114 protein-coding genes (2 of these 114 only partly in view) are annotated in these 110,805 nt (G+C 60.4%); 59 read left to right on the forward strand and 55 right to left on the reverse strand.

Going from position 1 to position 110,805, the window contains the following annotated elements; genetic code table 11:
- A protein-coding gene (locus tag V6Z53_RS13775) for an alpha/beta fold hydrolase (protein ID WP_338586065.1) crosses the window boundary here: on the reverse strand, positions 1-274 show its start. Its footprint begins 560 nt before the window's first position; the window shows 274 of its 834 coding nt (coding positions 1-274); the start codon lies at positions 272-274; the stop codon falls past the left edge of the window.
- A gap of 42 nt (positions 275-316) precedes the next feature.
- Positions 317-907, reverse strand: coding sequence for an amino acid synthesis family protein (locus V6Z53_RS13780; protein ID WP_338586066.1), 591 nt, complete (start codon positions 905-907; stop codon positions 317-319).
- 222 nt (positions 908-1,129) lie between these two features.
- On the opposite strand from V6Z53_RS13780, the gene V6Z53_RS13785 reads away from it, so the two are divergent.
- The 4 genes from V6Z53_RS13785 to V6Z53_RS13800 all read left to right on the forward strand — a co-directional run bounded on the left by V6Z53_RS13785 (position 1,130) and on the right by V6Z53_RS13800 (position 5,594).
- On the forward strand, positions 1,130-2,128 hold the full coding sequence (locus V6Z53_RS13785; RefSeq protein WP_338586067.1) for a bile acid:sodium symporter family protein: 999 nt from the start codon (positions 1,130-1,132) through the stop codon (positions 2,126-2,128).
- Positions 2,129-2,247: 119 nt separating this feature from the next.
- Complete coding sequence (locus V6Z53_RS13790) at positions 2,248-3,342, forward strand: alpha/beta fold hydrolase (RefSeq protein ID WP_338586068.1); 1,095 nt, start codon at positions 2,248-2,250, stop codon at positions 3,340-3,342.
- Positions 3,343-3,365: 23 nt separating this feature from the next.
- Complete coding sequence (locus V6Z53_RS13795) at positions 3,366-4,421, forward strand: alpha/beta hydrolase (protein ID WP_338586069.1); 1,056 nt, start codon at positions 3,366-3,368, stop codon at positions 4,419-4,421.
- Between the two features lie 18 nt (positions 4,422-4,439).
- The gene (locus tag V6Z53_RS13800; protein WP_338586070.1) at positions 4,440-5,594 is read left to right on the forward strand and encodes a carboxymuconolactone decarboxylase family protein; all 1,155 of its coding nucleotides are present in this window, start codon (positions 4,440-4,442) and stop codon (positions 5,592-5,594) included.
- Here V6Z53_RS13800 and V6Z53_RS13805 read toward each other — a convergent pair.
- The gene (locus V6Z53_RS13805; protein WP_338586071.1) at positions 5,582-6,475 is read right to left on the reverse strand and encodes a LysR family transcriptional regulator; all 894 of its coding nucleotides are present in this window, start codon (positions 6,473-6,475) and stop codon (positions 5,582-5,584) included. The two genes, V6Z53_RS13800 and V6Z53_RS13805, sit on opposite strands and share 13 nt — an antisense overlap.
- Before the next feature lie 196 nt (positions 6,476-6,671).
- Complete coding sequence (gene ppk2 / locus V6Z53_RS13810; protein ID WP_338586073.1) at positions 6,672-7,589, reverse strand: polyphosphate kinase 2; 918 nt, start codon at positions 7,587-7,589, stop codon at positions 6,672-6,674.
- A gap of 189 nt (positions 7,590-7,778) precedes the next feature.
- Between ppk2 and V6Z53_RS13815 the strand changes: the two genes are divergently transcribed.
- Positions 7,779-8,714 (forward strand): Ppx/GppA family phosphatase, encoded by a 936-nt coding sequence (locus V6Z53_RS13815; protein ID WP_338586074.1) that lies wholly within the window; start codon positions 7,779-7,781, stop codon positions 8,712-8,714.
- An 18-nt stretch (positions 8,715-8,732) separates the two neighbouring features.
- Here V6Z53_RS13815 and V6Z53_RS13820 read toward each other — a convergent pair whose 3' ends face one another.
- From V6Z53_RS13820 to V6Z53_RS13845, 6 genes are all read right to left on the reverse strand, one after another.
- Positions 8,733-9,299: an SCO family protein gene (locus V6Z53_RS13820; RefSeq protein ID WP_338586075.1), complete on the reverse strand. Its 567-nt coding sequence runs from the start codon at positions 9,297-9,299 to the stop codon at positions 8,733-8,735.
- A 3-nt stretch (positions 9,300-9,302) separates the two neighbouring features.
- Complete coding sequence (locus V6Z53_RS13825; protein ID WP_338586076.1) at positions 9,303-10,439, reverse strand: hypothetical protein; 1,137 nt, start codon at positions 10,437-10,439, stop codon at positions 9,303-9,305.
- Positions 10,440-10,451: 12 nt separating this feature from the next.
- Entirely contained in the window at positions 10,452-11,993 is a 1,542-nt protein-coding gene (locus V6Z53_RS13830; protein ID WP_338586077.1) for a multicopper oxidase domain-containing protein, read from the reverse strand.
- A gap of 271 nt (positions 11,994-12,264) precedes the next feature.
- Positions 12,265-12,501, reverse strand: a complete 237-nt coding sequence (locus V6Z53_RS13835) for a hypothetical protein (RefSeq protein WP_338586078.1) — start codon at positions 12,499-12,501, stop codon at positions 12,265-12,267.
- 53 nt (positions 12,502-12,554) lie between these two features.
- Positions 12,555-13,010, reverse strand: a complete 456-nt coding sequence (locus V6Z53_RS13840) for a glycine zipper 2TM domain-containing protein (protein ID WP_338586080.1) — start codon at positions 13,008-13,010, stop codon at positions 12,555-12,557.
- Between the two features lie 156 nt (positions 13,011-13,166).
- Positions 13,167-14,018, reverse strand: coding sequence for a LysR substrate-binding domain-containing protein (locus tag V6Z53_RS13845; RefSeq protein ID WP_338586081.1), 852 nt, complete (start codon positions 14,016-14,018; stop codon positions 13,167-13,169).
- A 148-nt stretch (positions 14,019-14,166) separates the two neighbouring features.
- On the opposite strand from V6Z53_RS13845, the gene V6Z53_RS13850 reads away from it, so the two are divergent.
- The 5 genes from V6Z53_RS13850 to V6Z53_RS13870 all read left to right on the forward strand — a co-directional run bounded on the left by V6Z53_RS13850 (position 14,167) and on the right by V6Z53_RS13870 (position 19,522).
- Positions 14,167-15,219, forward strand: coding sequence for an agmatine deiminase family protein (locus V6Z53_RS13850; protein ID WP_338586082.1), 1,053 nt, complete (start codon positions 14,167-14,169; stop codon positions 15,217-15,219).
- A gap of 4 nt (positions 15,220-15,223) precedes the next feature.
- Positions 15,224-16,132 carry an N-carbamoylputrescine amidase gene (gene aguB / locus V6Z53_RS13855; RefSeq protein WP_338586083.1) on the forward strand — a complete coding sequence of 303 codons (909 nt, stop codon included), beginning with the start codon at positions 15,224-15,226 and terminating at the stop codon, positions 16,130-16,132.
- A gap of 1 nt (position 16,133) precedes the next feature.
- Positions 16,134-17,237, forward strand: a complete 1,104-nt coding sequence (locus V6Z53_RS13860) for an extracellular solute-binding protein (RefSeq protein ID WP_338586084.1) — start codon at positions 16,134-16,136, stop codon at positions 17,235-17,237.
- A 53-nt stretch (positions 17,238-17,290) separates the two neighbouring features.
- Positions 17,291-18,412 (forward strand): agmatine deiminase family protein, encoded by a 1,122-nt coding sequence (locus V6Z53_RS13865; protein WP_338586085.1) that lies wholly within the window; start codon positions 17,291-17,293, stop codon positions 18,410-18,412.
- Positions 18,413-18,514: 102 nt separating this feature from the next.
- Positions 18,515-19,522 (forward strand): Ldh family oxidoreductase, encoded by a 1,008-nt coding sequence (locus V6Z53_RS13870; protein ID WP_338586087.1) that lies wholly within the window; start codon positions 18,515-18,517, stop codon positions 19,520-19,522.
- A 44-nt stretch (positions 19,523-19,566) separates the two neighbouring features.
- On the opposite strand, the gene V6Z53_RS13875 is transcribed toward V6Z53_RS13870, so the two are convergent.
- Positions 19,567-20,745: a hypothetical protein gene (locus tag V6Z53_RS13875; protein ID WP_338586088.1), complete on the reverse strand. Its 1,179-nt coding sequence runs from the start codon at positions 20,743-20,745 to the stop codon at positions 19,567-19,569.
- Between the two features lie 185 nt (positions 20,746-20,930).
- On the opposite strand from V6Z53_RS13875, the gene V6Z53_RS13880 reads away from it, so the two are divergent.
- The 7 genes from V6Z53_RS13880 to V6Z53_RS13910 all read left to right on the forward strand — a co-directional run bounded on the left by V6Z53_RS13880 (position 20,931) and on the right by V6Z53_RS13910 (position 29,163).
- Positions 20,931-21,860: a LysR substrate-binding domain-containing protein gene (locus tag V6Z53_RS13880; RefSeq protein WP_338586089.1), complete on the forward strand. Its 930-nt coding sequence runs from the start codon at positions 20,931-20,933 to the stop codon at positions 21,858-21,860.
- A gap of 233 nt (positions 21,861-22,093) precedes the next feature.
- The gene (gene aldA / locus V6Z53_RS13885; protein WP_338586090.1) at positions 22,094-23,518 is read left to right on the forward strand and encodes an aldehyde dehydrogenase; all 1,425 of its coding nucleotides are present in this window, start codon (positions 22,094-22,096) and stop codon (positions 23,516-23,518) included.
- 82 nt (positions 23,519-23,600) lie between these two features.
- Positions 23,601-24,920 carry an MFS transporter gene (locus tag V6Z53_RS13890; protein ID WP_338586091.1) on the forward strand — a complete coding sequence of 440 codons (1,320 nt, stop codon included), beginning with the start codon at positions 23,601-23,603 and terminating at the stop codon, positions 24,918-24,920.
- 1 nt (position 24,921) lies between these two features.
- Positions 24,922-26,139 (forward strand): mandelate racemase/muconate lactonizing enzyme family protein, encoded by a 1,218-nt coding sequence (locus tag V6Z53_RS13895; RefSeq protein ID WP_338586092.1) that lies wholly within the window; start codon positions 24,922-24,924, stop codon positions 26,137-26,139.
- A gap of 153 nt (positions 26,140-26,292) precedes the next feature.
- On the forward strand, positions 26,293-27,903 hold the full coding sequence (locus V6Z53_RS13900; protein WP_338586093.1) for a GMC family oxidoreductase N-terminal domain-containing protein: 1,611 nt from the start codon (positions 26,293-26,295) through the stop codon (positions 27,901-27,903).
- Between the two features lie 113 nt (positions 27,904-28,016).
- Entirely contained in the window at positions 28,017-28,424 is a 408-nt protein-coding gene (locus tag V6Z53_RS13905; protein ID WP_338586094.1) for a response regulator, read from the forward strand.
- A gap of 73 nt (positions 28,425-28,497) precedes the next feature.
- Positions 28,498-29,163: an HAD family hydrolase gene (locus tag V6Z53_RS13910; RefSeq protein ID WP_338586095.1), complete on the forward strand. Its 666-nt coding sequence runs from the start codon at positions 28,498-28,500 to the stop codon at positions 29,161-29,163.
- A 176-nt stretch (positions 29,164-29,339) separates the two neighbouring features.
- On the opposite strand, the gene V6Z53_RS13915 is transcribed toward V6Z53_RS13910, so the two are convergent.
- Positions 29,340-30,287, reverse strand: coding sequence for a GlxA family transcriptional regulator (locus V6Z53_RS13915; protein ID WP_338586096.1), 948 nt, complete (start codon positions 30,285-30,287; stop codon positions 29,340-29,342).
- Between the two features lie 124 nt (positions 30,288-30,411).
- On the opposite strand from V6Z53_RS13915, the gene V6Z53_RS13920 reads away from it, so the two are divergent.
- Together V6Z53_RS13920 and V6Z53_RS13925 are read left to right on the forward strand one after the other, a co-directional pair.
- Positions 30,412-31,203 (forward strand): SDR family oxidoreductase, encoded by a 792-nt coding sequence (locus V6Z53_RS13920; RefSeq protein ID WP_338586097.1) that lies wholly within the window; start codon positions 30,412-30,414, stop codon positions 31,201-31,203.
- Between the two features lie 102 nt (positions 31,204-31,305).
- Positions 31,306-32,214 (forward strand): pyridoxal-phosphate dependent enzyme, encoded by a 909-nt coding sequence (locus tag V6Z53_RS13925; protein WP_338586099.1) that lies wholly within the window; start codon positions 31,306-31,308, stop codon positions 32,212-32,214.
- Between the two features lie 68 nt (positions 32,215-32,282).
- On the opposite strand, the gene V6Z53_RS13930 is transcribed toward V6Z53_RS13925, so the two are convergent.
- Positions 32,283-32,600: a DUF2388 domain-containing protein gene (locus V6Z53_RS13930; protein WP_338586100.1), complete on the reverse strand. Its 318-nt coding sequence runs from the start codon at positions 32,598-32,600 to the stop codon at positions 32,283-32,285.
- Between the two features lie 101 nt (positions 32,601-32,701).
- The gene (locus V6Z53_RS13935; RefSeq protein ID WP_338586101.1) at positions 32,702-33,718 is read right to left on the reverse strand and encodes a GlxA family transcriptional regulator; all 1,017 of its coding nucleotides are present in this window, start codon (positions 33,716-33,718) and stop codon (positions 32,702-32,704) included.
- A 258-nt stretch (positions 33,719-33,976) separates the two neighbouring features.
- Between V6Z53_RS13935 and V6Z53_RS13940 the strand changes: the two genes are divergently transcribed.
- Together V6Z53_RS13940 and V6Z53_RS13945 are read left to right on the forward strand one after the other, a co-directional pair.
- Positions 33,977-34,915, forward strand: a complete 939-nt coding sequence (locus tag V6Z53_RS13940; protein ID WP_338586102.1) for a cyclase family protein — start codon at positions 33,977-33,979, stop codon at positions 34,913-34,915.
- A gap of 175 nt (positions 34,916-35,090) precedes the next feature.
- Positions 35,091-36,026 (forward strand): LysR family transcriptional regulator, encoded by a 936-nt coding sequence (locus V6Z53_RS13945; protein ID WP_338586103.1) that lies wholly within the window; start codon positions 35,091-35,093, stop codon positions 36,024-36,026.
- Here V6Z53_RS13945 and V6Z53_RS13950 read toward each other — a convergent pair.
- From V6Z53_RS13950 to V6Z53_RS13960, 3 genes are all read right to left on the reverse strand, one after another.
- The gene (locus V6Z53_RS13950; RefSeq protein WP_338586104.1) at positions 36,019-37,002 is read right to left on the reverse strand and encodes a cyclase family protein; all 984 of its coding nucleotides are present in this window, start codon (positions 37,000-37,002) and stop codon (positions 36,019-36,021) included. The two genes, V6Z53_RS13945 and V6Z53_RS13950, sit on opposite strands and share 8 nt — an antisense overlap.
- A 129-nt stretch (positions 37,003-37,131) precedes the next feature.
- Positions 37,132-37,446, reverse strand: coding sequence for an NIPSNAP family protein (locus V6Z53_RS13955; protein ID WP_150701430.1), 315 nt, complete (start codon positions 37,444-37,446; stop codon positions 37,132-37,134).
- A 13-nt stretch (positions 37,447-37,459) separates the two neighbouring features.
- Positions 37,460-38,626 (reverse strand): iron-containing alcohol dehydrogenase, encoded by a 1,167-nt coding sequence (locus V6Z53_RS13960; RefSeq protein ID WP_338586106.1) that lies wholly within the window; start codon positions 38,624-38,626, stop codon positions 37,460-37,462.
- Positions 38,627-38,780: 154 nt separating this feature from the next.
- On the opposite strand from V6Z53_RS13960, the gene V6Z53_RS13965 reads away from it, so the two are divergent.
- From V6Z53_RS13965 to V6Z53_RS13980, 4 genes are all read left to right on the forward strand, one after another.
- On the forward strand, positions 38,781-39,569 hold the full coding sequence (locus V6Z53_RS13965; protein WP_338586107.1) for an SDR family oxidoreductase: 789 nt from the start codon (positions 38,781-38,783) through the stop codon (positions 39,567-39,569).
- A gap of 284 nt (positions 39,570-39,853) precedes the next feature.
- Complete coding sequence (locus tag V6Z53_RS13970) at positions 39,854-41,167, forward strand: MFS transporter (RefSeq protein WP_338586108.1); 1,314 nt, start codon at positions 39,854-39,856, stop codon at positions 41,165-41,167.
- Between the two features lies 1 nt (position 41,168).
- A complete protein-coding gene (locus V6Z53_RS13975) occupies positions 41,169-42,287 on the forward strand; it encodes an NAD(P)/FAD-dependent oxidoreductase (protein ID WP_338586109.1) in 1,119 nt (372 codons plus the stop codon).
- Positions 42,288-42,481: 194 nt separating this feature from the next.
- The gene (locus V6Z53_RS13980) at positions 42,482-43,075 is read left to right on the forward strand and encodes a DinB family protein (RefSeq protein ID WP_338586110.1); all 594 of its coding nucleotides are present in this window, start codon (positions 42,482-42,484) and stop codon (positions 43,073-43,075) included.
- On the opposite strand, the gene V6Z53_RS13985 is transcribed toward V6Z53_RS13980, so the two are convergent.
- The 10 genes from V6Z53_RS13985 to gcvA form a co-directional block, all read right to left on the reverse strand.
- Complete coding sequence (locus V6Z53_RS13985) at positions 42,996-43,916, reverse strand: LysR substrate-binding domain-containing protein (protein ID WP_338586111.1); 921 nt, start codon at positions 43,914-43,916, stop codon at positions 42,996-42,998. The two genes, V6Z53_RS13980 and V6Z53_RS13985, sit on opposite strands and share 80 nt — an antisense overlap.
- 189 nt (positions 43,917-44,105) lie before the next feature.
- A complete protein-coding gene (locus V6Z53_RS13990) occupies positions 44,106-45,245 on the reverse strand; it encodes an RHS repeat-associated core domain-containing protein (RefSeq protein ID WP_338586112.1) in 1,140 nt (379 codons plus the stop codon).
- A 242-nt stretch (positions 45,246-45,487) separates the two neighbouring features.
- Complete coding sequence (locus tag V6Z53_RS13995) at positions 45,488-45,850, reverse strand: DUF6124 family protein (protein ID WP_338586113.1); 363 nt, start codon at positions 45,848-45,850, stop codon at positions 45,488-45,490.
- Between the two features lie 497 nt (positions 45,851-46,347).
- Entirely contained in the window at positions 46,348-47,559 is a 1,212-nt protein-coding gene (locus V6Z53_RS14000) for a CoA transferase (RefSeq protein WP_338586114.1), read from the reverse strand.
- Between the two features lie 19 nt (positions 47,560-47,578).
- The gene (locus V6Z53_RS14005) at positions 47,579-48,385 is read right to left on the reverse strand and encodes an enoyl-CoA hydratase-related protein (RefSeq protein WP_338586115.1); all 807 of its coding nucleotides are present in this window, start codon (positions 48,383-48,385) and stop codon (positions 47,579-47,581) included.
- 10 nt (positions 48,386-48,395) lie between these two features.
- Entirely contained in the window at positions 48,396-49,154 is a 759-nt protein-coding gene (locus V6Z53_RS14010) for an SDR family NAD(P)-dependent oxidoreductase (protein WP_338586116.1), read from the reverse strand.
- Between the two features lie 4 nt (positions 49,155-49,158).
- Positions 49,159-50,304: a thiolase family protein gene (locus tag V6Z53_RS14015; protein WP_338586117.1), complete on the reverse strand. Its 1,146-nt coding sequence runs from the start codon at positions 50,302-50,304 to the stop codon at positions 49,159-49,161.
- Positions 50,301-50,660, reverse strand: a complete 360-nt coding sequence (locus tag V6Z53_RS14020; protein ID WP_338586118.1) for an OB-fold domain-containing protein — start codon at positions 50,658-50,660, stop codon at positions 50,301-50,303. The genes V6Z53_RS14015 and V6Z53_RS14020 overlap by 4 nt, the downstream gene beginning before the upstream one ends.
- Before the next feature lie 271 nt (positions 50,661-50,931).
- On the reverse strand, positions 50,932-51,837 hold the full coding sequence (locus V6Z53_RS14025) for an NAD(P)-dependent oxidoreductase (RefSeq protein WP_338586119.1): 906 nt from the start codon (positions 51,835-51,837) through the stop codon (positions 50,932-50,934).
- A gap of 94 nt (positions 51,838-51,931) precedes the next feature.
- Positions 51,932-52,837, reverse strand: a complete 906-nt coding sequence (gene gcvA / locus V6Z53_RS14030) for a transcriptional regulator GcvA (RefSeq protein WP_338586120.1) — start codon at positions 52,835-52,837, stop codon at positions 51,932-51,934.
- 189 nt (positions 52,838-53,026) lie between these two features.
- Between gcvA and V6Z53_RS14035 the strand changes: the two genes are divergently transcribed.
- Positions 53,027-54,298, forward strand: a complete 1,272-nt coding sequence (locus tag V6Z53_RS14035) for an OprD family porin (protein ID WP_338586121.1) — start codon at positions 53,027-53,029, stop codon at positions 54,296-54,298.
- Between the two features lie 161 nt (positions 54,299-54,459).
- Here V6Z53_RS14035 and V6Z53_RS14040 read toward each other — a convergent pair whose 3' ends face one another.
- Positions 54,460-55,893: an aldehyde dehydrogenase family protein gene (locus V6Z53_RS14040; RefSeq protein ID WP_338586122.1), complete on the reverse strand. Its 1,434-nt coding sequence runs from the start codon at positions 55,891-55,893 to the stop codon at positions 54,460-54,462.
- A 299-nt stretch (positions 55,894-56,192) separates the two neighbouring features.
- On the opposite strand from V6Z53_RS14040, the gene V6Z53_RS14045 reads away from it, so the two are divergent.
- Complete coding sequence (locus V6Z53_RS14045; RefSeq protein ID WP_338586123.1) at positions 56,193-57,536, forward strand: MFS transporter; 1,344 nt, start codon at positions 56,193-56,195, stop codon at positions 57,534-57,536.
- Positions 57,537-57,634: 98 nt separating this feature from the next.
- Here V6Z53_RS14045 and V6Z53_RS14050 read toward each other — a convergent pair whose 3' ends face one another.
- Positions 57,635-58,537: a LysR substrate-binding domain-containing protein gene (locus tag V6Z53_RS14050; RefSeq protein ID WP_338586124.1), complete on the reverse strand. Its 903-nt coding sequence runs from the start codon at positions 58,535-58,537 to the stop codon at positions 57,635-57,637.
- A 117-nt stretch (positions 58,538-58,654) separates the two neighbouring features.
- Between V6Z53_RS14050 and V6Z53_RS14055 the strand changes: the two genes are divergently transcribed.
- From V6Z53_RS14055 to V6Z53_RS14065, 3 genes are read left to right on the forward strand one after another with little or no spacing between them, the layout of a single operon-like run.
- Positions 58,655-59,671, forward strand: coding sequence for an aldo/keto reductase (locus V6Z53_RS14055; protein ID WP_338586125.1), 1,017 nt, complete (start codon positions 58,655-58,657; stop codon positions 59,669-59,671).
- Positions 59,672-59,673: 2 nt separating this feature from the next.
- The gene (locus V6Z53_RS14060) at positions 59,674-60,471 is read left to right on the forward strand and encodes an SDR family oxidoreductase (protein ID WP_338586126.1); all 798 of its coding nucleotides are present in this window, start codon (positions 59,674-59,676) and stop codon (positions 60,469-60,471) included.
- 43 nt (positions 60,472-60,514) lie between these two features.
- Positions 60,515-60,925 (forward strand): SRPBCC family protein, encoded by a 411-nt coding sequence (locus tag V6Z53_RS14065; RefSeq protein ID WP_338586127.1) that lies wholly within the window; start codon positions 60,515-60,517, stop codon positions 60,923-60,925.
- 135 nt (positions 60,926-61,060) lie between these two features.
- On the opposite strand, the gene V6Z53_RS14070 is transcribed toward V6Z53_RS14065, so the two are convergent.
- Together V6Z53_RS14070 and V6Z53_RS14075 are read right to left on the reverse strand one after the other, a co-directional pair.
- Entirely contained in the window at positions 61,061-62,455 is a 1,395-nt protein-coding gene (locus V6Z53_RS14070) for a HAMP domain-containing sensor histidine kinase (RefSeq protein ID WP_338586128.1), read from the reverse strand.
- On the reverse strand, positions 62,433-63,116 hold the full coding sequence (locus V6Z53_RS14075) for a response regulator transcription factor (protein ID WP_338586129.1): 684 nt from the start codon (positions 63,114-63,116) through the stop codon (positions 62,433-62,435). Before V6Z53_RS14075 ends, V6Z53_RS14070 begins: the two co-directional genes overlap by 23 nt.
- 355 nt (positions 63,117-63,471) lie before the next feature.
- On the opposite strand from V6Z53_RS14075, the gene V6Z53_RS14080 reads away from it, so the two are divergent.
- Complete coding sequence (locus V6Z53_RS14080; RefSeq protein WP_338586130.1) at positions 63,472-64,404, forward strand: hypothetical protein; 933 nt, start codon at positions 63,472-63,474, stop codon at positions 64,402-64,404.
- A 211-nt stretch (positions 64,405-64,615) separates the two neighbouring features.
- Here V6Z53_RS14080 and V6Z53_RS14085 read toward each other — a convergent pair whose 3' ends face one another.
- The gene (locus V6Z53_RS14085; RefSeq protein WP_338586131.1) at positions 64,616-65,227 is read right to left on the reverse strand and encodes a glutathione S-transferase; all 612 of its coding nucleotides are present in this window, start codon (positions 65,225-65,227) and stop codon (positions 64,616-64,618) included.
- 350 nt (positions 65,228-65,577) lie between these two features.
- Here V6Z53_RS14085 and V6Z53_RS14090 point away from each other — a divergent pair, with 350 nt between their 5' ends.
- The 3 genes from V6Z53_RS14090 (at position 65,578) to V6Z53_RS14100 (ending at position 68,156) form a co-directional block, all read left to right on the forward strand.
- Positions 65,578-65,982 carry a TraR/DksA family transcriptional regulator gene (locus tag V6Z53_RS14090; protein WP_007907888.1) on the forward strand — a complete coding sequence of 135 codons (405 nt, stop codon included), beginning with the start codon at positions 65,578-65,580 and terminating at the stop codon, positions 65,980-65,982.
- Positions 65,983-66,228: 246 nt separating this feature from the next.
- Positions 66,229-67,833, forward strand: coding sequence for a methyl-accepting chemotaxis protein (locus V6Z53_RS14095; protein WP_338586132.1), 1,605 nt, complete (start codon positions 66,229-66,231; stop codon positions 67,831-67,833).
- 119 nt (positions 67,834-67,952) lie between these two features.
- Positions 67,953-68,156, forward strand: coding sequence for a hypothetical protein (locus V6Z53_RS14100; protein WP_338586133.1), 204 nt, complete (start codon positions 67,953-67,955; stop codon positions 68,154-68,156).
- Positions 68,157-68,164: 8 nt separating this feature from the next.
- On the opposite strand, the gene V6Z53_RS14105 is transcribed toward V6Z53_RS14100, so the two are convergent.
- From V6Z53_RS14105 to V6Z53_RS14115, 3 genes are all read right to left on the reverse strand, one after another.
- Positions 68,165-68,404 (reverse strand): DUF2789 domain-containing protein, encoded by a 240-nt coding sequence (locus V6Z53_RS14105; RefSeq protein ID WP_047530030.1) that lies wholly within the window; start codon positions 68,402-68,404, stop codon positions 68,165-68,167.
- 139 nt (positions 68,405-68,543) lie between these two features.
- Complete coding sequence (locus tag V6Z53_RS14110) at positions 68,544-68,774, reverse strand: hypothetical protein (RefSeq protein WP_150768615.1); 231 nt, start codon at positions 68,772-68,774, stop codon at positions 68,544-68,546.
- Between the two features lie 161 nt (positions 68,775-68,935).
- Entirely contained in the window at positions 68,936-69,184 is a 249-nt protein-coding gene (locus tag V6Z53_RS14115; RefSeq protein ID WP_338586134.1) for a hypothetical protein, read from the reverse strand.
- A gap of 435 nt (positions 69,185-69,619) precedes the next feature.
- Here V6Z53_RS14115 and V6Z53_RS14120 point away from each other — a divergent pair, with 435 nt between their 5' ends.
- From V6Z53_RS14120 to V6Z53_RS14135, 4 genes are all read left to right on the forward strand, one after another.
- Positions 69,620-70,069, forward strand: coding sequence for a hypothetical protein (locus V6Z53_RS14120; RefSeq protein ID WP_338586492.1), 450 nt, complete (start codon positions 69,620-69,622; stop codon positions 70,067-70,069).
- Complete coding sequence (locus tag V6Z53_RS14125) at positions 70,069-70,272, forward strand: hypothetical protein (RefSeq protein ID WP_338586135.1); 204 nt, start codon at positions 70,069-70,071, stop codon at positions 70,270-70,272. The genes V6Z53_RS14120 and V6Z53_RS14125 overlap by 1 nt, the downstream gene beginning before the upstream one ends.
- Before the next feature lie 118 nt (positions 70,273-70,390).
- The gene (locus V6Z53_RS14130) at positions 70,391-71,407 is read left to right on the forward strand and encodes an ABC transporter substrate-binding protein (protein ID WP_338586136.1); all 1,017 of its coding nucleotides are present in this window, start codon (positions 70,391-70,393) and stop codon (positions 71,405-71,407) included.
- Between the two features lie 207 nt (positions 71,408-71,614).
- Positions 71,615-72,052, forward strand: coding sequence for a DUF3995 domain-containing protein (locus V6Z53_RS14135; RefSeq protein ID WP_338586137.1), 438 nt, complete (start codon positions 71,615-71,617; stop codon positions 72,050-72,052).
- A gap of 138 nt (positions 72,053-72,190) precedes the next feature.
- Here the strand turns inward: V6Z53_RS14135 and V6Z53_RS14140 are convergent, their stop codons facing one another.
- The 7 genes from V6Z53_RS14140 to V6Z53_RS14170 all read right to left on the reverse strand — a co-directional run bounded on the left by V6Z53_RS14140 (position 72,191) and on the right by V6Z53_RS14170 (position 79,410).
- Positions 72,191-72,553, reverse strand: a complete 363-nt coding sequence (locus V6Z53_RS14140) for a Na+/H+ antiporter subunit G (protein WP_338586138.1) — start codon at positions 72,551-72,553, stop codon at positions 72,191-72,193.
- On the reverse strand, positions 72,550-72,828 hold the full coding sequence (locus V6Z53_RS14145; RefSeq protein ID WP_338586139.1) for a K+/H+ antiporter subunit F: 279 nt from the start codon (positions 72,826-72,828) through the stop codon (positions 72,550-72,552). Before V6Z53_RS14145 ends, V6Z53_RS14140 begins: the two co-directional genes overlap by 4 nt.
- Positions 72,825-73,313: a Na+/H+ antiporter subunit E gene (locus tag V6Z53_RS14150; RefSeq protein ID WP_338586140.1), complete on the reverse strand. Its 489-nt coding sequence runs from the start codon at positions 73,311-73,313 to the stop codon at positions 72,825-72,827. Before V6Z53_RS14150 ends, V6Z53_RS14145 begins: the two co-directional genes overlap by 4 nt.
- Positions 73,310-74,995, reverse strand: a complete 1,686-nt coding sequence (locus V6Z53_RS14155; RefSeq protein ID WP_338586141.1) for a monovalent cation/H+ antiporter subunit D — start codon at positions 74,993-74,995, stop codon at positions 73,310-73,312. Before V6Z53_RS14155 ends, V6Z53_RS14150 begins: the two co-directional genes overlap by 4 nt.
- Positions 74,992-75,336: a Na+/H+ antiporter subunit C gene (locus V6Z53_RS14160; protein WP_007986256.1), complete on the reverse strand. Its 345-nt coding sequence runs from the start codon at positions 75,334-75,336 to the stop codon at positions 74,992-74,994. The genes V6Z53_RS14155 and V6Z53_RS14160 overlap by 4 nt, the downstream gene beginning before the upstream one ends.
- Complete coding sequence (locus tag V6Z53_RS14165; protein WP_338586142.1) at positions 75,336-78,254, reverse strand: monovalent cation/H+ antiporter subunit A; 2,919 nt, start codon at positions 78,252-78,254, stop codon at positions 75,336-75,338. Before V6Z53_RS14165 ends, V6Z53_RS14160 begins: the two co-directional genes overlap by 1 nt.
- Positions 78,255-78,471: 217 nt before the next feature.
- Positions 78,472-79,410 carry a DMT family transporter gene (locus V6Z53_RS14170; protein WP_338586143.1) on the reverse strand — a complete coding sequence of 313 codons (939 nt, stop codon included), beginning with the start codon at positions 79,408-79,410 and terminating at the stop codon, positions 78,472-78,474.
- Positions 79,411-79,495: 85 nt separating this feature from the next.
- Here V6Z53_RS14170 and V6Z53_RS14175 point away from each other — a divergent pair, with 85 nt between their 5' ends.
- The 11 genes from V6Z53_RS14175 (at position 79,496) to V6Z53_RS14225 (ending at position 90,665) form a co-directional block, all read left to right on the forward strand.
- A complete protein-coding gene (locus V6Z53_RS14175; RefSeq protein WP_338586144.1) occupies positions 79,496-80,059 on the forward strand; it encodes an XRE family transcriptional regulator in 564 nt (187 codons plus the stop codon).
- A gap of 157 nt (positions 80,060-80,216) precedes the next feature.
- On the forward strand, positions 80,217-81,419 hold the full coding sequence (locus V6Z53_RS14180; protein ID WP_338586145.1) for an SfnB family sulfur acquisition oxidoreductase: 1,203 nt from the start codon (positions 80,217-80,219) through the stop codon (positions 81,417-81,419).
- 10 nt (positions 81,420-81,429) lie between these two features.
- Positions 81,430-81,879 carry an acyl-CoA dehydrogenase gene (locus V6Z53_RS14185; RefSeq protein ID WP_338586146.1) on the forward strand — a complete coding sequence of 150 codons (450 nt, stop codon included), beginning with the start codon at positions 81,430-81,432 and terminating at the stop codon, positions 81,877-81,879.
- A complete protein-coding gene (locus V6Z53_RS14190; protein ID WP_338586147.1) occupies positions 81,879-83,282 on the forward strand; it encodes an LLM class flavin-dependent oxidoreductase in 1,404 nt (467 codons plus the stop codon). The genes V6Z53_RS14185 and V6Z53_RS14190 overlap by 1 nt, the downstream gene beginning before the upstream one ends.
- Positions 83,283-83,471: 189 nt before the next feature.
- Positions 83,472-84,377, forward strand: a complete 906-nt coding sequence (locus tag V6Z53_RS14195) for an AMP-binding protein (protein WP_338586148.1) — start codon at positions 83,472-83,474, stop codon at positions 84,375-84,377.
- Complete coding sequence (locus tag V6Z53_RS14200; protein ID WP_338586149.1) at positions 84,374-85,150, forward strand: ABC transporter ATP-binding protein; 777 nt, start codon at positions 84,374-84,376, stop codon at positions 85,148-85,150. The genes V6Z53_RS14195 and V6Z53_RS14200 overlap by 4 nt, the downstream gene beginning before the upstream one ends.
- Positions 85,150-86,031: a branched-chain amino acid ABC transporter permease gene (locus V6Z53_RS14205; RefSeq protein WP_338586150.1), complete on the forward strand. Its 882-nt coding sequence runs from the start codon at positions 85,150-85,152 to the stop codon at positions 86,029-86,031. Before V6Z53_RS14200 ends, V6Z53_RS14205 begins: the two co-directional genes overlap by 1 nt.
- 4 nt (positions 86,032-86,035) lie before the next feature.
- Positions 86,036-87,085 (forward strand): branched-chain amino acid ABC transporter permease, encoded by a 1,050-nt coding sequence (locus V6Z53_RS14210; RefSeq protein WP_338586151.1) that lies wholly within the window; start codon positions 86,036-86,038, stop codon positions 87,083-87,085.
- A 26-nt stretch (positions 87,086-87,111) separates the two neighbouring features.
- Complete coding sequence (locus V6Z53_RS14215; protein ID WP_338586152.1) at positions 87,112-88,452, forward strand: ABC transporter substrate-binding protein; 1,341 nt, start codon at positions 87,112-87,114, stop codon at positions 88,450-88,452.
- A 3-nt stretch (positions 88,453-88,455) separates the two neighbouring features.
- Complete coding sequence (locus tag V6Z53_RS14220; RefSeq protein ID WP_338586153.1) at positions 88,456-89,223, forward strand: ABC transporter ATP-binding protein; 768 nt, start codon at positions 88,456-88,458, stop codon at positions 89,221-89,223.
- Positions 89,224-89,237: 14 nt separating this feature from the next.
- Positions 89,238-90,665, forward strand: a complete 1,428-nt coding sequence (locus V6Z53_RS14225) for an FAD/NAD(P)-binding protein (RefSeq protein WP_338586154.1) — start codon at positions 89,238-89,240, stop codon at positions 90,663-90,665.
- Between the two features lie 65 nt (positions 90,666-90,730).
- On the opposite strand, the gene V6Z53_RS14230 is transcribed toward V6Z53_RS14225, so the two are convergent.
- The 4 genes from V6Z53_RS14230 to V6Z53_RS14245 form a co-directional block, all read right to left on the reverse strand.
- Positions 90,731-90,955 (reverse strand): hypothetical protein, encoded by a 225-nt coding sequence (locus V6Z53_RS14230; protein WP_338586155.1) that lies wholly within the window; start codon positions 90,953-90,955, stop codon positions 90,731-90,733.
- A gap of 106 nt (positions 90,956-91,061) precedes the next feature.
- Complete coding sequence (locus tag V6Z53_RS14235) at positions 91,062-91,796, reverse strand: transporter substrate-binding domain-containing protein (protein ID WP_338586156.1); 735 nt, start codon at positions 91,794-91,796, stop codon at positions 91,062-91,064.
- Between the two features lie 262 nt (positions 91,797-92,058).
- Positions 92,059-92,592, reverse strand: a complete 534-nt coding sequence (locus V6Z53_RS14240; protein ID WP_338586157.1) for a hypothetical protein — start codon at positions 92,590-92,592, stop codon at positions 92,059-92,061.
- A 169-nt stretch (positions 92,593-92,761) separates the two neighbouring features.
- Positions 92,762-93,502: a response regulator gene (locus V6Z53_RS14245; protein ID WP_338586158.1), complete on the reverse strand. Its 741-nt coding sequence runs from the start codon at positions 93,500-93,502 to the stop codon at positions 92,762-92,764.
- Positions 93,503-93,684: 182 nt separating this feature from the next.
- On the opposite strand from V6Z53_RS14245, the gene V6Z53_RS14250 reads away from it, so the two are divergent.
- Together V6Z53_RS14250 and V6Z53_RS14255 are read left to right on the forward strand one after the other, a co-directional pair.
- Positions 93,685-95,682, forward strand: a complete 1,998-nt coding sequence (locus V6Z53_RS14250) for a U32 family peptidase (RefSeq protein ID WP_338586159.1) — start codon at positions 93,685-93,687, stop codon at positions 95,680-95,682.
- A gap of 219 nt (positions 95,683-95,901) precedes the next feature.
- Positions 95,902-96,774 carry a mechanosensitive ion channel family protein gene (locus V6Z53_RS14255; protein WP_338586160.1) on the forward strand — a complete coding sequence of 291 codons (873 nt, stop codon included), beginning with the start codon at positions 95,902-95,904 and terminating at the stop codon, positions 96,772-96,774.
- Positions 96,775-96,786: 12 nt separating this feature from the next.
- Here the strand turns inward: V6Z53_RS14255 and V6Z53_RS14260 are convergent, their stop codons facing one another.
- A complete protein-coding gene (locus V6Z53_RS14260) occupies positions 96,787-97,191 on the reverse strand; it encodes a RidA family protein (RefSeq protein WP_338586161.1) in 405 nt (134 codons plus the stop codon).
- Between the two features lie 141 nt (positions 97,192-97,332).
- Here V6Z53_RS14260 and V6Z53_RS14265 point away from each other — a divergent pair, with 141 nt between their 5' ends.
- On the forward strand, positions 97,333-98,259 hold the full coding sequence (locus tag V6Z53_RS14265; RefSeq protein ID WP_338586162.1) for a LysR substrate-binding domain-containing protein: 927 nt from the start codon (positions 97,333-97,335) through the stop codon (positions 98,257-98,259).
- Positions 98,260-98,349: 90 nt separating this feature from the next.
- Here the strand turns inward: V6Z53_RS14265 and V6Z53_RS14270 are convergent, their stop codons facing one another.
- Positions 98,350-98,826, reverse strand: coding sequence for a hemerythrin domain-containing protein (locus tag V6Z53_RS14270; protein ID WP_338586163.1), 477 nt, complete (start codon positions 98,824-98,826; stop codon positions 98,350-98,352).
- Between the two features lie 73 nt (positions 98,827-98,899).
- Complete coding sequence (locus tag V6Z53_RS14275; RefSeq protein WP_338586164.1) at positions 98,900-99,202, reverse strand: hypothetical protein; 303 nt, start codon at positions 99,200-99,202, stop codon at positions 98,900-98,902.
- A 22-nt stretch (positions 99,203-99,224) separates the two neighbouring features.
- Between V6Z53_RS14275 and V6Z53_RS14280 the strand changes: the two genes are divergently transcribed.
- From V6Z53_RS14280 to V6Z53_RS14295, 4 genes are read left to right on the forward strand one after another with little or no spacing between them, the layout of a single operon-like run.
- Positions 99,225-99,629 (forward strand): hypothetical protein, encoded by a 405-nt coding sequence (locus V6Z53_RS14280; RefSeq protein ID WP_338586165.1) that lies wholly within the window; start codon positions 99,225-99,227, stop codon positions 99,627-99,629.
- A gap of 13 nt (positions 99,630-99,642) precedes the next feature.
- Positions 99,643-101,022 (forward strand): iron-containing redox enzyme family protein, encoded by a 1,380-nt coding sequence (locus V6Z53_RS14285; RefSeq protein WP_338586166.1) that lies wholly within the window; start codon positions 99,643-99,645, stop codon positions 101,020-101,022.
- A gap of 44 nt (positions 101,023-101,066) precedes the next feature.
- Positions 101,067-102,011, forward strand: coding sequence for a class I SAM-dependent methyltransferase (locus V6Z53_RS14290; protein WP_338586167.1), 945 nt, complete (start codon positions 101,067-101,069; stop codon positions 102,009-102,011).
- A 12-nt stretch (positions 102,012-102,023) separates the two neighbouring features.
- Positions 102,024-103,145 carry a carboxylate-amine ligase gene (locus V6Z53_RS14295; RefSeq protein WP_338586168.1) on the forward strand — a complete coding sequence of 374 codons (1,122 nt, stop codon included), beginning with the start codon at positions 102,024-102,026 and terminating at the stop codon, positions 103,143-103,145.
- Positions 103,146-103,149: 4 nt separating this feature from the next.
- Here V6Z53_RS14295 and V6Z53_RS14300 read toward each other — a convergent pair whose 3' ends face one another.
- From V6Z53_RS14300 to V6Z53_RS14325, 6 genes are all read right to left on the reverse strand, one after another.
- Positions 103,150-103,314, reverse strand: a complete 165-nt coding sequence (locus tag V6Z53_RS14300; RefSeq protein WP_338586169.1) for a hypothetical protein — start codon at positions 103,312-103,314, stop codon at positions 103,150-103,152.
- Positions 103,315-103,399: 85 nt separating this feature from the next.
- Entirely contained in the window at positions 103,400-103,990 is a 591-nt protein-coding gene (locus tag V6Z53_RS14305; protein ID WP_338586170.1) for a DUF2238 domain-containing protein, read from the reverse strand.
- A 62-nt stretch (positions 103,991-104,052) separates the two neighbouring features.
- Positions 104,053-104,637, reverse strand: a complete 585-nt coding sequence (locus V6Z53_RS14310) for a hypothetical protein (RefSeq protein WP_338586171.1) — start codon at positions 104,635-104,637, stop codon at positions 104,053-104,055.
- A gap of 256 nt (positions 104,638-104,893) precedes the next feature.
- Positions 104,894-105,400: a peptide-methionine (S)-S-oxide reductase MsrA gene (gene msrA / locus V6Z53_RS14315; RefSeq protein WP_338586172.1), complete on the reverse strand. Its 507-nt coding sequence runs from the start codon at positions 105,398-105,400 to the stop codon at positions 104,894-104,896.
- A 51-nt stretch (positions 105,401-105,451) separates the two neighbouring features.
- Positions 105,452-105,955, reverse strand: a complete 504-nt coding sequence (locus V6Z53_RS14320; RefSeq protein WP_338586173.1) for a copper chaperone PCu(A)C — start codon at positions 105,953-105,955, stop codon at positions 105,452-105,454.
- Positions 105,955-106,560 (reverse strand): SCO family protein, encoded by a 606-nt coding sequence (locus tag V6Z53_RS14325; RefSeq protein WP_338586174.1) that lies wholly within the window; start codon positions 106,558-106,560, stop codon positions 105,955-105,957. Before V6Z53_RS14325 ends, V6Z53_RS14320 begins: the two co-directional genes overlap by 1 nt.
- A 241-nt stretch (positions 106,561-106,801) precedes the next feature.
- Here V6Z53_RS14325 and V6Z53_RS14330 point away from each other — a divergent pair, with 241 nt between their 5' ends.
- The 3 genes from V6Z53_RS14330 to nirD all read left to right on the forward strand — a co-directional run.
- Complete coding sequence (locus V6Z53_RS14330; RefSeq protein ID WP_338586175.1) at positions 106,802-107,002, forward strand: CstA-like transporter-associated (seleno)protein; 201 nt, start codon at positions 106,802-106,804, stop codon at positions 107,000-107,002.
- A gap of 896 nt (positions 107,003-107,898) precedes the next feature.
- Entirely contained in the window at positions 107,899-110,460 is a 2,562-nt protein-coding gene (gene nirB, locus V6Z53_RS14335) for a nitrite reductase large subunit NirB (RefSeq protein ID WP_338586176.1), read from the forward strand.
- A protein-coding gene (nirD, locus tag V6Z53_RS14340; RefSeq protein WP_338586177.1) for a nitrite reductase small subunit NirD crosses the window boundary here: on the forward strand, positions 110,460-110,805 show its 5' portion. The gene runs 32 nt beyond the window's last position; the window shows 346 of its 378 coding nt (coding positions 1-346); the start codon lies at positions 110,460-110,462; its stop codon lies off the right edge, out of view. Before nirB ends, nirD begins: the two co-directional genes overlap by 1 nt.

Here is a 110,805-nt window from a genome sequence, read left to right on the forward strand (position 1 = left end):
TCACCGCTGCCTTGGGCAGTTGCAGGTGATCGAGCAGCTCCAGCAACTGGTCGGCATAACCGAGCAGCGGCGTGCCGTTTTCCGGGCGCGGGCTGGCGCCATGACCCAGCATGTCGTAGGCAATGACGCGGTATTTCGTGGCCAGGCCAACGATCTGGCCGCCCCACATTTCTTTGTTCAGGCCCACGCCGTGGATCAAGACCACGGGCTGGCCTTGGCCGGTCGCCAGGTAACTGGTGCCAGCCGGGGTGCGTTCAGCGGTGAGCCGAATCATGGAGCGCTCCTGCATGCCTTCTTGTTGTAGTGACCGACCGGCTTACTGGGCTTTTTCGGCGGCCAGTTCTTCCAGGTCGATGTAGCGGTTGCCGATGCGTGGGTGCAGGCGGCCGCCGTCGGCGCAACCCAGCACCACGACGATTTCGTCCGCGCGCGGGGCATCTTCGATCTGCATTTCCAGAGTGATGTAGTGCGAACGCAGGCCTTCGTCGTCCTTGTGCATCATCGGGATCTGGATCGACGTGCCCGGGCCGCCGCGCTTGTTGGTGAAGCTCAGGTAACTCTTGGCCTTGACCGCTTCGCGGTAGTGATTGCCGAAGCGCAGGGTGTGGATCACCGCGGAGGCGTGCTCGATTTCACCGTCGGCGCCGACCACGGCAGCCTTGCCATAGGCTTCGATCTTCTCGGCACAGCCGATGATGCCCACCAGACGCTCAACCATCAGCGCGCCGAGGTCGGAGCAGTTGGCGCGGATCTGCGGTTTCAGGTCTTCGACGAAACCGTTGCCCAGCCACGGGTTCTTCATCACCACGGCCAGACCGACCATGGTCACGGGCGTGTCGGTGGCCTTGCCGCCTTCGATGAAGGTTTCTTCGACATAGCTGACGATCTTGCGGATTTCGAAACTCATGAGCTGCTCCGTATCAGGGTGGAATGTGTCTGTGCGTATGATGGTATACCATAATACCGGTTGTGCAAGAGCCTGATTCGGGTTTCTGGTCGGAAGGCGATGAAAAGCGGGAGACCGGTTGCTTTGTCCGTTAGGCGCTATCTACTGGCTTACTAGCGTTAGTCGGCAATCCTTAAGCGCGTTAGAGTCGGCTCACGTTCCTGGCAAACCCGGATGACCCCGATGACACGCCCTCGCTTCCTACCCGACAATTTCACCCTGACCCTGATCGGCGTGGTGCTGCTCGCCAGTTTGCTGCCCGCCAGCGGACAAGTGGCGGTGGGCTTTGGCTGGTTGACCAACGCCGCCATCGCACTGCTGTTTTTCCTGCACGGCGCCAAGCTTTCACGCGAGTCGATCATTGCCGGTGCCGGCCATTGGCGCCTGCATTTACTGGTGTTCAGCCTGACCTTCGTGCTGTTCCCGCTGATCGGCCTGGCGCTCAAGCCATTGCTGTCACCAATGATCGGCGCCGACCTGTACATGGGCATGCTCTACCTCTGTGCGTTGCCCGCGACTGTGCAGTCCGCAATCGCCTTTACCTCGCTGGCGCGCGGTAACGTGCCAGCTGCGATTTGCAGCGCCGCCGCATCCAGTCTGTTCGGGATCTTCCTCACGCCGTTGCTGGTGACCCTGCTGCTGGACGTGCACGGCAACGGCGGCTCGACCCTCGATGCGATCGTCAAGATCAGCGTGCAACTGTTGCTGCCGTTCATCGCCGGGCAAATCGCGCGACGCTGGATCGGCGCGTGGGTCGGGCGCAACAAGAGTTGGCTGAAGTTCGTGGATCAGGGTTCGATTTTGCTGGTGGTCTACGGCGCATTCAGCGAAGCGGTGAACGAAGGCATCTGGCACCAGATCCCGTTGCGCGACCTGGCGGGTCTGGTCGTGGCCTGCTGCGTGGTCCTGGGCCTGGTATTGGTCGCGTCCACCGTGCTGGGCAAAGTCTTCGGCTTCAATCAGGAAGACCGCATCACCATCCTCTTCTGCGGCTCGAAGAAAAGCCTGGCCACCGGCGTACCGATGGCCCAGGTGTTGTTCGCCGGCAGCACCATCGGCGTATTGATCCTGCCGCTGATGCTGTTCCATCAGATTCAATTGATGGTCTGTGCGGTGCTGGCGCAGCGTTATGCCAAGCGCCAGGAATCGGTGACGGAGTTGATGGGGCAGGTGGATCCGTAGGTTCGGACGCAACAAACAGTTATGTGATTTTGGTATCAGTGCTATCCAATTAGTGCTGTTTATCAATCAATACCTTAAAAGGTAAGTTGCTCTCTGCGATGACAAGCCGAGAGCAATTGATGATCCAGCCACTTATCCGCAAGTTCATTCCCGCAACAGCCAAGGCCGGCTCTCTGTGTGTCGCGTTATGCACCAGCGCATTTGTCAGTGCCGATGACCGCAGTCCGTTGGTTATCAAGGATCAGGGCAGCCTGATCGCCGGCGGCGGGCGAATCACCCAGCCAGGCAAGTTTGATCCCTACAAACCGATGATTCCCGATGGTCAGAGCTACCACGGGGACCATGTCTACGCGTTCTATCAGGTCCCGGTCGACGCTCGTCCGCTGCCGATTGTCATGTGGCATGGCGCAGGACAATCGGCAAAGTCCTGGGAGACCACGGCAGACGGACGTGAAGGGTTCCAGAACATCTTTTTGCGTCGCGGCTTTTCCACCTGGTTGATCGACCAGCCGCGCCGTGGCGATGCGGGCCGCAGTCTGGTTGAAGCGACGATCAAGCCGATACCGGATGAGCAGATGTGGTTCAACCAGTTCCGCATCGGTGTCTGGCCAAATACCTTTGAGGGTAGTCAGTTTCCACAAGGGCAGGCTGCACAGGAACAGTTCTTCCGTTCGATGACGCCCAACACCGGTCCCTACGACATCGAGGTGGTTTCCGATGGCGTCCGCGCGCTTCTGGAAAAGACCGGCCCTGCGATTCTGTTCACCCACTCGCAGGGTGGCGGTCCCGGTTGGCTGACGGCGATCAAAAGCCGAAATGTGAAGGCCATCGTGGCGTTCGAACCGGGCAGCAGTTTCGTGTTTCCGGAGGGTGAAGCGCCCCCACCAATTCCCAGCGCATTCGACACGCTCTCGGCACACGTTGTATCGAAGGCGCAGTTCGAAGCGCTGACCCGGATCCCCGTCGTCATCTTCTATGGCGACAACATCCCCGACAAACCGGTACGGCTGCCCGCACAAGACAGTTGGCGCGCGCGGCTTGAAATGGCGCGGCTATGGCGCGACACGGTGAACCGGCATGGCGGTGACGTCACGCTCATTCATTTGCCGGAAATCGGCATCACAGGCAACAGCCACTTTCCGTTTTCGGACATCAACAACGTCGAGATCGCGGATCTGGTTTCGAAGTTTCTCGCAGAAAAAAACCTGGATTAAAAAACATCGGCAGGAGCATTCATATGATTCGAAGCGCAGTTAAGGCCACTTTCATGGCCGCCATGATCGGGATGTCTGGCGTCGAGGTTGAGGCCGCCGACTACAAGCAGAATCCGTTCACACTGACTTATGGTGGCGCCATCACCAAAAACGAGCCGGGCAAGGTCAATATCCATACGGTCACCTACAAGCTCAACGGCCTGGATATCTCCGCCAACGTTTACACCCCAGCCAACTATGACTCGACCAAGAAATACCCGGTGGTCGTCGTGGCGCATCCCAACGGCGGGGTGAAAGAGCAGGTTGCCGGCTTGTATGCCCAGCGTCTGGCTGATCAGGGCTACATCACCATCACGGCAGATGCGGCGTATCAGGGCGCCAGTGGCGGTGAGTCGCGCAATGTGGACAAGCCATCGAACCGCATCGAAGACATTCATGGCATGGCGGATTTCATCGCCGGTTATCCTGGCGTCGATACGGCGCGGCTGGGATTGCTCGGCATCTGCGGCGGTGGTGGTTATTCGTTGGCGGCGGCGCAAACCGACAAGCGCTTCCAGTCGATCGCGACCCTGAGCATGTTCAACTCAGGGCTGGTGCGTCGCAATGGCTACCGGGACTCGCAACTGTCCACCATTGAGCAGCGCTTGCAGCAGGCGTCCGCCGCGCGCGCACAGGAAGCGGCCGGTGGAGAAATTCTCTATACCGGCGATGCCAAACTGACCGATGAGCAGATCGCCAAGCTGCCGTTTGATCTGTATCGCCAGGGCTTCGAGTATTACGGCAAGACCCACGCACACCCGAACTCGACCTTCCGCTACACCACGAGCAGCCTGCTGGACCTGATGCGTTTCGACGCCACCAATCAGATCGAGCTGATCGACAAACCGTTACTGATGATCGCGGGCAGCAAGGCCGACAGCCTGTACATGTCCGAGCAGGCTTTCGCCAAGGCCACGGGAACACAGGACAAGAAACTGTTCACCATCGACGGCGCGACCCACATCGAAACCTATTGGGTGCCCGCGTATGTGGACGTCGCCATGGACCAGTTGACCGCGTTCTACGCCAGAACCCTCTGATTTGAAGGAACCGTCATCATGAAAAATACCCTTTTGGGGATCGCGGTGTGTGCTGCGGCCCCCTTTGCCTGCGCCGACGGTGCCAGTGAAACCGGAGCCGCCCAGCAGATCAGCCGGGCAGGCAGTCAGACTTCGGTCGCGGGGCCGGCGGATTCTTTCACCGGGCGGGTGCGTGTCGATCCGTTATTTCCGGCTTCCGGTGAGATCAATGCGTCCGGTGCGTACGTCACCTTCGAACCGGGCGCACGTTCAGCCTGGCATACCCATCCTGCAGGCCAGCGTTTGGTGGTGGTCTCCGGTGTCGGCTTGACCCAGGAATGGGGCAGGCCTGTACAGGAAATCCATCCGGGCGACGTGATCGTCTGCCCGCCGGGCGTCAAGCATTGGCACGGTGCCGCACCCTCGAGCGCGATGACTCACCTGGCCGTGACCGGCGCGGTCGACGGCAAGAGTGTGGATTGGCTGGAGAAGGTCACCGATGATCAATACAGTGCCCATGATCCTGTGACGCCACCGTCGACGACCAAAGAATTTCCAGTCTCTGAGGAACTGTCCGCCAAACAGCAAGCCATTCCATTGATAGCGGCTGCCATGGCCACGAGCGACATGCCGTGGCTCAAGGTTGCCTTGAACCGGGGACTGGATGCAGGGCTGACCGTCAGCGAAGCGAAAGAAATACTGGTGCAACTCTACGCCTACAGCGGTTTTCCCCGCAGTCTCAACGCGCTCGGCGAGCTGATGAAAGTCGTGGAGGCGCGCAAACAACGTGGCGTTCAGGACGATCCGGGGCGCGAACCCGGTCGCGCGATTCCGACCGGCAGCGAACTGCTGGCGGCGGGCAAGGCCAACCAGACGCGCATTGCCGGCGCGCCTGTGCAAGGGCCATTGTTCGATTTCGTCCCGGTCATCAACCAATACCTGCAAGCGCATTTGTTCGGCGACATTTTCGAGCGCGACAACCTGGACTGGCAAAGTCGTGAGCTGGCCACGGTCGCGGCGCTGGCCGTCACCCCCGGCGTCGAGTCGCAGTTGCGCTCGCACATGGCCGCCAGCCTGCGAGTCAGCCTGAGCGCTGCGCAATTGCGTCAATTGGTCCAGTTGCTGGCAGAACAGGGTGATGTTGAAGCGGCCAGGCGTGCGGGCGAGGCGTTGGACGCCGCTCAGCCCAAATAGCGCAGAGCTTCGCGCAGCAAAGTGAAGGCCGGTGAACTCTGGCGTCGGCTCGGATAGTAGAGGTGATAGCCAGAGAACGGCTCGCACCAGTCGGCCAGCACGCGAATCAATCGACCTTGCGCGACATGTTCCTGCACCAGATCTTCCGGCATATAGGCCAATCCCAACCCCTGAAGGGCAGCCTCCAGGCGCATGGCGATGTTGTTGAACACCAGTTGTCCTTCGACTCGCACCTTCAGCTCCTGCCCGTTCTTTTCGAACTCCCAAAGGTACAGACCACCGTAGGTGGGCATGCGCAAAGTGATGCCGTTGTGCCCCGTCAAATCGCCCGGAACGACAGGTTTCGAATACCGGGCGAAGTATGCCGGGGAGCCGACAACCGCCATGCGCATGTCGGGACCGATGCGCATCGCGATCATGTCCTTGGCGACCTGCTCGCCCAACCGTACTCCAGCGTCGAAGCCTTGCGCGACGATGTCGGTCAGGCCGTAGTCGACGATGATTTCGATACTGAGATCCGGGTTGTCGGGCAGCACCTTCGCGAGCACGGGATGCAGGATGGTAATCGCCGAATGCTCGCCCGCGGTAATGCGCAATTTGCCTGCCGGCTTGTCACGGAATTCGCTGAGCAATGCCAGTTCTGTATCGATCTCTTCGAAGCGGGGAGCGATCACCTGCAGCAAATGTTCGCCTGCTTCTGTGGCGGACACACTGCGCGTGGTGCGAGCCAGCAGCCGGACACCCAGGCGTTCTTCCAGTTGGCGCATGGCACGGCTCAAAGCAGGTTGCGACATGCCCAGTCTGGCGGCAGCGCGAGTGAAACTGCGCTCCTGTGCGACGGCGGCAAAAATTGCGAGCTGGTCGTAGCTTTCTGCGGTCATTAATACGCTCCTGGTATGAACCGTAAGCGATTATGCCGATAAAGTCGTCACTCAAACATCAGGCAAAAAAAAGCCGCCTATGAAGGCAGCAATAAAAAAGCACGCGGTGTATGGCGTGAGTATTGCGGCAACCAGGTTACAGAGTGATGACAGCGATTGTGCGCCCGCATCAAGGCGCACAATCGAGCCTGCGCCCTCAGTACATCTGCGGCACGATGATTTCCGGTGGCGTCGGGCTGCGCGAATAGTCTTCCTGGCGCAGGCGTTCGGGCAGTTCGATCACCGGTAATTCGACTTCTTCATAGGGCATTTGCCCGAGCAGGTGATGGATGCAGTTGAGCCGGGCCTTTTTCTTGTCGTCGGCTTGCACCACCCACCACGGCGCTTCGGCGATGTGGGTGCGGTCGAGCATGATTTCCTTGGCCTTGGTGTAGGCCTCCCAGCGTCGGCGGGACTCAAGGTCCATGGGGCTGAGTTTCCATTGCTTGAGCGGGTCATGGATGCGGCTGAGAAAGCGCAAATGCTGTTCCTGGTCGGAGATCGAGAACCAGTATTTGATCAACTGGATGCCGGAGCGGGCGAGCATCCGTTCGAATTCAGGCACGGTGCGGAAGAACTCTTCGTATTGGTCCTCGTTGCAGAACCCCATGACTTGCTCGACGCCTGCGCGGTTGTACCAGCTGCGGTCGAACAACACGATTTCACCCGCCGCCGGCAGGTGCGAAACGTAGCGCTGAAAGTACCACTGGGTGCGTTCGCGGTCGTTGGGGGCGGGCAGGGCGGCGACACGGCAGACCCGAGGATTGAGGCGCTGGGTGATGCGCTTGATCACGCCGCCTTTGCCCGCCGCATCGCGCCCTTCGAACAGGATCACCACCTTGTGCCCGGTCTTCACCACCCAACTCTGCAACTTCACCAGCTCACCTTGCAGGCGGAACAGCTCGCTGAAGTAACGGCGACGTTCCTGCCTTTCCGGGCTCTCGCCGAGATGATCATCGAACAGTGCTTCGAGGTCGTGATCGTCCTCCAGCAACTCCAGCTCCAGTTCTTCGTCGCTGTGATCGAGCAGTTCGCGGTGGATGCGTTGCATCAGGGTGTCGTTGGTCAACAGCATGGTCAGAACTCCCGACGAAGTTGGAAGTGCCCATGCTAGGCCCGCGCATGTGACGACGTGGTGACGAACAGGTGATGGCGAAATTCATCGGCCTGTCATCGTCGTGTCACTGAGCGCATGGCAGGATCGGCGCAAACCGCCCTGCGGCACGCCATTCGCAGGCCGATGAAACTGCCGGGAATCCCCACCATGAAAGGTGACAGCTCTCTGTTTGCGGCCATTGACCTGGGCTCCAATGCGTTTCGCCTGATGATCGGCCAGCCAGTCAAACGCAACCGCCAGATGATGATTCAGGAAGTCAAAACCCTGCGCGAACCCGTGCGCCTGGCCGAAGGGTTTCAGGGTGGGGCACTAGACGAAATGGCGCTGGATCGGGGGTGGCAGGCGCTGGCGCGATTCGGCAAGAAACTGCGCGGCTTCGAGGCCGGGCGAGTGCGGGCGGTGGCGACCAGCGCCGTGCGTGAAGCTGACAATGCGCAATTGTTCCTGGCCAGCGCCGAACGCCACTTGGGGTTTCGAATTGACGTGATCTCGGGGCAGGAAGAAGCGCAACTGGTGTACGCCGGTGTCGCCCATACCAACCCCGGTTCAGAGAGCATGCGACTGGTGGTGGATATCGGCGGCGGATCCACCGAATTGATTCTGGGGCGCGGCCCTCAGTTGCTCGTCACCGAGAGTATTGCGATTGGCAGCGGCACCTTTGGGGCGCGTTATTTTGCGGGCGGCAGCATCACCGCCCAGGCGCTGCTTGAGGCCGAACGGGTCGCGACGCTTGAGTTCGACAAGGTTGCCCGTCGTTATCGCGCTCAGGGTTGGCAGCAGACCATTGGCTCTTCAGGCACCGCGCGCATGCTGGCCAAGATCCTCAATGCCAATGGGTTGAACGACTTTGGAGAAACCGGCATCACCTACAGCGGACTGCTGCGCCTGTCGCTGCGTTTGCTGGAAGTCGGGCATGTCAAAAAGCTGCGGTTGTCGGGTCTGCAAACTCATCGCCTGAGCAGTTTGCCGGGCGGGTTGGTATTGATGCTGGCGGCGTTCAAGGTCTTCGGCATTGCACACATGACGCCTTCCGAGCCGGGTTTGCGATTCGGCGTTCTACACGGGCTGATGTCCAGACACTGATTTCATTGCAATCTCCCGTCAGCGTCCAGCCGCTGCATCCGCCAATGCAGTGACCACCTGTTTCTCGATTTCCTTTTCATCCAGCCCACGTCCGAAATGCTTGAGGTAGCGGCCCTGGCTATCGATTAAAAACAGGATGGTCGAGTGGTCCATCATGTACTCCCCGGGTTTGTCCCCGGTCGGCACTTTCTTGTAGTACACATGATAGGCATCGGTGATGCGGGTGATCTCTTGCGGCGAACCGGTCAGGCCGACGAAGTCGCTGGCGAAATACTTCACGTATTCCTTGAGCCTTTTCGGCGTGTCCCGTTCCGGGTCGATGGTCACGAAGATCGGCCGCAAGCTGATGCCTTGCTGCTGTTGCAGTTGCCGGCTGATGCGGGCCATTTTCGCCAAGTCAGTCGGGCAGATTGCCGGGCAGGTCATGAACCCGAAGTACAGCAAAGCCGGCTCGCCAAAACTGCGTTCGGTGACGCGCTGGCCATTCTGGTTGGTCAACTGGAACGGCCCGCCGATATCGGTGCGGGTCGCAGCCGTCGAACTCGCTGCCATTGCTGCGACTAGCAGCGCCATTAGCCACTTCATGGCTCAGTACCCTCCCGAATAGGTCAACGCCAGGCCCACCAGTTCGGACATCTGGCCGTCCTCTTTCTGGGTGCCGGCGGACAAGCCAAGTTTGATCTGGCCGGTGATGTTGTAGGTCACGCTCAACTCGTTGAGGTAGTCCTGGTGATCCGCGCCCCCGGTCGATTCGCGATGTTTGTCGGTACGCGTCGCACCCAGCGCCCAGTCGCCAAAATCGAAGGTCAGCGAGGTGGTCAGGTAGCGGGTGTCGTTGCCCTTGATGCCGTCCTCGTTGTCGACATCGGCGAATTCGACGAAGGGCACGATATCGAAATAACGCCCCGCCAGCGTCGGCTCAAGATCGGTGCTCGGCGCATAGGCCCAGATGTAGCGGGCCGAGGCGATCTTGATGGTTTCATCGTCTTCGCCTGGTGGATCGGGCTGCGTCTCGTCTTCGGCCTTTTTGTTGAACATATAACCGGCCTGCATTTCCAGATAAGGCACCGCCGGAATCGCTATCCAGTTCACCGTCACCGCATAGGAATCGAGCTTGCCGGTATTCGATGGACCGCCATCGCTGCGCTGCAACTTCTCGCCATGGCGCAGGTACGGCCGACCGAGAAACGAATTGTCCGCGGTGTACACGCTCAGGTTGGGTTCGATCATCCCCAGCTTCTGGTCGAAAAAGCGGTACGCCACTGTGCCACCGAGCATGCCGTCGAGGTCGTAGGTGGCGACGTAATCATTGGTGTAGAGGCCGGGCGCCTGGTCCTGCGCGCGACCGAACGGCACATGGTATTTGCCGACCGAAAAGGCCGAGTTGGCGTTGTTCTGGTAGTAGTTGAGGTCGTTGATCACCAGCCCCACGTCTTCGAAGAAACGCTTTTGCCCAGGCTCTGGCCCTGCGACGGGATTGATCTCGGTGGCCAGCTGGATCTGCTGATCATGGGTAAAGCGAAAGTAGAACGTGGTGTTGATGTCCGGGTACGCGTCCCCGGTGTTGCGATTGCCGCCCTGGGGCGAATCGCCATGCGTGTGGTCATATTGAAAGGTCGCGTCGTAATCCATGCCGACGTTGGGGTATTGCCCGTCATCAGCCAGCGTCGATTCAACGGCGCACACCGATCCCACCAACAACACAGCCAAGCGATAGTTGTACATGGCGTGCCCCCCTTAGTTGATCAGCGGTTTCAGCGGGCTGGACGCTTTCGGGTCCTGTCCGGTGTTGCGCAGGTAGGAGCACAACTGGTTGTTTTCACCGTACAGCCCGCCCAGGGGTTCGAGCTTTACCGCCTGCTCGTAGTCCTCCGGCTTGACCACCTGAATCGCCTGCATCATGCCGCCGTCCTCGTGTTCGAGGATGTGGCAGTGGTAGACGAACTTGCCGAGGATCACCGGATCGCGAAAGGGGATTCGCACGGTGATCGAACCTGTTGCGGGAATGAACACGTTGTCCCGATAGCCGCTGAACTGCACCGGTTTGCCGTTGATCTCGGTGACCTGGAAATCCACTTGGTGAATGTGGAACTGGTGCAACTCCTGGGACGGGTTGAACAGCCGCCATTCTTCGACATCACCGAGCTTGACCGTGGTGTTGACCCGGTCCAGCTCAAAGCGTGTGCCGTTGATCAGGAACGCATTGGGGTCGGTGTCCGAATCCTGAAAAGCAAACTGGCGCGTCTTGTTCACCGCGATCTTGCTGAAGTCTTCGGCCGGCGGATAGGCGCTGGTGATCTGTTTGGTCGCCACCTGTTGGCCGCTTGAACGCAGGATCGCCAACTTGGCCATCGGGTACTGATCGCCCGCCGGCCCGGTGTTGCCGGAACCGGTTTCGACTTCGTACGAACCCGCCGGAGGCCCGACCACCAATACACTGAAACGCGCCGACGGCCCGATCAGCACCTGATCGGCGTCGACCCTGCGCGTCACCGTGTTGCCGTCACGGGACAACACCTGCATCGACTGGCCGTTGATGCGAATCCGGAAGTATTGGTTGGCGGCAATGTTGATGAAATGCCAGAGCTGGGTTTCCCCCGGCTTGATGTCGATGGTCGGCACTTCCTGGCCATTGATCGTGCGAATCGACGGGGCGCTGGTGATGATCTCGCTGGCGACTTTGCCGGTCAGGGTTTTCTGGAAATTACGCAGGACCAGCACTTGTTCCTTGATGCCCTTGAGTTCGGGAAACGGATCGAGCATGCCATCGACCAGGATCGGCCCGGCAATCCCGGCCGACACCTGACGCTGGGAGCCGCCATGGAAATGACTGTGATACCAGTAGGCACCGGGGCTGTGTGCGAGCGGCAGTTTGACGTTGTATTCGCCCACCTTGTGAGGCTGGGTCACGCGGAAAATATTGTCGCCTTCGTCCAGGGGCGACACCTGCATGCCGTGGAAGTGCAGGTTGGTGATCTCGTCCATGCGGTTATCCAGACGGATCGCCATGGTCCCGCCGGGGCGCGTACGAATCAGTGGCGAATCGTAATCGCCGTTGAACACCAGGGAAACGTAACGCTCATTCCCGACGTTGACCTGCTGCTCGGCCGCCGTGAGCGTGGCGTGGGTCACGCCGCTGGCATCGTAGGTGAACTCAGGATTCTGGCGCAGAGGTTGGGAGGCGGGCTCAGCAGACTGCTGTGTCGCACAACCGCTCAAGGCAAGAGCCGCCAGGCTCGCGCAAAGGGCAAAGGGGCGGACGCTGAAAGCTCTGGGCATGATCGCGACCTTCGGTGGCTTGGCGGGGAACTAGCGGGCGTAGTTCGCCTGTGCGTTGCCGAAGGTGATCAACCGTCACCGCGTAATATTAAACGCCACGTTGTATTTGGTATTGAGTCGTTTTTACGCGCAACTTTTCGAGTGTAGAACAGGAGAAGTGGCGCGCAAGTTTATTGGATCCAGCGTAACTTCCGGGCGATGAACTGCATGTGTTTCATTTAAGTAACACAGTTGTTTTCTGTGAGATAAAAGGCACCTTGGTATTGAAACATCAAAGATGTTTTTTCTCTTCCTTATCAAGATGCTTGTCTTCTTTATGGCGTTCCTTATCCAGTTCCTTGGCTTCTTTATCGATATCTTTTCCATCGCGATCGACATCTTTGTCCACGTCACGCATGCCATCTCTGACGTCTTTTGAAACGTCACCTTCCGCATGGGCGATGCCGATATAAGACGTCAGGCCAGCAGATAGCAGCAACGCCACGACCATTGTTTTGAGGATTCGCATTTTGATGGCTCCTGTTTCGTCAAGCCTGCCGTTTAAACGGGCAGGACAACGAACTAACCCTGGGGCACCACGCGCGCTTCGCTGCCGGCGCCCTCTACATAAACGTTCATGCCTTTGGTCAGTGACGGATTGATCGGTTGAGTCACCGAAACCAGTACGCCGCTGTTGGTTCGAACGATGATCTGCTGCGCGTCCTTGGGCTGATCATATTGTTTCTTCTCCGCATAGTTACCGCCGGCCGCACCCGCAAGGGCGCCGGCGACCATCGCAACATCCCGGCCGGTGCCACGCCCGATCAGACTGCCAAGAGCAACGCCGCCGATACCGCCGAGGATCGCCCCGACGCCACTGTCGTGATTAGTCTGCATCTGAACTTGCGAAATCTGTTCGATCTTGCCCGAGCGAATCTCCATTTCACCCGCGCCACCGCTCCCGGCATCGACCGCAGCGCAGGCGCAAAGCAATACACTCAACAGCGAAATCGTCAGCCAGGAAGCGAAAGTTTTCATCATCGAACTCCATCTCATGAAAGGACTGGGTCAATTGAACGCACTCCATCCACGCTAGACGAAAAAGCCCGGTGCGGTTGAATTCATCATGGCGTGCCGACGAAAACCACTTCGAAGTATTGCCGCTATGTCAGCGGTATTGCCGACCTCGGTTTGTTAGTCCGGCAGGTTCCCGACCAGCCACTCACAGAAACTCCGTGCATTGCTCTCACTGTCTCGATGGGTCAACAAAGCCCAGTTCGGCCCACGAATGGTCTGCTCCACCAAGGGCTGCAACAGGCCGTTGGCGCGTGCTTGCCGACTCAGTAACTGGCTGACCAGCGCGATGCCGAGCCCCGCGCAGGCGGCATCCAGCAATAGGCCAGGATCGGAGAAGTTCAGTCCCTGATCCTGCTGGCCGACATCGATACCGGCCTCCACCGCCCAATGACTCCAGTCCATTTCCCGTTCGCCATGCAAGGTGGTGCGCTTTTCCTGTGGCTGTGCCAACAGATTCGGATGACACGCCGGGTAGAGGCGGTCGGCGCATAAAACCTTGAAGCTGCATTCGGCCTGGGAGCTGATGTCGTCGCGCACCGCGATGTCGATCGTTTGCGTCGCCATGTCAGGCACTTCGTCGGTGCTGAAAATCCACAGATCGACCTCCGGATGCTGTTGGCGAAAATCGGCCAGACGCGGCAGCAACCAATGGCGGGCGAACGCCGGCGTGGTGTTGAGCACCAGTTGATTGGGCTTCTGATATTGCCCCAAGCGTCGAATGCCCACGGCCAGTTGCTGGAGCAGAGCCTGGGTGGTGCTGAGCAAATCATGCCCGGCATCGGTCAGGCTGACGCTGCGTCCGCTGCGAAAGAACAGCGGTTGTTCGAGGTAAGCCTCAAGGCTGCGGATCTGCTGGCTAATGGCCGACTGGGTGAGGTTCAACTCGTCGGCGGCCTTGTGAAAACTGCCCAGCCGCGCGGCGGCTTCAAAGCCGCGAAGCGTGCTCAGTGGCGGCCAGTGTTTGAGCATATCGATAAGTTCCTCTAATCAGTTGTCCGCAAAATCCATCGTTTGTTTGCCCGTTTTTACAGCCGTAGCATGCATGCCAACACCGCCAAGGCGTTTTTCATTGAACACAATGACTTAACTGAAAGGCCGATTTCACCTGGAGAGCATCATGCAGCAGAACGACAATAAAAACACCGGTTGGATCATGCCCGCAGAGTGGGCCCGGCACGCGGCGACCTGGATGGTCTGGCCGCACAATAAGGCGCTGTGGGAGTCCGGCTGGCGCGTGACATTGGCCAACGTGCAAGAAGACTTCGCCCGCGTGGCCAATGCCATTGCCCGTTTCGAACCGGTGAAAATGGTTGTCGATCCATCGGCGGTCGCCAGCGCCAAAGCGTTGTGCGGGCCGAACATCGAATTGATCGAGTTGGCGGTGAACGACAGCTGGTGCCGCGACTCCGGCCCGAGTTTCGTCTGCCATCCGCAGCAAGGCCTGGCCGGGGTGAGCTGGCGCTTCAATGCGTGGGGCGGCAAGTCGGCGCACGACCTCGACGAAAGCCTGGGGCGCCGCGTGCTCAATCACTTGGGTTTCGAATGTTTCGGTACGCCGCTGAGTAACGAAGGCGGGGCGATCCATGTCGACGGCGAAGGGACGCTGATCACCACCGAATCGGTGTTGCTCAACCCCAATCGCAATCCCGGCATGAACAAGGCCGAGATGGAGGAGATCTTTGCGCGTCTGCTCGGCGTGAAGAAAACCATCTGGCTTCCGGGTGATCCGGACTACGTCACCGGCGACATGACCGACGGCCACGTCGATGGTGTGTGCGCATTCGCCCGTCCCGGCGTTTTGCTGGTCGACGCTACCCACGACAAACAATCGGTGTACGCCGAAGTGGCCCGTGAAAACCGTCGTGCGCTGGAACTGGCTACCGATGCGCAAGGACGCAAGTTCGAACTGATCGAGTTGTATGAAGCCAGCGACGCCGTGGACACCGAAGCCGAAGTGTTCTGCGCCTCGTACACCAACTTCTACATCGCCAACGGCGCGATCATCATGCCGGCCTACGGCATTGCGGCCGATGATGTGGCCGCCGAAACGCTCGCCCAGGCATTCCCCGGACGTGAAGTGGTGCCGGTGCGGATCAATCATCTGGCCCATGGCGGCGGCGGTGTGCACTGCATCACCCAGCAACAGCCTGCCTGGCCGCTGGAGGGTTAATGCGATGACGCTCCTGACAATCGCCACCACCCAGATGCCGTGCACCTGGGACCTGAAAAACAACCTCGACCAAGCCGAACAGCTTGTCCGCGAGGCAGCGGCCAAGGGTGCCCAGGTCATCCTGCTGCAAGAGCTGTTTGCCACGCCGTATTTCTGCATCGAGCAAAATCACAAGCACCTGGCCCTGGCCGAGGAGTTTCGCGAAAGCCCGGTCCTCAAGCGCTTTGCCGCATTGGCGAGGGAGTTGGGCGTGGTGCTGCCGCTGAGCTGGTTCGAGAAGGCCGGCAACGCGTATTTCAATTCTCTATGCGTGGCCGATGCCGATGGACGCCTGCTGGGTGTTTACCGCAAAACCCATATCCCCAACGCCATCGGCTATCAGGAGAAAGAATATTTCAGCCCCGGCGACACCGGTTTCCGGGTCTGGGACACCGCGTTCGGGCGCATCGGCGTGGGCATCTGCTGGGATCAGTGGTTCCCCGAGACGGCACGTTGCCTGGCCTTGATGGGCGCCGAGGTCCTGTTGTTTCCCACGGCGATCGGCTCTGAACCAGGCTGTGCGAGCCTGGACTCCCGCGACCATTGGCAAATGACCATGCGCGGTCATGCGGCGGCCAACATCCTGCCGGTGGTGGCGTCCAACCGCGTCGGCCGGGAAGCCGCGACCACCGATCCAGCGTTGCAGATGAGTTTCTACGGCTCGTCCTTCATTTGTAACCACAAGGGCAAATTGCTCGCCGAGGCCGACCGTGACAGCACCGGCGTGCTGGTGCACAGCCTCGACCTGGCGGCCATGCGCGAAGAGCGCCTGAGCTGGGGCATCTACCGCGACCGCCGTCCGGACATGTACGGGGCGTTGTTGAGTCAGGACGGGCGCCACATCAACTCACGCTGGAACACTCAAGGAGTTTGATATGCACGTTTCCCACAAACGCTTGCTCGCTGCCCTGGGTTTTTCACTGTGCTGCACGGTGCCGTCGCTGCACGCCGAGGAGAAAACCCTGCGGCTGTACAACTGGGCCGATTATTTCGCCGAAGACACCCTGAGCCGCTTCACCGCCGAAACCGGGATCAAGGTGATCTACGACGTGATGGATGGCAGCGAAACCCTGGAAGCCAAGATGCTCGCGGGCGGCAGCGGCTATGACCTGATCTTTCCCGGCGACACCGTGGCCGAGCGCCTGATGCGCGCCGGCAGCCTGATGCCGCTGGATCGCTCGAAACTCACGGAGCTGGCCGACATCGAGCCCGGTCTGCAAAAACTGCGCAAGCAATACGAGCATTCGAGTCAGGCCACCGTCCCGTACACCTGGGGCACCATCGGCCTGACTTACAACGCCGAGCAGATCAAGCAGCGCGTGCCCGACGCCCCGGTCAACAGCCTCGACATGCTGTTCAAACCCGAACTGGCGGCGAAGTTTGCCGATTGCGGCATTTCGATGATCGATTCGCCGGATGAAGCTCTGGCGGTGGTCCTCAACTATCTCGGTCGCGACCCACGCAGCGGCAAACCGGAAGACCTGAAGGCAGCGAGCGAACTGCTGATGAAATTGCGACCGTACATTCGCAAGTTCCAGTCGCAACCGGTGACCGATCTGGTCAACGGCAACCTGTGCCTGTCCCTCGGCTATAGCGGCGACATGACCCAGGCGCAACGCACGGCGGATTCCGCCGGCAAGAAAAGCGACTTCCAGTACCGCATTCCCCGCGAAGGCACCACGATCTGGATGGACACAATGGCCATTCCCGTCGACGCCAGACATCCGGAGTACGCCTACGCGTTCATCAACTTCGTCATGCGTCCGCAGAACATGGCCGCCATCAGTAATTTCACCGGTTACCCGACTTCCAATGCCAAGGCCCGTCCGGACGTCGATGCAACGATGCGCGACAACCCGGACATCTACATCGACGAAGCCACCTATGCTCGATTGATACCCGGCAAAGATATTCCTCAGGCCGACATGCGCGCACGCATGCGCACCTGGACCAAGTTCAAGACGGCCACAAGCCAATGATTCCGGGCCGGCGCACAACGCCGGCCTTTGCCCCTTTTTCAGGAAACAGACACATGTCAACGCGTCGCGAATTCATCAAACAGGTATCGGTTGCCGCCGGTGTGACAGCCGCTTTCATGGGCCTTGGCCTGAGCCCCGCGCAAGTGCTGGCGGCGGGCGAGGGTCGTTGGTACATGCCGGATGAAGGCGACAAGCATCAACAGGCTTTCATCGCGTTTGGCGCGCAGGACGCCATCTGGGAAGACTTCACCGCCGACGTGCAAGCGGCGCTGGGCCTGATCGCGCGGACCATCGCCGGCTATGAACCGGTCACCGTGTTCTGTCGCGACAGCGAACGGGATCTGGCCGAAGAACACTGCGGCACGAAGAACATCACCTACGTCATCACCGAACTCGACGACATCTGGATGCGCGACATCGGTGCCAATTTTGTCGTCGATGGCAAGGGCGATCTCGGCGCGGTGGATTTCAATTTCAACGGCTGGGGCAACAAACAGCGGCACAGCAAAGATGCTCAGCTAGCCGCGCTGGTTGCCGAGACCGAAGAGGCCCGATACCTGCGCAGCGAATTGGTGGGCGAGGGCGGTGGCATCGAGGTGGATGGTCACGGTACGGGGATCATGACCGAAAGCAGCTGGATCAATAAAAATCGCAACCCCGACTGGAGCAAGGCCGAGGTCGAACAGGAACTGAAGGAACGCCTGGGTTTGCGCAAAATCATCTGGTTGCCGGGCATCAAGGGCAAGGACATCACCGATGCCCACGTCGACTTCTATGCCCGTTTCGTCAAGCCGGGCGTGGTGATCGCCAACCTCGACAAGGACCCCGAATCCTACGACTACAAGGTCACCCGCGCCCATCTGGAGATACTGAAAAACGCTACCGACGCCGATGGCCGCCCGTTGCAGGTGCACACCGTGTCGCCGCCACTCAATCCACGGCAGAGCAAGTTCAGCAAGAACAACCCGGACTTCGCCGCCGGCTACATCAATTACTTCATGATCAACGGGGCGATCATTGCGCCGCAGTTTGGTGACAAGGCAGCAGACCGCAAAGCTTTTGATCTGCTCACTCAACTGTATCCGGATCGCGAAGTGGTGCAGCTCAACATCGATGCCATCTCGGCCGGGGGCGGCGGCATCCACTGCGTGACCAGTCACCAGCCGAAGGTCTAGTGCGCCAGCGCTGTGCCGATTTCGTCGTCGTCAACGGCCAAAGCCATCAAGCCATCTCGCCCCGGATAGACCACCCTAAGCGGTCTGTTCAAGGAGATGACCATGATTCGATTGACCCTGATCCAGGCCCGCGAGCTGGCCGAATCGATCCTGCTGCACAACGGTTTCAACCTGGCCCATGCGCAAGCGGTGGCGGCGACAGTGATTGCCGGTGAGCGCGACGGCTGTGCCTCCCACGGTCTGTACCGGATTCTGGGATGCGTGAATTCCCTGCGGGCCGGCAAGGTGTCGGCCGATGCCGAGCCGCAGGTGATCGATCAGGCGCCTTCGATCGTGCGGGTGGATGCTGGCGGTGGTTTTTCGCAATTGGCGTTTCAGGCCGGGTTGCCGTTACTGGCACAAAAGGCTCGCGACAATGGCATTGCCGCATTGGCAATCAACCGCTGTGTGCACTTCTCGGCACTATGGGTGGAGATCGAGCAACTGACCGCTGCCGGGCTGGTGGCGCTGGCGTGCAATCCGAGCCATGCCTGGGTGGCGCCCGCCGGCGGACGCTTGCCGGTGTTCGGCACCAATCCCATCGCTTTCGGTTGGCCACGCGCGGGGCGCGACCCGTTTGTGTTCGATTTCGCCACCAGCGCGATTGCCCGTGGCGACATCGAGTTGCATCGCCGGGCCGGCAAGGCGATTCCCGAGGGTTGGGGCGTGGACGCACAGGGCCAGCCAAGCACCGACGCCAACGTGGTGCTCGACAGCGGCGCGATGCTGACGTTCGGTGGGCACAAGGGTTCGGCATTGGCGGCGATGGTGGAGCTGATCGCCGGGCCGCTGATCGGCGACCTGACCAGCGCCGAGTCGCTGGCTTACGACGGCGGCAGCAAGTCGTCGCCGTACCATGGCGAGTTGATCATTGCCCTGGATCCCCGGCGCTTTTTGGGCGACGCCACCGAACAGCATCTGGCCAGGGCGGAAACCTTGTTCGAGGGCATCGAAGGGCAGGGCGCACGCTTGCCGTCACAACGACGTTATGCGGCACGGGTGCGCAGCCTGGCGGAGGGCGTGCAGATTCCAGAGGCGCTGTACAACGACCTGAAATCGCTGCTGGTCTGAAACGAAACGGCAGCGAGCCCGCTCGCGAAGGCGTCCTCAGGACCTCAGAAGTAATACCCGATGTTCATGTACAACTGATTCTCCCAATGATCCGTCCCGCCAGCCCCCAGGCTCTGGGTGTAGCTGCTGCCGCCAATGTACGGATCGTTTTTGCCGAAGATCCATTCAGTGGCGATCCACAGTTTGCTCAGGGAGAACGATGTGCCGAGAATCACCCGTTCCGAAGTCTCGAAGTCGCTGGCGGATTTGTCGAAGGCGCTGTAGTTGGCGTACAGCTTCACCCCGCTGACCTGATCGAACAGGTACTTGCCGGCCACGTCGTAACTGAGGTCCGCCACGTACAGATTGCCACGGCTGGCAATGTTGTAGGTGCCGTCGTAACCGCCGAGGGTCACCACTTCGTCGCTGCCGGGGTTGCGCGGCGACATCTGTTGTCGTGCTGCCTGCAACTGCACTTCCCACGGACCGTTCTTGCCCAGGTAATGCAAGGCCACGGCGTTGCGGCGGCCGTCATCGTTGGTGTCGCGGTTCTGCAGGCTGGAGGTCAGGCCGGAGAGACCGACCTCGGATTTCCACGGCCCCAGGTCCAGCGCCTTGGCCACGCGCAGTACCGCGGTGTTGCGCTCCTGATTGTCGCTGCCGTCGGCCACATAGCTGTCGGCTTCCGACACTACGCTGGAGTAGGTGACGCCATTACTGGTGCCTTTGCCTTGCCACGCCGGGCGCAGGTAGTAACCGGCCTGGATGTTCCAGTCGCCCGATTGCTGGACGTATTTGGCACCGACTTGTTGCACGTCTTCCAGGCCGATGACGTTGCCCAGGGTTTCGTAGAAGGTGCTGCCGAAGTACGGCTGCAAACCGAACGGCACGGTGTTCAGGCCCACTTGCACCTGCTGGTCGGGGTTGAACCTGTAGCCGACCCACGCGAACTTGGCGAACTGGATATCGCCGTAATTCTTGGTGTACTGGTAGGGATAGGAACGACCGTAGAAGCGGTACTGAGCCTCACCGATCCAGCTGTCGGAGTTGTATTTGGCGCTGAGGAACACCGTGTCCAGGCCGAACTTCTGGATGTCGCGATCCGGATCGTAGTCCCAGCGGGCACGAACGGCGCCGCCGAGGTCGAGGTTGTCGGTGACTTGCACGGCCATGGCAGGGGCCGCAAAGGTGCAGAGTAAAGCGAGATACGAAGGGCTGAGGCGCAAAGAAGCGGGGAAGGGCATGTGGCAGCTCTCGGTTATTTTTATTAGAGATGCCGGCAAGTCTTGCGATCTGAGGTGCGTTGAACAAACGATTAAAAATCCGCTGAAACCTTCCTCGAACGCATGTTACTGAAAAAATCCTGTAGGACAATGTGCCGCTCCCATGTGATCCTTGCCGCCTCGTCACTGGTCCTTGAGAGCCTTTCATGAAACGCAAAATGCCCGGCCTGAATGCGCTCAAAGCGTTCGAAGTGGCCGGTAGCACAGGCAGCTTCACCCGCGCCGCCGAGTTGCTAAACGTCACACAAAGCGCGGTCAGCCGTCAGGTGCGGCAGCTGGAAGAGCAACTGGGCGAGAACCTGCTGGAGCGGCGCCATCATCACTTGGAGCTGACCAGCGCCGGCCGGGTATTGCTACGGGCATTGCATCAATCCTTCGACAAGATCGAGCTGACGGTGCGCAGCATCCAGCAGAAATCCCATGCCAACCGCCTGCACATCAACGCGCCGCCGACCTTCACCAATCGCTGGCTGATGCCGCGTCTGGGGCGCTTGCGCGAGAAACATCCGGAGCTGGAATTGAGCATCACCACGCGCTTGCAGGACAGCCTGGCGGAAACCAGTACGCTCGATTGCGCGATCCGTTTTGGCGACGGCGAATGGGATGGCCTGGACAGCTCGCTGCTGTTTCAGGAGCGGCACATCGCGGTGTGCGCTCCCACGTTGTATGCACGGGAGTGGAGCGAGCAGGGCATCGACCTCAACCGCCTGACGCTGTTGCATGTGCTGGCCCGGGAAGACCAGCGTTACCTGACCTGGAAGCACTGGCTGGACGCCGCGCGCATCAGCGGCGTCGACACCCAGGGTGGATACGAATTCGACCTGCTCGACCTGGCGATTCGCGCCGCCATCGACGGCCTGGGCATCACCATCGCCGACTGGCACATGGTCGCGCCGGAACTGGCCAGCGGTCAGTTGACCCAGGTGCTCAACGTGCACGTCGAAGGCCATCAGTCGTATTGGCTGGTAACCCGCCCCGAGCAGTTGCTGCCGCAACTGCAGGTGTTCAGCCAGTGGCTGCAGGAGGAGATCTGGCTGGCGCAACGGCAGCTCGAACCGTCTACCGCAGCTATCTGAACACCGCACTACTCCTGTGGGAGCCAGCCTGCTGGCGATAGCGGTGGATCAGTCGACATTTATGGTGGATGTATCGCCGCCATCGCCAGCAGGCTGGCTCCCACAGGGGATTTGGATCGTTTGTAGGTAACCTGCATTTTTCGAATGTTACTTCGCTCAATAAATCGTTTGTCCAACACGCGCCGGACGCCAAGACTGCCCGGACTGGATAAAAACAACGATGGGCGATTCACATGCGACTCGAGCGAAATTTTGTTAACGGCCACTTCATCGAACCGGCCAGCGATGCGCTGATCGCGGTCTACAACCCGGCGACCGAAGCGTTGGTCGGCCACGTTTCGGCCGCGACCGCCGACGAGGCGACAGCTGCCGTCGAAGCCGCAGCCGCTGCGCAGAAAACCTGGGGCAAACTCACCAGCATCGAACGCGCTGAGCACCTGCGTGCTTTTGCTGACGCACTTGAAGCCAACGCGGTGAACATCGGTGAAGCCCTGGCTGCCGAGTCCGGCAAGAGCGTCAGCGACGCCAGCAACGAAGCCCGCTACGCCGCGCAGATCACCCGTTACCACGCCGAGTGGGCGCGCCGCATCGAAGGCGAGATCATTCCCAGCGATAGCCCGAACGAAAACCTGTTCCTGCACCGCGAAGCGATTGGCGTGGTCGCCTGCCTGATCCCGTTCAACTACCCGGTTTACACCTTGCTGCGCAAAATCGCCCCGGCGCTGATTGCCGGCAACACCGTGGTGGTGCGCCCGAGCAACAACACGCCTACCTCGGCATTCGAAATCGCCAAGGCTGTGCAGCAATCCGGTTTGCCGGCCGGCGTGGTCAACATCCTGACCATGGATCACGGCACTGCTGCCACGGTTTGCACCCATAAAGCCGTGGGTTTGATCACCTTGACCGGTAGCGTCAACGCCGGGCGCATCGTGCTCGATTACTGCAAGGCCAACATCGCCAAGCCATCGCTGGAACTGGGCGGCAAGACACCGGCGATCATCGAGGCCGATGCCGACCTCGAAGCCGCCGCCAGCGCCATCGTCGCCTCCAAGACCACTCACTGCGGCCAGTTGTGCACGGCGGTCGAGCGGGTTTATGTGCAGGAAAGCGTCTACGAAAAATTCCTCGGCCTGCTGAAAGCAAAAATCAGCGCCGTGAAATTCGGCGATCGCACCACTGATGCGAGCCTGATGGGGCCGCTGGTCAACGCCAGTTCGCAGCAGAACATCCACGCCATGGTCGAGCGCGCCATCGCCGACGGCGCGGTGCTGGAAACCGGTGGATTTATCCCGCCAGGCAAAGGCCACTTCTACCCGCCGACCCTGCTCAGCGGCTGCCGTCAGGACATGGAAATCATCCAGGAAGAAATCTTCGGCCCGGTGCTGCCGGTACTCAAATACCGCGACATCGACGAAGCCCTGGCCATGGCCAACGATCACCAGTTCGGTCTGTCTTCTGTGCTCTACACCGAGAACTACCGCACCGTGCAGAAAGTCGCCAATGCCATCGAGGCCGGCGAGTTGTACGTCAATCGCACCCCGGCCGATCCGTACCAGGGCTTCCACGCCGGCTGGAAACGCTCGGGCCTGGGCGGCGATGACGGCAAGCACGGCATGCTCGAATTCACCCAGACCCGACTTGTGGTGATGAAGTACTGATCCGCCGGCAACACGCCTCACGCTGCACCCATAAAAACAATTAACACGGCCGCCCGGACAACGGGCGCCAGAGGTCTACTCGATGTCCAAGCATGCATCCACTGCTGCCGCTGTTCAGGGTTCGAACGCGGGTACACAAAGCCACAGCGACAAGGGAAGTCGCTATTTCCAACTGATGCTGCTGGTGCTCGCCGCCGGTGCGATCTACCCGATCCTGTACCTACGTCAGGTCTACCAGACCACCATGCTCGAAGTGTTCCAGATCAACCACAGCGAACTGGGTTATCTGTACTCGATGCTCGGGACGATTTTCCTGTTGTCCTATCTGCCGAGCGGCTGGCTGGCGGATCGCATTGCGCCGCGCTTCCTGATTTTCTTCTCGCTGGTCGCTACCGGCGCCTTGGGCCTGTGGTACTCCACCGCGCCGTCGATGACTGGTCTGATGATCATCTTCGGTTGCTGGGGCTTGACCACCGGCCTGACCTTCTGGGCCTCGGTGCTCAAGCGCGTGAAGATGATTGCCCGGCACTCCGAACAGGGCCGCTTCTTCGGCATCCTCGATGGCGGTCGCGGTCTGGTCGAAGCCTTGCTGGCGACGGTCGCGTTGGGCCTGTTCGCTTTCGCCACCGAAACCCGTGGCGAGTCGGCGGCCGAAGGTTTCAAGCACGTGGTCTACCTGTATGCCTTCACCTGTATCGCCATCGGCTGTGTGCTGGTGCTGATCAAGGACCCGAAGTCGATGGAAGAAACGGCGGCGGTGGAGAAGGGCAAGTTCAACCTGCTCAGCGACCTGACCACCCTGGTGAAAATCCCCGAGCTGTGGCTGGTCACCGCGATTGTGTTCTGCGGCTATCACATCTTCTGGGCCACCTACAGTTTCTCGGACTATTTGCAGGGCGGCGGCATGACCGCGGTCATGGCCGGCACCATCACCACCATCAAATTGTGGATGCGCCCGATTGGCGGCATCGGCGGCGGTTGGCTGGGTGACAAGTTCTCGAACATCTCGGTGCTGGTGGTGGCGTTGTTTCTCGCGTCACTGGCGATGGTCGGGCTGATCGTGTTCCCGGCGCTCAACAGCATGGGCTTGCTGATCGGCACAGTGATTTTCATCGGCCTGATGACCTACGCCATTCGCGGCCTGTACTGGGCGATTCTCGACACCTGCAACATTCCGCTGCGCATCACCGGCCTGGCCATCGGCATTGTCTCGGTGGTCGGTTACCTGCCGGACGCGTTCATTCCATTGATCAACGGCTACCTCACCGAGCATTACCCCGGTGCCTTTGGCTACAAGCTGTATTTCGGCTACATCGCTTTCGTCGGCCTGCTCGGGACCCTCGCGGCCCTGACCTTGCGCGCACGTATCAACCGTAAAACTTCGAACCGGACAGGTGCATAAGATGAAAATCGTCGCCCTTGAAACCCATATCGTCGCCGTACCACCGCCGCACATCGGTGGCATGTACTGGCTGTTCGTCAAGCTCAAGACCGACTGCGGCATCGAAGGCGTCGGCGAAATCTACGCCGCGACCTTCGGCCCAAAAGCCATGCTGCCGATCATCGAAGACGTGTTCGAACGCTACCTGCTCAACCATGACCCGCACCACATCGAGCGTTTTTTCCGCCAGGCTTATTCCAGCGGTTTCACCCAGCGCCCGGACCTGACCATGATGGGCGTGGTCAGCGGCCTGGAGATGGCTTGCTGGGACATCATCGGCAAAGCGGCGAACAAACCGGTCTATGAATTGTTGGGCGGCAAGGTCAACGAACGCCTGCGTTCCTACACCTACCTGTACCCGGTCAACAGCAAGGGCGAATACGACTACGACGACCCGGACCTGGCCGCCGAGTGCGCCATCGAGAACATGAACAAAGGCTTCACCGCCGTGAAGTTCGACCCGGCAGGCCCGTACACCGCGTACTCCGGGCATCAGATCTCGCTGGAAGTGCTGGAACGCTGCGAAACCTTCTGCCGCAAGATCCGCGAAGCGGTGGGCGACAAGTGCGATTTGCTGTTCGGCACCCACGGGCAAATGGTGCCGTCCTCGGCGATTCGCCTGGCCAAGCGTTTGGAGAAGTACGACCCGTTGTGGTTCGAAGAACCAGTTCCGCCGGGCCAGGAAGACGCCATGGCGCAAGTGGCGGCGAAGACCAGCATTCCGATTGCCACTGGCGAGCGCCTCACCACCAAGTACGAATTCTTCAAGCTGTTGCAGGCCGGCGGCGCTTCAATTCTGCAAATGAACGTCGCCCGCTGCGGCGGCCTGCTGGAAGCGAAGAAAATCGCCAGCATGGCCGAAGCCTATTACGCGCAAATCGCGCCGCATCTCTACAACGGGCCGATTGGCGCGGCGGCGAGTTTCCAGTTGGCCACCTGCACGCCGAACTTCCTGATCCAGGAAAGCATCATGACCTGGGGCGGTTTCCATGCCGAAGTCCTGACCAAGCCGCTGCAATGGGAGGACGGCTACATCATCCCGTCCACCGAACCGGGCCTTGGCGTGGAGCTGAACATGGACGTGGTGCGCAAGCATTCACCGTACACCGGCGAGCGTCTGCACCTGCAAATGGCACCGACCCCGGCGGATGTAAAAGACACATCGCCGGCCAGGGGCTGACACGGTTCCTGTGGGAGCCAGCCTGCTGGCGATAGCGGTGGATCAGTCGACATTGATGGTGAATGTCACGCCGCCATCGCCAGCAGGCTGGCTCCCACGGGGAATCGCATCGGCCATCCGAATTTTGTACAACGACTTACGCGGTAACCGTGCATGACATACGACTACATCATCGCTGGCGCTGGCGCCGCAGGCTGCGTTTTGGCCAATCGCCTTTCGGCCTCGGGAAAACACACGGTGCTGCTGCTGGAAGCGGGCGGGAAAGACAGTTCGCTGTGGTTCAAGATCCCGGTCGGCTTCGCCAAAATGTATTACAACCCGACCTTCAACTGGATGTATTACAGCCGTCCGCAAAAACAGCTGAACAACCGCGAAATCTATGCCCCGCGCGGCAAGGTCCAGGGCGGCTCTGGCTCGATCAACGCGATGATCTACGTGCGCGGTCAGGCCCACGATTTCGATGACTGGGCGGCCAACGGCAACGACGGTTGGGGTTTCAAGGATGTGCTGCCGTACTTTCGCAAACTGGAAAACCATCCGCTGGGCGACAGCGAATACCACGGTAGCAGCGGCCCGATCAGCATCACCCCGATGAAGGGCCAGACCCATCCGATCTGCGATGTGTTCCTCAAGGGCTGCGATGAGCTGGGCTATCCGCACAGTGACGACTTCAACGGGCCGAAATTCGAAGGCGCGGGCATCTATGACGTCAATACCCGCAACGGCCAGCGCAGTTCCAGCAGTTTTGCCCATCTGCATCCGGCGCTGAGCCGGTCGAACCTGACCGTCGAGCATTACGCTCTGGTCGACCGCGTGCTGTTCGATGACCAGCAGCGTGCCACCGGGATATCCATTACCCAGCACGGCGTGGTGCGCACCTTCACCGCGAACAGGGAAGTGATTCTCTGCGCCGGCGCCGTGGACACACCGAAGATTTTGCAGCTGTCCGGCGTCGCCGATCAGGCGTTGTTGGCCAAACACAACATCCCGCTGGTCAAGCACCTGCCGGCGGTGGGGCAAAACCTGCAGGATCACCTGTGCGCCAGTTACTACTACAAGGCCAACATTCCGACGCTCAACGATGAACTGAGCTCGCTGTTCGGCCAGTTCAAGCTTGGCCTGAAGTATCTGTTTACCCGCAAGGGCGCACTGGCGATGAGCGTCAACCAGGCCGGTGGTTTCTTCCGGGGCGACGAGCAACAGGCCAACCCGAACCTGCAACTGTATTTCAACCCGCTGTCGTACCAGATCCCGAAAAACAACAAGGCCAGCCTAAAGCCCGAGCCGTACTCAGGCTTCCTGCTGTGCTTCAACCCGTGCCGGCCGACCAGTCGCGGGCATATCACCATTGCCTCGAAAAACCCGCGGGACGCGGCGCTGATTGATCCGAACTATCTGAGCACTCAGAAAGACATCGATGAGGTGATCCAGGGCAGTCGCCTGATGCGCAAGATCATGCAGGCGCCGGCGCTCAAGGACATCACCGTCGAAGAGGTGCTGCCCGGCCCGGTGGTCGACAGCGACGAGCAGATGTTGCAGTACTTTCGCGAAAACAGCGGCTCGATCTATCACTTGTGCGGTTCGTGCGCGATGGGTACGGATGAGCAGAAGTCGGTGGTCGACAAGCGTTTGAAGGTTCATGGCTTGAGCGGTTTGCGCATCGTCGATGCGTCGATTTTCCCTAACGTGACGTCCGGCAATACGCACGCGGCGGTGCTGATGGTGGCGGAGAAGGGCGCTGACCTGATCCTCCAGGACGCCTGATTTCGTCGCCTCCCTGTATCAAAAATGAATTTCCGCCGAGTCCGCTGCTCCTACCTGTAGGCAGCGGATTCAAGCCCGCGAAATCATAGGTGCAATCAGGGAGCGGCAAGGTCATGAGTCGACTATCGACGAGGGGCGCAGATCTTCCAGGCGGGTTGATTCTGGTGGTTGAAGATGATCCGCTGATCCTGGAATTTCTCTGTGAAATTCTTCAGGAAGAAGGTTTTTCGGTTGAGCCGCATAACAGCGCGGATGCCGCATCGGTGTACCTGCAACAGCATGCCAATCAGGTCGGGCTGTTGCTGACGGATATCACCATGCCCGGCAAACTTAACGGCGCGGACCTTGCCAACCAGTTCGGTGATCGTTGGCCCGACAAGCCGATCATGATCATGTCCGGCTACGAAACGCCGGAAACCTCCGGCGTTCGTCATCAAGTGTCGTTCATCAAGAAACCCTGGGCGATCGGTTCGCTGCTGGACTGCGTAAACGGTGCGTTCGCGTCGAAGAAACCCCACTGATCGGCTGTGCCCTCAACCCCTCGCAAATGCTACATTGCCCGGCACATCCGCCCCGGCACCTGCGAGGTTTCCCTTGTCCGCTCAACCCTCGGTCTTCAACACGCCATACCGCGCCTTCCTGTTCGACATGGACGGCACCATCCTCACCTCGATTGCCGCCGCTGAACGGGTCTGGACTCAATGGGCCGTGCGCCACGGTGTCGATGTCGAAACCTTCCTGCCGACCATTCACGGCGCCCGCGCCATCGATAGCATCAAGCGCCTGGCGTTGCCCGGTGTCGATGCCGAAGCAGAAGCGGCGTGGATCACCGAGGCGGAAATCGAAGATGTCGAAGGGGTTGAAGAGGTGACTGGCGCGGCGCAGTTTCTCAAGTCGCTGCCGGCTCATCAGTGGGCCATCGTCACCTCCGCACCGAGAACGCTGGCGTTGCGGCGCATGGCGGCAGCCGGGATTCCCGAGCCGGATGTGATGGTCACTGCCGAAGACGTCAGTGTCGGCAAACCTGATCCGGCAGGTTATCGGTTGGCTGCTCAAAGATTGGGTGTCGAGATCAACGATTGTCTGGTGTTCGAAGATGCGACGGTGGGGATTCTTGCAGCCGAAGCGGCGGGGGCGGACTTGCTGGTTGTGACGGCGACGCATGATGAACCGATCGAGACGGAACATGCGACGTTGGCTGGTTATGAGTTGGTGGAGGCCCATTTGGGTGAGCAGGGCCTCAGCCTGCGCACAATCTAACTGTGGGAGCCAGCCCGCTGGCGATTGCGGCGTGACAGTCAACATCAATGTCGACTGATATGACGCCATCGCCAGCAGGCTGGCTCCCACAGGGAATTGGGTGTTCAGTAGATTCCGGGAATCAGCCGCCAGCAGCAATCCATCCCCCGACCGTTTGCCCAGCACAAACTCCAGCCTCAAGCGGCCGTGTCGCTGCGGGCATTGCGCCGAATCACCTGCGGCGGCTGCCCGAACGCCCTCAAGAACGCTTCACGCATGCGGCGGCGGTCGCTGAAGCCGGTTTCCCGGGCGATCTGGTCGAGGGTCAAACGCCCGCGTTCAAGCATTTGCCGCGCCGCTTCCAGGCGCAGGTTTTCGATGGCTTTTGCTGGCGATTGCCCGGTTTCGGCGCGGAAAGCGCGGCTGAACTGTCGTGGGCTGAGGCGCGCCACATCGGCCAATTGTTCGACCGATAACGCTTGGGCGAGGTGTTCTCGGGCGTAACCCAAAACGGTCTGGATTCGGTCGGATTTCGGCTCCAGCTCCAACAGCGCGGAATGCTGCGACTGGCCACCGGCGCGGCGGTGGTACATCACCAGTTTCTGCGCCACCGAGCGGGCGAGTTCGGCGCCGTGGTCCTTTTCAACCATGGCCAGCGCCAGGTCGATACCGGCGGTCATGCCGGCAGAGGTCCAGACCGAGCCGTCGATCACGTAGATGCGGTCGGCTTCAACCTTGATCGAGGGAAAGCGTTCCTGCAGTTGCCGCGCGTAGGCCCAATGCGTGGTCGCTCGGCGGCCGTCGAGCAAACCGGCCTGGGCCATGACAAAGGCGCCGGAGCAGATCGACGCCGTGCGCCGTGCGGTCTGGGCGCTGGTTCGCAAGTAATCCAGTACGGCTTCGGGTGCCTGTTCGAGGATGGCATCGCCGCCGACCACGATGACGGTGTCGATCACTCGTTCATCGAACGCCTCGCTGCCGACCGTCAACCCGCCGGAAGCGCGTAACGTGCGGCCGTCCGCGGACAGTACACGCACGTCATACAGCGTTTCGCCCGCGCTGAAATTGGCGTACTCGAACACCGGCATCGCCGCCAGCGACATCGACTGGAACCCCTCGAAAACCACAAACGCCACGGAAATCATCGATATGTCCTCAAACGGCCATGTCCGAAAAACGTACTTTAAACGTCATTTGCGACGCGTGCGAGTGCCTTTATAACAACTCACACCCGGCGAACCTCTCGCCTCATCTTGAAGGAAATTGCACATGGCACTCTCATCCAAAGGCACCGCACTGATCACCGGCGCCTCATCAGGCATTGGCGCGGTGTATGCCGACCGTCTCGCCCGCCAGGGTTATGACCTGATTCTGGTGGCGCGCAGCCAGGCGAAACTCACCGCGTTGGCCAATCGTTTGAGCGATGCAACAGGGCGCAACGTGGAAGTGGTTACTGCTGATTTGAAAGAAAAAGCGGATTTGCTGCGGGTCGAACAGATCCTGCGCAAGGACGCCAGCATCACGCTGCTGGTCAACAACGCGGGGGTCGGCGCGGTGATGCCGCTGCTGGTCAGCCCGGTGGATGACATGCAAGACATGATCACCCTTAATATCACCGCGCTGACGCGCTTGGCGTATGCCGTGGCCCCCGGTTTCGTCGCACGTGGCGCCGGCACCGTGATCAACATTGCTTCGATCGTCGCCATCGCCCCGGAAATTCTCAACGGCGTATACGGCGGGACCAAGGCTTTTGTCCTGGCCTTGAGTCAGTCGATGCACCACGAGCTGGCCGACAAGGGCGTGCGTGTACAGGCCGTATTGCCGGGCGCCACCGCCACCGACTTCTGGAGCGAAGCCGGCCACCCGGTGGAAAACCTGCCGCAGGAAATCGTCATGCCCGTCGACGAGATGGTCGATGCGGCGCTGATGGGCCTGGCCAATGGCGAAGTGGTGACCATCCCGGGCCTGCACGACGGTGCACAGTGGGATCGCTACGAAGCCCAGCGCCAGGTGCTATCCGGCTTGTTCGGCAACTCCACGGCGGCGCCGCGTTATCGCTGAGACGTAATGCCGTTGCGGGGTGGGCTAAGCTAGGAGAAGGACCGTTCACCATTGGCCCGTTGAAAATCTCGACGGGCCTTCGGCGTGCAACAGGAGCCGAAAATGCTTCACATCAGAACGCCGCTGATCCTGCATCCAGACCTGTCGACCCCAACCCGCCGCATCTGGCTCAAACTGGAAAACCTGCAACCGAGCGGCTCGTTCAAGCTGCGCGGCATTGGGCTTTTGTGCAGTCAGGCAGCTGAGCAAGGTAAGCGCAAAGTGATTTGCCCTTCTGCCGGCAACGCCGGGTTTGCCACCGCCGTGGCCGCCGCCCGCCTGGGGTTGAAGGCCCGCATTGTCGTGCCCAACACCACCCCGGAATCCACCCGCAACAAGATCAAGAAAACCGGTGCCGAGGTGATCGTTCATGGCAAGGTCTGGGACGAGGCCAATCTGCGGGCCAAAGAGCTGGCGCAAGGTGCAGACACCGAATACGTGCCGGCCTTCGACCATCCCGTTTTGTGGGAGGGGCACAGCACGATGATCGATGAGATTCTTGAGGATTGCCCGCAGGTCGATGCGCTGGTGACCTCGGTAGGCGGCGGTGGGTTGCTGGCGGGGATTCTCACTGGACTGATCCGCCACAAGCGCATGGACTGCCGGATCATCGCCTGCGAGACAGAAGGGTCAGCGTCTTTTTCCGCTGCTGTCGGTGCCGGGCATCCAGTCAAATTCCCACGGATCGACACGGTCGCCCGGTCGCTCGGCGCAACAGTGGTGGCGGCATGGCCGGTACAGCACATCCTCGATTTTCCCCACGAATGCGTGGTGCTCAGCGACGAGGACGCAATCATGGGCGTGGTGCGTTATGCCAGCGATCTGCGCCAGTTGGTCGAGCCTGCCTGCGGTGTTTCACTGGCAGTCGCTTACCTGGATCACCCGGCAATCGCCGAGGCCCACGACGTAGTGATTGTGGTGTGCGGCGGGGTCAGCATCAGTGCGCAACTGGTGGCTGGCTGGGCGCGCTGAGTCGCAAGCGAGGCAGGGCGGGAAACGCTATTCGGGTTTCACCAGCCCCACCGACGGGTTGACGTGTCTTATTGACCTGCCGCAACGCCTTCCTGGACGAGAATGGCGCGAGCCAGATCTTCATCGCTAGCGTTAAGGCCGGGATTTTCCTGACGGATCCGTTGCAGGACCTGCTCCAGATACACGCCGCGAATCGCGCCGCCACTGGCCACGAAGCTGGAGGCGTCATCCCGGGCGGGAATCATCAGTTTGTCATCCTTGAACGTCGAGTACAGCGAGGCGGAGACCCCGGCTGAAGTGGCGACGTCGCCCGCATCCACTTTAGCCATTGCGGAGCCGAACGGTAAGCACAGCACAAGGGAAGAAATGATAATCAGACGGCGCATGACGGTGTCCTCTGAAAGCGTGCAGCAAAAAGGAAACATCTCACCTTTTAGGATGCACGGCGGTCGCCGAGAGTTCCCTGATGCTGCTTCAGGCCGGTGATTCAGCGCGAAAACCGGCTGCGATAATCCCTCGGCGAAACCCCCAGGTTGCGCTGAAACGTCAGGCGCATGCGCTCTTCGTCGCCAAAGCCGCACAGGCGGGAAATTTGATCGATATTGCGTTCGGAATCTTCCAGCAGACGCCGGGCAGCTTCGACCCGCAGCACTTCCACGGCTTTGGCGGGGGTGCGGCCGGTCTTGAGTTTGTAGACCCGGGCGAAGTTGCGTGGGCTCATTTGCACCTGCTGGGCGAGCCGGTCGATGGTGAGGTTTTCACCTTCCAGGTTCTGCGTGATCCACAGGTGCAGGTCGTCGAAGGCGGCGCCTTCGCTGGTTTGCGATTGCAGCAATTGACTGTACTGGGCCTGGCCACCGGGGCGCTTGAGGAACACCACCATTTCCCGCGCGACCAGCAGCGCCAGTTCACGCCCGCAGTCCTCTTCGACCAGCGCCAGTGCCAGGTCGATGCCGGCGCTGACCCCGGCGGAAGTCCAGACCGAACCCTGCTGGACAAAGATCGCATCGTTGTCGACTTCGATCGACGGGTGACGTTCCTTGAGCATGCCGCACATCGCCCAATGGGTGGCGGCGCGTCGGCCGTCGAGCAATCCGGCTTCGGCCAGCAGGAACGTGCCGCTGCACACCGAGGCGGTGCGTCTGACCTTGGTCGACGCTTCCTTGAGCCAGTCGACCAGTTCCAGGGAATTGCTCATTGCCAGAATAATCACCGGTGCGCCCGGGACGATCAGGGTGTCGATCGTTTGATCAGCGAAATCGCTCAATGGCACGGTGTCGACGGCCAGGCCTTCGGCGGTCTGGATCAGGCCGCCGGTGAGGCTGGCGGTTTGCAGTTTGTAGCCCGGCAGCTTGCTGCTGTCGAGGTAACGGGAGGCCGCCCAGAACACGGTTTGCGCGCCAGTCAGGTCCAGCAGGCCCATTTCTGGATAGGCGAGGAAGACGATCAAACGCGATTGTTCGGATTGGATTTCGCGGGCGGCGGTGGGGTTTGCGATGTTCATAGGCTTCTGTTTCAGCGAGTTGGAATAATCATAATTCGCAAACGATCTAAGCGTTATCGCAATTGGTCGACTGTCAGGATTTCAGGGTTTGTTGTCAGTCGATCGTCCGGTTCTCACTCTAGCACCGCTGGCGAGTTAAGCAGATAGCCAGGCAATCACTCGTGAAAATCCAGAACAAATGTATTGTCGATAGCTGTCTGTTTCCGCACTAACAGGCTGGGTACCTTGGGTTCATCGAAACCAGACAAGGACTCCCACATGCTCAATCGCCTGGCCCTGCCATTCGCCCTGCTGCTCACAGTCAATGCCGCCCACGCCGCGGATGCTGAAAAATGGTACCCGTCCAAATACGGCGCCAACGATGAAATCGGCGCGCTGAACCTGCTCAACGCCGAATCAGTAATCAATGCCGCCAAGCTGATCAAGACCGGTAAAACCTACCCGCTGGCCGTGCCCATCGACAAAAACCTGCCGGCGTTCCGTCATCGCAGTTTTCACCTGACCAACGTTCAACCGGGTGAGGCGGGCGGCACCACGATGGGGCCGAACAAATTCACCTTCAATGATGAACTGGTGGTCGGCTGGACCGGTGTCGGCACGCAGCTCAACGGCATCGGCCACATCGGGATCGACAACGTCTACTACAACGGCAACCGCGCGGCGGATTTCGTCACCGTGGAAGGCGTGCAGAAACTCGGCATCGAAAAGGTCCCGCCAATTGTCACTCGCGGCGTGGTACTGGACATGACGGCGGTGTACGGCAGCGCCATCGTGCCGGAGAAAACCGAGTTCACCGTTGCCGACATTCAGAAGGCGTTGGACCTGCAAGGCGTCAGCATCGAGAAGGGTGATGTGGTGCTGTTCAACACCGGTTGGCTGGAACTGCTGGGCAAGGACAACGAGAAATTCCTCGCGGTGGAACCGGGCATCGGCATGGCGGCGGCTAAATGGTTGGCGGACAAACAGATCGTCGCTTTCGGTGGTGATACCTGGGCTTCGGAAATCTACCCTGGCACCGATGGCCAGGAATTCCCGGTCAACCAGTTCATGCTGGCCAAGAATGGTATCTACAATCTGGAGCTGATCGACAGCCGCGCACTGGTCCGCGACAAGGCCTGGACCTTCATGTTCGTGCTCGGGCAGCCGCTGTACAAAGGCTCGACCCAGGTCAACATCAACCCGGTGGCGATTCGCTGATAGTTACCGATCACTTTGCGGTTACTGTTCAATCACCGACAACGCGACCTGTAGGAGCATGGCTTGCCCGCGATGGCGTTCTCGAAATCGCTATCGCTATCGCGGGCAAGCCTTGCTCCTACAAAAAAAGCGGTCAGCATGTTGGTCCTGGGTTACCCATTGAATCAGAGCACACATGGATACGATTCCTTCACTTTCCAGCATCGCCGCACGCTTGCGCCTCAAACAACTGCGCCTGTTGATCGCACTGGATGAGCGCGGCTCGTTGCACAAGGCCGCCGAGCAGATTTCCATTTCCCAGTCCGGCGCCACCAAGGCATTGCATGAAGTCGAGGCGCTGCTCGGCATGCCGCTGTTTGAGCGCCAGCCCCAAGGTTTGGTGGCCAACGAAATGGGCCGTTGCATGATCCGCTACGCGCGGCTGATCTACAGCGACGTCGAGCATCTGCGCGAAGACATGCTGAGCATCCTGCGCGGTCAGGGCGGAAGGTTGTCGGTGGGCGTGATCATGGGCGCGGTGCCGCTGCTGACCCGGGCCTTGACCGAACTGCGCCTCAAGCAGCCGCAGCTGTCCATCGAAGTGGTGGAGAACACCAGTGCCAACCTGCTCGCGTTGCTGGATCAGGGGCGACTGGACCTGGCCATTTGTCGCACCAGCGTCGGGCAGCGTTCGGACGCTTATGACTGCATCGTGTTGAGCGAAGAACCGTTGGCGGTAGTCGCCAGCAAGGACCATCCGCTGGCGGCTGCGACGTCGTTGCAGTTGGCGCAGTTGAGCGATTACCGCTGGGTGGTTTATCCCAAGGACATGCCAATGCGTCAGGCGTTGGAGCGCGAACTGGAAGAGGCCGGGCTGGATATTCCGCGTTATCCGCTGGAGACCTCGTCGATCTTCGCCACCATTTTGCTGGTGCAGCAAGACCCGACCTTGCTGGCGGTGATCCCGGCGGAAGTCGCTCAGTTCTGTGCGCAATTCGAATTACTGGTGACCCTGCCGTTGTCGATGCGTGCCCTGGTCGAACCATATGGCGCGATCAGCCGGGCCGGCGCCGACTTACCTCCGGCGGCGACCCTGCTGATCAACGAGTTGCAGCAACCGACGCTTACTTGATCACAATCGGATTCACCGGTGCGCCCGTGCCGCCTACGATTTTCAGCGGCGCGGCGGTGTAGAGAAACTGCCACTGACCGTCAGCAGCGCAATCGTCGGCCAGCGCATCGAGCAGGGCGACTTCGGTGAAGGTCACACCGAGGTTGCGCATCAAGGCGTTGTGCAGCGGAATCAACACACCTGAAGACGGGTCGACCGCCACTTCATTGGCCATGGTGTCGGTGACCAGGTTGGGGATTTCCATCTGGTGAAACCACTCCACCAGTTCACGGCTGAAGGTCAGGCCCGGTTCGGCGAAATCCTTGTAGAACTCTTCCGGCTCGCGCTCATAGAACGAGCCGATCCAGCCTGTGCGGATGATCAGAATGTCGCGCTTGTGGATCTCGATGCCCTGGGCTTTCGCAGCGGCCAGCAGGTCGTGGTGATTGAAGGTTTCGCCCTTGTCCAGCACCGCTTTGCCGCGATGGCGGGCCATGTCGATCAGCACCGCACGACCGACGATGCCGCGCTCGGCGATCGGCAGGATGCTGGCTTTGTCCATGCTGCCGATGGTGCTCATGGCGTCGTAGCCGTTCCACAGTTTGTTGTCGTGCCAGACATGGCCCAACGCATCGTATTGGGTCGAGCCTTGCAGGTGCATGAAGATCACGTCGTCGGCGTATTCGACGTGACCATCGAAGTGGGTTTTGCCGGCCAGGAAGTGGCCCTTGTCGAGCACGTTGACCCGCATCGACGGACGTCGGCCGGGCCACAGCGGCTCACCTTTCGGGTGACCGATCTGCACTTGCAGGGTGAAGGTCTTGCCCTGTCGCACAGAGGCGATGCCACGGAGGATCTCGGCACTTTGCAGGTAATTCAGGGCACCGACTTCATCGTCCGGCCCCCATTTGCCCCAGTTGGTCGGCAGGCCTTCGAGCAGGGCCTTGATGTCGGGAGAACGGTCGGCGGCGGTGTTATTGGTGTTGTGGTCGCACATGGGGGGTGTCCTTGGTTTAACAGAATCAACGGTCCTTGTGGGAGCCAGCCTGCTGGCGATGGCGGCAGCACATGCAACATTTATGTGGCTGACCCACCGCCATCGCCAGCAGGCTGGCTCCCACAGGGATTATTTGATCGGGGAGAATTGCGCCGGCATCAGCAGCTTCGATTCCATCTTCTCCAGCATCGGGAAGGCGATTGGCACGAAGCCTTCGAGCCAGTCCGGGTCCTGGTACAGCGCGGCGCGTTTCTTGATCCGGTCATCCAGGCTCTCGTAGGCCCAGATGTGGATCACCTGGTTCAGCTCGCCGATTTCCGTGTACCACCAGCCCACCAGCGTGGTGTAGCGGGAAATCACCGGCAGGCCGTTTTCCTCGAAGTGCTTGAGGTAGGTTTGCATTTTTCCAATCTGGATCGTGTAGGTGCGCATTTCGTAAAACATGGGGGCTCGTCTCTCAAGAATGAATGCCGTGGAAGGCGTTGCTGATGATTCGCTCGACGTCGGCGGCCGTGGTCAAGCGCGGGTTGACCAGCACGTTGCCGCTGCGCATCGAGTCGCTGACCATTTGCGGCATGTAGTCCAGGTCCACGCCCAGGTCCTTGATGTTGTCGGGAATGCCGATGGCCTTGTTCAGCGCCATCACGTGCTCCACGACTTTGTGTCCGGCGCGGGCAGGGCTCAGACCGTCGACGTTTTCGCCCATGGCCAGGGCAATTTCACGGAACAGTTCAGGGCAGGCCGGCAGGTTGTATTCGATGACGTAAGGCAGCAGCGTGGCGTTGGCGATGCCGTGGGGAATATTGAAAACGCCGCCGAAGGTGTGGGAGATCGCATGCACGTTGCCCAGTTTCGATTGGGCGAATGCGACGCCGGCGAGGAATGACGCAAGCAGCATTTGTTCCCGGGCGTGCAAATCGGAGCCTGTGAAAAACGCTTTCGGCAGGTAGGTGCAGATCATCTTGATCGCTTGCAGGGCCAAGGCCTGGCTGATCGGGTTGGCCTGCTTCGACACGTAGGATTCGATGGCGTGGGTCAGGGCGTCCATGCCGGTGGCGGCGGTGATCGACGGTGGCAGCTTGAGGGTCAGTTCGGCGTCGAGAATCGCCAGTTTGGGGAACAGCGCCGGGCTGATGATCACCGTTTTGAACAGGGTCTTGGTGTTGGTGAACACCGTCGATGCGGTGCACTCGCTGCCGGTACCCGAGGTGGTCGGGATGGCGAAGATCGGCAGCGGCGGGTGCAGCAGTTTGTCGTAGCCCTCGTAGTCGAGAATGTTGCCGGGGTTGGTGGCCATCGCCGCCACGCCTTTGGCGGTGTCGATGCTGCTGCCGCCACCGACGCCGATCACCGCGTCGCACTCGTGGTTTTTCAGGAACTCGACGGCGCGTTCCAGTACATCGGTGGTGGGATTGGGTTCGACACCGGCAAACACTTCATAAGCAATTTCGCTGCCATCCAGCGAGGCAAAAAAGCTCTCCAGCACGCCCGACGCCATCAGCCCTTGGTCAGTAACCACCAGCAGTTTCTTGCGAACATGGGGCTTGAGCAGCGCACCGGCCTGACGCACCAGGCCGTTGCCGCTTTTCAGGGTCGTGGGGAAATAAAACTGGAACGGGTTCATCGGCTACTCCGGTTCTTATTGGTCTGGAGACAGTAATAAGCGGGACGGGCGGCCGGTAATGAAAAGGTCTGATACAGCGATCACCCTTTGTCATCCCCCGAAGTGGCGGCAGGCGGTGGTAACGTAACGCCTTCGAAACGTGAGGAGCATGGTCATGGATTTGGGTATTTCGGGACGCTGGGCAATCGTCTGCGCCGCCAGCAAGGGCTTGGGCCTGGCCTGCGCGCGGGCCTTGGCGAAGGAGGGCGTGAACCTGGTGATCAACGCCCGTGGCGACGAAACGTTGCAGGCGGCTGCGGTGGAATTGCGCGGGTTGGCGCCAAGCATCGAGGTGCGCACCGTGGTTGGGGACATCAGCGAGCCTGCCGTGCGCGCCCAAGTGCTGGCGGCGTGTCCGCAGGTGGACATCCTGGTCAACAACGCCGGTGGACCGCCGCCCGGTGACTTCCGCGACTGGCAGCGCGAGGACTGGTTGAAAGCGCTGGATGCCAACATGCTCACGCCCATCGAGCTGATCAAGGCTTGCGTCGATGGCATGGCCGAGCGCGGTTTCGGGCGCATCGTCAACATCACTTCCGGCGCGGTGAAGGCGCCGATCGATGTGCTGGGCCTGTCCAACGGTGCCCGCAGCGGCCTGACCGGTTTCATCGCCGGGCTGGCGCGTCAGGCGCGCTTGGCCGGGAACAACGTCACCGTCAACAACCTGCTGCCGGGGCCGTTCGAAACCGAGCGCTTGCACAAAACCCTGAATGCCGCCGCCGAGGTCAACGGCACCAGCGTCGAAAGCATCGCCGAGCAACGCCGCAAAAATGTCCCGGCGCAACGCTTCGGCCAGCCTGATGAATTCGGCGCTTACTGCGCGTTCATCTGCGGCGCCCAGTCCGGTTTCCTGACCGGGCAAAACCTGTTGCTGGACGGCGGCAGCTACCCCGGCACGTTCTGATCATTTCCGGGGGGATGACAATCAGTGATCCCCCAATCAGATCCCATCATTATTCAGCACGCGGGGGCGTGATTAGAGTGGGGCCGCTTGCCTCATGTCAGTCAGTCAAGACGCAAAAAAACTGTGGGAGCCAGCTGCTGGCGATAGCGGTGGGTCAGCCCCAAAAATGTTGGATGTGCCGCCGCCATCGCCAGCAGGCTGGCTCCCACAGGAGATTGCAGTATTCATAACCTTGACGGACAGGCATCGGGCGACTCGACTCCACAACAATAAGAGCCCCCCACATGAACAACCCGAGTGCCGAAAGCCTGGCGTTGCCAGCTGCAACCGCGTCCGAACGTCCCACCAGCGTACGCTGGCGAATCTTCCTCATCATGTTGCTGCTGACCGCGATCAACTACATCGACCGCGCCTCGCTGTCGGTGGCGTTGCCGCTGATATCCAGCGAATTCCAGATCCCACCGGCCCTTGAAGGCCTGATGCTCAGCGCGTTTTTCTGGTCCTACGCCTTGATGCAGATTCCCGGCGGCATGCTGCTGGACCGCTTCCAGACTCGCCGCGTGATTGTCGTTGCGACTGTGGCCTGGGGCGCGTTCCAGGCGCTGGCGGCCGGTGCGCACAACTGGATCACGTTGTTGATCACCCGCATGGGCCTGGGCGTCGCCGAGTCGCCGATCATGCCCGCCGGTGCCAAGCTCAACGGCGCCTGGCTGACCCCCAACGAACGCGGTCGCGGCGCCGTGCTGGTCGATGGCGGTGCGCCGCTTGGCAGTGCCTTCGGCGCAATCATCATTGCCGGACTGATCGGCTGGTTCGACTCCTGGCGCATCGCCTTCGTGATCGCCGGGGTTGGCACCATGCTGGCCGGTGTGCTGGCCTGGAAATACATCCGCAATCATCCCAGCGAACACCCCAGCGTCAACGCCGCTGAGCTCAAGCACATCACCGAGGGCAACGCCACGGTCGGCCAGCCCGGCGCGGTCACCAGCGTCCCGTTCAAGGAACTGCTCAAGGACCGCTCGGTACTGGCGATGTTCGCCGGTTACTGCTGCATCCTCAGCGTGTTCTACGGCTTGCTGACCTGGATGCCGAGCTACCTGCACCAGACCCACGGCCTGAACATTTCCGGCATGGGCGGCGCGACATTCCTGATCTTCATGTGCGGCTTCGTCGGTGAGCTGGTCGGCGGTTACCTGGGGGATAAATGGAAATCCAGCGGCGCCTCGCCGAACCTGGTGATGCGCAGCATGTTCAGCGGCTCGGCGCTGGTCGCGGCACTGTGCATGTTGGCCACGGCCTACACCGCCGAGGCAAGTCAGGCGATCGGTTTGCTCTGCGTGGCGATGTTTTTCATTCGCTGGTGCGGCATGTACTGGTGCATTCCGTCGATCCTCGGCGGCACCTCGAAAACCGGCGTGCTGGCCGGCACCATGAACTTCTGCGGCAACATGGCCGGGGTGATCGTGCCGATCCTGATCGGTTTGATCGTGCAGTTCACCGGTTCGTATTTCCTGGTGCTGATCTTCTTCGTGGTCATGGCCATGCTGCTGGCGATATTCTCCAGCCTGATCGATTACCGCGAGCGAGGGCTGGTTTGACATGAGTGCAGGGCAGGGCAGCGTCGATATCGATTGCGTGGTGGTCGGGACCGGTGTGGTCGGCTTGGCGGTCGCCAGGGCGATGGCCATGAGCGGGCGCGAAGTGATTGTGCTCGAGGCCACAGAAGGCATCGGCACGGGCATCAGCTCGCGCAATTCCGAAGTGATCCACGCCGGCATCTATTACCCCGGCGGCAGCCTCAAGGCGCAGTTGTGCGTGGAGGGCAAGCAACGCCTCTACGGCTTCTGCGATGAGCGCGGCGTCAGCTATCAGCGCCTGGGCAAGTTGATCGTCGCCACCGATGAAGCGCAGCGTTCGGCCTTGCAGGTGTTGCTGGAGCAGGGTCGACGCAACGGCGTTGATGACCTGCAATGGCTGGACGCCGATCAGGCGCGGGAGTTTGAACCTGCGCTGTCCTGCGTCGCCGCGCTGTGGTCGCTGTCCACCGGGATTGTCGATTCCCACGGGCTGATGTTGGCGTTGCAGGGCGATGTCGAAGCCTGTGGCGGGGCGCTGGCGTTCCATTCGCCGCTACTGTCGGCACGCTGTATCGATCAAGGTTTCGAGCTGCACATCGGCGGTGCCGAACCCATGACCTTGAGCTGCCGCGAGTTGATCAATTGCGCCGGGTTGTCCGCGCCTGAGGTGGCGAGCCGTATCGCCGGTCTGCCTGCGCAGCACGTTGCAACGGCGCGACTGTGCAAGGGTAGCTATTTCAGCTTTAGCGGCCGCGCGCCGTTCCGGCATCTGGTGTACCCGGCGCCGGAAAGCGCAGGGCTGGGCGTGCACATGACCCTCGACCTCGGTGGTCAGGCGCGATTCGGGCCGGATGTGGAATGGGTCGATGCTGTGGATTACCGCGTGGACCCCGCTCGCGCCGACGGTTTTTATGCGGCGATTCGGCGTTATTGGCCGGGCTTGCCGGATAACAGCCTGCAACCAGCCTACAGCGGCATTCGCCCGAAAATCAGCGGCCCGGGCGAAGCGGCTGCCGACTTTTGCATCAGCGGCCCGGCCGAACATGGCGTGCCCGGTTTGGTCAATCTGTTCGGGATTGAATCACCGGGACTGACCAGTTGCCTGGCGCTGGCCGAGCGGGTCATGCGGCAGCTTGCATAACCCCCTGTAGGAGCGAGCCTGCTCGCGATGGACCCGAGAACTGCGCGGGGTGTCAGGCAGCCAACGTCATCGTTGACGACCATCGCGAGCAGGCTCACTCCTACAGGGGGGACGACCGATAATCAGCGTTCGCGCGGCGGCCCGTGGATAGCGCTATCCTTGAGGAATGCGCTCTTCGCCATCGGAGAAGTTCGATGATCAATGCACGCACTGCCCGCATGCTCGCCGATTACAAACAATGGGCCAACCGGCGTCTGTTCGACAACCTTGCGCAACTGCCGCCAGGCGAAATCGAGAAAGAACGCGCCGGGATCTTCAAGAGCATGATCGGCACCCTGAACCACATCTACGTGGTCGACTGCCTCTGGCAGGCCCATCTCGAAGGCCGTGGACACGGCTTCAAGACTTCCCATGATCTGGTCCATCCCGCTTTGCCCGACCTGCGTTCGGCACAACAGGACGTCGATCACTGGTACTGCGACTGGAGCGCCCGACAAACCGATGCCTCGCTGGACAAACCCCTGAGGTTCACGTTCATGTCCGGTGAAAGCGGCACCATGAGCGCCGGTGCGATGCTGATGCACGTGGTCAACCACGCCAGCTATCACCGTGGCTGGGTGATCCAGATGTACTTCGAAATCCCGGCCATGCCGCCGATGACCGACCTGCCGATCTACCTGCGCGAGACCGACCCGAACTTCAACTCGCTCAATGCCCCGGCAGTGGAACAGACATGTGCTCCGCAATTCGCGAGCGCAACCAACGTTCTGCCGGATCGTTATCGTTGACGCCATTCCAGACCATCGACAGTTCGGACAGGTTGATATCGAACGGCGGGTCATCGGCGCGCAACTGACCGCTGCCTTCGATCAACGCACACGCCGCATAATCCGGCACCGAAGCCAACATGTCGGTGCCCGCCAGCAAGGCACGCAGACCGGCGAACTGCGGCACCGCCAGCACCACCCGCCGTGAACGACCGATGCGCGCCAGATCATTATCGATGGCACCGCTCAAATCCCCGGAAAACGACACCAGCGCATGAGGCCGTTCGCAGAATTCGTCCAGGGTCAGCGGGCCTGGACGATCATCGCCGCGCAGCACCTTGACGCTCAAATCCCGCAGCTTTTTACGCTTGGCATTGGCCGGCAATTCGGTGGTGTAGCTGATCCCGACGGAAATCTCGCCGCTGGCGAGCATCGACGGCATCAACAGAAAATTCACCCGCCGCACCACAACCACGACGTTCTGCGCCTCTTCGCGGATTTGCTTGAGCAATGGTGGAAACAAGCCGAACTCGGCATCGTCGGACAAACCGATACGAAACACATCGCGACTGATAGACGGATCAAAATCCTTGGCCCGGCTGACCGCCCCGGAAATGGTGTCCATCGCCGGCTGCAACTCCTTGAGAATCACCAGCGCCCGCTGAGTCGGTTCCAACACCCGGCCATTGCGCACCAGCAACGGATCGTCGAACAAATCCCGCAACCGCGCCAACGCTGCGCTGACGGCGGGTTGGCCGAGGAACAGCTTCTCACCGGCGCGGGTCAGGTTTTTTTCGAACATGAGGGTTTCGAAAATCACCAACAGGTTCATGTCCACGCGGCGCAGGTCGTTGCGGTTCATGGGTGGTGGCTCGCTGGGGTTTGGGGTCTTTTGAGTAAAGCACCAAACCCTGATTTCGCGGTTACCAGGTTGAACAAATCTGTTCCATTGAGACAGTCTGTCTTATGCTCGCGAGTGGCAAATCAGGTGGGCTCCGGATTTTATGCCGCACAGTGATGTCAGGGTGTTTGCCAGGGATCGTTTTCATTTTTAGAGATCAATGGCTGGAAAGAAATGGATGTCGCGTATTCGACTGATTTCAGCCTGAACGCTGTTTTCGTTGGGGTGACTAAGCGGAATTATTTCGCGAAAATATGTTTGGGCCGCTTCAGGAGTTGGGTGCATTATTGATGGTGCCGAAGAGTCGAACTCGCCATCCAAGGCTTTAAGTAGTGCTCTATAAGAGTAATTGCTATTTTTAAAATCGCGCGACATGTCGTGATTTTTTGAATTTAAATATTCTAGAAGGGTATGGCGATCACTTAAAGTCTCAACATGGCTTGCTGCACTTCTCAATCGATTCGGAAGGGAATTGGTGGGGATGGAGTTCGACTGGATGGATTTTATAGCAATTTTTTGTAAGGTGGTTTCGTTATGGACTTTGATTCTTTCAGCTTGCAGGGCCTTATCGTAGTACGTTGACATAACTTTACCTTTGCTTATTGAATCATTCAGCCTTTCCATTAGCAATATTGCTGCTTCTCCTTGCGCTCTACTGACTCCCGGTCTTAGTGTAAAATCTATTGGTGGTAGCACATTGTAAGTATAGGTTATGATTCTTGAGGTGGAATTATTTGGAAGTTTGACAATGTTGCCAACGTGTCCCGTTGGATCGCTTGTATTTATTGGGTTGCCTACACAATAAGAATAAAAATTCAACCCACCTTTGCCGAACGGGCTCCAACTGTCCGGGCTATTAAATCGCATCAGCACCGGATTAAATGCCCGATAACCATTACCCAATAAATAATGTCCGGTCACCGGGTCCGGCCGTTCACCATTGAACCCCAGCAAACTAAGCAACCCATTTTCAGCAGGACGGTGACCATAAGGTGAATAGGCAATGCGCTGTCGCTGTTGATTGGCCTTGAGTGTGTGTAGCACCGATCGCTGTTGGTCAGTCGCCAACAGCGAGGTGTCGATTACTCCGTCGCCGCTTCGCTGCTGTGCCAGGAGCAAATCGTCCTGTTGGAAGATGGAATGCCGCACCGTCCCTTGAATCTCGGTAGCCAAGCGGCTTTTACAGTAGAAACGTTGATGCTGTGGTGCGCCCACTGGCAGATGGCTAACCAACCAATTAAGGGCATCGTAGCGATATTGGCAGAGGACGATTTTTTCTGGCAATGGCATGAGCGAGTGCTCCGAAAGTCCGAAGTGCTGACGCTCAGTATTGGCGCTATTGCAACCGGTGGGAACTATCAGAACTGATAGGTAAGCTTGTGTGGAGATGGGGTTCATTGGCGGAGAAGTACGCGCAACCTGTGGGAGCGGGCTTGCTCGCGAAGACGGTGTGTCAGTCGACTCGAATATTGCATGACACACCGCTTTCGCGAGCAAGCCCGCTCCCACAGGAGTTGATTGGGATTGGGCGTTTACTCGGTTGGATCGAGACGATCCAGCGCCCGGTTCACCGCCAACTCACCCAGCATGATGACCTGGGCGATGCCCAGCAGGGTGTTGCGATGTGCGCCTTCCAGGAAACCTGCCAGATCGTTGGTCATGACGTTGGCCGAGGCCAGTGATTCGCAGGCGTGGGCCAGCAGGGTCTCGGTGTCGAGGTCGGGGTTGATGGTGAACATCGTCGAGGGTTTGCGCGGTGTGGCCATGATGTTGGCGGCGGGGTTGAGGTAATGATTGAGGGCGCGCTCGGCGGCTTCATGAAATTGCTTGGAATCGGGGCTTTCGTAGGGGGATGCCGGATCTGATTCTGGCGGGTTGGGGGTTGGTTTGATCACGATGGAACTCCTGGGTTGTAGATTAGGAGCCATCACCCTTCGCTACCAAACGATGGGTGGCAGCCATACGCAGATTGGTAGACCGGTAGCACCCAGGAACCCGGCGCGTCCGAAGACGCCCTGCGCATGGCCGCCATAAAAATGCAGGGCGGAAAAATACCCTGCAAATGATGGCGCGGTGCGACTGGATATACCGGGCTACCAAACCCGATCGCTGTTTTTTTCAGCGACCGGCAAACGATAGGGCCCCGCCCCAAGGCGCACAAGCCGGCGGATTCTGGCGTAACCGTAGGCAATGACGCAAGACGTTGTAGCTTTCATCAAGTTTCGCTGACAGCCGTTAAACACGCGCCTTAAACAGACACGAATTCTGCGTACGACATCGCTCAACTGTAGGAGTGAGCCTGCTCGCGATAGCGGTGGATCAGGCACATCATCGTGTACTGACACGCCCTCATCGCGAGCAGGCTAGCTCCTACAGGGGATAAGTGAACGGCTCAGGACAACGCCATTTCCGGGCAACGCAATGCATTGGAAACCAACAACGCCTCGATCTCTTCCTCGGAAAACGCAAACCCCCGCAACACCTCACACGAATGCTCGCCATTCTCCGGCGCCGGCGCATAAGGCGTTTGTGCCGCTTCAAGGCTGTTGATCGGAAACCCCGGCACCCGCACCGCGCCATGCTGCGGATGGTGCAAGTCCACCAACATGCCATTGCTGGCGATCTGCGGATGGGTCAGCACGTCGAGGTAGTCGTTGACCTTGGAGCAAAGAATGTCGGCGTCGCGCAGTACGTCCAGCCAATGCGCGACGGAGCGGGTGCGGAACACGTCGGTCAGCGCTGCGCACATGGCTTCGCGGTTAATCACCCGCTGCGCCGAGCTGGCGAAACGCGGGTCGTCGATCCACTCCGGATGCCCGAGCACTCCACACAACGCCGGCCAGCGGTTGCCGTTGTACGCAGCGACCATCAGCCAGCCATCCGCCGCTTCAAACGCTTCGTTGGGCGCGGAGTAGGGCGCGGCGCTGCCGATGCGGATCGGCAGTTTGCCGTCGCAGAGGAAACTGGACAGCGACGCCTGTTGCAGCGCCAGTGCCGAGTTCATCAGGCTGACGTCGAGGTGGCCGCCGAGGCCGTCGTTGTCCCGGGCGTGCAACTTGGCCAACACGGCCATGCAGGCCATGTAACCGGTGACCACATCGACCACCGGCGCCTGCACCTTGGAAGGCGCGGAGCCGGGCGTGCCGATCAGGCTCATCAGCCCGGAGTCGGCTTGCAGTATGCCGTCGACGCCAGCGCGGTCGGCGTACGGACCTTGCTGGCCGTAGGCGGAAATCGAGCAGTAGATCAGGTCCGGTTTCAGCGCCGCCATGGCTTCGTAACCCAAACCGAGCCGGGCCATGACGCCGGGGCGCATGCTTTCGATCAGCACGTCGGCTTGCAACACCAGGCGTTTGATCACCGCCGCGCTGTCCGGGTGTTTGAGGTCCAGGCTCAGGCCCAGTTTGCCGCGATTGAAACCGTGAAACAGCGCGCTGTCTTCACCGATCCAGGCCGGGCCAAGGGTACGGCCCAGTTCGCCTTCATGGGGTTCGACCTTGATCACGCGCGCCCCCATGTCGGCCATCAACATGGTGGCGGTGGGGCCAGCGGCGATCTGGGTGAAATCGAGGACGGTCAAACCGTCCAATGCCTTGCGTAACATGTTCGCCTCCTCGGGCCGTTCAGCGGCCCGTGTAATTTGGCGTGCGTTTTTCGGCGAATGCCCGGCGACCTTCGATGCGGTCTTCGGTGTCGCGCAGCACACCCCAATACAGTTCGGTCAGGCGTTGCGCCTCGCGGTCGCTCAGGTGCGCGGTGCTGCGCGCCAGAGTTTGCAAGGCCTGGATCGCCAGCGGCGCTTGTCGGGCGATCAATTGCGCCAGCTCCAGCGCTCGGTCGAGCAGGGCTTCGCGAGTGGCCAGCCGTTCGGAAATCAAACCGATGTTCTCGGCACGCGCCGCGTCGATGCGCGCCCCGGTCAGGGCCATTTGCAGCGCGTGGGCCGGGGGCACGGCGCGCATCAACCGATGCAGGCCGCTGACTGCCGGAATCGAGCCGACCACTGCCTCCGGCAAACCGAACGTGGCGCTGTCGCTGGCGATGCGCAGGTCGCATTGCAGCGCCAGTTCCAGACCGCCGCCGAGGCAATGGCCGTTGACGGCGGCGATCAGTGGCTTGTGCAGGTCGAGGTCGGTCAGGTCCATCAAGCGGATGTACAACCCGGCGTCGGCCGCAGCATCGTCAGCCAGGAACAACGCCTCAGCGTAAGAGGCCGATGACTCTCGCGTGCTCTTCAGGTCCGCACCGACGCAGAACGCCCGTTCGCCGCTGCCGGTGATCACCGCCGCGCGCAGGTCACGACGGTCACGCACTTGCAGCAGATGACCACGCAGGGCTTGCAGTGCATCCAGGTCCAAGGCGTTGAGCGCTTGCGGCCGATCGAGGGTGATCAGCGCCACGGCGCCGTGTGTTTCGAAAGTGACTGACATGGCGCTCACCTCACACACTGGCCGAGGACAGGCTGCGTCCGCCGCACACGTACAGGGTTTGCCCGGTGACATAGCTGCTGGCCGGGGCGAGGAAAAACTCCACGGCGTTGGCGATGTCATCCGGCGTGCCGATGCGTTTTACCGGCACGGTGTCCTTGAGTTTGGCTTGCACTTCGGGGGCGAAACTCTGGAACAGCGGTGTGTCGACGATGCCCGGTGCGATGGCGTTGACGGTGATGCCCTTGGCGGCGAATTCGATGGCCAGGCTGCGGGTCAGGCTGACCACGCCGCCCTTGGCCGCCGAATAGTTGGCCTGGCCGAAACCGCCGAGCCAGGCCCGGGACGACATGTTGACGATGCGCCCGAAGCCGTTCTCCAGCATCAGCGGCAGTGCCGCTTTGCAGCAGAGAAATTGCGCCCGCAGGTTGGTGTCGACCACCAGGTCCCAGTCTTGCTCGGTCATGTTGAGGAAGCGCTTGTCGCGCACAACACCGGCGTTGTTCACCAGGAAATCCAGGCGATTGTGGGCCTCGCGTATCTGCACGAAAGCGGCGTTGACGGCTTCGCCTTCGGTCAGGTCCAGAGCGATTCCGGCGACTTGTAAACCTTGCGATTGCAGTGCATCGACGCTGCTGTTCAGCGCCTGTTCGTCGCGGTCCAGCAGGTAGACGAACACACCTTGCTGCGCCAGACGTTGGGCAATAGTGAGGCCGATGCCGCGGGCTGCGCCGGTCACGACTGCGACTTGGCCGATAGAAAAATTGTTCATGGCTTCAGACTCCAAGAATGTGCACGGCGGACGACGCATGGTCGACCCCGGCGATGCCGCCGCCGGTGCATTGCGCCAGGCCCAGGCGCGGGGTGCCGGCCTGGCGGTCACCGGCGCGACCTTGCAACTGCCAGAACAACTCGACCATTTGCGCTACGCCCGTGGCGCCCAACGGGTGTCCTTTGGCGAGCAGGCCGCCGCTCGGGTTGACCGGCACTCGGCCACCCAGCGATGTGGCGCCGGATTGCAGCAACGCGACGGCTTCACCCGGCGCGGCCAGACCCAGGGCTTCGTAATACAGCAGCTCGGCGATGGTGAAGGCGTCGTGCAACTCGACCACGCCGATATCGCTCGGCGCGACACCGGCCTGCTCGTAGGCGAGGCGTGCGGCACGGGCGGTGATTTCAGCGTCGAGAATGTCTTCGTCACCGCTCTCGCGCAGGCCGGAAACGATGATCGAACCCAGCACTTTCACGTCTTTTTTGTGAGGGCCGGGTTTGCTGCTCAGTACCAGCGCTGCGGCGCCGTCCACTTGCGACGGGCAGCACTGAAGCAGGGTCAGCGGGTCGGCGATCATGCGCGAGGCGAGCACTTCTTCCAGCGTCACTTCGGTGCGCTGCTGGGCGTAAGGGTTGAGCGAACCGTGACGACGGTTCTTCACTGCCACGGCGGCGAGGTCGGCGGGTTTGGCGTCACGCTCGTGGAGGAAACGCGTGCCGCGCATGGCGTAGACCGCAGGCAAAACCATGCCGGCCGTGGCGTACAGATCGGTCATGCGGTCGTTGCGCTGCATCGGGATCATGCCGCCGCCCAGCGCAGTCAGTTGCTCGATGCCGAACACCAGCACGCGTTCGTACTGGCCGGCCAGCAAGGCATGACGCGCCAGATGCACCGCCGTGGCGCCGCTGGCGCAGGCGTTTTCAATGTTGTAGACCGGAATGCCTTTGAGACCCAGATCGCGCAGGATCACCTGGCCGAGGATCATTCCGCCCAAGACGTTGGCGCAGTACACGGCTTGAATGTCCGCCAATTGCAGACCGGCGTCGGCCACCGCATCGAGAATCGCCCGTTGCGCCAGTTCCGGTGCCATCACGCCAGGGTGACGACCGAAGACGGTCATCGCGCCGCCCATTACATGCATCTGAGTCATGGACGTGCCTCCAGGGATTGGAACAGGAAGCCGTAGGTGTCGTCGGCGATCACTCGGCATTTTTCGCCGATAACGGGGCGCGCAGGGCTGTCGATCAAACGACCGAACAGACGCACCGGGCCGGGCAGGTCGACGTAGGCGAGCACGAAGGGTGGCAGGCCGCTTTTCGGGCTTGGGTGCATGATGGTGAAGCTGTAGACCTGGCCTTCGGTGTCGAGGACGGCGTCGTCGAATTCGGCGCTCAGGGGCGACTCGGCAATCACGGCAGGAAAGAAGATTTCACCGCTGCGGCGATGGCGCGAAGCGCGCAGGCTCGGCGGCGTGGTGGCAGCCCAGACGGGCGTGGAAGAACTCATGATGACCTCCTGTTGTTATGGGCTCGCGAGCGAGCGCTGGAGGTCATGGTCGGACAGGGCGGGTGGGCCGACAAACGATATAAAAACCGGGGTGGGTTGAGAAAAAATCAAGCCATAGGCCGCGGCTCAGGCGCCAGTTATCTATTGGCTTAATGCAAAAACCTGTGGGAGCTAGGCTGCTAGCGATGGCGGTGTGTCAGTTGAACAGGATGCTGAATGTGCCGACCTCATCGCTAGCAGGCTAGCTCCCACAGGTACCGTATCCAGCCTGTCAACCTTGCAGTGTGACTCCGGCCAAGCGCTCGAGCACCTGAACCACTTGCGTCATGTCCCGCGCCGGATCGCCCTCGGTCAACGCCTGGTCAAAGAACTGCTTCACGACAGAGCTGGTAAAGGCAGGCGCACCGGCATTTTCTGCCTCAGCCAGAAACAGCCGCACGTCCTTGCGCATCAAATCCAGACGAAAGCCGAAATCGAATTCTCGCCGCATCACCGTGCCGGCGAGGATCTGTTCGCTGGTGAAACTGCGCGCCGTGCTGGCGTTGAGCATCTCGACCATTTGCCGCGCATCGAGACCGGCCTTGACCCCGAACAACATCGCTTCGCTGGTAGCCACCAGGGTTGCCGCGACGATCATGTTGTTGACCAGTTTCAGTGTCTGCCCCAACCCCGGCTCGGTGCCGATGTGCTCGACCTTTTTACCGAACGCCGTGAACACTGGCATGCAGCGCTCATAGGCGCCACGCTCACCACCGACCATTACCGACAATGTGCCGTTCTGCGCACCGGCCACACCGCCAGCCAACGGTGCATCGAGGGCATCGATACCACGTTCGGCCAACTCGGCGTGCAGCCGTCGGGCCAGGCTCGGGCCGGTGGTGGAATGGTCCACCACGATGTTGACCTGCTGGCCGTGGATCACACCGTCCGCACCCAATATCACGCGTTCGACAATGTCTGGCGTGGGCACGCAAACCAGTACGATGTGAGCATGGTCAGCCACTTCCCGAGGCGTGGCGAAGCTGCGCGCGCCGCGGGCCAGCAGCGGCGCCAAGGCAACGGGATTTGGATCGAAAAGACTCAGTTCAAAACCGTTTTCCAACAGATGGCGGGCCATTTTCTGGCCCATGGCACCGAGGCCGATGAAACCGATTGAAGGCGTATCGAGAGCAGTCATGGCAGGGTCTCTTTTTTGTCATTGGAGACCCATGCTAGACAAGCGGGCGAAGCGCCGACAAAGCAGTTTTATGCCGCTATCCGTTGAGTAAATCTCAAGCCTGAACGCGAGTAATGCGTGCCTGCTCCAGCATCCATTCGCGGAAGATCCGCAGGTCATCGCTCTCTTCGCGGTGCTTGGGCGTGAGCAGGTAGTAGGTATAAACGCCCATGTCCACCACCTGCTCGAATGGGCGGATCAGGCTGCCGTCCCGCAACTCCTTGCTTACCAGAAACAGCTGCGCCATGGCGATACCCTGGCCGCCGACCGCTGCCGCATACACCATCGACGAACTCTGATAGGTCATGCCGGCGTGTGCATCGACTTCACGGCTGACACCGCTGGCCTCCAGCCAATAGCGCCAGTCTTCGAGCCGGGCAATCGAGTGCAGCATGGTGTAGCCGGCGATGTCGGCGGGCGTCTGCAAACCCGGCCCGTGTTGCAGTAACGACGGGCTGCACACCGGGGCCAATTGGTTGTCGCTGAGCACATAACAATTGCAGTTGGGCCATTCGCCGGAACCGAGGCGAATCGCCGCGTCGATGTCTTCCTTGTAGAAATCCACCGGCTCCAGCGACGCGGTCAGCAGCACTTCGATTTTCGGGTTTTGCGCGTGGAAACTCGCCAGTCGTGGGATCAGCCACTGCATGGCGAACGTGGTGTAGGCGCGTACTTTCAGCTGACGGCGGCGGGGTGGTGACATGAGTTTTTTCGTTGCCCCCCGCAGATCTTCAACCACCCGGGCCACGGCGCGAAAGTATTCCTCGCCGGCGGCGGTCAGGGTGATCTGGCGGTGACCACGTACAAATAAATCCAACTTGAGAAATTCTTCCAGCGTGCGGATCTGCCGACTGACCGCACCGGGCGTGACATTCAATTCATCGGCAGCCAGGGTGATGCTCAAATGCCGGGCGACGGACTCGAATGCGCGAATGGCATTGAGGGGAGGCAGACGATCCATAGTGGGCAAACTCTTGTTCTTATGTAAGGCGCGGCGCGCAGTGTACTTAACGCTGAGCCTAAACCCACTTGAATAAAACTCAAGGCAGCGGGGTGTTTTTCTCGATTGTCGGGCGCAGGCCCGGCTTTCAGGATCGACTTTCGCGCGTCTATCAAGGGCGTGTTCGAACCTGACAACAATAAGAGAAATATGTCCATGAACTACGCCTTCCCAGTGGCTTCGCGTCTTGCTGTTTGCATTGCGGCCAGCACCATACTCACCCCGGCTTGCGCCGACATTTTCCAGGACAGCAAAGCCAGCCTGGAGCTGCGCAACTACTACTTCAATCGCGATTTTCGCCAGTCCGGCGTGGCCCAAAGCAAGACCGAGGAGTGGGCGCAGGGTTTGATCCTGCGGGTCGAATCGGGCTACACCGAGGGTCTGATCGGCGTCGGTTTCGACGCCATCGGCCTGGTGGGCATCAAGCTCGATTCCTCGCCGGACCGCAGCGGCACCGGCCTGCTCAACACCGCGCGCGGGCCGGGTGGGCGTGCCGAGGACGATTACGACGCAGTCGGCGCCACCGGCAAATTGCGCATGGCGAAAAGCACGCTCAAGGTCGGCACCTTGCTGCCGAAAATGCCGGTGGTGATGTACAACGATTCACGCCTGCTGCCGCAAACCTTTCGCGGCGCGTGGCTCAACAGTGCCGATATCGACAACCTGTCCCTGGACCTCGGCCGCCTCGACCAGACCAAACTGCGCAACTCTTCCGACAACGAAGACATGAGCGTCTACAACGGTGTGGCGCGCAACATCCGCCTCGGTCGTCACGCCACCAGCGACCGTTTCGACTTCGGCGGCGCGACGTGGCGCTGGTCGCCATCACTGAGCACGGCCTATCACTATGGCGAACTGGAGGGCATCTACCGCCAGCACTTCCTGACCCTCAACCATAAATGGACGATCAGCGAAGGGCAGACATTGAGTTCCGATCTGCGTTGGTCGCGCAGCCTCGACGACGGCGGCAGCAACGTCGACAACTCCGCCCTCGGCGCGATGTTCACCTACAGCGCCAACGGTCATGGGCTTGGATTAGGCTATCAACGCATGAGCGGCGACACCGGTTTCGCCAACATCAACGGCACCGACGGTTACTTGGTCAACCTGGTGCAAATCAACGATTTCGGAAACCAGGACGAGCGCTCGTGGCAGGCGCGGTATGACTACAATTTTGCGGCGCTGGGTGTTCCAGGGCTGACCTTCATGACCCGTTATCTGTCGGGGGATGACGTCACGGTGCGCAGCCGCGCAGATGCCGGCAAAGAATGGGAGCGGGATAGTGAATTGGGTTATGTGATCCAGAGCGGGCCGTTGAAGAACCTTGGGCTGAAGTGGAAAAACGCCAGCGCGCGGAGCAACTTTTCGAGTGATATTGATGAGAATCGGTTGATTGTCACGTACTCGCTGGGGCTGTGGTAACCCAATACCTGTAGGAGCGAGCCTGCTCGCGATAGCGGTGGATCAGCCAACATAGATGCTGAATGAACCACCGCCATCGCGAGCAGGCTCGCTCCAACAGGGATTGTGTGATGCAAAAAAGGCGCAGCTTTTGCTGCGCCTTTGTCTATCGGCAACTCACCTCAAAGCCGAATAATCACCGACTTCAACTGCGTGTAATGCGACAACGCATCCACCCCTTGCTCACGTCCATAACCACTCTGCTTGAACCCGCCACACGGCGTTTGTACGAAGCCGCCGCTGTATTCGTTGACCACAATCCGCCCAGCCTCAAGCTGCGCGGCGACCCGGTGCACGCGGCCGATGTTTTGGCTCCAGATCCCGGCGCCCAAACCGAATTCGCTGTCGTTGGCGATGCGCAGCGCATCGGCTTCGTCCTTGAACGGGATCACGCAGACAATCGGGCCGAAGATCTCTTCGCGGGCCAGGGTCATGTCGTTGGTCACGCCGGTGTAGACGGTCGGTTCGATGTACCAGCCGTTTTCGAAGCCTTTGTGGCTCGCGACTTTGCCGCCGATGGCCGGGGTCAGGCCATCGCGTTCGGCGATGGCGAAGTAGCTCTGGATTTTTTCGAATTGCGCGTGGGTGGTGATCGGGCCTGAGGTGGCGTCATCCTGCGGGCCGACGCGCAGGTTGCCGACTTCGGCGACCAATTTGTCGACGAAGCGGTCGTAGATCGATTCCTGCACCAGCAAGCGTGTACCGGCGGCGCACCATTGGCCGCTGTTCCAGGTGAAGGCCAGGGTCGAGCCTTTGGCGGCGGCGTCGAGGTCGGCGTCGTCGAAGACGATGTTGGCGGATTTACCGCCCAGTTCCAGGGTCAGCGGCAGTATGCGGTCGGCGGCGATGTGCCCCAGTTCCTGGCCGGCGCGAATGCCGCCGGTGAAGGAGATTTTGCGGATGTGCGGGTTGTGCGCCATGGCCGGGCCGATCACGCTGCCCTTGCCGACGATCACGTTGAACACGCCCGGCGGAACCCCGGCCTCGATGGCCATGCGCGCCAGTTCCACCAGCGACGTCGAGGTGTGCTCGGACGGCTTGGCCACCACGGTGTTGCCGGTGGCCAGGGCCGGAGCGATGGCGCGGGCGGCCTGATGCAGCGGGGCGTTCCACGGCAGGATCACGCCGATCACCCCGAACGGATCGCGGCGGGTGTAGACGTGGTAGTTCGGGCCCTGGTTGATCACTTCGCCGTCCATGACATTGACGATGCCGCCGTAGAACTCGAAGTACTGCGCGGTCAGGTCCATCAGTTGCGCCATTTCCCGGCCAGGCTTGCCGGTTTCGGCACGCTCAAGGGCGCCGAGGGTGCTTTCGCTGGCGCGGATCAAACGCCCGAAATCGTTGAGGATGCGCCCGCGCTCGGCCGGGCGCATGTCGCGCCAGGCTTGCAGCGCAGCGGCGGCGGAGTCGATGGCGATGGCCACGTCGGCGGGGCCGCTGCTGGCCACTTCGTTGAGTTTTTCGCCGGTGCGCGGGTCGATCTTGTCGACGTATTCACCGTCCAGCGGCGGGGTAATGCGCCCGTCGATGAAGCTGTTGGTTCTATCAAACATTGCCGGTTCTCCTCACAGAGTTCTTTTTATCGAAGCAGTCGTATCGATGCACGGCATGGGGACGGTCGTGGGCAGCCCCATGATTGCCTGCCATTACCGCTGCTCACCGCTCACCCTTCAACCGAGTTTTAAAGCCCCGTGACTTGAGAAAACCTCAAGGCAATGGATTGATATTTAGTCAATCGAACCGTCCGGAAATCTCGCTACACGAAACGCGGGCAACGCCGGATATTTCTCCCGTAACAACGCTGAGGCCGCGTCCAAGGTCAACAATAATAGCGCCCACGGGAGTCTTGAAAATGAGCAACCACAACACTGTGGACGGCGTACTGTCGCCGTCATCCACTGCCACGGCGAGCCTGCAAACCGAGGGTCGCCAACTCAACAGTGCCGAGAAAAAAGCGATTGTCGCCGCCACCCTCGGCACCATCGTCGAGTACACCGACTGGGTGATCTACGCGACTTTCTCCTCCATCCTCGCCAAGCAGTTTTTTCCCGCTGGTGACGGCGTAACCGCTTTGCTTTCGGTGCTGGCGGTGTTCGCCGTCGGCTTCATCATGCGCCCCATCGGCGGCGCGGTGCTGGGCCAACTGGCCGACCGCTACGGCCGCAAAAAAGGCCTGACGCTTTCGATCCTGCTGATGTCGGTGGCTTCGCTGGTGATCGGCATCTGCCCCAACTATGAAAGCATCGGCATCGCCGCGCCGATCATTCTGGTGATTGCGCGACTGGTGCAGGGCTTCTCTGCGGGCGGTGAATTCGGGTCTGCTTCGGCGTTCTTGATCGAGTCGGCGCCTGCGCATCGAAGGGCGTTCGCCGGGTCATGGCAATGGTTCGCGATCAATGCCGGGACGCTGGTGTCGTTCCTGCTCGGCTTTGCACTCGCGTCGATGGGCAGCGACACCGCGCTCTACGATTGGGGCTGGCGCGTGGCGTTTGTGATTGCCGCGTTGATGGGCCTGATTACCTTGTGGATTCGCTTGTCGGTGCGCGAAACCGAGATCTTCAAATCGAAGATCGCCAGCCAGGCGAAAAAACGCCCGATCCGCGAACTGCTGTTCAGCCATCGCCGCGACGCTATGCGTGTGATCGGCATCGCCATGGCCGGCAACCTGCTCAACTACGTGTGGATGGTCAGCTATCCGAATCAGGTGCACTTGATCACCGGCATGTCGATCCGCGATACGTTGCTGGCCGGGGTGATTTCCGTCGGTGTGTCGCTGGTGCTGCTGCCGTTCGCCGGCAAACTGGCGGATCGGGTAGGGCGCCGTCCAGTGTTGATCGCTTTCGCCATCGCCTCGATTCTCTGGGCCTGGCCGAGTTTCGGGTTATTGCATACGGGTATCAGTTTGTTGGAGGTGACCCTGATCCAGACCGTGTCGATGGTGATCATGACCGGTTTCGGCGCGGCGTCGGCGGTGACCATGGCCGAGCAGTTCCCGGCTGAAGTGCGCGTGACCGGCATCGCCTTGCCGTACGCCTTGTCGGTGACCCTGTTCGGTGGTACTGCGCCGTACCTGATGGCGTCGATGGCGGGTTGGGGCTATGGCGGGTTGTTCTGGATTTACCTGGCGGTGATCAGTGCGATCAGTCTGGTGGTTTATCTGCGGATGCCTGAGACGCGGGGGCAGGCGTTGCGTTGAGTCCAACCCTGTAGGAGCACAGCTTGCTGGCGATAGCGATCTCACGGGCGCCATCGCCAGCAAGCTGTGCTCCTGCAGGGATTGCAATCAGCTGATGGCTATCCGTCATTCATCCCCGGCTCCGTCAGCACCTTCCTGAACGTCTCCACCAACGGCCGCAGATTGATCCGGTGCCATGCCGCCCACAGCGGTCTGGTGAGGGAAATCCACGGCACTTCCCGCAGCACCACGCCCGGCGGTGCGTTGCGGCTCAAGCCTTTCTGAATCATCGCGATGCCCAGTCCCGAGGCCACCAGCGCCATTGCAGTGAAGGGGCCGGTGGCTTCCATGCGGATGTCCGGGGTAAACCCTGCGCGGATGCAGGCGCTGACGAAGTTTTCGCGGCTGCTGACATTCTGGTGGTGTTGCACGCCAATCCACTCCTGATCGGCGAGATCTTCCGGGGTCAGCACGGTTTTCTGCGCCAGCGGATGTTCCTCGGGCAGGGCCAATAGCATCGGGTCGTCCAACACCTGAAAACCCAACAGGTCCGGATCGTCGTCCGTCGGCGGCTCGCTGACCAGGGCGATATCCAGACTACGCTGACGCAGGCCTTCCAATTGTTCGACGGAACTTTGGTTGTACAGCGCGACATGCACATTCGGCCGGTCAACCCGCAGCACGCGCAAGGCATTGGGCAGGACGCCCGCATGCATGGCGTTTTCGATATAGCCGATGCACAAGCCGCCTTCCTCACCACGGCCCAGGCGTTTGCCGAGGGATTCCAGGCGATTGGCGTGGGTCAGCAGCGCGCGGGTTTCGGCGAGGAAAGTCTGACCGTCGCGGGTCAGGCGAATGCGTTGCTGGCTGCGCTCGAACAGGGTCAGGCCAAGCCGTTCTTCAAGCTGGGCGATCTGCCGACTTAAAGGCGACTGGGAAATGTGCAGGCGTTCGGCGGCGCGACCGACGTGTTCTTCCTCGGCGACGGCGACGAAGTAGCGCAATTGGCGGATGTCGATCATGTCAGACCTCTGGGGACTCAAGTGCTGCACATTATGTCTTGGACGGTCCGATCGCTGCAATCTAGCATCTGCTCAACGGTCACCCAACTGACCTCAGAAACTGACGAGGATTGAATCATGAGCTTGAAAGACAAACTGCCCGGCGCGCTGGGTTTCGGTACTGCCCCACTGGGCAACATGTTCCGCGCCATTCCTGAAGAGGAAGCGCAAGCCACCGTCCATGCGGCCTGGGATGCCGGCGTGCGTTACTTCGACACCGCACCGTTCTACGGTTCGGGCCTGTCGGAAATCCGCCTCGGCACCGCATTGTCCCGCTACAACCGCGACGACTATGTGCTCAGCAGCAAGGTCGGCCGGGTGATTCTCGACGAAGTCGAAGACGCCGCTGCCCGCGATCTGGGCGAGAAGAGCGGGGTGTTCGAACACGGTCGCCCGAACAAGATCGTCAACGACTACAGCGCCGACGCAACGATGCGTTCGATCGAAGACAGCCTCAAGCGCCTGCAAACCGATCGCCTGGACATCGTCTGGGTGCATGACATCGCCCAGGACTTCTACGGTGATCAATGGCTGGAATACTTCAACCAGGCCCGCACCGGCGCGTTCAAAGTGCTGACTCGCCTGCGTGAAGAAGGCGTGATCAAGGGCTGGGGCCTGGGTGTGAACAAGGTCGAGCCATGCGAATTGACCCTTGATCTGAGCGAAGCGCAGCCGGACGGTTTTCTTTTGGCCGGCCGCTACACTCTTCTCGACCATGACCGCGCCTTGCAACGCTTGATGGACGCGGCGCTGGCGCAGAACGTTGAAATCGTGGTCGGCGGCCCTTACAGCTCGGGCATCCTGGCCGGTGGCGCACACTTCGAATACCAAAAGGCGAGCCCGGCGATCATCAACAAGGTCGAGCAGATCAAGCGCATTGCGGCGGCCCATGGTGTCGACATCAAAGCAGCAGCGTTGCAGTTCTCGTTGGCCAACCCGGCGGTGGCGGCAGTCATTCCAGGTGCCAGCCGTCCAGAGCGGATTGCCGAAGACGTGGCCGCGTTGTCGGCGGTAATTCCTGCAGCCTTCTGGCAGGCGCTGCGCGACGCAAAACTGGTGTCCGAACGCGCACCTTTGCCAATCATTGGAGCCTGAACATGAAAATTGATTTGAGCGGAAAACTGGCGATTGTCAGCGGCAGCACTGCCGGCATCGGCCTGGGCATCAGCAAGGCGCTGGCCGAATCCGGCGCCACGGTGGTGGTGATCGGCCGCGAGACGTCCAAGGTTGATCAGGCGCTGGCGAGCATTCGCCAAAGCGTGCCCGATGCACAACTGCGCGGTTTGACTGCGGACCTGGGCACCGCCGAAGGCGCCGAGAAACTCTTCGCCGCCGAGCCGCGTGCGGACATCCTGGTGAACAACCTCGGGATCTTCAACGCAGTAGATTTCTTTGACACGCCCGACAGCGAATGGACGCGCTTCTATGAGATCAACGTGATCTCCGGCGTACGCCTGTCCCGGCATTACGTGCCGGACATGGTCAAGCAGGGATGGGGCCGGGTGATTTTCCTGTCCTCGGAATCCGGCATCGCGATCCCGGCTGACATGCTCAATTATGGCGTGACCAAAAGCGCCAACCTGGCGGTGTCCCATGGTCTGGCCAAACGCTTGGCGGGCACCGGGGTGACGGTCAATGCGATCCTGCCTGGCCCGACGCTGACCGACGGCGTTGAGGAAATGCTCAAGGACGCCATTGCCCAATCCGGTCGTAGTCTGCGGGAGGAGGCCGACGCCTTTGTACGCACGGCCCGGCCGACTTCGATCATTCAGCGCGTGGCGAATGTCGAGGAAGTGGCGAATCTGGTGGCGTATATCGCTTCGCCTTTATCCTCGGCCACCACTGGCGCAGCCTTGCGGGTCGATGGCGGTGTCGTCGACAGCATGGCAATCTGAACCTGATTGATTGATTGATTGATTGATTGAGAGAGCACATTACATGGCATCAGCATCTGCGTTTATCGACATCCCGGCCTCGGCCGATCAGGTCTGGCAATTGATCGGCGGTTTCAACTCGCTGCCGGACTGGCTGCCGTTCATTCCCAAGAGTGAGCTCAGCGAAGGCGGGCGGGTACGCAGCCTGCAAACCGCCGACGGCGCTGCAATAGTCGAGCGCCTGCAAGCGTTCGACAACACCGCGAAAACCTACAGCTACTCGATTTCGCAGGCACCGTTTCCGGCCACCGATTATCTGGCGACGATCAAGGTTGAAGCGCTGGGGCAGGGTGCGCGAGTGACCTGGTCCGGTCGGTTTGAGCCGGTGGGCGTGAGCGATGAGGAAGTGGTGGCGCTGTTCACCGGGATTTATCAGGGTGGGCTTGAGGCACTGCGGGCCAATTACCCAACCTGATAGCACCACAACTCCCCTGTGGGAGCGGGCTTGCTCGCGAAAGCGGAGTATCAGTCAACATCATTGTTGAATGAGAGACCGTATTCGCGAGCAAGCCCGCTCCCACATTGGATCTGCTGAGTTCTTGAAAATGCGCTAGGTCTGCGGAATCAAACTCTGCTCACAATCCAGCACCAGCTGCGCGCCACCCAACTCGCTGCTACCCACCTCAAGCGTAAACCCATGCAGGCTGACAATCGCTGCGACGATCGACAGTCCCAACCCGAAACCGCTTTTCAGATTGCCCGCCTCGGCGCGATAAAAACGCTGGAACACCGCCTCGCGCTCGGTCTCGGGAATGCCCGGGCCGGAGTCGAGGACTTCGATGCGGGTATGTCCGTTTTCATCGACTCCACGCAAAATTACCTGGCCACCGGGCGGGGTGAATTTGATCGAGTTGCTCAACAGATTCGCCACCGCTTCGAACAACAAGGCGCGGTCGCCATTGAGCGGCGGCAAGGATTCCGGCAGTTGCAGCTCAAACGTCAGGTCGTCGTCTTCCGCCAGCGGCAAATAAAACTCATGCAGTTCCTGTAGCAACGACACCGGATCAAGCTGCACGAAACCGGAACGGCGCTGACGATCCTCCAGCTCGGAAATCCGCAGCAACCCACGAAACCGCGCCATCAGCGTATCAGCCTCGCCCAGCACCAGATCCAGTTGCGCCGCTTGCGCCGAGCCTTCACCGGCCTGTTGTTGCATGCGGTAAAGCTGCGCACGCAGGCGGGTCAGCGGCGTGCGCAGGTCATGGGCAATGTTGTCGCACACGCCCTTGACCTCATGCATCAGGCGCTCGATGCGTTCAAGCATCACGTTGACGATGGCGGCGAGCATGTCCAGTTCATCGCGGCGATTGGACAGCGGCAAGCGCCGGGTAAGGTCACCGGCGACGATGGCTTCGGCACTGGCCTGAATTGCGCGGATACGCCTCAGCGGACGACGGCGCAGCAAGTGCCAACCGACGATGCCGGGCAGGATGGTCAACGTCACACCCCAGAACAGTGCGTGCAGGATGATCCGCGTAACGGCAAACAGCGAGCCGTTGTCGCGCACCAACACCAGCCAAAGTCCGTCCCGGGTCTGGGTCGCCACGGCGTCGCAGCTGTCATTTGGCAGCGTCGGATCGTCGGAGTCGGCGCAGTCGCTGAGCATGTGGATCTTGCCGTCCAGCGGCAGGCCTCGGGGGATGTGGTCCAGGGCGCCGCTCAGGTAACGGTGCTGATGATCGAACAGGCCATAGGCGTCGATGCCGCGGATGTCGAAGGTCATGCTGACGGCGAGGGCGTCCAACAGTTGTTCGCCCTGGAAGCGCGAGAACAGATGCTGGCGCTGCATCAACGAGTGCTTGGCCAGGTTGTCCAGGTACGCGGACACCTCGTAGTACATGACCCCCATCAGAATGCCGCTCCAGATCACGAACAGCGCGCTGTAGAGCGCCAGCAAACGACTGCTGGAAGAGCGCCAGCCTTTAGACGGGTTCGGCAATGACATAACCCGAGCCTCGCACGGTTCGAATCAATGGGGCATTGCCAGGTGGGTCGATCTTTTTGCGCAGGCGGCCGATGTGCACGTCGATCAGGTTGGTGCCGGGGTCGAAGTGATAACCCCAGACCTCTTCGAAAATCATCATCCGCGACAGGATCTGCCCGGTGTTGCGCATCAGGAATTCCAGCAGCTTGTATTCGGTGGGCAGCAGCGTGAGCAATTGACCATCGCGGCTGGCTTCGTGGCTGATCAGGTTCAACTCCAGATCCGCCACCCGCAGCGTGGTGGCTTGCGCAGTCCCGGTGTTCTGCCGGCGCAGCAGGACTTCCACGCGCGCAGCCATTTCATCAGTGGCGAAAGGCTTGGTCAGGTAATCGTCGCCGCCAGCCCGCAGGCCGCGCACGCGTTCATCGACATCGGAGAGGGCGCTGATCATCAGGATCGGCGTGGCCACGCCCATGGTCCGCAGCGTGGTGACGATCGCCAGGCCATCAAGCTCGGGCAGCATGCGGTCGAGGGTGATCAGGTCATAGTTGCCGCTCACCGCGCGTTCCAGGCCTTCGCGACCGTTGTCGACCCAGTCGACATCGAGTCCGTGGCTGCTCAGTTCGGCGACGATTTCCCGGGCGGTCACGGCGTCGTCTTCGATGGTCAAGATGCGGGTCATAGGGCTGGCCTGATTAAGTGTTCACAACGTTGTGCTGCATTTTGCCAAGAAAAGAGCGCAGGCTTTCTAAATAAAAGTTCATGGTCAAAGAAAAGATCGCAGCCTTCGGCAGCTCCTGCATTTAAAACGTATTTCCCTGTGGAGCTGCCGAAGGCTGCGATCTTTTGATCTTCTGATCAGTGCATAAAACCCGTTGAGCATACCGGTTCCTTGCATATTGCATGGGCTGCGGAAGTTCAATGTTTATAACTCGCTGAGCCTTAACGATTTTTCCAAAGTGCGCGAATGGCACGGTGACTGCAACTGCTGATCCACAGAGTTGTAACACCATCTTTCTGCCTGGAGCGATACAACAATGAATAGATCCTCTGAAGGTTTCTATCCCGCCATGGATGAATCGAGCACGCTCTCGGGCGTGTCCTGGGGCGCGATTTTCGCCGGGGCCGCGGCTGCGGCGGCGTTGTCGCTGATCCTCGTGCTGCTCGGTTTCGGCTTGGGGTTTTCCGCGGTCTCGCCATGGGCCAATGAAGGCATGAGCGCCAAGGGCCTGGGCATATCGACGATTGTCTGGCTGGCGTTCACGCAGATCGTGGCGTCCGGGCTGGGTGGCTACATCGCCGGACGGTTGCGGGTGAAGTGGGCGTACATGCATGGCGATGAAGTCTATTTCCGTGACACGGCCCACGGTTTTCTCGCCTGGTGCGTGGCGACGCTGGTGACGGCCACGCTGGTGGCGGGTTCAGTCAGCAGCGTGGTCAGCGGCGGAGTGCAGGCCGGCGCGAGCATGGTCGGTGGCGCTGCGAGTGCCGCCACGCAAGCGGCAAGTACCGCTGCCGGCAACACCGACAGCGATCAGTACGGTTATTACATCGACAGCCTGTTTCGCGATGATCGTCCAGCTGCCGTCAGCGATGACGCCGCCCGAGGCACCGTCACCCGAATCTTCGTGCGCTCCCTGAGCAACGACGGACAACTGGCCGCCGAAGACCGCACCTACCTGGCCCAACTGGTGGCGCAGCGGACCAACCTGACGCAAGCGGACGCGGAACGTCGTGTCGACGAAGTCTATGCCCGCACGCAAAAAGCCGTGGCCGACGCCAAACTGGCTGCGCAACAAGCGGCTGACACCGCCGCCAAAGTCGCCGCCTGGACCACGCTGTGGATGTTCGTCGCCCTGCTGGCCGGTGCGTTCTTCGCCAGCTTCGCCGCGACCTTCGGCGGTCGTCGTCGGGACGCAGTGGTGTATCTGGAAACCGACACCTACGTGACCACCCCAACGATTCGTTAAACCAGGAGAATCATCATGCGTTCATTACTGCTGTTCTTTCTCGGCGTACCGATCCCGATCATCATTCTGATCGCCTTGTTCATGCATTGATCCATCGTTGATGGTGGCTGTTACTCCGTCATCGCGAGCAGGCTCGCTCCCACAGGTTGATCGCGGTCAACTGTGGGAGCGAGCCTGCTCGCGATGGGTCAAATCAGACGCAGAAAATCTGTCAGTCAATCGGAGTGCTTAAAAAGTCCGGAAGCCCCTCGGCATAAGCAGTAAACGCAGCAATCCGGGGAAACTGCACATCCGTTACCTGATCCGGCACCACATATCGGGTAAAACTCCACGCCACAGCCACCGTGATACCCGCCTGATCAATCTCTCCGTCAGTGTTCAGCGGTTGCTTCTCCAACTCCCGTTCCAACGCCGAATACGCCGCCGCCAATTGCCCTTCAACTCGCTCAACCCACAGTTCGTACTGAATCTCCGCCGGTCGCAAGTTGCGCTCGTAATATAGCTGCACCGATTTTTCACTGGCGGCCAATGCCAGGCCAATCAGGCGCAACGAGCGCCGGCGCTGTTCGAGGTCCGCAGGCATCAAGCTGCGGTCCTGGCCGGCCAGTGCTTCCAGGTAGTCGATGATCAGCGTCGAATCCATCAACACTTCACCGTCATCCAGCACCAGCGTGGGCGCCTTGACCACCGGGTTGATCTGCTGGAAGTGTTCGAAGTGGCGAAACACCGATACCGATTCGTGCTCCAGCACGATGCCCAAGCGTTTGGCAGAAATGGCGACGCGTCTTACATAGGGCGAATCCAGCATGCCGATCAGCTTCATTTAACCGCTCCTTGAGTGAGCCATTTCGGGAGGAACAACCTTAGCTGAGGTTCGCAGGCCTGCAAACGCAGCCGTTTGTCTTCTATATACCTGTGCCGAATTGAATTTCTTGCTATAAACGCACTCCGATATCCGCCTGAATGCCTGCCATAGAGCATTTTCGAGGCTTTGTCGGACAAATTCGCTGTCTTTTCAGTTGCTGAGGCCTCAAGTCGGCCTTAGACTGCCGCCCCTCGTAAATTGAGTGCCGGGTGGCGCTTGGTATAAACGGCGCCTTTCCGATGGCCTGTCCAGGTCTGCCGGATCGCTCCCTAATTCGCCTTAATGCACGTTTTTTTATAGAGATATCAATGACAAAGGACAAGTTGCTGGCCATGCCGGCGGATGACTACATGAATGCCGAGCAACATGCTTTTTTCTCCGAGCTGTTGCAGAACATGAAAGTCGAAACCCATGAGCGCATCGAACAGAACCGCATCGCCATCGAGAGCCTGGACACCCCGGCTGACCCGGCTGACGCGGCTTCCGTTGAAGAAGAGCGCACCTGGCTGGTAAACGCGATCGATCGCGACCAGCGCATGCTGCCTCAGTTGGAACAAGCCCTAGAACGCATCAAGGAAGACAGCTTTGGCTGGTGCGACGACAGCGGCGAGGCAATCGGCCTCAAGCGCCTGCTGATCAGCCCGACCACCAAGTACTGCATCGAAGCTCAAGAGCGTCACGAGCAGATCGACAAGCACCAGCGTCAGGCCTGATTCTGCGGGGCAGTCCATCCAAGATGGGTTGCTTTTGAAAAGATCGCAGCCTTCGGCAGCTCCTACACGGTTCGCGTGAATCTGTAGGAGCTGCCGAAGGCTGCGATCTTTGCTTTTCGCCGTCTTCGATTCCTCAAACCTTCTATTGATCTACTGCAACGCCCTCGACTAAAGCCTCATAGATAATGGCTTTATAGTGGCGTTTAATGCGAAGACAACAATTAGAAGAATTTTGGGGTGACAACGATGACGAGAGACGAGTCTCTGGTTGCGGCAATGCCTGCACCAGTGTTTTTGCCGAAAAACCGCTGGCTGACACCCACGCTGCAAAGCATCGCCCTGGTGCTGTTGCTGTGTGGAATGACCCTCGGCGGCTGGTCGCTTTACCTCGGCCTGCCAGTGGCCGTACTGGTTGTCTGGCTACCACGCTTGCGCTCACGCGCACCCTCAGAATCCGCTCCTGCCGATACATCCAGCGCCATCTCCACGTTAACCCGCGATCTTTCCTACACCACCAGCCATAACGCGCTGTCGGCCGCCGGTGTGGCTTTTTCCGTCAAGCAACTGGCTGACAAGCTGCAATCGCAGCTCGGCGCGGCGGCACAAATTGTCAGCAATGCCGAAGTCATGATCGCCACTGAACAAGCCACCTCGACCCTAAGTCGTGAAGCCCTTTGTGCTGCGAGCGAGGCGCATCAGAGCGGTGCGGCAGGGCGGACCGAGTTGGTCGAATCGATTGCGCGCATGCATCAGCTCAGCCAACGCGCCAACAGCAGCCGTGAGCTGATCGAAGCCCTGAGCCTGCGCAGCGATGATATCCAGCGCGTGACCCTGGTGATCCAGTCCATCGCCAGCCAGACCAACCTGCTGGCCTTGAACGCGGCAATCGAAGCGGCGCGGGCCGGGGAACACGGCCGTGGCTTCGCGGTGGTGGCTGACGAGGTTCGCGGACTCGCCGCGCGCACGGCGACCGCGACCGGTGAAGTCGGGGAGATGGTGGCCGACATCCAGCAACGCACCGCGCAAGTGGTGGAGCAGATCCGCCAACTGTCCAGCGACCTCGACACCGGCGTCGAGCAGGTCGAGCACACCGGTCAGCACCTGGAAAACATTGCCCGGCTGGCGGCCAGCGTCGAAAGCCAGGTCGGGGAAATCGCCCGAGGTGCGGACACCAACCGCGAACAACTCGACAGCCTGTTTCACGCCATTGAACAGATGCGCAGCGACCTGGCCATCAGCGATCAACAGACCCGGCGCCTGGCCGAAGCCGCCGTGCAGATGGAAGGCCAGGCCGAAACCATCAGCGAACGCCTCGCCGAAGTGGGGCTCGATGATTATCACCAGCGGATCTACGACCTCGCTCGGGAAGGCGCGAGCCAGATCGCGGCGCGTTTCGAAGCGGACATCGAAGCCGGGCGTATCAGCCTCGACGATTTGTTCGACCGAAATTATCAGGCGATCCCCGATACCGTTCCGGCGAAATACCAGACGCGTTTCGATCGCTACACCGATCAGGTCCTGCCGTCGATTCAGGAACCGTTGTTGCCCCGACATGAAGGCCTGGTGTTCGCCATCGCCTGTACTCAGCAGGGCTACGTGCCGACCCACAACCAAGTCTTCAGCCAGCCGCTGACCGGCGACGTGCAGGTCGATACCCTGCAAAACCGCACTAAACGCAAATTCGCCGACCGCACCGGCATTCGCTGTGGCAGTCATCAGCAGGCGGTATTGCTGCAAACCTACACCCGCGATACCGGTGAACTGATGCACGACCTGTCGGTGCCGATCATGCTCAAGGGCAGGCATTGGGGAGGCTTGCGCTTGGGCTACAAGCCGGAGAAACCTCGTTAGAGGCGGGTGATTGTTACGGTTTTGGAAACGAAGCTGTACACAGTCGTTATTGTTTCTTCGCCTGCGGACTCATTACCATACCTACATAGTTAGGTTGCTAACGGAGTTCGGAGGTCAGCATGCAAAGCAAAGTCGATGTCGCGGTAATGATTGGCAGCGGTGTGCCCCCCAGTTTGCGCGCTCTGGGGCAGAGTGTGTGCTGGGTGGTGTTGCTCAACGGTGAGCGTCGGGGGACGGCATTTTCCAGTCGCACCGAAGCAGAGGAGTGCAAGGCTGCCTGGCTGGCGCAGTTGAACGCCGAGAAACCAGACAGCCTGCATTAAGCCTGAGGTTAGTGAATCTGGTGCATGCGCAGGTTGAGGTCGTCGACCACCCGCGCCCAGTCGGCATCTTCACGCAGTTGTTCTTTTAGGAAACCTGCCTGTTGCGGCGTCCAGAACTCGGCATCGATGAGTTTTTTGTCGTCGGGCAGCGGTGAATGGCTGGCAATGAAATCGTCGATAGCTTTCTGGGTGGAGTCCAGGCCGAGCTGGTCGAACAAACCTTTCAAATCGTGGGTCGGTGATTCCATTTTCATCTCCTTGCAGGTTGCCGGTCGAATCGAATACGAGATCTGAGCTACGGCTTCTCTACTTCTGAGAGAGCCGGGCTTCAAGAGTTCGAAAACGATGTTTGAACGCAGGAGAGAGCATAGACCGCAAACCCGGTCTTCAGGCTTTCAATGCACCGGCATCGACCGCAGCCTTGAGTTCTTTGGCGGATTCCTGGGCAGCGACGGCGGCGATATCCGAGGACTTGAACCAACGGTCTTTCTCGACCTGGTGATAGGTCACGGTTTTCAGCGGTGGCTTGGCGCGCATGACGATCACTGCCTGAAACTCGCCGTCGACTTCTCTGGCTTCGCCCCGGATAAAAAACTCGCCGATATCAAATTCCGTCACGTAGCAGCCTTCCCTTGGAAATACATTGTTGTTCTCAACGCAGCCCGCTTTCTGGGGGATGCGTTTTATTGGGCGGGCAGTATGGCAGTAGTTGCACATCGCCGCCTGAGATAAGTCGCCGGGCAGACGAAACGCTCATTGACGTGAGAGCGTTCGGCAACTCAATAGCCTGATTCAAGCTGCCGGGCGAGGGCGCAGGCTTCGTTGTGGTCCGCTCGGAAACCTCTGACGCGTCCTGTGGAAATATCCTTGATGTGAAAGAAGGCATTGCCGGCCAAAACCACCTGAAACCGCGGCCGGGCAGGGGCGCCGTGAAGCAGTTGATGGGCGTGGACGAGTGTCGGGAACGAGGTTGATGCGGTTGCCGTGTCTGGCGCCAGGGGGTAGGCAAAGTGAGTCAATGTGCACATATGAAGTCCTTTTCATTGTTTTTACCGACGTATGTACGTCGTTATGGGTAGTCTGCGAGAGCATCGCTGCTCTAGAATCACCGTCACTGGTGGGTGAATGATGTTTATCTAAAGCAATTTTCCGCGGGCGATATGTAGGAAAAGTGCTTTTCTTGATCGGTTTTTTCCTCGATGTTGATAGTCCATAATTTTCTGGCCGCCAGCAGGGAGTTTTCCTTCAACCCCTGACGAACGCCGGGCAGGACGATGCGAGTGATGTTCCAGTAGTCTTCTCGATGCTTCGTGATGGATGAGTGCACTGCTCATTCAGGATTTCATCTCGGGTTATTTGGCTGCACCTTCGGCATTGCCGCTTTTTTGGCTGTGCGTTTTTTTCCGCGTACGGCACCATTTTTCAGATGTGGGGATGTTTCCTTGGCAGTAAGTAATCTCGATATGCATGCTTTGTTCGTGTTGGGTGATTTGCGCGCAAAGCTGGTCAAGCAGTTTCAGTCACGTTTCGTTTACATCACCGAGCAGAATGCGGAAGGTATCTACATCGCCGAAGTCGACACGGAATCGGCGCTGGTGGTGGACGATAAACCGGGGCTCAAACTCAAGGTTGGCGATCATTTCAGCGCCTCGGTGTTGCCCAGCCGTGAGGGCGGCAAGCTGGAAATCAAATTCCGTGAAATCAAACTGACGGTGTATGGCCTGGGCGACTATGCCTTTGTAACCACCGCTGACGGCCAGGCGATTGTGTTCAAGGAAGGTCACAGCGTGGTGACGGTGTTCGCCGCCCACCAACAGTTGCAGGAAGGCCTGACCAAGACCCTCAAGGCTGTGACCGCCAAGGCCGCCAAATGGCGCAAAGGCGAACTGGTGACGTTCAAGGCCAGCGAGTAATGAGCCTGACCCGCGCCGACTTCCATCAACAGAACCAGGCCAGCGCTCAAGCCGAGGCCCGGCAACTGTTCGAGCGCAAAGCCGTCATGCAGGGAGCCTGGCTGAGCTGGGTCGCATCACAGCTCTACGGGTTGCGCCCGGCGGAATACGCCAGCATGGTCAGAAGAGAGCTGATGCGCTTGCAGGAAATTTCCGAAAATTGATCGGCGCCCCTCGAAAGCAGGAACCTCTACTACAGTCAATTGACTGAGTATTCAGAGGCTTCGCGGTCCTCCGCCCGGCCATCCTGCTATTGCTGTGAACAGCACGAGGTGCAAAAGCATGAAAGGTTTTCGACGGTTGCTGGCTGCGGTCCTGGCCACTTGCGGTTTGTTGGCGTCACCCGTTCCGGTGTTGGCCGCCCAGGCGCCGATTCATTTCGCTGACTTGAACTGGGAAAGCGGCAGCCTGATCACCGATATCCTGCGGATCATTGTCGAAAAGGGCTACGGCCTGCCGACGGATACGTTGCCGGGCACCACCATCACCCTGGAAACCGCACTGGCCAACAATGACATTCAAGTCATTGGCGAAGAGTGGGCCGGGCGCAGCCCGGTGTGGGTCAAGGCCGAGGCCGAAGGCAAGGTCGTCAGTCTCGGCGATACGGTCAAGGGCGCCACCGAAGGCTGGTGGGTGCCGGAGTACGTGATCAAGGGCGACCCGGCCAAAGGCATCAAGCCGATGGCACCGGACCTGCGCAGTGTCAGCGACCTGCCCAAATACAAGGACGTGTTCAAAGACCCGGAAGCGCCGAGCAAGGGGCGGTTTCTCAACAGCCCCATCGGCTGGACGTCGGAAGTGGTCAACAAGCAGAAGCTCAAGGCCTATGGGCTGGACGACAGCTATGTGAATTTCCGCAGCGGTTCGGGGGCGGCACTGGATGCGGAGATCAGCTCGTCGATCCGCCGCAGCAAACCGGTATTGTTCTATTACTGGTCGCCGACGCCATTGCTCGGCCGTTTCAAACTGATCCAGCTGGAAGAGCCACCATTCGACGCCGAAGCCTGGAAAACCCTGACCGACGCCGACAACCCGAATCCACAGCCGACCCGTTCGCTGCCCTCGAAACTGTCCATTGGCGTGTCCACGCCGTTCCAGAAGCAGTATCCGCAGATCGCCGAGTTTTTCACCAAGGTCGATTTTCCCATTGAACCGTTGAACAAGGCGTTGGCCGAGATGAGTGAAAAGCACACCGCGCCGCGCCAGGCAGCAGAAGCGTTCATGAAGAAGCACCCGGACGTGTGGAAGGCCTGGGTGCCCAAGGATGTGGCCGACAAGGTGTCCGCCGAGTTGAAGTGATGTGTTGAGTTTGGAACTGTCATCGCCAGCAGGCTAGCTCCCACCTTGGACCGCCGGTGTTCCTGGAATCCATGTGGGAGCTAGCCTGCTGGCGATGCTTTTAATCGCATAAATCTCTCGTTCGTCAGCCTTCGTACCAGCGGTCATGCATATCCAAAAAAGCCGACTAGGATGATTTGACCAAATCCCTTTCAAGGATCTTCAACCATGACCTTTGCGTTGGCTCAATGGCTGGTGACGATATTTGCGGCGATTGCTCTGGTACACGTTTACTGGGCGCTGGGGGGCGAATGGGCTGCCGTAGCAGCCGTTCCTCAAGTGCCGCATGAAGGCAGCACGCAACTGCGCCCGGCCTTCAAGCCGCGAGGCTGGCTCACGCTGCTGGTGGCGGCTGCCCTGTTGGTAATTGCCCTGTTGGTGTGTTTGCGCGTCGGCTGGTGGCTGCCACAGGTGGATCATCAAGTGTTGCAGTGGGTGATCAGCGCCATCGCGCTTCTGTTATTCGCCCGGGCGATTGGCGATTCGGAACTGGTGGGGTTTTTCAAGGAGGTCAAAGGCTCCAGGTTTGCGCGGTGGGATACCTGGGTGTATTCGCCGTTGTGTGTGGTGTTGGGGAGTGGATTGTTGGCAGTGGCCTGGATCTGAGGCGTGGCCGAAAAGCATCGCGGGCAAGCCTTGCTCCTACAGAGTTTGCGGCGGATCACCATTGTGTGAACCTGCCAAAAACCCGTAGGAGCAAGGCTTGCCCGCGATGAGGCCAGTCCGGTCGCCGAAATCTCGAGGCTAACTCCCGCTCTCAGTCCGCCGACTACTCACCTCAGCCGGCACATCATCCCCCGCCATGCGCTTACGAAAAAGCGCCGCCCGCGCCAGCAGCAATGTGGTCACAGGCACCGTAATCGCCAACAGGATCGGAATCAGCCAGGCATGCAGCACCGGCCCGGACTTGAGTGCCGAAAAGTAGATGATCGAAGCCAGCGCCACGCACCACGCGCCCAACGTCGAGGCCAGCGCCGGCGGGTGCATGCGCTGGAAATAATCCTTCATGCGCAGCAACCCGGTGGCGCCGATCAGCGCGAACAGACCGCCGAGCACCAGCAGGATCGCCACCGGGATTTCCACCCATAGAGACAGTTCAGCGTTCATTCGATCACCTCGCCGCGCAGCAGGAATTTCGCCAGGGCAAACGAGCCGACGAAGCCGAACAGCGCGATCAGCAGCGCCGCTTCAAAATACGTGTCACTGGCATAGCGAATGCCCAGCGCCAGCATCATCAGCATCGCGATGATGTACAGGTAATCCAGCGCCAGGACCCGGTCCTGGGCGGACGGGCCTCTGAACAGGCGGATCAGGGTCAGGATCATCGCCACGGAAAACAGGAACAGACTGAACAGAATCGCGTTCGACAGCAGGGCGCTCATTCGAAGATCTCCATTAGCGGACGCTCGTAGGTCGTCTTGAAGTGTTCAATGAACAGCGCTTCGTCATCCAGATCGAAGACGTGCAGCAACAGAATGCTGCGGTCCAGTGCCAGCTCCGACCAGACGGTGCCGGGCACCACGGTGCAGATCATCGACAGGGTCGCCAGGCCGTTGGCATCGCGCAGGTCCAGCGGCACCTTGATGAACCGCGATCGCGGTGGACGGCGGCCAGCGTTGAGCACGCCCCAGGCCACTGCCAGATTGGAGACCACCACGTCACGCCCGACGAGGAGGAACAGACGAAGGATGGTGCCGGGGCGACGAATACGGATCGGCAGCGGGCGTAACTTGCGCATCATCAACGGCGCACAAAAGCCCAGCGCAGCGCCCAGCATCAGATTGCCGGGGCTCATCGACACGTTCAGCACCAGCCACAACAACCACAGGGCCAGCGACAACCATGGTGCAGGAAACAGGCGCTTCATTGTTGCACCTCCAGCAGCGCCGCCCGGGCTTCCGGACTCGGCACCGCGCGCGTGCCGAGCACGGCCATCACGTATTGCTGCGGGTTGTTCAAGGCATTGGCGGCGGCCTGGGTGTAGCGCAACAGTGGTTCGGCCTGGAACGTCAGCGCAACGCTCAGGCCCAGCAGGGCGAAAATCGGCACGCACTCAAGGCGTCGCAGCACTGGCGATGGCCGTTCTGCCGGGGTCCAGAAACGCTGGATGCCCACGCGCGAAAAAGCAACCAGCGATGCCAACCCCGAGAGAATCAGCAGCGCCAACAAGCCCCACGCCGCATTCGAGATCGGCGCGTCACCGCTGTTGCCCAGGCCCATCGGGTTGAGCAGGGCGCTGAGCAGGCTCAGTTTGCCGATGAACCCGGACAGCGGCGGCATGCCGATGATCAACAGCGCGCAGGCGATGAAGCTCAAGCCAAGGAACGCCATGGTCCAGGGAATCACTTGGCCGACCACGGCTTTCTGGTCGTCGTCGAGGTTGACGCCCTTGGCCGGATGCAACGATTCCAGCGGCCGTGGCAGCATCTCGTTTTCATCCTCCAGCGGAATTTCGTTGGCCGAGCGCGAGCGTTCGATCAACTCGGCCAGCAGGAACAGCGCGCTCAACGCCAACGTCGAGCTGACCAGATAGAACAATGCCGCGCCGATCAGATTGGGCTGAGCGAAACCGATGGCCGACAACAGAATCCCTGCAGACACCAGAATGCTCAGGCTGGCCATGCGTTCCAGACGTTGCGCGGCAAGGATCGCCACGGCCGCGCAGACGATGGTCGCCATGCCGCCGTAAATCAGCCAGTCACCGCCGAAATACGCCGATGCTCCGGCCTGGCCGGAGAACAGCAACGTCCACAGGCGCAGCAAGGTATAGATGCCGACCTTGGTCATGATCGCGAACATCGCCGCTACCGGCGCGCTTGCCGAGGAGTACGCCGGCACCAGCCAGAAGTTCAGCGGCCACATCCCGGCCTTGGCCAGGAAAGCCACCGCGAGAATCCCCGCACCGGCGTGCAGCAACCCGCGATCGGCTTCTGGCACCAGCGGGATTTTCAGCGCCAGGTCAGCCATGTTCAGGGTGCCGGTGACGCCATAGATCAGTGCCGCGCCGATCAGGAACAGGGTCGATGCCAGCAGGTTGATCGAGATGTAATGCAGCCCCGACGACACCCGCGCCCGGCCGGAGCCGTGCAGCATCAGGCCATAGGACGCGGCGAGCAGCACTTCGAAGAACACGAACAGGTTGAACAGATCGGCCGTCAGGAACGCGCCATACAGGCCCATCAACTGAATCTGGAACAGCGCATGGAAACTCGAACCGGCACTGTCCCAACGGGCCATGGCGAACAGCAGGGCGCTGACGCCGATGATCCCGGTCAGCACCAGCATCAACGCCGACAGGCGATCGACCACCAGCACCAGGCCAAACGGTACTTGCCAGTTGCCCGGCAGGTACACGCCGATGGAGCCGGGCACGTCGGTGGTTTGCGTCCATTGCAGTAGCAACAGCGAAATGCCCAGGCCCAGCAGGCTGGAGAACAGATTGATCTTGGCTTTGAGCGGGCGGTGTTTCTCGCCGAGCATCAGCATGATCGCGGCGGTCAGCAGCGGCAGCAGGATGGGCGCGGCGATCAGGTGCGTCATTGCATTCATTCTTTAGGCTCCCGGCCATCCACATGGTCGGTGCCGGTCAGGCCCCGGGAGGCCAGCAAGACCACCAGGAACAGCGCGGTCATGGCGAAGCTGATGACGATTGCGGTCAGCACCAGCGCTTGCGGGAGCGGGTCGGTGTAGTGCAGCAGGTCCTGCGGCACGCCGTCCTTGATGATCGGCTCCTTGCCGATGAACAGGCTGCCCATGCTGAAGATGAACAGGTTGACGCCGTAGGACAGCAGGCACAGGCCCATGACCACCTGGAACGTCCGTGGACGCAGGATCAGCCACACGCCGGACGCGGCCAGAACACCGATGGCGATTGCGATGACTTCTTCCATCAGATGGCCTCCTTCATGGCGACGGGTTTAGGCTGGGACGCGGTTTTGTGACCCCGCACCGATTGGTGGGCGAGGGCGGTGAGGATCAACAGCGTCGAACCGACCACTACTGCGTAAACGCCAATGTCGAAGAACAGCGCGCTGGCGAGGTGAATGTCGCCCAGCAACGGCAGGTCGAAATGCCAGGTGTGGGTGGTCAGGAACGGATAACCAACGACCATCGCCCCCAAGCCAGTGAGCGTGGCGAACAGCAAGCCAACGCTCATCCAGCGCAGCGGCCGCAGGCTCATTTGCGCCTCGACCCACTGAGTACCCGCCACCATGTATTGCAGGATGAACGCCACCGACATCACCAGCCCCGCGACAAAGCCGCCGCCCGGTTGGTTGTGTCCGCGCATGAACAGGTAGAACGACACCACCAGCGCAATCGGCAACAGCAGGCGCACCAGCACCGCCGGGACCATCATGAAGCCGAGCGCGGTGTCGCTGGCGTGACGCGGGTTGACCAGATCGGTGACCACGTCCGGCGCGAGCAAACGCTGCTGGGCCGGCAACTGCAGGCTTTCTTTCGGCGGACGGAAGCGGCGCAGCAGGGCGAACACGGTCAGCGCCACGGCCGCCAGCACGGTGATTTCGCCGAGGGTGTCGAACCCACGGAAATCCACCAGCATTACGTTGACCACGTTGCTGCCGCCACCTTCGGGCAGCGCACGGCTGAGGTAGAACGAAGAAATGTCGTTGGGTGTCTGGCGCGTCAGCATCGCGTACGAAAGTACCGCCATGCCGCCGCCAACCACGGTCGACAGCAGCAAGTCGCGGATACGGCGAATGCGCGCCTTCCGCAGGCTGCTCGGCAGTGGCGACACCTCCTCGATCCGGCGTGGCAGCCAACGCAGGCCCAACAGGATCAGCACGGTGGTCACTACTTCGACCACCAGTTGCGTCAAGGCCAGGTCCGGCGCCGAGAACCAGACGAAAGTCACGCAGGTCATCAGGCCGCAGACGCTGACCATGGTCAGTGCCGCGAGACGGTGATACTTGGCTTGATAAGCCGCGCCGAGGGCGCAGGCAATCGCCAGCAACCAGAGGATCACGAACACGATCGAGCCCGGAATCTTCGGCCGGTCGCCCCAGCTCAGGCTGCTGTGCAACATCGGGATCAACCCGGCCAGCACGGCGGCGAGGACCATCAGGAACAACTGGGTTTGCAGGCGATGGGTGCTGATTCGTCGCTCCAGGCGACGGGCCAGTCGCATCTTGAGCACCAGGCTGAGTTCGAACAGGCGCTTGCCATTCAGTCGGCCAACCAGCGGCGGACGGCTGAAACGACCGCGCTTGAGCTGATTACGCAACAGCAGATAGAGCACGACACCGCAGGACATGGCGATCAGGCTCATGATCATCGGCGCGTTCAAGCCGTGCCAGATCGCCAGGCTGTACTCCGGCAGGGTGCCGCCCACCACCGGCAGCGCGGCGGCGGCGAGCAACGGGCCGACCACTTGCGCCGGGAAAATCCCGACCACCAGACAGGCAAACACCAGCAACTCCACCGGCGCGCGCATCCAGCGCGGCGGTTCGTGCGGCGTGTGCGGCAGGTCGGTGGCAGGCGGACCGAAGAAGACGTCCACGGTGAAACGCAGGGAGTAGGCGACGCTGAACGTCCCAGCGATGGTCGCGACGATCGGCAAGGTCGCTTCGACCCACGCCGTGGCGTTGATGAACACGGTTTCGGCGAAGAACATCTCTTTCGAGAGGAAGCCGTTGAGCAACGGCACACCGGCCATGGAGGCGCTGGCGACCATGGCGAGGGTGGCGGTGAACGGGATCAGCTTGACCAGGCCGCTGAGTTTGCGAATGTCGCGGGTGCCGCTTTCGTGGTCGATGATCCCGGCGGCCATGAACAGCGAGGCCTTGAACGTAGCGTGGTTGAGAATGTGGAACACGGCGGCCACGGCGGCCAGCGGACTGTTCAGGCCCAGCAGCAGGGTGATCAGGCCCAGGTGGCTGATGGTCGAGTAGGCCAACAGACCCTTGAGGTCATTCTGGAACATCGCGCAATAAGCGCCGAGCAACAGGGTGCACGCCCCGGCGCCGCTGACGATGTAGAACCATTCTTCACTGCCGGACAGCGACGGCCAGAGTCGCGCCAGCAGGAACACCCCGGCCTTGACCATGGTCGCCGAGTGCAGATAGGCCGACACCGGTGTTGGTGCAGCCATTGCGTGAGGTAGCCAGAAATGGAAGGGGAATTGCGCACTTTTGCTCAGTGCGCCGATCAGGATCAGGGGTAACAGGATAGGGTAGAGGGCATGGGCACGAATCAGATCGCCGGCGGCCAGGACCTTGTCCAGGTCATAGCTGCCGACCACATGGCCGAGCAGCATGACCCCCGCCAGCAGGCACAAACCGCCGGCACCGGTGACCATCAACGCCATATATGCACCGCGTCGCGCATCGGCGCGGTGGTGCCAGTAGCCGATCAACAGGAACGAGAAGAGGCTGGTCAGCTCCCAGAAGAACACGATCTGGATCAGGTTGCCGGAGATCACCAGGCCGAGCATCGCGCCCATGAACGCCAGGAAAAACGCGAAGAACCGCGGCACCGGATCGTTCGGCGACATGTAGTAACGCGCGTACAGCGACACCAGCGTGCCGATGCCCAGCACCAGCATCGAGAACAGCCAGGCGAAACCGTCCATGCGCAGGACGAAATTCAAGCCCAGGCTCGGTAGCCAGAAGAACTCTTCGCGGATCACGCCGCCATGGGCGATTTGCGGGTACAGGAGGGCGACCTGGACGGTGCCGATCAAGGCAACCAGACCAGCCAGCAGCGATTCGGTGTTACGCGCGTTGTGTGGCAGCACCGCTGCCAGACAGCTGCCTATGAAAGGCAGAAGCAGTAGAACTATCAGGGACATAGGCTTCTAATCTGCGGAAGTTTGTGAAGCATCATACGTGCCAGCTCCCGGATCACCAAACGCCAAGCTGTCGCAGAATCCTACAAGGTAGACGGAAAAAGCCTGCTTCACATTGTTTCAACCTGCATGAAAAAAGATCGCAGCCTTCGGCAGCTCCTACAGAGTATGCATTTCAATGTAGGAGCTGCCGAAGGCTGCGATCTTTTGATCTTGCCGTTTAATTGCCGCTTTCACTCTCCAGCGACTCTTCAACCTCGGCAACCGCCTTACCCTTGGTCTTCAACTCACTGACAATCACCGCCGCGACAATCAACCCGGCCCCCAGCAGCGCAATTGCCGGCAAGCGTTCCCCGGCGATCCGCCCGACAATCCCGGCCCACACCGGCTCACCGGCATAAATCAACGTGGCCCGAGTCGGCGAAACACTCTTCTGCGCCCAGTTCATCGCCACCTGGATCGCCGCACTCGCCGCGCCAAGCCCAAGGGCACTGCACAACAGCAACCAGGAAAAATCCGGAATCGCCTCGTTGGTCGGCACCACCATCAGGAATGACAGCACCGAAGTCACCGCCAGTTGCACCACCGTCACCCGCTTCACATCGACCTGACCAGCAAAGTTGCTGATCAGGATGATCTCAGCGGCAATGGCAATTGCGCTGATCAACGTGGCGATTTCACCGGGGCTGAAATTCAACGATGCGCCGGAAGGCCCCGACAGCAGCATCAACCCGGTAAAGGCCAGCATGATCCCGATACTCGGCATCAACCCCGGCCGACGTCCCAGCACCAGCCATTGCAGCAACGGCACGAAAGGCACGTACAGCGCGGTGATAAACGCCGATTGGCTGCTGGGAATGCTCTGCAAGCCAACCGTCTGCAAGCCGTAACCAAGCATGATCGCCACGCCGATAAACGCACCGGCCTTGAGTTCGAACAGGGTCAAGTCACGCAGGCTGCGCCAGGAGAACAGGGCGACGAGGATCGCGGCGGCGGCAAAGCGCAGGCCGACGAAAAACATCGGGCCGCTGACGGTCATCGCATGCTGGACCAGCAAAAAGGTCCCGCCCCAGACCATGGTGATCAACACCAATACGCACTCGGCCTTGCTGAGCCGCAGGAAACGGGAGGAAGCCTGGGAGGTGTTCACCGACGTCATGATCTTGCGCACTACCTGAGGGGGGACGCACAATGCGCCGGAAGTTGGGCAGTATACTGCGCAGCACCACCTAGTGAGCAATATAGTGCACAAAGATTCCACGCAACGGGCTTCGGTCCTGCAGCACGTCAGCCAGAACGTTCGACGCCTGCGTCATGCCGCCGACATGAGCCAGACCGCTTTGGCAGAAAAGTCCGGTGTCAGTCGCCGAATGCTGGTGGCGATCGAGGCCGGGGAAAAGAACGTCAGCCTGACCACCCTCGACCGTGTGGCCGAGGCGTTGGACGTGGCGTTCAGCGATCTGATCCAGGCCCCCGATGTCCGTGACCATAGCCGCATCAACGAAGTGGCCTGGGCGGGTGTAATCCCCGGTAGCAAAGCCGTATTGCTGTCCAAAGCCACCGCTACCCGCGAAGTGGAACAATGGGAATGGTGCCTGCAACCGGGGGAAGTCTACCCGTCGCAACCGGATGCCGATGGCTGGAGCGAACAGATCTACGTGTTCGAAGGCTGCCTGACCCTGATGCTCGGCGACACTCCACACGCAATCTCCGCCGGCGAGTTCTATATGTTTGCCAGCAACCAACCCCACGCCTATCGCAACGATGGACCGGTGGCGGCGCGGTTTGTGCGCAACGTGGTGATCTGACTGTTCGCTAATCAACAGTGGATAGACACTTTGCTGTTTTGAAGCTGTAAACTTTTCTTGGTAATTTATGTAACTGACTGAAATTAAGGGTAATTAATTTCAGGCACGACTCCTGCAAAAGATCTCGGGCATTCACCCGGAACCCAGGAGTCGGCCCATGACAGCCTCTGCCCAACCCCCTCGCACTGCCCACGTGATCCGCTCGGACGCCGAGGCCATTGCCATCGCTCACAAGCTCGCCGCGCGTTTCGCCGTCGAGGCCAGCGTGCGCGATCGCGAGCGACGCCTGCCGGTTGCCGAGCTTGACGAATTTTCCGCCAGCGGCCTTTGGGGCATCACTGTCCCGAAAGCCTATGGCGGCGCCGGTGTGTCCTACGTGACCGTCGCCGAAGTGATCAAGATCATTTCTGCCGCTGACTCTTCTCTGGGCCAGATCCCGCAAAACCACCTCGGCGTGCTCGACATCCTGCTGCAAACCGCCAGCGAAGAGCAGAAGCGCTATTACTTCGGCAAAGTCTTGCAGGGCTACCGTTTCGGTAACGCCTTTTCCGAATCCAAAAGCAAAAACGCCGGAGCTTTCGAAACCCGGATTCGCTTCAGCGACGACACTGCGCAAATCGACGGCGAGAAGTTCTACTGCACCGGCGCGCTGTTTGCGCACATCGTCCCGGCGGTGGCGGTCAACGAACAGAACCAGGCCTTCATCGCCTTCATCGAACGCGACAACCCCGGTCTGACCGTGATCGACAGCTGGGACGGTTTCGGCCAGCGCACCACCGCCAGCGGTGGCGTCACCTTGAGCGCAGTAAAAGTGCCGCTGAGTGCAGTGATCCCCGCCCACAAAGCCTTTGATGAACCCACCGCCGACGGTCCGATTTCACAAATCATCCAGGCTGCCGTGGACACCGGCATTGCCGTCGGCGCCCTGGAAGAGACCAAGCGCTACGCCCGTGAAGCACGGCCATGGATCGACAGTCAGCAAGATCACGGTTGGCAGGACCCGTTCAGCATCGCCGCCATCGGCGACCTCGAATGGCGGGTCCACGGCACTGAAGCGATCCTGAAAAAGGCCGGCCAGGCCATCGACGCCGCCTTGCTCAACGCCAATGAAGACACGGTTGCCCACGCCTCGGTGGTGGTGGCCCAGGCCAAAGTGCTGTCCGCGGAAATCGCCTTGCTTGCCAGCAGCAAGCTTTTCGAACTGGCCGGCACCCGCTCGGTGCTAGGCAAATACAACCTCGACCGTCACTGGCGCAACGCCCGCACTCACACCTTGCATGACCCGGCGCGCTGGAAATATCACCTGATCGGCAACTACCTGCTCAACGGCGTGAAACCTGCGCGCCACGCCTGGAACTGAGGAGTTTCCCATGAATGCCTTGACCCAACCCATCGCTGCCGGACAGCCACTGGCCAAGTCCCAGCATGACCTGCACAACGCTCGCACTTTGCTCGATGCCACCCTGCGTTTCGTTCGCCAGCAGGCCAAAACCACCAAAGACCCTTACGTGATCAGTCGCTTCGGTGATGTGCAAATCCGCATCGAAGTGGCCGCCGCGCTGCTCGAACGCGCCGAGGACCTTCTCGACCGGCATGAGGACAGCACCGAAATCGGCATCGCCATTGCCGAATCCCATCTGGCCAGTGCCGAGGCACTCAGCACCGCCAGCAACGCCGAGTTCGAACTCACCGGGCAACGCAGTCCGTTGCCCGGTTCGCTGCACGATCCGCTGCGCTGGAAACTCCACCTCATCGGCAACTTCCGCCTCAACGGTATTCATCCCCCCAGCTTTTCCACCGTCACAGAGGGAGCCGTTTGATGGCCCGTGAAATTCGTCTCAACGCTTTTGACATGAACTGCGTCGGCCACCAGTCGCCGGGTTTGTGGGCGCATCCGCGGGATCGCTCGTGGCAATACAAGGATCTGGAGTACTGGACCGACCTGGCGAAAATCCTTGAGCGCGGCAAGTTCGACGGTCTGTTCATTGCCGATGTGCTGGGCATCTATGACGTCTACAACGGCAACGGTGATGCGGCGATTCGCCAGGCCGCGCAGGTGCCGGTCAATGATCCGCTGCAACTGATCCCGCCGATGGCGCTGGTCACCGAGCATTTGGGCTTTGGCCTGACCGCGTCACTGTCGTTCGAGCATCCGTATCCGTTCGCCCGGCGCCTGTCGACTCTCGATCACCTGACCAAGGGCCGCGCCGGCTGGAACATCGTCACTTCCTACCTGGAGAGCGGCGCCAAGAATCTTGGGCAGAAAGCCCAGACCGAACACGACGCCCGGTACGACTTTGCCGAAGAGTATCTGGAGGTTTGCTACAAACTGTGGGAGGGCAGCTGGGAAGAGGGCGCCATTTTGCGTGATCGCGAACGGCGGATTTTCAGCGATCCGAGCAAGATCCACGAGATCCAGCACGTCGGCAAACACTTCCAGGTGCCGGGCATCCACCTTTGCGAACCTTCGCCGCAACGCACACCAGTGCTGTATCAGGCCGGCGCATCGAGTCGCGGCAAACAGTTCGCCGCTGAACATGCCGAATGCGTGTTCGTTGCCGCACCGTCGAAAGTGCTGCTGAAGAAAACCGTGGCCGATATCCGCCGGCGTGCGGCAGAGGCCGGGCGCGATCCGTCGAAGATCCTGATCTTCAACCTGCAAACGGTGATCCTCGGCGAGACCGACGCCAAGGCCAAGGCCAAGTTCGAAGAATACAAAACCTGGGTCAGCTATGAAGGCGCCATGGCGTTGATTTCCGGCTGGACCGGCATTGACTTCAGCCAGTTCAAACCGGACGAACCGCTCAAGCATGTGCACACCAACGCCATTCAATCGGCGGTTGAGGCGTTCTCCACGGCTGATCCGAACAAGGTCTGGACTCCCAACGAGCTGGCCGACTGGGTGGGCATCGGCGGTTTTGGTCCGCTGTTTGTCGGCAGCCCGGAAACGGTGGCTGATCTGCTTCAGGAGTGGGTCGACGAGACCGATGTCGACGGCTTCAACCTGGCCTATGCACTGACCCACGAAACCTTCATCGATGCCGTGGAGTTGCTGGTGCCGGAATTGCAGAAGCGCGGCGTGTACAAGACCGAATACGCACCCGGCACCTTGCGCGAGAAGCTGTTTGGCGAAGGTCCGAAGTTACCGGAGATTCATCCGGGCGCCGGCTATCGCGACCTCGCGGCGTTGCGGCAGCAGGAGAAAAAAGTGGTGTCTGCCTAAAAGCACCGGGCACACCCACATCTCCTGTGGGAGCGGGCTTGCTCGCGAATGCGGTTTGACAGTCAACATTGATATTGGCTGACACGAGGCCTTCGCGAGCAAGCCCGCTCCCACACGGGTTCACAGTTTTCCATAGATCCCGGCCCAGCGGACCACCGCACGCTTTTGCCCATGAACAGGAGGTCAACCATGAGCGTGCACGAACTCAAGCGTCCGCCGATTGCGGATACCACGGAGTGGCGGGTCAATGTGCCCCAGGCGCTGGAGCAATTGCGGCACTGGGCGCAGGTCCGGCCATTGCAACCGGCGTTGCGCCACAAGCGCCACGGGCAATGGTTTGTCTGGCGCTGGATTGATGTATTGCGTGATGTCGAGCGTTTGGCCGATGGCTTGCGCCAGCAAGGATTCGATGAGGATTCGCGACTGGCCGTCAGCGGTGCGTTCGAGCCGAACCTGTTGCTGCTGGCCTTGGCCGCACAGCAGGTGGGCGGGCAATTGCTGGCCGTTGACGACAACCTCGACGCCCCCGCATTGCACAACGTGTTGTGGCGCAGCGCTCCGACCCATGCCTTTGTGCCGGGCCGGCAAACGCAACAGCTCTGGCTCAATCAGGGCCAGTCACTGCTCGATTTTGCAGAGCTGCTCGGACCGACGGAACCGCCGCAACGCCTGCGCCTCGGCCTCGTCGGCGCGCAGTTGTGGAGCGAGGAGGGCACGCAGTGGCAGGACGGTCTGACCGTGTTGTTCGAACAGTGGCTGGCCAGCGGTCAAGCCCTGGCCTTCCCGGAAAGCCCCGGCAGCGCCAGTCGTGATCGGCGTGAAGTCGCGCCGTCGGGCCTGCTGCTCTCCGCCGAACGCCTGCAAGTCCTGGCCAGCGAAATCGACAGCCGTCTGGCCCCGCTCGGCACCTGGCGCCGACGCCTCTGCGACTGGGCCATCGCGCACCCGGAAAAAGCCCTGCAACGGCTGATCAAAAACCGCGTTCGCCGACTGCTGGGTTTCCACAACCTGCACTTCATCTGGCAAGCCACGCGCACGGCGCAGGCGCAACCCGAGCCGGTGTGGCTCGCTGAGTTCAAACGGGACATCGCATGACCTCGACCGATTCCATTCTGCAAGTCAGTGGCATTTCCCTGTCCTTCAAAGGCGTGAAAGCCATCAACGAACTGTCGTTCGACGTTCGACGGGGCGAGATCTGCGCACTGATCGGCCCCAACGGCGCGGGCAAGAGTTCGTTGCTCAATGTGCTCAACGGCGTGTACCGCTTCGATGCCGGTTCGATCGTCTTCGAACAGCAGCCCTTCAAACGCATCGACCCGCTGAGCGCCGCGCGCCGGGGCATTGGCCGCACGTTCCAGAACAACGCGCTGTTCAAGAAAATGAGCGTGATCGACAACCTGCTCACCGGCCTGTCGCGGCATCTGCGCAGCCACTTCATCGAGCAGGCACTCGGTTTGCCACGGGCCCGGCGCGAGGCGGAAAGCTTCCGTCAGAAGGCGCAAGGCGTTCTTGAATTCCTCGACCTGCAAGCCCAACGCGATGTGCCGGTGGGCAATCTGTCCTACGGCCTGCAAAAGCGCGTGGAGCTTGGTCGTGCCTTGATTGCCGGGCCGAGCCTGTTGCTGCTCGACGAGCCGATGGCCGGAATGAACGCCGAGGAAAAACAGGAAATGGCCCGGTTCATCGCCGACATCAACCGCGACCTCGGCACCACCGTGGTGTTGATCGAACATGACATGGGCGTGGTGATGGGCCTGTCCGACCACGTGGTGGTGCTCGATTACGGGCGCAAGGTGGGCGACGGCACGCCTGCCGAGGTGCAGGCCAATCCCGAGGTGATCGCGGCGTATCTGGGAGTGGTGCACTGATGACGTTCTTCTTCGAAACCCTGCTCGGCGGCCTGCTCGCCGGCACCATGTATTCGCTGGTCGCCATCGGCTTCGTGCTGATCTACAAGGCCAGCGGCGTGTTCAATTTCGCCCAGGGCGCGATGCTGCTGTTCGCCGCGCTGACCTTTGTCAGCCTGCATGATCAAGGCGTGCCGTTTGCCCTGGCGCTGTTGCTGACGGTGCTGGTGATGATCATCGGCGCGTTGCTGATCGAACGGCTGGTGTTGCGACCCTTGGTCAATCGCTCGCAGATCACCCTGTTCATGGCCACCCTTGGCTTGTCGTTCATCATCGAAGGCCTGGCTCAAGGGTTGATGGGCTCGCAAGTGCGGGCGCTGGACCTGGGCATCGACGATGTGCCGCTGTTCATCGGCGGGATGATGGTCAGCCAGTTCGACCTGATCGCTGCGGCGGCGGCCGTTGTGCTGGTGACGGTGCTGGCGTTGCTGTTCAACAAGACCCGCATCGGTATTTCTTTGCGGGCGGTGGCGGATGACACCACCGCCGCGCTGTCCATCGGCATCAACCTCAACCGCATCTGGCAGATCGTCTGGGCGGTGGCCGGTGTCGTCGGGTTGGTGGCCGGGTTGCTCTGGGGCGCGCGGCAAGGGGTGCAGTTTTCCCTGTCGCTGGTGGTGCTCAAGGCGTTGCCGGTGTTGATCATCGGCGGCTTCACTTCGATTGGCGGGGCGATTGTCGGCGGGCTGATTGTTGGCGCCGCCGAGAACCTTGCCGAGGTTTATATCGGCCCGCTGATCGGCGGCGGCATCACGCCGTGGTTCGCCTATGTCCTGGCCTTGGCCTTCCTGTACATCCGTCCCGCCGGCCTGTTCGGCGAGCGCGCCATCGAGCGAGTCTGAGCCCATGTCGATTTCCCTTGTTCGCGAAACCGCGCCGGCGGTGTTGCTCCAGCGTCGCGTGCCGTGCGGCCTGTTGGGCCTGCTGCTGATCGCTTTTGTCGTCGTGCCGCTGACGAGCAATGACTATTGGCTCAACGCCATTTTGATTCCGTTCCTGGTGCTGTCCCTCGCCGGATTGGGCCTCAACCTGCTCACCGGCTACACCGGCCAGACGTCGGTGGGCGCGGCCGGGTTCATGGCGGTCGGTGCGTTCGCCACGTACGGCTTTTTGCTGCGCGTGCCCGAGTTGGGCTTGCCGGTGGCGCTGCTCGGCGGTGGTTTGATCAGTGCGCTGGTGGGCTTCGTGTTCGGCCTGCCGAGCTCGCGGATCAAAGGCTTTTACCTGATGGTCACCACGCTGGCCGCGCAGTTCTTCCTTGAGTGGCTGTTCGTCAAGTTTCCCTGGTTCTACAACTACGGTTCGTCCGGGACCATTTCGGCGCCGAAACTGGCGCTGTTCGGTCATGACCTGAACACGCCGCTGGGCCGTTATCTGCTGACCCTGAGCACGGTATTGCTGTTGACCTGGGTCGCGGTGAACCTGGTGAAAAGCCAGGTCGGGCGCAACTGGATGGCGATCCGCGACATGGACACCGCCGCCGCCGTCATCGGCATTCCGGTGGCACGCTACAAGCACCTGGCGTTTGCCGTCAGTTCGTTCTACCTGGGCATCGCCGGCGCCTTGTGGGCCTTCGCCTATCTGGGCACCGCCAGTGCCAGCAGCTTCGATATCAATCGATCGTTCCAGATCCTGTTCATCATCATTATCGGTGGCATGGGCAGCATTGCCGGCAACTTCGTCGGCGCGGCGTTCATCAGCCTGTTGCCGATCCTGCTCAGTCACGCCGGACAAGCCTTGCTCGGTGGCGCGGTGGACGCCGGGCAGTTACAGAACCTGCAAAAAATCATCTTCGGCGTGCTGATCATCCTGTTCCTGATCAAGGAACCGGAAGGCTTGATCCGCCTGCTGGGCAACCTTCGTGAGCGGCTGAGCCACTGGCCGCTGCGCTTCTGAATCCTCCAACTGATTAGAGAGACAACATGCGTGCATCCTTGAAACGTTCGCTGCTTGGCGCCGCGTTGGCGCTGGCGGTTTTCGGCAGTGCAGTACCGTTGGTCCAGGCCTCGCCGGACCAGCAGTTTTTCCCGTTGGCCACTTACCGGGTCGGCGCCTATGCCTCCAGCGGTGTGCAGGTGTGGGCGGGGATGATCGATTACCTGAACTACATCAACGAGGTGGAGGGCGGGATCAACGGCGTGAAACTGGTCTGGCAGGAGTGCGAAACCGAGTGGACCGCGGAGAAGGGCATCGAGTGCTATGAGCGCTTCAAGAACGGCCTGGATGGCGCGCCGGTCGCGGTCTATCAACCCAACGGCGCACCGGCAGCCTACGCCCTGAGTGAGCGTGCGGAAGTCGACAAGATCCCGCTGATCACCCTCGGTTACGGCCGAACCGAAGCCACCGACGGCACGGTGTTTCCGTACAACTTCCCGGTGATGCTGACCTTCTACAGCGAGGCGTCGAGCCTGATCAACTACATCGCCCAGCGCGAAGGCGGCTTCGACAAACTCAAGGGCAAGAAGATTGCCACGGTCTACCACGACTCGGCGTATGGCCGCGAAACCCTCGGCCCGCTGAAACTGTTGGCGGAGAAATACGGTTTCGAGAACATCCAGATTCCGGTGGCTGATCCGGGCAACGAGCAATCGGCGCAATGGCGGCAGATCCGCCAGGTCAACCCGGACTGGGTGTTCCTGCGCACCTGGGGCGTGTCGACGCCGGTGGCGGTGAAGACCGCTGCGCGTTTCGGCTTCCCGGTGGACCACATCGTCGGCGACATCTGGGCCAGTTCCAGCGAAGACGTCTTGCCCGCCGGTGCCGCCGCCAAGGGCTATCTGGCGCTGACGCCATACCCGGCCGGCACTGATTTCGAGATTCACAAACGCCTCAAGCAGTACATCCTCGACAAGGGCAAGAGTGACCTCAAGGACCTGAAGAATTTCGGCAGCGTCTACTACAACTCCGGGTTGGTGAACGCGGCGGTCGCGGTGGAAGCGATCCGCACCGCCCAGGGCAAATTCGGCAAACGCCCGCTCAACGGCGAAGAAGGGCGCTGGGGCCTGGAGCACTTGAACATCGACGACGCGCGGCTCAAGGACATGGGCTACTTCGGCCTGATGCAAAACCTCAAGTTGTCTTGCAAGGACCATGAAGGCGGCGGTTCGGCGCGGGTCCAGCAGTGGGATGGCGCCAACTGGACGCTGATCAGCGACTGGATCGCCGCTGACCGCGCCTTGCTGCGACCGTTGATCGATGAAAAGTCTGCCGCCTTCGCCAAGGAAAAAGGCCTGACCCCACGCACCTGCACCGCAGAGGAATAAGCCATGAGCCACGCCGCCAGCGACATTGCTGCCAACGACTTGTTGCAGGTCAACGACATCGAGGTGATCTACGACGGGGCGATTCTGGCCGTGGCCGGGGTGTCGCTGACGGTGCCCAAGGGCGGCATCGTCGCGTTGCTCGGCGCCAACGGTGCCGGCAAAAGCACCACGCTCAAGGCGATTTCCGGGCTGGTGCGTGCCGAGCGGGCCGAGGTCAGTCGCGGCAACATCGAATTTCTGGGGCGCGATACCGCAGGCGTCGATCCGAGCCTGCGGGTGCGTCAGGGCATGGTGCATGTGCTGGAAGGCCGGCACGTGTTCGGGCAACTCACGGTGGAGGACAACCTGCGCAGCGGCGGTTTTGTCCGGGGCTTGAGCCGGCAGGACATGGCTCGCGATCTGGAGCGCATCTACGCCTGGTTTCCACGCCTGAAAACCAAGCGCAAGACCCAGGCCGGCCTGACGTCCGGTGGCGAGCAGCAAATGGTTGCCATCGGTCGGGCCTTGATGACGCGTCCGACTTTAGTCCTGCTGGACGAACCTTCCATGGGCCTGGCGCCTATTATCGTCCAGGAGATTTTCGAGATCGTCGCCCAGCTCAATCGCGAGGCGCAGGTGAGCTTCCTGATTGCCGAGCAAAACATTAATGTGGCGCTCAAGTACGCCGCCACGGCTTATGTGCTCGATACCGGCCGGGTGGTGTTGTCCGGCAGCGCCGATGAGCTGCTGGCCCGGGGCGATCTGCATGATTTCTATCTAGGCAAACATTGATCAGTGAGAACGGCATGAGTGAAACCCAAAGCGGACAGGCGACCGACGCCATCCGTCACGCGGACATCCTGATCGTCGGCGGCGGCCTCAGCGGCGCGATGCTGGCGGCGCAACTTCTGCGCCTGCCGGGCCGGCGCCATGTGCTGGTGATCGAACCGCGCGCCGAATTGGGTCGGGGCGAAGCCTACAGCGCCGTGGAGCTGGGCCATACGCTCAACGGCAACGCGGCGCGCATGAGCGTCGACCCGGACAACGCCGATGACCTGACCCAATGGCTGACCGAATACATTGCTGCCGGCGGCTGGCCGGAGTCGGATGAGCAGCATGTGCCGATCAGCGAACTGTTCCCGCCCAGGGGGATTTTTGGTTTGTATGTGCAACAGCGTCTGGCCGAGGCGCAGGCGGTGGGCGCGCTGCACGGTTCGACGGTCGAGCATGTTCGGGCCGAGGTGGTCGATTTGCAAAGCGATGCGCAATCGGTGCGGATGACCTTGAGCGATGGCCAGCGTTTGCAGGGCGAATTTGCCGTGCTGGCCACCGGGATGTTCCCCGCTGCGCGCACGCCGCAGACCGAATCCAGTGGCCTGAACGCAGCGGCGCTTGATCCGTGGGATGTGGCTGCGATGCAGCAACTCGATCCGCAGTCGACGGTTTTGATCATCGGCTCGGGCCTGACCATGGTCGATGCCGTGGTCTCGCTGGAGCAGGCCAGGCATCGCGGGCCGATCGAAGTGTTTTCCCGACATGGCTTGCTGCCCCATGTGCGGCGGCAACCGCCGGCCTGGGTGGATTTCCTCGCTGAAGACCACGGCATTCGCACGCCTCGTCAACTGGTACGCGAACTGCGCCGGCATTGCCGCGACGCCATCGCTCAAGGCATTGACTGGCAGGCGCCGCTGGACACGGTGCGGGCGCATATCGGTCGCTTGTGGAATCAGGCCAGCGATGTGCAGCGTCGGCAGTTTGTGCGGCATATTCGGCCATGGTGGGAGAGCCATCACCACCGCTCGCCACCGTTGAGCGCTGAACTGGTGGAACGCTTGCACGGGGAAGGGCGGTTGCGCATTCAGGCTGCGTCATTCAAGGGGCTTGAGACTTCGGTGAACGGCGAAGTCAGTATCCGCATTCGACGTCGCGGCGAGGCACAAACCACCGTCGTCAGCGGCGCGGCGTTGATCAACTCCAGCGGCATCGAATACGACTGGCGCCGGGTGGCACGACCGCTGCCACAACAATTGCTGGCGCGTGGGCTGATCCGACCGGGACCGTTGGCGCTGGGTATCGCCGCCGAGGCGGACGGTGCGGTGCTGGATGGCGACGGTCGGGCTGCGAGCCGCTTGTTCGCCATGGGCCCGCCGTTGCGCGGTATGTGGTGGGAAAGTACGGCGGTGACGGATGTGGCCAGTCAGGCCAAGGCTTTGGCGGCGCGATTGGTACGCTGACCCCCCAATGCAAGAAACCCCGCTTTTGGCGGGGTTTCTTGTTTCAAGCAGCCCAAGGCCGTTGATCAATAACGCTGATATTTGGAACCGAACTCAGGGCGGTTTTCCGCGACGTAGAGTTTTTCTTTCTGGCTGTCCTGACGGTCGATGCCGACGGTGTTGACGTTCAGGGTTGCCGGTTGGCTGGATTTGGCAGCGGCAACGATTGGCGTAGTGGCGTGCGGTGCGGCGATGGCCGAAGTAGCGCCAAGGACCGAGAGGGCGAAACCGAGACTGATGATGCTTTTCATGATGTTGCTCCAGAGCGTGGTGAGAAGATGGGTCCACTGTAGTGCTGGAGCGCTTTGATGAAAAAACACCCTTGCGCATAGTCGTTATCGAGGATGGTGATGGTATTCAGCGAGGCGGGCTGTCGCTGAGCCAGCGTTGTTTGATCTGCTCCAGACGCCCGTCGCGGGTCATCTCGTCCAGCGCCTGTTGCCAGCGCGCTACCTGACGCGCATCGGTCTGCAGCGAGAAGGCGATGTAGCTGGCCTGCTGCATCAGCGGCATCTGGTAGTGCAACTGGCTGGGCGCCAACCCTTCTTCCCGGGCCATCGAGGCGATGGACAGGGTGTCGGCCACCACGAAGTCGGTTCGGCCCATGCGTGCCAGGCGCATCATCTGCTCGGACGAAGCGACGCCATACAGGTTGGTCAGGCCCTGCGTCTGCAAATAGCTGTAGACCAGCCATTTGCGCGGAACGACTATCCTCCCCAGGCTGCCGGCCTCGAGCAAACTGTGCACCGGTGGCCGGGTGCTGTCGGCGGAGTACAGCGCGGTTTCCACATCCAGCAACGGCCCGACCCACTGGTACTGGGCATCGCGTTCGGCGGTGCGCAATACGGTGAACACCCCGATGCCCGGTTCGGTGTTGGCCACGCGCAAGGCACGCAACAACGGCAGTTGCTGCAGGTCCACGTGGTCGCCGGTACGTTCGGCCAGCGCTTGCACCACATCCACACCGAATCCCACCAGTTGACCACCTTGCTCGAAATGCAGGGGCGGGTGGTTTTCGGTGAGCAGGGTCAGGTTGGCCGCGAGCGTATTCAGGCTCAGGAAAAACAGCAGGCAACCGGCAAAGCGCTTCATGAACCGTCCTTGATGAAGTGAGGCGCCGATCTTAGTACAGGCATAGTGCCACTGTCCCGGACTATCTCCGGGGCTTTTGTGTCAGATATCGGGACTTATTGGGGTTGCGTGGTTTAGCGGAACAAGAGGCGGACGCAAAAAACTGTGGGAGCGGGCTTGCTCGCGAAGACGGCGGCACAGCCAGAATATTCGGTGTCTGACACTGCGCTTTCGCGAGCAAGCCCGCTCCCACACTGGAACTGTGTTGTAAGGAAGATCGCGATCAGTAGCGCTGATATTTTGAACCGAACTCGGCGCGGTTTTCGGCGACCATTACACCGCCGCGCACTGCGTTACTCGGGATCGAGGCAACTCGTTCACGCAGCTCCTGCAAACGATCGGCGCCACCTTCAGCGACACGATTCTGGATCAGTCGATCAGAGCCGCCTTCAGCGACACGGTTCTCGATCAGGCGATCGGAGCCGCCTTCAGCGACACGGTTCTGGATCAGTCGATCAGAGCCACCTTCAGCAACACGATTCTGGATCAGTCGATCAGAGCCGCCTTCAGCAACGCGGTTCTGGATCAGTCGATCGGAACCGCCTTCAGCGACACGGTTCTCGATCAATCGATCAGAGCCGCCCTCGGCGACGCGATTTTGCTGCAAACGGTCCGAACCGCCTTCGGCCAGCAAGGCCTGGATCGGGCTTTGCGAGGCAACGCTCGCGGTGTTGGCCGATGCCAGGTTCGACAAGCCAAGACCACCCACCAGGGCGAGGCCGAGTGCCAGGGACGAAACTTTCGAGAAGTTGAACATGGGTAATTCTCCGTGCGCTTAAGGTGAGTGGTCAGTAGCTGCTGCTATCTGGTGGTCACAGTTAAACGCCGGGGTGTATCGCTGATGTGTGCCTGCAACGCTCGAAATCGGCTGTTGCGTATCCGGCCGGGGTTTCTATACAAACAGATACAAAACCCCGGAAAAACCCTCAGGCCTGCGCGTCGAGCATTTCCACCGGGTAGGAGAACACATAGCCTTCGCTGCGCACGGTCTTGATGTAGGTCGCTTCCCGCGAGTCGTCCTTGAGCCGTTGACGCAGGCGGCTGACCAGCAAGTCGATGGAACGGTCGAACAGATCGGCGTCGCGGCCCTGGGTCAGGTTGAGCAACTGGTCGCGGCTCAGCACCCGTTGCGGATGATCGAGAAACACCCGCAACAGTCGATATTCGGCACCGCTGAGGGCTACCAGCGTGTCGTCTTCGTCCAGCAAGTGACGGGCGGTCGTGTCCAGGCGCCAGCGGCCGAAACCGAGCAGGCGGCCGGTTTCGGTGACCAGCAGGTTGGGTGGCAGCATCCGGGTGCGGCGCAGCACGGCGTTGATCCGCGCCAGCAGTTCGCGGGCGGCGAAGGGTTTGGTCAGGTAGTCGTCGGCGCCCATTTCCAGGCCGAGAATGCGGTCGGTTTCGTCGTTGCGTGCGGTGAGCATCAGGATCGGCGTGGCTTTGTGCTTGCCCGAGCGCAATTCGCGGCACAGCACCAGGCCGTCATCGCCGGGCAGCATGATGTCGAGCACGATCAGGTCGACCTGGTTGGTTTCCAGAAAATTGCGCATGTGCCGGCCGTCGGCGACCATGGTGGTGCGCAAGCCGTTCTTTTTCAGGTAGTTGCCCACCAGTTCGCGAATTTCGCGATCGTCATCGACGATCAGGATGTGATTGACGTGGTCCATGGCTCGATCCTTTTGTTATTCGCGTTTTGCATATTCTAGGGGCCGGCGAGGAATTTTGTTCGTTGGTTTTTGCGGGACTTGCCGGGCAATCGCGCTGCCACCCGGCAGCACACGGGTGCCGGTCAGGCCATTCGCCGCTACAATGCGCACCTCGACCGTGACAGCCTGACTAAAAAAATATTATGTCCCTGCCCAAACATCACCTGGAATTGCTCAGCCCTGCCCGCGATGTCGCCATCGCCCGCGAGGCCATCCTGCATGGCGCCGACGCCGTGTACCTCGGCGGCCCGAGCTTCGGCGCCCGCCACAACGCCTGCAACGAAGTCAGCGATATCGCCCAATTGGTCGAGTTCGCCCATCGTTACCACGCGCGGGTGTTCACCACCATCAACACCATCCTGCACGACAACGAACTGGAGCCGGCCCGCAAGCTGATCCACGAACTGTACGATGCCGGTGTCGATGCGCTGATCGTCCAGGACCTGGGCGTGATGGAACTGGACATTCCACCGATCGAGCTGCACGCCAGCACCCAGACCGACATCCGCACCCTGGAGCGGGCGAAGTTCCTCGATCAGGCCGGCTTCTCGCAGCTGGTACTGGCCCGCGAACTGAATCTGCAAGAAATCCGCGCCATCGCTGACGAAACCGACGCGGCGATCGAGTTCTTCATCCACGGCGCGCTGTGCGTCGCGTTCTCCGGCCAGTGCAACATTTCCCACGCACAGACCGGGCGCAGTGCCAACCGGGGCGACTGCTCCCAGGCCTGCCGTTTGCCGTACACCCTCAAGGATGAAAAAGGCGGCGTGATCGCCTACGAAAAACACCTGCTGTCGATGAAGGACAACAACCAGAGCGCCAACATCCGCGCCCTGGTGGAAGCCGGCGTGCGCTCGTTCAAGATCGAGGGGCGCTACAAGGACATGGGCTATGTGAAGAACATCACGGCCTACTACCGCCAACGCCTCGATGAGGTGCTCGAAGACCGTCCGGACCTGGCCCGTGCGTCCAGCGGCCGCACCGCGCATTTCTTCGTGCCCGACCCAGACAAGACCTTCCACCGTGGCAGCACCGACTATTTCGTCAGCGAGCGCAAGATTGACATCGGTGCGTTCGATTCGCCGACGTTCACCGGCCTGCCGGTCGGCGTGGTGGAGAAAGTCGGCAAGCGCGACTTGCTGGTGGTCACCCAAGAGCCGCTGTCCAACGGCGACGGCCTCAATGTGCTGGTCAAGCGCGACGTGGTGGGCTGGCGTACCAACATCGCCGAGCCCAAGGGTGAGTTCGAGGAGGACGGCGAGAAGCGCTATCGCTATCGCGTCGAACCCAACGAGATGCCGGAAGGGCTGCACAAACTGCGGCCCAACCATCCACTGAACCGCAACCTCGACCACAACTGGCAGCAGGCCTTGCAGAAGACCTCCGCCGAGCGTCGCATCGGTCTTTCCTGGATGGCGCGTTTGCGCGAGGAACGCCTGGAACTGACTGCCACCAGCGAGGAGGGCGTTAACGCCAGTGTTGCGCTGGAAGGACCGTTCGGTCTGGCCAACAAGCCGGAGCAGGCGCTGGAGCAACTGCGCGACCTGCTCGGTCAACTGGGCACCACCGAATACCACGCCACCGACACCAGGCTGGATGCCCCGCAGGCGTACTTCATTCCCAACTCGCAGCTCAAAGCCTTGCGCCGCGAAGTGATTGAAGCGCTGACCGCAGCCCGTCTGCTGGCTCACCCACGGGGTGGCCGTAAGGCCGAGACCAGCCCTCCACCGGTTTACCCGGAGTCGCACCTGTCGTTCCTGGCCAACGTCTACAACCAGAAGGCCCGCGACTTCTATCACCGTCACGGGGTCAAGCTGATCGACGCGGCGTACGAGGCCCACGAGGAACCGGGCGAAGTGCCGGTGATGATCACCAAGCATTGCCTGCGCTTCTCCTTCAACCTGTGCCCGAAACAGGCCAAGGGCGTTACCGGCGTGCGTACCAAGGTTGCGCCGATGCAATTGATCCACGGCGATGAAGTGCTGACGCTGAAGTTCGACTGCAAGCCTTGTGAAATGCACATCATCGGCAAGATGAAAGGCCACATCCTTGGCCTGCCACAGCCGGGCAGCGTGCAGCCGGTGGTCGGCTACATCAGCCCCGATGACCTGCTGAAAACCATTCCCCGCGCGCCGCACTGAGTGGCGTAAACCCTGTAGGAGCAAAGCTTGCTCGCGATGGCGTTGGCTCAGTCAACATCGATGCTGAATGTGCGACCGCCATCGCGAGCAAGCTTTGCTCCTACAGGGTTCTTTGTTGAAGCTGAAATCTGCTTCCCCCCAATCCCACTGCGTCCGACTGGCAGCCCGCGAACGCTGTGCTAGCGTCTTGAGGTCAATCCTCATTTGCGAGCTTCTGCCATGGACGAGACAATCGTTAATGTAACCACCGAGAAGTTCAACGCACTTATTGCAGTCGTGCAGGCCTACGGTGTCGCTTTTGCAGTCAAGATTCTGGGTGCCATTGCCTTCTGGATCATTGGTCGTTGGCTGATCGGCTTTGCCGTCGGTGTGGTGCAGAAGTCTCTGGGCAAGCAGAAAGTCGACCCCACCGTGCTGCGTTACGTCGGCTCGGTCATCACCGTCACGCTCAATATCATCCTGGTAATCGCCATCCTCGGTTACCTCGGCATGCAGACCACCACCTTCGCGGCGCTGCTCGCGGCGGTCGGCCTGGCCATCGGCATGGCCTGGTCGGGGCTGCTGGCGAACCTGGCGGCGGGTGCCTTCATTATCGTGCTGCGGCCATTCAAGGTCGGCGACTTCATCTGTGCCGGCGGGGTGACGGGTACGGTCACTGAAATCGGCCTGTTCGCCACTGCGATCAACACCCCGGACAACGTGCTGACCCTGGTCGGCAACAACAAGATCTTCAGCGACAACATCCAGAACTTCACCCACAACCCGTTCCGCCGCGTCGAACTCAAGGCGCAACTGTCCGGCGCGACCGACTGGAAAGCGGCGGCGGCCTTGCTCAAGGAAAAAATCGCTGCCATCCCCAACGTGCTCGAAACCCCTGCGGTAGACGTTGAAATTCTCGAGTTCAACCTGGTTGGCCCGGTGTTGGCGGTGCGTCCTTACTGCCATAACGAAAATTACTGGCAGGTGTATTTCGACACCAACCGCGTCATCAAGGATGCCCTTGGCGAGGCAGGTTTCCCGGCGCCAATGCCGGCGCAAACCGTGATTTTCCAGCAGGGCGCCGCGTTGCCCGGCGCGCTGGCGAAGGAGTGAGCGGAAATCGACTCAGCTTCCGGAGTTTTCCGGAAGCCTGGCGATCACCTTGATCTCGAACTCAAACCCATAGAGCCAGGTGACGCCGACGGCGGTAACCGTCGGATACGGCGCCTGGCCCCAGAACTCCGACACGACCTTCCAGATCCTCTCGAATTTCGCTTCGGGATCGACGATGAACACCGTGACATCCACCACATCGTCGAAGCTGCAACCGGCTGCGTCCAGAATCCCGTTCAGATTGCTGAACGCCCGCCGGACCTGAGCATCGAGTTCCGGCTCGGGCGAGCCGTCCTCGGTGCTGCCCACTTGCCCCGACACAAACAAAAAGCCATTGGAACGGATCGCCGGCGAATAGCGATTACGCTCGTAGAGCGCCTGGCGACCGGGTGGGAAAACAACGTCACGCTGGGTCATAACTACCTCCATCAGCGGGCCTGATCGGCTCGCAATTAACGATGCAGCGACTTTAGAGGGCCAGGGCTTGCCCGATAAACGAGCAACTGCAACCATCACTGTTTGTAAAAACCAAATAATCCGCTAGCGATTGAGGCAGGTATGGACCGTTTCGATGCAATGCAGGCCTTCGCCCGGGTGGTGGAGGCGGGCAGCTTCACCAAGGCCGCCGAGACGCTGCACATGAGCAAGACCAGCGTCACGCAACTGGTGCAGCAACTGGAGGCGCGATTGCGAGTGAAACTGCTCAACCGCACCACACGCAAGGTTAACGTCACCGCCGACGGCGCCGTCTACTACGAGCGCGTGGTGCGACTGCTGGCTGACCTGGACGATGCCGAAACCAGCCTGTCGAGTGCATCGACCGTGCCCAGGGGAAGACTGCGGGTGGATGTTCCCAGTCCGCTGGCGAGCATGATTCTGATGCCGGCGTTGCCGGAGTTTCACGCCCGATACCCGGACATCCAGATCGACATGGGCGTCAGCGATCGCATCGTCGATCTGATCGACGAGAACGTCGATTGTGTGGTGCGCGGCGGCGAGTTGACTGATCAATCACTGATGGCCCGGCGAGTCGGTGACCTGCAGTTGGGCGTATTTGCCGCGCCGAGTTATCTGCAACGCCTCGGCACGCCATTGCATCCACGGGAGCTGGAAGACTCCGAGCATCGCATCGTCGGGTTCCTGTGGGCGCGCACCGGCAAAGCCGTGCCTTATGCCATGCGCAACGCTGGCGAAAGTGTGGAGATCAAAGGACGCTATGTGCTGGCTGTCGACGATGGCAACGCTTACATTGCGGCCGGTCTGGCGGGCATGGGCGTTCTCTGGTTGCCCGACTACATGTCCAGGCCCTATCTGGCGCGCGGCGAGTTGGTGCAGCTGTTCGAGGGCTGGCGCCTCGATCCGATGCCGTTATTCGTGGCGTTCCCACCAAACCGACATATCAGCCGCAAGGTGCGGGTATTCATCGATTGGGTGACCGAACTGATGGCGCACCATGCGCCTTTGATGGATCCGCGTGGTTCATGACTCGCCAATCGTAGGCTGAGCCGAAAAACCCGCGAAGGATATCGCGGGTTTTCATTTTCAGGGGCCGTAAAGCATGATCGACCTGCGTCATCAGGCAGCCATGTTTCCGCCACTCAGCTCTTTTTTCAAAGACGCTTTCATCGACTCCATTTGCTTGCCCAGTTCGTCCAGTTCTGCCTTGCCCAACAACTTCCTGGCCTGAGGAAACATCTCGGTTTCCTCTTCTTCAATGTGATGTTCAAGCAGCTCCTTGACCACTTTTGCACGTCCGGAAAACTCGACGCTCGAAGGGTCTGTCGTCTTCAAGTCAGGCAGTACCAGCGAGTCGACGGTGCGGTGTTCTTCCTTAGCCTCGTAGTACATGACTTCCTGTTCTTTACCCCCGGCTTTCTTGTAGGCCGGGTAGAGAATTTCTTCTTCGAGCCGGGTGTGAATCATGATTTCCATTTCGAGCTTGCCCACCAATTCAGTGCGTTTCTTTACCGCGCGCTCGGTGGACTCGTTCAATTGGGTCAAGATGCCTTTTACACGTTCATGGTCAGCTTTCAGGATGTCGATGGCGTTCATTCTCTTGCCTCTACTGTCACGGGAACTGTTGGGTTGGGCTATGTCATTTCGCTGTTCAGCTGGTTACTCAACTTCAAGTGCCGCTTCCGCCTTTACCTTCACCACCACCTTTGGAACCACCAGCAGGGGCGGGGCCGTTATCGGTGGTGCCGGTATCGGCTCCTTGCGACATCGAGCCGGTTTTTCCATCAATCCCCTTCGTCGATGTACCGCCATCCGTGCCAGTGCCGAGACCGTTCGATTCATCGCTCTGAGGTTGCGCGGTTCCTGGAGGAAGGGCGGAGCCTTCGGTGGTTTTCTCTGCTGCCAGTGCGCAGAGCGAACCGGTGGACAACAGGCCGGCGAGGGCCAGCGCCAATAGTTTGTTGTTGATCATTTGAGTCTTCCTTGTCGAGTGGATGTACGCATTGGAAGAATCGGCGAAACAGAAAGTGCTGCGCAGCGGACGAACGGCGCGAAGGCTCTTGTGCACCGCTCGTCATCTGGAGGGCACGCTCACAGGTTGGACACTTCAAAAGAATACGGCCCGGAAAATCCGGACCTTTTTTGTTGTAGAGGTGGGTATGGCTAGCGATTCGACTTACCAGGACAAGCTGCAACGTCAGGACCAGACACAAGGTTCTGTGCCTTCCAAACCGGAGCCCGATGGACCGCTGGCAAATCCCAACGATCCGGATAAATACGATCCGCTGACACGGCCTGATCCGGATGCTTCCCAACGTCCGGAGGATTGGGACGATCCGGCGGGCAGGGATGTTCCGGAGGCTGATGAGCAAACACCACTGTCCGACGACAGACGATAAAAGGAGCCTGCCCATGACGGTATTCAACACGTGTTCCGGGTCGGCTTCGTTGGTAGCCGGTGTCAGCAGTGACGGCGGCTTTCGCGAACTGTATGGCGAGCTGTACAGCAGCGGCAGCGAGGCCGCGCAACGTGCAGAAGCCTTCCTGCGCGAGCAACTGGCCGGTGCAGCCGAGCTCCCTTGCGACCTGCCCGACACGCCTGAGCAATTATTGTCATGGGCTGAAAAACATTGCGCCGATGTGGCGCGCGACTATGCAAGTTATCTCGCCGAGCGTCAGCACGGAGCAGGGCGCCGCTATTTTACGAACAAGGCCCACGCACTGTATTTCCTGCAACGCGTGGCGCCGACCAAAGAGGTCGACGGCGCCTGGCTTGAAGGTGTTCTGGATCATTGGCGCGACCATCGCTTCGATGGCCTGCTGACGACCTATCTGGAAGAGTTGGGCGAGGGTGATCCCCGGCAGAACCATGTGCGGATCTACCGCACGTTGCTGGCCGAACATGACTGTGACGATCAGCAAGGTCTGGATGATGAGCACTTTTTGCAGGGCGCGATTCAACTGGCGCTGGGAGGTTGCGGGACTGACTTCATGCCCGAAGTGATCGGCTACAACCTCGGCTACGAACAGTTGCCCTTGCACCTGTTGATCAGCGCCTATGAACTGCGTGAGCTGGGTATCGATCCTTATTACTTCACCCTGCACGTGACCATCGATAACGTCAGCAGTGGCCATGGGCGCAAAGCCGTTCAATCGCTGCTTGAGCTGATGCCGCTGGATGACGGCCGGGAGGAATTCTATCGCCGTGTTGCGTTGGGTTATCGCCTCAATGATCTTGGCCTCGGTTCCACGGCGGTGATTCAAAGTTTCGAGCTGCAACACGAAGTGATCGCCATGCTCGAACGCAAGCGCGTCTTCGGCCAGCACATGCATTCCGACTACTGCCGGCTCGAAGGGCAAACCGTCAACCAGTGGTTGTCGTCGCCCGGCCATGTCGCAGACTTTCTCGCCGCGATGGAACGCAAGGGCTGGATCAAGCGACATCGCTCGCCTGATGAAAGTCGATTCTGGCAGTTGATCGAGGGCAGTACGGCGGCGATGTTTGGTGTGTTCAGCGGTTACGAGAAACAGCTGATCCACGACTGGATCGCGGGTGACTGGCAAGCGCCGAAGCAGCGTCCGGCACTGCATCGCGATCACGACAGCGCATGCGTCGATTCGAGTACGCCGGATGATCCGGAGCTCAAGTCGTTGCGGGACAGCCTGGGCAATCAGGCACCGCAGCAACAGCTTGAAGCGCTGAAGCCCTGGCTGTCGGCACAACGGCACCATCGCCCGGCAGGACTGTTCGCCACGCGCCGCTTTATCGAATTGCGTGCCCGTTTGCGCTGAACTCTTCTGCATTGACCTCTTTGCACTGACTTAAGGAGCGCCCCATGTCAGTACAACAAATCGCCGATCGGGCCTTGCTGGATTTGGGCAAGCGTCTGCGCGCCGAGCGCTATCGTTTTGTCACGCCAACCCCACTGACCCACCAGACTTTCCTTCAGCGCTTTGCCACACCGTTGGCGAAGGATTGGCGCGATGTGTTCGGTTGGTCGATGCCGTTCGACCACACGCTGTTTCCGGTTGATGAACTCGCGGTGCTGGAGCGGGCAGGCATTGTCGAAAGGGACGGCGCGATGTGGCGCAGCACGGTGCGTTGGTCGAGCCTTGAAGGCTTGTTGTTCGCTCACTCGGCGTACCCGACGACGCAAAGCGACTCCGTATTCTTCGGCCCTGACAGTTATCGCTTTGCGCAATTGATCGAAGCGCATCTGCAACAGCGCTTCGAACCGATACGGCGCGCGGTAGATATCGGATGCGGTGCCGGAGTCGGCGCATTGGTCGTCGCCCGTGCCCGACATGACGCCCAGGTGCTGGCGGTGGATATCAACCCGAAGGCACTGCGACTGTCAGCGGTGAATGCCGAGCTGGCCGGTGCCAACAACGTCACCGTCTACCACAGCGATATCCTCGGCAGCGTCGAGGGCCAGTTCGATCTGATCATCGCCAATCCTCCTTATATGAACGATGGCCAACAGCGAGCCTACCGCCACGGCGGAGGTGCGTTGGGCGAAGCGTTATCGCTGCGCATCGTGCGTGAGTCGTTGCCGCGCCTGGACAGCGGCGGCAGCCTGGTGCTGTACACCGGTGTGGCGATGGTGGCGGGGCAGGACCCGTTTCTCGACGCCGTGCTGCCGATGCTGACTGGCGATGCCTTCGGCTGGACCTACCGCGAGCTGGACCCTGACGTGTTCGGCGAAGAGTTGCTCAAGCCCGGATATGAATGTGTCGAGCGGATTGCAGTGGTGGCGCTCACCGTAACCCGGCGGCACTGACGGGCGCCCCTCATGAACATGGCACCCAGATTCGGCATTGAAGAGGAATACTTCCTGACGGACCTGACAACCCGGCAATTGCTCGCGCAACCGGATGCCGATCTGCTGCGCGATTGCCGCGAGGCTGTCGGCCCCGGGTTCGCCTATGAAATGTTTCAGGGCCAGATTGAAGTCGCCTCGCCGGTGTTCGCCGCGACAGAGGAAGCCGCCGAGTTTCTTGGCGGTGTTCGTTCGCGGTTGAACCACACGCTGGCATTGCACGATTCAGGTCTGCTTTGCGCCGGCACGCATCCACTGGCGCGTTGGCGTGATCAGCGCGCCACAGCCTTGCCGCACTTTGAACAGCTGTTTGCCGAATACCAGACGGTGGCGCAACGCAGTGTCCTGTGCGGCCTCCACGTGCACGTGGAAATTCCTCCTGGCATCGACCGTATTGCGGTGATGAACGAAGTGGCACCCTGGCTGCCGCTGCTGCTTTTGCTCAGTTGTTCCTCGCCATTCTGGGAGGGTGCCGAGAGTGGGTTCATGAGCTATCGCCAGGTCGTCTGCGACGGCTGGCCACGCATGGGCGTCCCCGAATACTTTGTAAACGAAGACGAATATCAGCGCTACCTGACGGTGTTGCGCGACGTTGGCGTGATTGAAAAGGACGGCAATGGTTGGTGGGGGTTGCGGCCGGCCAGTCGCTACCCGACCCTCGAATTGCGCATGACCGATGCCTGTCCTCGCTTTGCCGATACGCTGCTACTGGCGAGTCTGTTCCGGGTGATCACGGCCTTCGCCATTGCTTGCGAAAAACCCGGTGCCGGCTATGACGCCACAACACGCTGGCTGCTGGCGGAAAACCGCTGGCAGGCCAAGCGTCATGGCACCCAAGGGCATTTTGTCACCGATGCCCGCGATGGCGTGATTAGCGCCGTGCAGTGGCTTGATCAGGCCCGCGCACTGCTGACGTCCACCGCGCAACGTATCGGCGAAGCCCAGGTGTTCGATCAGGCCGAAGCGTTGTTGCTCGATGGCAACAGTGCCTGCCGTCAATTGGCTTGCCATGCCCGAGCGATGGCCAAAGGCGCCGATCCGCAGCAATGTCTGTATCAGGTGGTGGATCATTTGCTGCAGGAAAGCCGTGGCTAGGGATTCAGTTGCCGTCGGCGACCTTGCGCTCGATTTCGTCGATCTTGCGGGTCAATTCATCGGCCTCGGGTTCATCGTCCGAGGGTGAGGACGCGGGCAGGGTTTCATCCGCACGCTCGGCATCACGGCGTTTTTCACTATCGGCAGGGTTTACACGGTCGTTGTTCATGGTGCGTACCTCCAGTGTCTTCACATTGGAGAGCGCCACATGGGGCGAGTTCGAGATTTTTGCCGATGTTCTGCTGATCGGTCGGTCAGCGGCCCAATCTCAAGACCGCACGCAAGGCCAGGCAGATAAGTGCGCCAAGAAACGCCAGGGCCATGTCTTTCTGCGCGTCCCAGATGTCCTTTTGGGTGGCCACAAAGGCCTCGGCTTGATCGTCGCCCAGGTATTCGCCGCCGATCCATTCGACCAGTTCGTACAAGGCCGAGGACGCGAGCACCAGGCTCAGCGCCAGTAACGCCAGCCACCCGCCGCGCAAGGGTGTCTGCCGACAGAGCATTTCCCGCAACGGGATCACAACCAGCAGGCCATAGCTGAAATGCACCAGCCGATCATATTGGTTGCGCTTCCAGCCCAGCGCGGCGTTCAGCGAGTGATCGGTGAGGGCGCGAGCCCATTGCTCATAAGGCACCTTGGCGTAGGTGAAGTGCGCGCCGAGTTCGTGAATGGCGAGCAGCAGCAGGACCGCCAGATAAGCCTGCCAGGACAGGCGCCGGTGTCGCAGGCCAGCCGTCAAACCGAGGATGACGATAACCGGCACCACATTTTCCAGCCACCAGTCGACGGGATCATGTGGCGCAATACCGGACGCAATCACCGTCGCGACCGCCGCTGCCAGCATGACCGCCGCCTGTTTCGGCGAGGCCGCTGTTGCGAGAGTCTGTGCAGCGGCGGCCGGCCTGTTCAAAACGCGGTGTAGCCAAAGTAAAGGAAGGCCACGGCAGCCGCGAGGGTAAAAGCGCCCAAGGCTTTGGTTGTCGCACGGCTGGTGTGCAGGGAACCGGTCGAGCGCTGCAAATGCGTGCCCGAATACACGGTACGGGTAAAGAAGCCGTCCATGGTTGCCCGGTAGGTGTAGCGCAGCCCCAATAAGATGAACAGCACGATCAGGCCGATGGCTGACGCGCGCAGGATGACCGGGTCAATCAAGGGCGGGGGGAGTTCTTCTGCGCAGGCTGGGCTGTCGACTTCGGCGATGCTGATGCGCCCCTGATTCAAGGACATCAGCGATGAACTCTTGAGGTACGTCTCCTGTTGCTCCAGGTCCAGCGCCTGATACTTCCAGAGAGTTGCCGAGCCTTCCCGGCAATAGGTAAAACCAGCAGGGTTGGCGGCGACGATGATGCAGGCGTCGTTGATCCCGCTTTTTTTCAGGGTTTCCGTGGCTGACCGGGTGAAGTCCAGTTCAAGTACAGGAATAACTCCATTGGCAAAAGCCCCGGCCGAAACCATCAAACTCCCCAAGAAGCAAATGGTTGAAATATTCAAGGTTGAATGTCCTTGTTTTTATCGGCCTTTTATTTGAACCGGCGAGTACTTTGCCCGCCGTTGATTGAGCGTAGTTCGCCAAACGGGATCGTGATGCGCAAAAGTGCACAAGGCGAACTGCGTCACCTTTTGCACGATGCGCCCGGTCCAAATGTAGGAGCTGCCGAAGGCTGCGATCTGTTGATCTTGATCTTGAAATCAAGAGATCGCAGCCTCGTTGCACTCGACAGCTCCTACAGGGGAGGTGTTCGCGGTATTACCCGCGTTTCGGTAACTGCCAGTTTGGCCGAATGAAGTGGCAGGTATAGCCTTCAGGAAGCCGTTCCAGATAATCCTGATGCTCAGGCTCCGCTTCCCAGAACGGGCCGGCGGGCTCGATCTCGGTAACCACTTTGCCTGGCCAGAGATCGGAGGCGTCTACATCGGCGACGGTGTCCTCGGCGACGCGTTTCTGTTCTTCGCTGAGGTAATAAATGCCCGAGCGATAACTGGTGCCCACGTCGTTGCCCTGGCGATTTTGGGTGCTTGGATCGTGGATCTGGAAGAAAAACTCAAGAATCTGTCGATAGCTGATCTGCGCCGGGTCGAAGACGATTTCGATCGCTTCGGCGTGGGTGCCATGGTTGCGGTAGGTGGCATTGGGCACATCGCCGCCGGAGTAGCCGACCCGCGTGGAAATCACGCCCGGTTTGCGTCGCAGCAGATCCTGCATGCCCCAGAAGCAGCCGCCGGCCAGAATGGCGGTTTCGGTGTTCGTCGTCATGTTACGCACCTCCCATCAGAGAACGGCCTCGTGGGGGAGGCCGTCAGACCCTCATTGCATTTTGCTGTGATCCATCTTGCTGTGGTCCATGCTGCCGTGATCCATGATGTCGAGGGCACGCGCTGGAGCCTCGACCTTGATCGTCTCTTTCTCGCCCTTGGCGTTTTCGACGGTCAGGGTCAGCGGCACTTTGTCGCCTTCCTTGATCTGCCCGGTCAGGTTCATGAGCATGATGTGGTAGCCATGGGGATCAAAGTTCACGGCCTTGCCGGCCGGCAGGGCGACGGACTCGACCTGCTGCATGCTCATCACATCGTCTTTCATGCTCGACTGGTGAATCTGTACCAGTTTGGCCACCGGCGACTCAACGCTCAGCAGCTTGCTGTCGGTGTCTGCCTTGAGGGTCATGAACGCGCCACTCGACGGCTGGCCGACAACGGTCGCACGGACCCAGGCGTCGTTGACCTGGGTTTGCGCCGATACCTGCCATGCCATGCCAATCAGGGACAGGCCCAAAGCTATTTGTTTAACACGTGAAGCGCAGAACGAAGTCATCAGCAGACCTCCATGACGGTGAGCAAATCCTCTGCACACTCTTGAGCAGTAAGGGACGCGGACAGGCCCAGGCGCAGATTGCCCCGGGAGTCGAACACGAAACTGGTGGCGGTGTGGGACAGGGTGTAAGTGTCGCCGCTCGGAACCTTCTCGAAGAATACGCCGAACTCCTTGGCGGTGGCGGCGGTTTCTTCCAGCGTGCCGTACAGCGCCTCGAAACTCGGGTCGAAGGCCTTGACGTATTTGTCGAGCAACTCGGGCGTATCGCGCTCGGGGTCGAGGGTGATGAAGATCACCTGCAGGCGCTCGCCATCGCGGCCCATCAGTTTTTTCGCCTGGGCAGCGCGGGCCAGCGTGGTCGGGCAGACGGCCGGGCACTGGGTGAAACCGAAGAAGATCATCGGCATCAGGCCCTGATAGCTGCCCAGCATCCGGGTTTCGCCCTCGGTATCCTTGAGCTTGAAGGAACGGCCCAGGATCTTGTCGCTCAGGTCCTTGCCGTACTTGAACGACAGCTTGCTGCTGTCATCGCAGCCGGCGAGCAGGCCAAGGCTCAGCAAGCCCATGCCTTGCAGGACCGTGCGACGGGAATACAACGTACTCATGAAAAAAAGCATCCTGTGTAGCGACAGATGGAACACAGTGCCTGACTGATCAGACGAAAAAAAGCGCAGGGATGTTAACAAACTGTTGCCCGTTAGCGCTTAATCGATGGCCGACCGGTCATGCGCCAAAAGGTCGCGGGTGCCGTGATACATGAACATACAAAGCGCCCGCGCGCCGACACATTGCAGATACATCCGTGGTGTTACATCGCGTGGTCGAAACCTCATTGAGAGCACCGCCATGTTCCGCAAATTGCAGCAAGCCGCCCGATTCTTCAGCCAGAGCGCGCGTTTGATGGTGGGCGTTCCGGATTACGACAACTACGTCGCGCAAATGGCCATCAACCAGCCGGGCGAGCCGGTGATGAGCTATGAGGCGTTTTTTCGCGAGCGCCAGGAAGCGCGGTTTGGGCGTGGGAAATGTAATACGCGGTGTTGCTGAACTGAACAGACACAACTAACACCAAAAAACCTGTGGCGAGGGAGCTTGCTCCCGCTGGACTGCGCAGCAGGCCTTCTTTTGGGGCTGCTGCGCAACCCAGCGGGAGCAAGCTCCCTCGCCACACTGGATTGTGTCTACTCAGGTGGATCAATCTGATCCAGCACCCGATTCGCCTGGGTGGCGGCTATTCGCAGGTTAGTAGACCAGGGAGTAACAACAATTTACCGGCGCGCCGAAGCGCCCTGCGCACAGCCATCATCAAAGTAAGGTAGTGAACTACCTGACTGACAGAGCTTATGCATCTTGCTGAAAACACCACGGGCTACTAAACCCGATCACTGATGGCAGTGACACGAATCAAGTTACCGACGGGCTCCCAAGCGCACAAGCCGGCGGATGCTGGCGTACCCATAGGCAACGGCGCAAGGTCCTGTAGCTTTCAAGACATAACCTACAACCCTTTTAAACAAGCCCCGCAAAACCCGTGTAGGACCCGAGCAAGCTCGGGTCCTACAGGTTTTGCGCGCACTTTTAGCGCGATGGCTGGCAGCGTGCACCAGGGCGAAGCGGTTTCCTGATCCATTCCCGCCTGCGACATCTACCGCTGACTTCGCCAGAAGCGTTGCCGACAAGGCTCAGCACGCATGTTTCCAGTTCCTGCGCTCGACTGGCACAAACACTGCATTCACCCTCTCAGCGCCATCTGAAAAAGATGGACCGCCCACTCGGTCAACGACGATCGATCAACCGCACAGGTCGTGGGCACTACCGGTGGATCAGGCATGGCCGTCTGGTTTCAACACCGCAAAAGAACAGGCAAAGACGCCTGGAACCGCAAGGTTTCAGGCGTTTTTTTTTGCTTTTTGAACCGTGATGGGCTTTGGGCAGGGTCGTTTATGAATTCCAATGTAGCCACATTGAACAAGCATCAAACGCTGATCGTGATCGGCAATGGCATGGTCGGGCATCATTGTGTCGAGCAGTTGATCGAGCGCGGCGCCCTTGACCGCTATCGGTTGCACGTTTTCAGCGAAGAGCCGATGCGCGCTTACGACCGTGTGCATTTGTCCGAGTATTTTTCCGGTCGCGATGCCGAGTCGCTGGCACTGAGTGACGCGTCGCTGTACCAGACGCCGGGTGTCACGCTGCATCTCGGCGTGCCGGTGCTGGAGATTGACCGCGAGCGTCGCCAGGTGATCACCTCGCAAGGTTGCTTCACCTACGACAAACTGGTGCTGGCCACCGGTTCCTACCCGTTTGTACCGCCGATCGAAGGCGCCGAAGGCGATTCACGGCTGGTGTACCGCACCCTCGAAGACCTTGATGCGATCGGTGGCGCAGCGGCCAATGCCAAGCGCGGTGTGGTGGTCGGCGGTGGCCTGCTCGGTCTCGAAGCGGCCAATGCCCTGAAAAGCCTGGGCCTTGAAGCGCACGTAGTGGAATTCGCGCCGCGTCTGATGCCGGTGCAGCTCGATGACCTCGGTGGGTTGGCGCTCAAGGCGCAGATCGAGCGGTTGGGCGTCGGTGTGCATCTGTCCCGCGCTACGCAATCGATCAGCGCCGGTGAGCAATTCCGCTATCGGATGAATTTCGCCAACGACGAATTCCTCGAAACCGACCTGATCGTGTTTTCCGCCGGTATCCGCGCGCAAGACGCGCTGGGCCGACAATGCGCGCTGGAGATCGGCCCGCGCGGTGGCGTGGTGATCGACGACACCTGCCTGAGCTGCGACCCGAACATCTACGCCATCGGCGAATGCGCCTCGTGGAACGGCAGCCTGTTCGGCCTGGTCGCTCCGGGTTACCAAATGGCGCGCAGTGTCGCAGCACGTTTGTGCGATGACGCCGCCGAGCCGTTCCAGGGCGCCGACATGTCGACCAAGCTAAAGCTGCTGGGTGTCGACGTCGGCTCCATCGGCGATGCCCACGCCAACACGCCGGGCGCGCGCAGCTATCAGTTCATCGACGAAACCACCGCCAGCTATCGGCGTCTGGTGGTCGACGCCAGCGGCAAGCACGTGCTCGGCGCGGTGCTGATCGGCGACAACAGCTATTACGACACGCTGCTGCAATACATGCAGAACGCGATTGCCTTGCCGTCGGAACCGGCCGCACTGATCCTGCCGTCATCCGAAGGCGCGCCGACCCTCGGCCCTGGCGCCTTGCCGGAAACCGCCACGGTCTGCTCCTGCCACAACGTGACCAAGGGCGCGATTTGCTCGGCCATCGACGGCGGCTGCACCGACCTCGGCCTGCTCAAATCGCAGACCAAGGCCTGCACCGGTTGCGGCGGTTGCGCCGGGTTGCTCAAGCAAGTCTTTGAGCATGAGTTGATTGCCCGTGGGGTCAGCGTCGACAAGAGCCTGTGCGAACACTTCGCCTACACCCGTCAGGAACTGTATGCGCTGGTGCGAGTGGAAGGGGTGATCACCTTCGAAGAACTGCTGGCCAAACATGGTCGCGGCCACACCGGTTGCGATGTGTGCAAACCAGCGGTGGGCTCGATCCTCGCGTCGTGCTGGAACCAGCCGATCATGGACCCGTCGCTGGTGCCGTTGCAGGACACCAACGACACGTTCATGGCCAACATGCAGAAAAACGGCACTTATTCGGTGGTGCCACGCATTCCCGGTGGCGAGATCACCGCCGACAAATTGATCGCCATCGGCGTGGTGGCGAAGAAATACGACCTCTACACCAAAATCACCGGCGGCCAGCGCATCGACCTGTTCGGCGCGCAGTTGCATGAGTTGCCGGACATCTGGGCCGAGTTGATCGAGGCCGGTTTCGAAACCGGGCATGCCTACGGCAAATCGACCCGCACGGTGAAATCCTGCGTCGGCAGCACCTGGTGCCGTTATGGCGTGCAGGACAGCGTGCAAATGGCCCTGACCATCGAGGACCGCTACAAGGGCCTGCGCTCGCCGCACAAGCTCAAGTTCGCGGTGTCCGGTTGCACCCGTGAATGCGCCGAAGCGCAAAGCAAAGACGTCGGCGTGATCGCCACCGAGAAGGGCTGGAACCTGTACATCGCCGGCAACGGCGGCATGCGCCCGCGCCACGCCGAACTGTTCGCCACCGATCTGGATGACGCGACGCTGATCCGCTACATCGACCGCTTCCTGATGTTCTATATCCGCACCGCCGACAAGTTGCAGCGCACCTCGGTCTGGCGCGAAAGCCTGGAAGGCGGCCTGGACTACCTCAAGGACGTGATCATTCACGACAGCCTGGGCCTGGGTGCCGAACTCGAATCGCAGATGCAACTGGTGGTCAACCGCTACGAATGCGAGTGGGCCAACGCTCTCAAAGACCCGGAAAAACTCAAGCGCTTCCGCACCTTCGTCAACGATAAACGCCCGGACCCGGACATCCATTTTGTCCAGGAACGCGGGCAACGACGTCCGATCATGGCCGCCGAACTCAACCTTATCCCTGTCACCGAGGAGAGTGTCTGATGAATCAGTCCAATACCCAACGCGCTGCACCTTTGGAAAATATCGACGTCTGGCAATCGGTGTGCAGCCAGCAGGATCTGGTGAACGATTCCGGTGTGGTGGTGTGGCTGGACGGCGCGCAGATGGCGCTGTTCTACCTGCCGAATGTTCAGGGCAAGACGCTGTACGCCATCGACAACCACGACCCGCAATCCGGGGCCAATGTCATCGGCCGCGGCCTGGTCGGCAATATCAAAGGTGATTTGGTGGTGGCGTCGCCGATCTACAAACAGCATTTTCGGCTGGAGGACGGCAGTTGCCTGGAGTACCCGCAGCAGCGGTTGCGGGTTTGGCCGGTGCGGTTGA

The organism is Pseudomonas sp. MAG733B, assembly GCF_036884845.1.
Taxonomy (GTDB): domain Bacteria; phylum Pseudomonadota; class Gammaproteobacteria; order Pseudomonadales; family Pseudomonadaceae; genus Aquipseudomonas.

What these genes read in the sequence shown, in the direction of transcription:
- V6Z53_RS13780 (WP_338586066.1), bottom strand. Translation starts at nt 907, where the DNA reads ATGAGTTTCGAAATCCGCAAGATCGTCAGCTATGTCGAAGAAACCTTC.
- V6Z53_RS13785 (WP_338586067.1), top strand. Translation starts at nt 1,130, where the DNA reads ATGACACGCCCTCGCTTCCTACCCGACAATTTCACCCTGACCCTGATC.
- V6Z53_RS13790 (WP_338586068.1), top strand. Translation starts at nt 2,248, where the DNA reads ATGATCCAGCCACTTATCCGCAAGTTCATTCCCGCAACAGCCAAGGCC.
- V6Z53_RS13795 (WP_338586069.1), top strand. Translation starts at nt 3,366, where the DNA reads ATGATTCGAAGCGCAGTTAAGGCCACTTTCATGGCCGCCATGATCGGG.
- V6Z53_RS13800 (WP_338586070.1), top strand. Translation starts at nt 4,440, where the DNA reads ATGAAAAATACCCTTTTGGGGATCGCGGTGTGTGCTGCGGCCCCCTTT.
- V6Z53_RS13805 (WP_338586071.1), bottom strand. Translation starts at nt 6,475, where the DNA reads ATGACCGCAGAAAGCTACGACCAGCTCGCAATTTTTGCCGCCGTCGCA.
- ppk2 (WP_338586073.1), bottom strand. Translation starts at nt 7,589, where the DNA reads ATGCTGTTGACCAACGACACCCTGATGCAACGCATCCACCGCGAACTG.
- V6Z53_RS13815 (WP_338586074.1), top strand. Translation starts at nt 7,779, where the DNA reads ATGAAAGGTGACAGCTCTCTGTTTGCGGCCATTGACCTGGGCTCCAAT.
- V6Z53_RS13820 (WP_338586075.1), bottom strand. Translation starts at nt 9,299, where the DNA reads ATGAAGTGGCTAATGGCGCTGCTAGTCGCAGCAATGGCAGCGAGTTCG.
- V6Z53_RS13825 (WP_338586076.1), bottom strand. Translation starts at nt 10,439, where the DNA reads ATGTACAACTATCGCTTGGCTGTGTTGTTGGTGGGATCGGTGTGCGCC.
- V6Z53_RS13830 (WP_338586077.1), bottom strand. Translation starts at nt 11,993, where the DNA reads ATGCCCAGAGCTTTCAGCGTCCGCCCCTTTGCCCTTTGCGCGAGCCTG.
- V6Z53_RS13835 (WP_338586078.1), bottom strand. Translation starts at nt 12,501, where the DNA reads ATGCGAATCCTCAAAACAATGGTCGTGGCGTTGCTGCTATCTGCTGGC.
- V6Z53_RS13840 (WP_338586080.1), bottom strand. Translation starts at nt 13,010, where the DNA reads ATGAAAACTTTCGCTTCCTGGCTGACGATTTCGCTGTTGAGTGTATTG.
- V6Z53_RS13845 (WP_338586081.1), bottom strand. Translation starts at nt 14,018, where the DNA reads ATGCTCAAACACTGGCCGCCACTGAGCACGCTTCGCGGCTTTGAAGCC.
- V6Z53_RS13850 (WP_338586082.1), top strand. Translation starts at nt 14,167, where the DNA reads ATGCAGCAGAACGACAATAAAAACACCGGTTGGATCATGCCCGCAGAG.
- aguB (WP_338586083.1), top strand. Translation starts at nt 15,224, where the DNA reads ATGACGCTCCTGACAATCGCCACCACCCAGATGCCGTGCACCTGGGAC.
- V6Z53_RS13860 (WP_338586084.1), top strand. Translation starts at nt 16,134, where the DNA reads ATGCACGTTTCCCACAAACGCTTGCTCGCTGCCCTGGGTTTTTCACTG.
- V6Z53_RS13865 (WP_338586085.1), top strand. Translation starts at nt 17,291, where the DNA reads ATGTCAACGCGTCGCGAATTCATCAAACAGGTATCGGTTGCCGCCGGT.
- V6Z53_RS13870 (WP_338586087.1), top strand. Translation starts at nt 18,515, where the DNA reads ATGATTCGATTGACCCTGATCCAGGCCCGCGAGCTGGCCGAATCGATC.
- V6Z53_RS13875 (WP_338586088.1), bottom strand. Translation starts at nt 20,745, where the DNA reads ATGCCCTTCCCCGCTTCTTTGCGCCTCAGCCCTTCGTATCTCGCTTTA.
- V6Z53_RS13880 (WP_338586089.1), top strand. Translation starts at nt 20,931, where the DNA reads ATGAAACGCAAAATGCCCGGCCTGAATGCGCTCAAAGCGTTCGAAGTG.
- aldA (WP_338586090.1), top strand. Translation starts at nt 22,094, where the DNA reads ATGCGACTCGAGCGAAATTTTGTTAACGGCCACTTCATCGAACCGGCC.
- V6Z53_RS13890 (WP_338586091.1), top strand. Translation starts at nt 23,601, where the DNA reads ATGTCCAAGCATGCATCCACTGCTGCCGCTGTTCAGGGTTCGAACGCG.
- V6Z53_RS13895 (WP_338586092.1), top strand. Translation starts at nt 24,922, where the DNA reads ATGAAAATCGTCGCCCTTGAAACCCATATCGTCGCCGTACCACCGCCG.
- V6Z53_RS13900 (WP_338586093.1), top strand. Translation starts at nt 26,293, where the DNA reads ATGACATACGACTACATCATCGCTGGCGCTGGCGCCGCAGGCTGCGTT.
- V6Z53_RS13905 (WP_338586094.1), top strand. Translation starts at nt 28,017, where the DNA reads ATGAGTCGACTATCGACGAGGGGCGCAGATCTTCCAGGCGGGTTGATT.
- V6Z53_RS13915 (WP_338586096.1), bottom strand. Translation starts at nt 30,287, where the DNA reads ATGATTTCCGTGGCGTTTGTGGTTTTCGAGGGGTTCCAGTCGATGTCG.
- V6Z53_RS13920 (WP_338586097.1), top strand. Translation starts at nt 30,412, where the DNA reads ATGGCACTCTCATCCAAAGGCACCGCACTGATCACCGGCGCCTCATCA.
- V6Z53_RS13925 (WP_338586099.1), top strand. Translation starts at nt 31,306, where the DNA reads ATGCTTCACATCAGAACGCCGCTGATCCTGCATCCAGACCTGTCGACC.
- V6Z53_RS13930 (WP_338586100.1), bottom strand. Translation starts at nt 32,600, where the DNA reads ATGCGCCGTCTGATTATCATTTCTTCCCTTGTGCTGTGCTTACCGTTC.
- V6Z53_RS13935 (WP_338586101.1), bottom strand. Translation starts at nt 33,718, where the DNA reads ATGAACATCGCAAACCCCACCGCCGCCCGCGAAATCCAATCCGAACAA.
- V6Z53_RS13940 (WP_338586102.1), top strand. Translation starts at nt 33,977, where the DNA reads ATGCTCAATCGCCTGGCCCTGCCATTCGCCCTGCTGCTCACAGTCAAT.
- V6Z53_RS13945 (WP_338586103.1), top strand. Translation starts at nt 35,091, where the DNA reads ATGGATACGATTCCTTCACTTTCCAGCATCGCCGCACGCTTGCGCCTC.
- V6Z53_RS13950 (WP_338586104.1), bottom strand. Translation starts at nt 37,002, where the DNA reads ATGTGCGACCACAACACCAATAACACCGCCGCCGACCGTTCTCCCGAC.
- V6Z53_RS13955 (WP_150701430.1), bottom strand. Translation starts at nt 37,446, where the DNA reads ATGTTTTACGAAATGCGCACCTACACGATCCAGATTGGAAAAATGCAA.
- V6Z53_RS13960 (WP_338586106.1), bottom strand. Translation starts at nt 38,626, where the DNA reads ATGAACCCGTTCCAGTTTTATTTCCCCACGACCCTGAAAAGCGGCAAC.
- V6Z53_RS13965 (WP_338586107.1), top strand. Translation starts at nt 38,781, where the DNA reads ATGGATTTGGGTATTTCGGGACGCTGGGCAATCGTCTGCGCCGCCAGC.
- V6Z53_RS13970 (WP_338586108.1), top strand. Translation starts at nt 39,854, where the DNA reads ATGAACAACCCGAGTGCCGAAAGCCTGGCGTTGCCAGCTGCAACCGCG.
- V6Z53_RS13975 (WP_338586109.1), top strand. Translation starts at nt 41,169, where the DNA reads ATGAGTGCAGGGCAGGGCAGCGTCGATATCGATTGCGTGGTGGTCGGG.
- V6Z53_RS13980 (WP_338586110.1), top strand. Translation starts at nt 42,482, where the DNA reads ATGATCAATGCACGCACTGCCCGCATGCTCGCCGATTACAAACAATGG.
- V6Z53_RS13985 (WP_338586111.1), bottom strand. Translation starts at nt 43,916, where the DNA reads ATGAACCGCAACGACCTGCGCCGCGTGGACATGAACCTGTTGGTGATT.
- V6Z53_RS13990 (WP_338586112.1), bottom strand. Translation starts at nt 45,245, where the DNA reads ATGCCATTGCCAGAAAAAATCGTCCTCTGCCAATATCGCTACGATGCC.
- V6Z53_RS14000 (WP_338586114.1), bottom strand. Translation starts at nt 47,559, where the DNA reads ATGTTACGCAAGGCATTGGACGGTTTGACCGTCCTCGATTTCACCCAG.
- V6Z53_RS14005 (WP_338586115.1), bottom strand. Translation starts at nt 48,385, where the DNA reads ATGTCAGTCACTTTCGAAACACACGGCGCCGTGGCGCTGATCACCCTC.
- V6Z53_RS14010 (WP_338586116.1), bottom strand. Translation starts at nt 49,154, where the DNA reads ATGAACAATTTTTCTATCGGCCAAGTCGCAGTCGTGACCGGCGCAGCC.
- V6Z53_RS14015 (WP_338586117.1), bottom strand. Translation starts at nt 50,304, where the DNA reads ATGACTCAGATGCATGTAATGGGCGGCGCGATGACCGTCTTCGGTCGT.
- V6Z53_RS14020 (WP_338586118.1), bottom strand. Translation starts at nt 50,660, where the DNA reads ATGAGTTCTTCCACGCCCGTCTGGGCTGCCACCACGCCGCCGAGCCTG.
- V6Z53_RS14025 (WP_338586119.1), bottom strand. Translation starts at nt 51,837, where the DNA reads ATGACTGCTCTCGATACGCCTTCAATCGGTTTCATCGGCCTCGGTGCC.
- gcvA (WP_338586120.1), bottom strand. Translation starts at nt 52,837, where the DNA reads ATGGATCGTCTGCCTCCCCTCAATGCCATTCGCGCATTCGAGTCCGTC.
- V6Z53_RS14035 (WP_338586121.1), top strand. Translation starts at nt 53,027, where the DNA reads ATGTCCATGAACTACGCCTTCCCAGTGGCTTCGCGTCTTGCTGTTTGC.
- V6Z53_RS14040 (WP_338586122.1), bottom strand. Translation starts at nt 55,893, where the DNA reads ATGTTTGATAGAACCAACAGCTTCATCGACGGGCGCATTACCCCGCCG.
- V6Z53_RS14045 (WP_338586123.1), top strand. Translation starts at nt 56,193, where the DNA reads ATGAGCAACCACAACACTGTGGACGGCGTACTGTCGCCGTCATCCACT.
- V6Z53_RS14050 (WP_338586124.1), bottom strand. Translation starts at nt 58,537, where the DNA reads ATGATCGACATCCGCCAATTGCGCTACTTCGTCGCCGTCGCCGAGGAA.
- V6Z53_RS14055 (WP_338586125.1), top strand. Translation starts at nt 58,655, where the DNA reads ATGAGCTTGAAAGACAAACTGCCCGGCGCGCTGGGTTTCGGTACTGCC.
- V6Z53_RS14060 (WP_338586126.1), top strand. Translation starts at nt 59,674, where the DNA reads ATGAAAATTGATTTGAGCGGAAAACTGGCGATTGTCAGCGGCAGCACT.
- V6Z53_RS14065 (WP_338586127.1), top strand. Translation starts at nt 60,515, where the DNA reads ATGGCATCAGCATCTGCGTTTATCGACATCCCGGCCTCGGCCGATCAG.
- V6Z53_RS14070 (WP_338586128.1), bottom strand. Translation starts at nt 62,455, where the DNA reads ATGTCATTGCCGAACCCGTCTAAAGGCTGGCGCTCTTCCAGCAGTCGT.
- V6Z53_RS14075 (WP_338586129.1), bottom strand. Translation starts at nt 63,116, where the DNA reads ATGACCCGCATCTTGACCATCGAAGACGACGCCGTGACCGCCCGGGAA.
- V6Z53_RS14080 (WP_338586130.1), top strand. Translation starts at nt 63,472, where the DNA reads ATGAATAGATCCTCTGAAGGTTTCTATCCCGCCATGGATGAATCGAGC.
- V6Z53_RS14085 (WP_338586131.1), bottom strand. Translation starts at nt 65,227, where the DNA reads ATGAAGCTGATCGGCATGCTGGATTCGCCCTATGTAAGACGCGTCGCC.
- V6Z53_RS14090 (WP_007907888.1), top strand. Translation starts at nt 65,578, where the DNA reads ATGACAAAGGACAAGTTGCTGGCCATGCCGGCGGATGACTACATGAAT.
- V6Z53_RS14095 (WP_338586132.1), top strand. Translation starts at nt 66,229, where the DNA reads ATGACGAGAGACGAGTCTCTGGTTGCGGCAATGCCTGCACCAGTGTTT.
- V6Z53_RS14100 (WP_338586133.1), top strand. Translation starts at nt 67,953, where the DNA reads ATGCAAAGCAAAGTCGATGTCGCGGTAATGATTGGCAGCGGTGTGCCC.
- V6Z53_RS14105 (WP_047530030.1), bottom strand. Translation starts at nt 68,404, where the DNA reads ATGGAATCACCGACCCACGATTTGAAAGGTTTGTTCGACCAGCTCGGC.
- V6Z53_RS14115 (WP_338586134.1), bottom strand. Translation starts at nt 69,184, where the DNA reads ATGTGCACATTGACTCACTTTGCCTACCCCCTGGCGCCAGACACGGCA.
- V6Z53_RS14120 (WP_338586492.1), top strand. Translation starts at nt 69,620, where the DNA reads ATGCATGCTTTGTTCGTGTTGGGTGATTTGCGCGCAAAGCTGGTCAAG.
- V6Z53_RS14125 (WP_338586135.1), top strand. Translation starts at nt 70,069, where the DNA reads ATGAGCCTGACCCGCGCCGACTTCCATCAACAGAACCAGGCCAGCGCT.
- V6Z53_RS14130 (WP_338586136.1), top strand. Translation starts at nt 70,391, where the DNA reads ATGAAAGGTTTTCGACGGTTGCTGGCTGCGGTCCTGGCCACTTGCGGT.
- V6Z53_RS14135 (WP_338586137.1), top strand. Translation starts at nt 71,615, where the DNA reads ATGACCTTTGCGTTGGCTCAATGGCTGGTGACGATATTTGCGGCGATT.
- V6Z53_RS14140 (WP_338586138.1), bottom strand. Translation starts at nt 72,553, where the DNA reads ATGAACGCTGAACTGTCTCTATGGGTGGAAATCCCGGTGGCGATCCTG.
- V6Z53_RS14145 (WP_338586139.1), bottom strand. Translation starts at nt 72,828, where the DNA reads ATGAGCGCCCTGCTGTCGAACGCGATTCTGTTCAGTCTGTTCCTGTTT.
- V6Z53_RS14150 (WP_338586140.1), bottom strand. Translation starts at nt 73,313, where the DNA reads ATGAAGCGCCTGTTTCCTGCACCATGGTTGTCGCTGGCCCTGTGGTTG.
- V6Z53_RS14155 (WP_338586141.1), bottom strand. Translation starts at nt 74,995, where the DNA reads ATGAATGCAATGACGCACCTGATCGCCGCGCCCATCCTGCTGCCGCTG.
- V6Z53_RS14160 (WP_007986256.1), bottom strand. Translation starts at nt 75,336, where the DNA reads ATGGAAGAAGTCATCGCAATCGCCATCGGTGTTCTGGCCGCGTCCGGC.
- V6Z53_RS14165 (WP_338586142.1), bottom strand. Translation starts at nt 78,254, where the DNA reads ATGTCCCTGATAGTTCTACTGCTTCTGCCTTTCATAGGCAGCTGTCTG.
- V6Z53_RS14170 (WP_338586143.1), bottom strand. Translation starts at nt 79,410, where the DNA reads ATGACGTCGGTGAACACCTCCCAGGCTTCCTCCCGTTTCCTGCGGCTC.
- V6Z53_RS14180 (WP_338586145.1), top strand. Translation starts at nt 80,217, where the DNA reads ATGACAGCCTCTGCCCAACCCCCTCGCACTGCCCACGTGATCCGCTCG.
- V6Z53_RS14185 (WP_338586146.1), top strand. Translation starts at nt 81,430, where the DNA reads ATGAATGCCTTGACCCAACCCATCGCTGCCGGACAGCCACTGGCCAAG.
- V6Z53_RS14190 (WP_338586147.1), top strand. Translation starts at nt 81,879, where the DNA reads ATGGCCCGTGAAATTCGTCTCAACGCTTTTGACATGAACTGCGTCGGC.
- V6Z53_RS14195 (WP_338586148.1), top strand. Translation starts at nt 83,472, where the DNA reads ATGAGCGTGCACGAACTCAAGCGTCCGCCGATTGCGGATACCACGGAG.
- V6Z53_RS14200 (WP_338586149.1), top strand. Translation starts at nt 84,374, where the DNA reads ATGACCTCGACCGATTCCATTCTGCAAGTCAGTGGCATTTCCCTGTCC.
- V6Z53_RS14205 (WP_338586150.1), top strand. Translation starts at nt 85,150, where the DNA reads ATGACGTTCTTCTTCGAAACCCTGCTCGGCGGCCTGCTCGCCGGCACC.
- V6Z53_RS14210 (WP_338586151.1), top strand. Translation starts at nt 86,036, where the DNA reads ATGTCGATTTCCCTTGTTCGCGAAACCGCGCCGGCGGTGTTGCTCCAG.
- V6Z53_RS14215 (WP_338586152.1), top strand. Translation starts at nt 87,112, where the DNA reads ATGCGTGCATCCTTGAAACGTTCGCTGCTTGGCGCCGCGTTGGCGCTG.
- V6Z53_RS14220 (WP_338586153.1), top strand. Translation starts at nt 88,456, where the DNA reads ATGAGCCACGCCGCCAGCGACATTGCTGCCAACGACTTGTTGCAGGTC.
- V6Z53_RS14225 (WP_338586154.1), top strand. Translation starts at nt 89,238, where the DNA reads ATGAGTGAAACCCAAAGCGGACAGGCGACCGACGCCATCCGTCACGCG.
- V6Z53_RS14230 (WP_338586155.1), bottom strand. Translation starts at nt 90,955, where the DNA reads ATGAAAAGCATCATCAGTCTCGGTTTCGCCCTCTCGGTCCTTGGCGCT.
- V6Z53_RS14235 (WP_338586156.1), bottom strand. Translation starts at nt 91,796, where the DNA reads ATGAAGCGCTTTGCCGGTTGCCTGCTGTTTTTCCTGAGCCTGAATACG.
- V6Z53_RS14240 (WP_338586157.1), bottom strand. Translation starts at nt 92,592, where the DNA reads ATGTTCAACTTCTCGAAAGTTTCGTCCCTGGCACTCGGCCTCGCCCTG.
- V6Z53_RS14245 (WP_338586158.1), bottom strand. Translation starts at nt 93,502, where the DNA reads ATGGACCACGTCAATCACATCCTGATCGTCGATGACGATCGCGAAATT.
- V6Z53_RS14250 (WP_338586159.1), top strand. Translation starts at nt 93,685, where the DNA reads ATGTCCCTGCCCAAACATCACCTGGAATTGCTCAGCCCTGCCCGCGAT.
- V6Z53_RS14255 (WP_338586160.1), top strand. Translation starts at nt 95,902, where the DNA reads ATGGACGAGACAATCGTTAATGTAACCACCGAGAAGTTCAACGCACTT.
- V6Z53_RS14260 (WP_338586161.1), bottom strand. Translation starts at nt 97,191, where the DNA reads ATGACCCAGCGTGACGTTGTTTTCCCACCCGGTCGCCAGGCGCTCTAC.
- V6Z53_RS14265 (WP_338586162.1), top strand. Translation starts at nt 97,333, where the DNA reads ATGGACCGTTTCGATGCAATGCAGGCCTTCGCCCGGGTGGTGGAGGCG.
- V6Z53_RS14270 (WP_338586163.1), bottom strand. Translation starts at nt 98,826, where the DNA reads ATGAACGCCATCGACATCCTGAAAGCTGACCATGAACGTGTAAAAGGC.
- V6Z53_RS14275 (WP_338586164.1), bottom strand. Translation starts at nt 99,202, where the DNA reads ATGATCAACAACAAACTATTGGCGCTGGCCCTCGCCGGCCTGTTGTCC.
- V6Z53_RS14280 (WP_338586165.1), top strand. Translation starts at nt 99,225, where the DNA reads ATGTACGCATTGGAAGAATCGGCGAAACAGAAAGTGCTGCGCAGCGGA.
- V6Z53_RS14285 (WP_338586166.1), top strand. Translation starts at nt 99,643, where the DNA reads ATGACGGTATTCAACACGTGTTCCGGGTCGGCTTCGTTGGTAGCCGGT.
- V6Z53_RS14290 (WP_338586167.1), top strand. Translation starts at nt 101,067, where the DNA reads ATGTCAGTACAACAAATCGCCGATCGGGCCTTGCTGGATTTGGGCAAG.
- V6Z53_RS14295 (WP_338586168.1), top strand. Translation starts at nt 102,024, where the DNA reads ATGAACATGGCACCCAGATTCGGCATTGAAGAGGAATACTTCCTGACG.
- V6Z53_RS14300 (WP_338586169.1), bottom strand. Translation starts at nt 103,314, where the DNA reads ATGAACAACGACCGTGTAAACCCTGCCGATAGTGAAAAACGCCGTGAT.
- V6Z53_RS14305 (WP_338586170.1), bottom strand. Translation starts at nt 103,990, where the DNA reads ATGCTGGCAGCGGCGGTCGCGACGGTGATTGCGTCCGGTATTGCGCCA.
- msrA (WP_338586172.1), bottom strand. Translation starts at nt 105,400, where the DNA reads ATGACGACGAACACCGAAACCGCCATTCTGGCCGGCGGCTGCTTCTGG.
- V6Z53_RS14320 (WP_338586173.1), bottom strand. Translation starts at nt 105,955, where the DNA reads ATGACTTCGTTCTGCGCTTCACGTGTTAAACAAATAGCTTTGGGCCTG.
- V6Z53_RS14325 (WP_338586174.1), bottom strand. Translation starts at nt 106,560, where the DNA reads ATGAGTACGTTGTATTCCCGTCGCACGGTCCTGCAAGGCATGGGCTTG.
- V6Z53_RS14330 (WP_338586175.1), top strand. Translation starts at nt 106,802, where the DNA reads ATGTTCCGCAAATTGCAGCAAGCCGCCCGATTCTTCAGCCAGAGCGCG.
- nirB (WP_338586176.1), top strand. Translation starts at nt 107,899, where the DNA reads ATGAATTCCAATGTAGCCACATTGAACAAGCATCAAACGCTGATCGTG.